We start from the raw sequence: 113,349 nt of genomic DNA on the forward strand, positions 1-113,349 counted from the left end.
GTGAGCAGGTGGCTCCCCGAACGCTTGCGGCGCACCTGTCGGCTATTCGATCTCTCTATCGCTGGATGGCTGCCGAGGGGATTGTCGAGGGCGATGCGGTCTCGGCGATCGCATCGCCCAAGCTGCCGCGTGACCTGCCGGGTGTCCTTACGACCCAGCAGGTTGAGGCGCTGCTCAAGACGCCTGATACCTCGACGCCCGCGGGACTGCGCGATGCGGCGATGCTTGAGTTGCTCTATGCCTCCGGCGCGCGAATCTCGGAGCTCGCGGCGCTCAACGTGGAGTCTATCGGTTGGTCCGAGCGAACGCTGCGCCTGTGGGGCAAGGGGAGCAAGGAGCGTATCGTCCCTCTGTATCGTCGTGCGCTCGATGTGACGCGTCTCTATATTGAGGAGGGGAGGCCGGAGTTGCTCGCTCAGGCAAAGCGCCGTGACCCCGCTACCGGGCCGCATCCGCTACTTATATCGGCGCGCGGCAATCGCATGAGTGCCGCCATGCTCAGGCGGCGGTTCCATATGCTGGCGACGCTCGCCGGCATTCCGGCCGACATTGCCCCGCATGCGATGCGCCATACCTTTGCGACCGACTTGCTCGAGGGCGGTGCGGACCTGCGCTCGGTTCAAGAGCTGCTGGGCCATGCGAGCCTGTCCACGACGCAGATCTACACGCATCTCACACCCGATCGGCTTAAGCGGGCCGTGGCTCAAGCCCATCCCCGCGGCGAATAGTGGCTGGGACGTCCCGCGCCGCACTCAGGTGTGTGGTTTTGATTGCGGGTTGGCAGGAAGAGGCATTCCTGCTATCATTCATCGGGTTGCTTCACGGCAACATGTTTTTATCACGCACGCGCGGCTACTTCATACCGTGGTGCCCGGGCTTTGGTAGCACATGTCCGGGTTGGTTTTGGAGGATGACCCCGCGCGGAGGCAAACCACAGGAGGTTTAACATGGCTACCAAGATTAATATCCGCACTCTGCTCGAGGCCGGCTGCCACTTCGGTCACCAGACCCGTCGCTGGAACCCCAAGATGAAGCCGTTCATCTTCGGTGAGCGCAACGGCATCTACATCCTCGACCTCAAGCAGACCATCCTCGACGCCGACCAGGCCTACACCTTCGTCAAGAACGTCGCCAAGGGTGGCAACGTGCTGTTCGTCGGCACCAAGAAGCAGGCTCAGGAGGCCGTCAAGAACGCTGCTGAGCGCGCCAACATGCCTTACATCAACCAGCGTTGGCTCGGCGGTATGCTGACCAACTTCGTCACCATCCGCTCCCGCATCAACCGCATGGAGGAGCTCGAGGCCATGGTCGAGGACGGCCGCATGGCTGTTCTGCCCAAGAAGGAGCAGGCTGTTCTCGGCAAGGAGCTCACTAAGCTCCAGACCAACCTCGGTGGCGCCCGCGACATGAAGGGTCTGCCCCAGGCTCTCTTCGTCATCGACACCAAGCGCGAGGAGAACGCCATCAAGGAGGCCCAGCGCCTGAACATCCCCGTCGTCGCCCTGATCGACACCAACTCCGATCCCGACGAGGTCGAGTACGGCATCCCCTGCAACGATGACGCTATCTCCGCTGTCACCCTTATGTGCGAGCTCATGGCTGACGCCTGCCTCGCTGGCTCCGGCAAGGAGCAGGTCTCCGAGGCCGAGATGGCCGCTGAGCCCAAGGCCGAGTAAATCAGTCTTAGTTAATTCTTTTTCATCTCTTTGAAAGGAACCACAATGGCCCAGATTACCGCCGCTATGGTCAAGCAGCTCCGCGAGATGACCGACTCTCCGATGATGGAGTGCAAGAAGGCTCTCGTCGAGGCTGACGGCGACATGGACGCCGCTGTCGACGTTCTGCGTAAGAACGGCCTTGCCAAGGCTGCCAAGAAGGCTGGCCGTGAGACCAACGAGGGCGCTGTCGCCGCGTTCGTCTCCGAGGATGGCAAGACCGGCGCTCTGCTCGAGCTCTCCTGCGAGACCGACTTCGTTGGCTCTAACGCCAAGTTCACCGGCTTTGCTTCCAAGGTCGCTGAGGTTGTCGCTACCACCGAGCCTGCTGACGTCGACGCTCTGCTCGAGAAGCCGATGGGCGAGGAGACCGTTTCCTCCGAGCTCACCGAGATGATTCACATCATGGGCGAGAACATGAAGATCTCCCGCTTCGCTGCCCGCAAGGCTGAGAACGGCGCGCTCGCTTCTTACATCCACATGGGTGGTAAGATCGGCGTCCTCGTCGAGTTCGCCTTCGAGAAGGCCGAGACCGCTCAGGCTGAATCCTTCAAGACCTTCGCTCACGACGTTGCCCTTCAGGTTGCCGCCGTCGCCCCGATCTGCGCTACCCGCGATCAGGTTCCGGCCGAGACCGTCGAGCACGAGAAGCAGATCTACATGGCTCAGGCTGCCGAGTCCGGTAAGCCCGAGGCTATCCAGGAGAAGATGGCTGTCGGCCGTCTGGAGAAGTTCTACAAGCAGTCCGTGCTCACCGAGCAGGAGTTCATCAAGGACAGCTCCCTCACCATCAAGAAGTACGCTGAGCAGGTCTCCAAGGAGCTCGGCGACACCATTACCGTCGTTGCCTTTGACCGTCTGGTCCGTGGCGAGTAAATAAGCTCTTGTAGCTGGTAATGAGCAGGCTGTGGGTTTTACTCACAGCCTGCTTTTTCATGGCTCTTATCAGAGCCTTTGATATCATATTGAGAGTCTAATTAAAGGAGGATCGCTTTGTCCGACATCCGATATAAACGCGTGCTTCTTAAGCTTTCCGGCGAAGCACTGATGGGCGACGGCCAATATGGCATCGACCCCAAGGTTACCGACCATCTTGCCAAGCAGGTCAAGGAGCTGCTCGCCGTTGGCCATGAGGTCGGCGTCGTTGTCGGCGGCGGCAATATTTTCCGCGGCATGGCCGGCGCTGCCGGTGGCATGGAGCGTGCTCAGGCCGACTACATGGGCATGCTGGCAACCGTTATGAACGCGCTCGCCCTGCAGGATGCCTTCGAGCATAACGATGTTCCCTGCCGCGTGATGAGCGCTATCCAGATGAACGAGATCTGCGAGCCCTATATTCGCCGTCGCGCCATCAACCACCTTTCCAAGGGCAACGTTGTTATCTTTGCCGCCGGTTCGGGCAATCCGTACTTTACGACCGACACCGCCGCGGCTCTTCGTGCGTGCGAGATCGGCGCCGAGATTCTGATTAAAGCCACCAAGGTTGACGGCATCTACGACAAGGATCCCGTCAAGTGCGCCGATGCCGTCCGTTTTGACAAGATTACCTATCACGAGGTTCTCGTCCGCGGTCTGCAGGTTATGGATTCCACGGCTACGGCCCTGTGCCAGGATAACCGTATGCCGATTTTGGTCCTCAACATCGATGGCGAGGACACCGTCAAGCGCGCGCTTTCGGGTGAGCCCGTCGGCACGCTCGTCTATCAGGAGGATTAAGCATGGCAGAGAACATCACCGCCCATATGGACAAGTCGCTCGAGTCCCTCAAGCATAACTTCTCCAAGGTCCGTACCGGCCGCGCCAATGCCAACATTCTGTCCGACATCACCGTCGATTATTACGGTGTTCCCACGCCGGTCACGCAGGTTGCTGCCGTCAAGACCCCCGAGGCCCACATGCTGCTCATCGAGCCGTGGGACAAGGCGCTCATCAACGCTATCGTCAAGGCCATCGGCGCTTCCGATCTGGGTATCACCCCCAACTCCGATGGCACCGTCGTTCGTCTGCCGTTCCCGGCTCCCACCGAGGAGCGCCGTCGCGAGCTCGTCAAGGAGTGCCGCGAGTACGCCGAGCAGGCCAAGGTGTCTATCCGTAACATCCGTCGCGACTTCAACAACAAGCTCGAGCGCGATGAGGAGCTCACCGAGGACGATGTCCGTCGCGAGCAGGCTAAGGTCCAGAAGCACACCGATGAGTATGTCGCCAAGGTCGAGGAGCTTCTGAAGGAAAAAGAAGCCGAGGTCATGGAGATCTAAGGTGCAATACGACGAGCATAAACTGGTCGAGTACTTTGCCGACGCCCCTGCGGGCGTCGGTTTTTCCGACCTTGACCTCAATAACATTCCGCACCATATCTCGTGCATCATGGACGGCAACGGTCGTTGGGCTACGTCGCGCGGTCTTGCGCGCACTGAGGGCCACAAGGCGGGTATCGTCTCCCTTCGCGAGATTATTACCGCCTGCGTGCGTCTGGGCGTCGACGTGCTTTCGGCCTATGCGTTTTCTACCGAAAACTGGAACCGTCCGCAGCACGAGGTCAACGTCTTGATGCACCTGTTTGCCAAGACGTTTATCGACGAGCTGCCGCTTCTGAAGCGCGAAAACGTGCGCGTTGTCTTTTTGGGTGACATTTCCGCGCTGCCCAAGAAGACCCGCGACGTTTTTGAACGCGGTCTTGCCGAGTGCGCCGATCACACCGGTATGACGCTGGCGCTTGCTGTCAACTACGGCGCGCGTTCCGAGATTACCCGCGCTGTCCGTCAGATCGCACTCGACGCTGCTGCCGGTAAGATCGATCCTGGCGCAATTGATGACGACATGGTGGCCTCCCACCTCTATACCGCCGGTCTTCCCGATCCTGAGCTTGTGATTCGCACCTCTGGTGAGCTGCGCCTTTCGAACTATCTGCTGTGGCAGGTGGCTTATTCCGAGTTCTACGTCACCGATACCTATTGGCCCGACTTTGATCGTTGGGGCCTTGTCGACGCCATTTTGGCCTATCAGGGCCGTGACCGTAGGTTTGGTGGTCTGAGCAAGACCGAGGAGGCTTAATCGTGTCCGATCGTCCCAAGGCAATTGCTCCCAAGACATCTGAGCGCAAGGCTGTCGCTGCGGGAGCGCCCGCAGCGAAGAATGGCACCGGTTCGTGGCTTGCCGGCTTTATCACCCGTGCCGCCGCCGGTATCGTCTATGCCGTTGTCTTTATCCTGTGCCTGGTTTTGGGTATTGTGCCCACGGCCATCTTTGTTTCTGTCATGAGCGGCCTGTGCTGCTATGAGTTTTTCCGTATGACGAGGCTCGATGGCAAGATGGCTAACGAGCGCATGGGTATCGCTGCCGCCGTACTCTTTCCGCTGTCGGCGTTGGGCGATTCGATGTTGCTGAATGCCCTGCTTTTTGCCCTGATGCTCGCTGTGGGCATTTGGTATGTTTGGTCGCCGCGTACCCGCATCTCTGATGTGGCCGTGACGCTCATGGGTCCCATCTACACTGGCTTTATGCTGTCGGCTATCGTGCTGCTGCGCGATGCCGTGCCCGGTTTTGCCGGCGCCCTGCTTTCGGTGGGCGTTTGCGCGTCCCTTTGGGTCTCCGATTCGTTTGCCTACATCGTGGGTAGCCGTATCGGCAAGCACAAGATGGTTCCCAAGATCTCTCCCAAAAAGAGCTGGGAGGGGTTTGTCGGCGGCATCCTGGGCTCGGTTTTGATTTGGCTCATCCTGTGGGCGACGCACTTCTACAAGCTCAGCCTGCCCTATGCGCTGCTGTGCGGCGTGGTCGTGTCCGTCCTGGGCGTTATCGGAGACCTCATCGAGTCGCGCATCAAGCGCGGTGTGGGCGTTAAGGATTCCGGTAACCTTATCCCGGGCCACGGCGGCATGCTTGATCGTAGCGATTCGCTTATCTTTGGCTGCATTACCGCGCAGCTGCTTTTGATGATCGGAGGCGTGCTGTAATGTCCTTCCAGACGACGTATGGCCCCGATGGACGTCTCCGTGTTGCCATCCTGGGTTGTACGGGCTCTATCGGCACCCAGGCGCTCGATGTGTGCCGCCAGCATGCCGATCGCCTGCAGGTGACGGCGCTGTCCGTTAACTCCAGTACCTCCGAGCTCGTTGCCGCTGCCCGCGAGTTCTCGGTTCCGGCGGTTGCCGTGGCCGATGTCGCTCATGGCGATGACGCCGTGCTGCAGGAGTTGCCCGAGGGAACGAAGCTCGGCGTTGGCGCGCAGGCGGTTTGCGAGCTCGCGCGTCGCGACGATGTCGACTGCGTGCTCGTCGCTATTGTGGGCGCCGCCGGTCTCGAGGCGAGCCATGCGGCCTTGACCTCGAATAAGCGTCTTGCCCTTGCCAACAAGGAGTCCCTCGTCGTCGGCGGCGACTTGCTTATGCCGTTGGCGCAACCGGGCCAGCTTATTCCAGTCGACTCTGAGCACTCCGCCATCTACCAGTGCTATCTGGGGGAGAACCCACGCGAGGCTCATTGTATTTGGCTCACCTGCTCGGGCGGTCCGTTCTTTGGCCGCACCCGCGACGAGCTCGACCGCGTGACGCGTGCCGATGCCCTCGCACATCCCACGTGGGCCATGGGTGCCAAGATCACCATCGACTCCGCCACCCTCATGAACAAGGGCCTGGAGCGCATTGAGGCCATGCATCTGTTTAACTGCGACCTCGATTTCATTAACGTGGTCGTGCAGCGTCAATCCAAGATTCACTCTATGGTCGAGTTTGCCGACGGCTCCGTGATGGCGCATCTCGGTGCTTCCGACATGCGTATTCCCATCCAGTTCGCGTTCTCGTATCCCGAGCGTTGGGATACCCCGGCGCCTCGTATCGATTTCCGCGAGCTGGGGCAGCTCACGTTTGATGCTGCCGACATGGATACCTTCCGCTGTCTGGCACTGGCCGAACGTGCCGGCAAGACGGGTGGCACCATGCCGTGCGTGCTCAATGCCGCCAACGAGGTCGCCGTCGATGCCTTCCTGCACGATGGCTGCAGCTTTACCGATATCGATCGCATTGTGGAATCCTGCATGGATTCCCACGATATGCAGGCGGTCGATTCGTTTGAGCAGCTTCACGACATCGATGCATGGGCGCGTGAAAAGGCTGCGCAGGTGCTCGCCGCAACCCGTTCCTAACCCATAAGGATTGCTTTTTCGTTTTATGGATACTGTTCTGAGCGTTCTCTCATCGGTCTTTTGGGGCCTGCTGATGCTTTCCGTCCTCGTGTTTTTGCACGAGGGCGGCCACTTTTTGGCGGCGCGTGCCTGCGGCGTCCGTGTGACCGAGTTCTTTTTGGGCCTGCCGTGTCGCTTTGACATCCATTACACGTCACGTCGCATTGGAACCAAGTTTGGCGTGACCCCGCTGCTGCTGGGTGGCTACGCTGCCATCTGCGGTATGGATCCGACCGACGTCTCGTGCGCCGATCGCGTGCTCGCGGCTATCTATCGTCATGGTCGCGTGACCGTGGCCGACCTTGCCGCCGAGCTCGAGCTATCCGAGGAGGTTGTGCTCGAGGCATGCGCCTTGCTCTTGGGTTGGGGCTCTATCGCGCCTTGGTATGAGGAAGGGGAGAAGCCCTCGCCGAGCTACTATCCCACCAAGTATCAGACGCTGCCACGAGATGCGGCGGGTTACACCACCTTTGACGGCCGCCGTTTCGATCGAGAGCATGCGACTACCGAGGGCGATGTGTGGGAGCTGCCGTGCGGCGAGGCCGAGTTCCTTGCACAAGAGCGTTCGCACACCTATCTTGGCCAGGGCTTTCTCAAACGCGCCTTTATGCTGCTCGCGGGCATTATTGTCAATATCTTGACAGGCTTTTTGCTCCTTATGAGTATCTATTCCATTGCGGGTGTCACCGTGCCGATGGATACCAACGTGATCGGTCAGGTTGACGAGGGGTCTATTGCCGCCGAGGCGGGTATCGAGGGCGGCGACGCGATCCTTTCGGTTGACGGAGTATCGTGCTCTACTTGGATGGACGTTTACGATGCCATCGGCAAGGCTGCCGGTAAGGACGATATCGCCATCGAGTACGAACGTGACGGCAAGCAGCATTCGACCACGGTTGCGCTCAAAGAGGACGAGCGCCTAGGTGTGTATGCCTCTACGCAGGTGGTCCGTTTAGACCCCATCACGTCGGCTCGCTTGTCGTTCTCCTATGTCGTGCAGACAGCGGAGGGCGTGATGCGCCTGCTCCAGCCGCAGCATACGATGGAGATTCTTGATCAGTCTTCTTCGATCGTGGGCATTAGCGTTATGTCCTCACAGGCTGCTGCTGCCGGCCCTGCCACGTTCCTTTCGTTTGCCGCCCTCATTTCGTTCTCGCTTGGCTTTATGAACCTGCTGCCCATCCCACCACTCGATGGCGGCAAGCTGGTCATCGAGATCATTCAAAAGATTGCTGGCCGCGAGCTTCCGCTCAAGGTCCAGACGATTGTGAGCTATGTGGGCATCGCGCTCTTTGCGCTGCTGTTTGTCTATATGCTTCGTTCCGACGTCCTTCGATTTATCCTGTAGGGGAGTGTTTGGATTGTCTTTATCCCATCCTTTGCCTCGCGAGTTGACGCGCCCCGTGCATGTGGGCGGTGTGCAGATCGGTGGCGGCGCGCCGGTGGTGGTCCAATCCATGACCTGCACCGATACCGCTGACGCCCAGGCAACGCTTGCGCAAGTGTGCGCGTTGGCGCAGGCTGGCTGCGATATCGTGCGTGTGAGCGTGCCCACCGAGGCCGCGCTTGAGGGTTTCCGCACCATCTGTGCCGAGTCTCCGGTGCCGATCGTCGCCGATATTCACTTTAACCATAAGCTCGCCATCGGCGCCGTCGAGGCTGGTGTCGCCAAGCTTCGCATCAATCCCGGCAATATCGGCGATTGGGCTAAGGTCGATGCTGTGATCGATGCCGCGGGCGCCGCTGGGTGCGCGATTCGTATCGGCGTCAATGCCGGTTCGCTCGAGCAGGATATCGCCGAGCGCGACGACCTCACGCAGCCCGAAAAGCTTGTGATGTCGAGCGAGCGCTTCGTCAAGCACTTTGAGGACCGTGGTTTTACGAACATTGTGCTTTCGGCCAAGGCCCATAGCGTGCAAACGACGCTTGATACCTATCGAGCCCTGTCGCGTGAGATTCCCCACGTTCCGCTTCACCTGGGCGTGACGGAGGCGGGGACCAAGCTCCAGGGCACCATCAAGAGCTCTGTAGGCTTGGGTATCTTGCTTTCCGAAGGCATTGGCGACACCATGCGTGTGTCGCTCACAGCCGATCCGGTTGAGGAGCCGCCGGTTGCCTGGGGTATTCTGCAGTCGTTGGGCCTGCGTCGCCGTGGCCCCGAGATTGTCTCGTGCCCCACATGCGCCCGCTGCCAGGTTAACCTTATTCCCATTGCCGAGGAGGTTACCGAGCGGCTTAAGAACTACTCCGCGCCGCTTTCGATCGCTGTGATGGGATGTGCCGTTAATGGCCCCGGCGAGGCTTCTGATGCCGATCTGGGCGTTGCTTGCGGACGTGGTCAGGCCTTGCTCTTTTCGCATGGCCAGATCATTGGTAAAGTAGCTGAGGACCAAATTGTCGACGCGCTTATGGCCGAGGTCGACAAGCTTATTGAGGAGAAATAAATGACCCGAGCAATGTATATGTCTAAGCTTTATGCGCCGACGCTTAAAGAGGATCCGGCGGACGCTGAGCTCGCCAGCCACTGTCTGCTGCTCCGTGCCGGCATGATCCGCAAGGAGGCCGCCGGTCTATATTCCTACCTGCCGCTTGCTTGGCGCTCGATTCGCAAGATCGAGAACATCGTGCGCGACGAGATGGACGCCGCCGGCGCCCAGGAGCTTATGATGCCTATCATGGTCGATGCCGAGTTGTGGCGTGAGTCCGGCCGCATCGACGCCTATGGCAAGGAGCTTGTGCGCTTTGACGACCGTCACGGTCGCGAGTTCGTCCTGGGCCCCACGCACGAGGAGACCGTCACGGCCCTGGTGCGCAATGAGCTGCGCTCCTACAAGCAGCTACCCGTTAACCTCTACCACATCCAGGATAAGTTCCGCGACGAGTTCCGCCCCCGCTTTGGCCTGATGCGCGGTCGCGAGTTCATCATGAAGGACGCCTACAGCTTCTCCGCCACGCAGGAGAGCCTGCAGGAGGAGTATGACAAGATGAAGCAGGCCTACGCTAACATCTGCGAGCGCTGCTATATCAAGGCCCTGCCCGTTGTTGCCGACTCCGGTGAGATCGGTGGCGATACCTCCGTCGAGTACATGGCTTTGGCCGACGCCGGCGAGGCTTCGCTCGTCTACTGTGACGATTGCGGCTTTGCTGCCGATGACGAGGCGGCAAGCACCAAGGTCGTCGTGACCGAGGGTCCTGGTGACGGTACGCTCACCAAGGTTGAGACTCCGGGCATGGGCACCATTGAGGCAGTTGCTAAGTTCTTTGGGTTCCCCGAGAACGGCACGCGCAAGTCGCTGGCACTCATCGACGCCGAGGGCAAGCCGGTCGTGGCCATTGTTCCGGGCGATCACGAGCTCAACGATTGCAAGGCCGAGCACGTCTTTGGCAAGGGCTATCGCATGATGACCGACGAGGAGCTTCAGGCGAACGGTCTGCACAAGGGCTTTATCGGACCGGTTAACCTGCCCGATGGCATTCGTCTGGTGTGCGACGAGAGCCTGCGCGATTCCAAGCAGTGGGCCTGCGGTGCCAACGAGGTCGATTATCACTTTACCGGTGCCTGCCCCGAGCGCGACTTTACCGTCGATGAGTGGGCCGATCTGGTCACCGTTGTCGCCGGCGACCCCTGCCCGCACTGCGGCAAGCCGCTCTCCGCTGCCCGCGGCATCGAGGTCTCTCAGGTCTTCCAGCTGGGCACCAAGTATTCCGAGGCCATGGGTGCCACCTTTATGGACGAGGACGGCAAGGAGAAGCCGCTCATCATGGGCTGCTACGGCGTTGGTGTGTCCCGCTCGCTCGCTGCCGTCGTGGAGCAGCACAACGACGAGCACGGTATCGTCTGGCCGGTCTCCGTTGCCCCGTACGAGGTCGCGGTGATTCCGCTCGATCCCAAGAAGGAGGAGTGCGCTACCGTCTGCGAGCAGATCGTTGATGGCCTGTGCGCCGAGGGCATCGAGGTTGTCGTCGACGACCGCGACGAGCGTCCCGGCTTTAAGTTTGCCGACAACGACCTTATGGGCTTCCCGTATCAGGTCGTTCTGGGTAAGCGTGGCCTTAAGAATGGCACCGTTGAGCTCAAGGACCGTGCCACGGGTGAGCGCGAGGATGTGGCGATCGACGAGGTCGTCGCCAAGGTCGCCGAGCTTGTGAAGGCAGCACGCCGTTAATCGACGATTTCGCTTGTAGTTCGATATACGGGACGGCCCCGCATTTCTCCAGACCGGGGAGATGCGGGGCCGTCCTTTTATCTTATGGCATCCTCGATATCTAAAAGGAAAACCCCACAGCCCATGCGAGCTACGGGGTTTTCCTTGTGCCTCCGATGCGAAATAAATCGCTCAGATATTACTGATAATCGACGACGTCGATCCAGTTCTTCAGGAACTCATCGTTCACGTTGCGCTTACGAGCGAGCTCGGAAGCGGCGACGATGCTCGTCCACTGACGCACGACCTGCATGGGCATGTCGGCGCGGTCGCAGTAGAGCTCCAGGTAGGCCTCAGCCTGATCCTTGCTGTTGAGGGCAAAGAGCAGGTAGGTGGTGGCAACGTCGGCAGCAGGGGAGCCCTGGGTGGCGTGTGCCCAGTCGCACACATAGAGCTGGCCGTCGTCGCCGACGATGACGTTGGAGGGGTTGAAGTCGCCATGGCAGACCTTGAACTCCTTGGTCATGCCGTCCAGACGCTCCTGAAGGTTGTAGCGCGTGGTGGCATTGAGCTGATCAAGGCTGTCGATCATGCGGGCGTACTTGTCGCGCTGACGGTTGAGCAGCGGGGAGGTGTAGCCGTGGATCTCGATCTGGAGGTCGACGAACATCTCGAGGTACTCACCAAAGCGCTGGGGCTCGGCAGTCATCTTCTCGGCAAGGGTGGTGCCCGGAACCTTCTCGGTCACGAGCGCCCAGCCGTTGGCGTTCTCGAGCTGGGAAACCTCGAGCGCCTTGGGGCTGCGGATGCCGCACTCATTGATGCGGGCAAGATTCAAAGCCTCGTTGAACACGTCGGAGACAGGCTTGGTCTCGTTAAAGACCTTGACAATCTTGTCGCCCAGGTCGTAAACGACCTTGTTGCCACGGCGGACGAGCTCGGTCTTGGAATCGGGTAGCAGCATGGTTGCATCCTTTCAACGATGCGATAGAAGCGACGGCGGGGGTGTGTGAAACACCCGTGCACCCCCGCCGTTAAAAACCGTGCTAAAACTAGCAGACGGCGTAATCCTGGGGCTCGCGGCCGTAGTAGGCGTCCAGGTAGAGCTCCTTGATCTCGCTCATGAGCGGGTAGCGCGGGTTGGCGCCGGTGCACTGGTCGTTGAATGCCTGCTCCGTCATTTCGTCGAGGGTGTCGAGGAAGTACTGCTCGTCAACACCGTAGTCGGCGATGGTCTTCTTGACGCCGATGAAGTCCTTGAGCTCCTCGAGCTTCGTGATGAAGTTCTCGAAGACCTCCTTGTCGTCCTTGCCCTCGATGCCGCAGTACTTGGCCATCTCGGCGTAGTTGTGCAGCGCGTTGGGGTAAGGATACTGGGAGAAGGTACCCATCTTGACGGGAGCCTCGGCGGCGTTGTAGCGCATGACGCGGGTCAGGATGACAGCGTTTGCGAGGCCGTGGGGCAGGTGATGGAAGGCGCCGAGCTTGTGGGCCATGGAGTGGTTGAGGCCCAGGAAGGCGTTGGCGAAGGCCATACCGGCCATGCAGGAGGCGTTGTGCATCTCCTCGCGGGCGTGCGGGTCCTTGGCGCCGTTCGTGAAGCTGGAGGGCAGGTTCTCGAAGACGAGCTTGGCAGCGCGCTCGGAGAGGCCCTTGGTGTAGTCGGAAGCCATGATGGAGACGTAGGACTCGATGGCGTGGGTCATGACGTCGATGCCGGAGGCAGCGGTCAGGCCGCGCGGGGCGGTCATGCAGTTGTCGGCGTCGACGATAGCCATGTTGGGGAGCAGCGCGTAGTCGGCGAGCGGCCACTTGATGCCGGTCTCCTTGTCGGTGATGATGGCGAACGGCGTGCACTCGGAGCCGGTACCCGAAGAGGTCGGGACGGCGACGAAGTAGGCCTTCTTGCCCATCTCGGGGAAGGTGAAGATACGCTTGCGGATGTCCATGAAGTCCATGGCCATGTCCTCAAACTTGCACTCGGGGTGCTCGTACATCATCCACATGATCTTGCCGGCGTCCATAGCGGAGCCACCGCCGACGGCGATGATGACGTCCGGCTCAAAGAGAGCCATCTGCTTGGCGCCGCGACGTGCGCACTGCAGCGACGGATCGGGCTCGACGTCGTAGAAGCAGTCGTGGGCGATGCCCATCTCGTCGAGCTTGGCCTCGATGGCGCGGGTGTTGCCATTCTTGAAGAGGAACTGGTCGGTGACGATGAAGGCGCGCTTCTTGCCCATGACGTTGCCCAGCTCGTCGAGGGCGACGGGCGTGGAACCCTTCTTGAAGTAGACCTTCTCGGGAGCGCGGAACCACAGCATGTTCTCACGGCGCTCGGCCACAGTCTTAACGTTGATCAAGTGCTTCACCCCAACGTTCTCGGAGACGGAGTTGCCGCCCCAGGAGCCGCAGCCCAGGGTCAGAGACGGCTTCATGCCAAAGTTGTACAGGTCACCGATGCCGCCGTGCGAGGACGGGGTGTTGATGACGATACGGCAGGCCTTCATGACGTGCTCGAACAGGCTGATCTTCTCGGCCTGGGCGGGGTGCACGTACAGAGAGGCGGTGTGGCCCGGGCCACCGGCGAGCACGAGGTGCTCGGCCTTGTCGACGGCCTCCTGGAAGTCCTTGGCGTGGTACATGGCCAGGACCGGGGAGAGCTTCTCGTGGGAGAACTCCTCCTTGGCGGGGTCGGTGGAGGTGACCTCGGCGATCAGGATCTTGGTCTTGGCGGGAACCTCGATGCCGGCGAGCTCGGCGATCTTGGCAGCGGCCATGCCGGGGATGCGGTGATCGAGAGCGCCGTTCTTGAACATGGCGGCACGCAGGGCCTCCATCTCGGCACCCTGCTTGACGAAGTAGCAGCCGCGCTTCTGGAACTCGGCCTTAACCTGGTCATAGATGCTGTCGATGACGGTCACGGACTGCTCGGAAGCGCAGATCATGCCGTTGTCGAAGGTCTTGGAGTGGATGATGGAGTTGACGGCGAGCAGCACGTCGGCGGTGTCGTCGATGACGACCGGGGTGTTACCGGCGCCAACGCCCAGGGCGGGCTTGCCCGAGGAGTAAGCGGCCTTGACCATGCCCGGGCCACCGGTGGCGAGGATGATGTCGACGTCGCGCATGACCATGTTAGTCAGCTCGATGGAGGGGACATCGACCCAGCCGATGATGCCCTCGGGGGCGCCGGCCTTGACGGCGGCGTCAAGCACGAGCTTGGCGGCGGCGATGGTGCACTTGGCGGCAGCCGGGTGCGGGGAGATGATGATGGCGTTGCGGGTCTTCAGGCAGATCAGCGTCTTGAAGATCGCGGTGGAGGTGGGGTTGGTCGTCGGGATGACGGCGCCCACGATGCCGATGGGCTCGGCGATCTTGGTGATGCCGTAAGCCTCGTCGCGCTCCAGGACACCACAGGTCTTGGTGTTCTTGTAAGCGTTGTAGATGTACTCTGCGGCGTAGTGGTTCTTGATGACCTTGTCCTCAAGAACGCCGCGGCCGGTCTCCTCGATGGCCATCTTTGCCAACGGGATACGAGCCTTGTTGGCGGCCATGGCGGCCTCATAGAAGATCTTGTCGACCTGCTCCTGCGTGTACGTAGCAAAAAGCGCCTGGGCCTCTCGCATCTGAGCGAGCTTGGCCTCAAGCGCCTCTACATTGTCCACAATTGCGGGAGTAGTGTTTTCCGGTGACTTTTTCACCATTTGTGTCTCCTTGCGATCGGAGATTTACCCTACGCCTTGCATGATAGCAAGAAATTATTCGGCGAACGGTAAGATTCCCGTAAAAGGCACACTAAAACGCTTCAATAAACTGAAACGTTTTAACCAAAGCTATTTGCCTGCTCCACCGCCCCGCTCGTTGGGGACAGACTTACATGAGTGCTTTCACTCATTTGGGACAGACATCGATTTGCCATTTTGCCGTTCTGGGCCTGTTATTGCCGCTTATTGGATATAAATAGGTTGCAGGCTCAGCATTTCGCGTTGCTTCTCTCCTTTTAGGTGTTGCCTGAACAGTTTTGAAAGGAGAGATTATGCCCCGATGCGCCCGCCCCGTTTCGATCACCGGCTATTACCACGTCTTTGACCGCGGCAACTCCAAACAGATTATTTTTGAAGATGGCTCCGACCGTTATCGTTTCTTATCGGATATCTCGGACAGGTTTGCGCGCCATGAAGTGGCGGTGTTGGCTTGGTGCCTTATGGACAATCACTTCCATTTGATGGTTGATGACCCATTTGACAACCTTTCAAAGGCAATGCAGTGCGCGCTGACGGCATATGCTAAGTATTTCAATGGAAAAACGGGGAGAACGGGACATCTGTTTGACAATCGCTATTCGCGGGTCGCGGTTGAGTCGGACACGCAGGCGGTGCAGCTGCTCGACTATATTCATCTCAATCCCGTGAAGGGTGCGCTTGACTCGCTCGATGCGTACCGCTGGTCAAGCTATAAGGCGTATCAGCTGGGCTATGATCCCTTTGACATCTGTGATGCGGCCCCTATGCTCGATATTGTCGGTGGCTCCCGTTGCTATTGCGAGCATCTCGAGGAAGTTGCCGGGCGCATCTGGTCAATGGAGGTTCTTCCACGCCGGCGGATCCCCGATGAGGAGGCCCTTTCCGTTGCGCGCGAAGTTCTGCCGAGCATAGATCCTGCACTGCTCAAAGCCCTGCCACGCCCCGAACGCGATGCGTGTCTGCTGAGGCTTAGGCGGGCGCATCTCACGGTCAAGCAAATTGCCCGTATCACCGGCATCGGCGCTACAAGCGTGACCAAGGCAACTGCAGGCTGGAACGAGGCGGCGTGAGGTACGTACTGGTGACGATCGAAGCGCCGTGAGTTCGTCGATGCACTGTGAGCTTTGGAAAGCACTCATCTAAGTCTGTCCCCAATGCGTGAAAACACTCATGTAAGTCTGTCCCCAATGAGTGCAAGCACTCATGTAAGCCTGTCCCCAATGAGTGCAAAAAGGCGCCCTCCGTAGGGGAGGGCGCCTTTGGTAAGTTCTATGTGAACGCGAGGTCTTTGACCCGGAGAGTCCGAGGTACTTGTTGGTAAGACCTTATTTAGGAGCGCGCAACCTTGCCGGACTTGAGGCAGGTGGAGCAAACGTTCATCTTGCGACGGTGACCATCGACGACGACGTAAACGCGCTGGATGTTGGGGCGGAACTTACGGTTGGTGACGCGGTGAGAGTGGCTGATGGAGCGACCGGCAACGGGGTGCTTACCGCAAACTTCGCAAACTTTGGACATAACTGACCCTCCTTGGGCGACAAACGAACATGTCGCGTTAACAAACAAGCCTGAACTATAGCACAGAAGCAGCTCCCTGTGCGCAATCTACACAGAGATATTCCTCTTTTGGCGATAGTGCCCACGCCACGGCCCTGGACGTAGATCCGATTTGCGTGCAGCAGAGGGGATTATGCCAGCTCGTGCGTGCGTTTTCAAGCTCGTCCCACAAATATATATAGGTTTATGGAGCATTGGGCTCCGTTTACGGATTGCTCTGTATTTATGCTCGCAATTAAGCTCGAGGTTGGCTACACTATCCCTTGACCATTAAAGGGGTACGAGATACCCACATGGAATTACATAGCTGCCATGCGAGCAGCCTTTCCTGTGGGTGTCTGGTCCGCTTTAAGCGGTCGGGCATCTATTTTTTTGACTGTGTCAGCAGTCAAGACATGTGAGGAAGGAGATCGATGGGCACGACTTCCCCCAAGGCGGTCATCATGGACGAGACCGCCGTCAATCGAGCGATGACCCGCATCGCGCACGAGATTCTCGAGCGCAACGAGGGCTGTGAAGACCTCGCTCTGGTCGGCATCGTCACGCGCGGCGACCTTCTGGCAAAGAAGCTCGCCGAGGAGATCAAGGAGATCGAGGGCGTCGAAGTTCCGCTCGGCAGCCTGGACATCAGCTTCTATCGCGATGACTATGCGACCAATTTCGCTCCCGCGATCCACGCCACCAACATTCCCTTTAGCGTCGACGGCAAGCGCGTCGTGCTGGTGGACGACATCCTGTATACGGGCCGTACCATCCGCGCCGCTCTCGACGCCGTCATGGACCTGGGCCGTCCGAGTCGCATTGAGTTGGCAGTCCTCGTTGACCGCGGCCACCGCGAGCTCCCCATCTCGCCGGACTTTGTCGGCAAGAACGTTCCCTCGTCGCATGAGGAGAACGTGCATCTATATATGAAGGAAGTCGACGGCCACACCGCCGTCGAGATCAACGACGTCGCGCCGGGCTCCCACGTGGGTTCTGCGCCGCTGGGAGGTGAGTAGTACCGTGGCGTTCAACCATAAGCACCTGATCGACATTACCGAGTACTCCGAAGAGGACATCAAGCTCATCCTCGAGACCGCCAAGGCGTTCTCCGAGGTCAACGAGCGTGCGATCAAGAAGGTCCCCACGCTCAAGGGCAAGACCATCGTCAACATGTTCAACGAGCCCTCGACGCGCACCCGCAGCTCCTTCGAGCTCGCCGAGAAGCGCCTTTCGGCCGACAGCCTCAACTTTGGCGGCTCCTCGACCTCTACGGTCAAGGGCGAGAGCCTCGTCGACACCGTCGAGACCCTCAACGCCTACAAGATCGACTGCATCGTCGTGCGCGATAAGCACGCCGGTGCTCCCTACATCGTCACGCAGAACTCGCCCGCGAGCGTCATCTGCGCCGGCGACGGCAAGCACAACCATCCCACGCAGGCCCTTCTCGACCTGTACACCATCTGGGAGCACAAGGGTGACTTCCACGGTCTGAAGGTCGCCGTTGTCGGCGATATCTCACACTCCCGTGTCTGCGGCTCGCTGATTCCCGCCCTTAAGATCATGGGCTGCGAGACCTACGCCGTCGCCCCCGGCACGCTGCTGCCGCCGGCGCCCGAGGTTCTGGGCTGCGACCACGTGACGAGCGACCTCGATTCCGTTCTGCCCGAGCTGGACGTCGTCTACATGCTGCGCGTGCAGCAGGAGCGCCTCGAGGGTGCCCCGTTCCCCACGATTCGCGAGTACCACAAGCTCTTCGGCCTGACCAAGGACCGCGAGAAGCTCATGAAGCCCGACGCGATCATCTGCCACCCGGGCCCCATCAACCGCGGCGTCGAGTTCGACTCCTATATGGCCGACCACCCGCAACGCTCCGTCATCCTGGAGCAGGTCTACGCCGGTATCTGCGTGCGTATGGCTATCCTGTATCTGCTGCTTGGAGGTGCCGATAATGGCCTTGCTTCTTAAGAATGCCCACGTCGTCGATCCGTCCGTCGAGCTTGACGGTGTCGTTGACGTCCTGATTGACGGCGACAAGATCGCCGAGGTCGGCGAGAATCTCGCCGTCGAGGGAGCCGAGGTCCGCGACCTTTCCGGCAAGTACCTCGTCCCCGGCCTGGTGGACATGCACGTGCACCTTCGCGAGCCCGGCTACGAGGTCAAAGAGGACATCGAGAGCGGCACCCGCGCAGCTGCCAAGGGCGGCTTTACCGGCGTGTGCTCCATGCCCAACACCGATCCCGTCACCGATAACGGCACTGTCGTGGAGTTCGTCAAGTCCCGTGCTGCCGAGGTTGGTCACTGCCGCGTCTATCCGTCGGGCGCCATGACCCGCGGTCTTAAGGGCGAGGCCATGTCCGAGATGGGTGATATGGTCGCCCATGGTGCCGTCGCCTTCACCGACGACGGTCGCGGCGTGCAGGGCGCGGGCATGCTCCGTCGCTGCATGGACTACGGCAAGATGTTCGGCAAGGTCTTTATGAGCCACTGCCAGGACGAGGACCTGGTCGGCCACGGCCAGATCAACGAGGGCAAGGTCTCGACCCGTCTGGCCCTCGAGGGTTGGCCGGCTGCCGGCGAGGAGCTCCAGATCGCCCGCGACATCGAGATCGCCAAGCTGACCGGTGCCAAGCTGCACATCCAGCACATCTCCACCGCCCATGGCCTGGAGATCGTGCGTGCCGGCAAGGCCGCTGGCGTCCAGGTTACCTGTGAGGCCACCCCGCACCACATGTTCCTGACCGAGAACGACCTGGACGAGACCTACAACACCTCGCTCAAGGTCAACCCGCCGCTGCGTACCGAGGAGGATGCCGAGGCCATCCGTCAGGGCGTCATCGACGGCACCGTCGACGTTATCGTCACCGATCACGCCCCCCACACCCCGTGGGAGAAGGCCCGCGAGTTCGAGCTTGCGCCCTTTGGTATGATCGGCCTCGAGACCTCGCTGTCGCTCGTACTCACCGAGCTGGTCAACACGGGCAAGATGAGCATGGGCCGCATGGTCGAGCTCATGGCCATCAAGCCGCGTGAGATCCTGGGTCTTGACCAGGTTCAGGTCAAGGCGGGCTCCGTTGCCGACCTGACCGTGTTCGACGCGTCCGCCACCTGGACGGTTGGCGAGGACGGTTACGAGTCGCGCGCCGAGAACTCCGGTTTCGCCGGCCGCACGCTTACCGGTCGCGCCACCGATGTGTTTGTCGGCGGTAAGCAGACGCTCGCCGACGGCTGCATCTGCTAGCATAGCCTTATCGCTTTTGTGCGCGGTGCCCTTGCGGTGCCGCGCTTTCTGTTCGTTTGGACCATGCAACCGCATGGGGGATTGGAGCGTCTATGCCCACACCTTCCACTGCACGCATGCACGACTTCGAGGTCGTCTCGAACCGGGAGATTGCCGACGGCATCTTCTCGCTCGTCATCTCGGCCCCCAAGCTTGCAAGTGCGCTCAAGCCCGGTCAGTTTGCGAACATCGCCGTACCCGGCGATGCGTCCTCGCTGCTTCGCGTGCCCCTGAGCTACTACCGCGCCGACGCCGAGGCCGGCACCGTCGAGCTGTGGTACGCCGTCGTGGGCGACGATACCCGTCGTTTGTCCCAGATGGGCCCTGGCTCCACCTCTAACCTGCTGGGCCCCGGTGGCCGTGGCTGGATGGTACCCGAGGGCACCAGGAAGGCCCTGCTCGTCGCCGGTGGCATCGGTGTTCCGCCCGTGCTGTGCCTTGCCGACAAGCTTGCCGAGCAGGGTGTGGCCGTCGACGTGTGCCTGGGTTTTGGCACCGCTTCCAAGGCCGTGGGCATCGATGAGTTCCGCGCGCTGGGCGCCACGGTCAACGTTTGCACCGACGACGGTTCGCTCGGCACACACGGTTTTTGCACCGATCCTGCCGCCGAGCTGCTCGGCGAGGGCGGCTACGACTATGTGGCCAGCTGCGGCCCCGCTGCCATGATGAAGAAAGTCGCCGCCGCTGCCGCCGAGGCCGGTGCGTACTGCGAGGTGTCCCTCGAGCGCATGATGAGCTGTGGCTTTGGCGCCTGCAACACCTGCAATGTCGAGACGGTCGACGGTATGAAGGGTGCTTGCATGTGCGGCCCCGTGTTCGATGCTTCCAAGGTGGTGGTCTTCTAGTGGGTACCGTGAACATGGCCGTCGATTTCGGCGGCGTCAAGATGCAAAACCCCATCAACACCGCAGCCGGTACCTTTGGCTACGGTTGGCAGTTCCAGAACTTCTTTGATGTTTCCCAGCTGGGCGCCATCACCACCAAGGGTTGCGCTGCCGAGCCCTGGCCCGGCAACCCCGCGCCCCGCATGGCCGAGATTCCCGGCGGTATGATCAACTCCGTGGGCCTTCAGAACCCCGGCGTGGCCGCCTTTGCCCGCGAGTCCGGTCCGTGGCTCGAACAGCTGTCCAAGGACGGCTGCCAGGTCATCTGTCAGGTTGCCGGCCACTCCGTTGACGAGTTTGTCCGCGCACTCGAGATGTATGTCGAGCTGTGCCCCTGGGCTGCCGGCTACGAGATCAACGTGAGCTGCCCTAATATCGCCGCCGGCGGTGCCGCCATGGGCTCCACGCCCGAGGGCGCCTCTTCCGTTATGGCTGCCTGCCGCAAGGTGACCGATAAGCCGCTGTTCGTGAAGATGGCGCCGGTCAACGTCGCCGAGATCGCCAAGGCCCTCGAGGCCGCCGGCGCCGACGGCCTTTCGGTCATCAACTCCATCCAGGGCATGGCCATCGACGTCCATACCCGCAAGTCCCGCGTGGCCAAGCCCAAGGGCGGCCTTTCGGGCCCGCTGTGCCACCACATCGCCGTGCGCATGGTCTGGGAGGTTGCCCAGGCCGTCGATATCCCCATCAACGGTGTCGGCGGTGTCATGACCGGCGAGGATGCGGCCGAGTTTATCCTGGCCGGTGCCACCTGCGTGTCGGTCGGCATGGCCAACTTCGTCGATCCGTGCGCTTCGCTCAAGATCGCGCATGAGCTCGAGGTCTGGGCCGAGTCCCAGGGCGTAAAGGACATCAACGAGCTGGTAGGTGCTTTCGAATGCTAGAGACCGATGCCCGCGACCGCGTAATCGTCGCCCTCGACTGCGATCGTGAGCGTGCGCTCGAGCTCGCCCACGAGCTTTCGGGCCATGCCGCCTGGCTCAAGGTTGGTATGACGCTCTATTACGCTGAGGGCCCCGAGATCGTCAAGACCTTTAAGGACCTGGGCTTTAAGGTCTTCCTTGACCTTAAGTTCCATGATATTCCGCATCAGGTTCGCGGTGCCGCCCGTTCGGCCTCGCTTGCCGGTGCCGACCTGCTCTCGGTTCACGGCTTGGGTTCGGGCGCCATGCTCGCTGCCTGCCGCGAGGGTGCCGAGGAGGCGCGCGAGGACCGCGCCAAGCTCGTCGCCATCACCGTGCTCACGAGCATGAATCAGGATGCCTTGAGCGAGATCGGCGTCGAGTCGCCGGTGGCCGAGGAGGCCGCCCGCCTGGCAAAGCTCGCTCAGGCCAACGGCATCGATGGCATCGTGTGCTCGCCGATGGAGGCTCACGACATGCGTGAGCTGCTGGGTCCTGATGCCCTGATCGTGACTCCGGGTGTGCGTCCGGTGGGTGCCGCCTTAGGCGACCAGTCCCGCGTGGCGACGCCTTCCCAGGCTATCGAGCGTGGCGCAAGCCACATTGTGGTGGGCCGTCCCATCACCGGCGCCGACGATCCGGTTGCCGCCTTTGACGCCATTGTCGCCGAGCTGGTCGAAAACGTCGCGTAAAAGATTCCCCTAAGTCACCACTTTTGGGTCTCATTAGCACAAATTAGCCCCTGTGCCTGCGTAAACTTTCCCATCCTTTGTGTGGAATCGCAGGTCGGGGGCTCATCTTTTAGCGCGATATATTGCACTTTTTGCGGGTATCGTCTAACCTATGGAGCCGCGATTGAGCATTTTGTACGTTTTACGTGCTAAAATGCCAAATATTGAATCAGATATAACCCAACTATTTGGAGGTACGAATGGCACTCCCTCAGCTTACCGATGAGCAGCGCAAGCAGGCTCTTGAGAAGGCTGCCGCCGCACGTCACGCTCGCGCAGAGCTCCGTGAGCAGATCAAGAAGGGCGAGAAGTCCCTCGAGTCCGTGCTCAACTCCGATGACCCCATTGCTTCTCGCATGAAGGTTTCCACCCTCATCGAGTCTCTCCCCGGTTATGGTAAGGCTAAGGCCGCCAAGATCATGGAGGAACTCGGCATCTCCGCTACCCGTCGCGTCCAGGGCCTTGGCGTCCGTCAGCGCGAGCAGCTCCTCGAGCAGCTGACCAAATAAGTGAGCGCTCAGGATTCAAAGCTCTTTGTGATTTCTGGACCGTCAGGCGCAGGGAAGGGTACGCTCGTCACTCGTGTGCGCGAGCGCCGCTCGAACCTGGGCCTGACGGTTTCGGCTACCACGCGAGCACCACGCAAAGGTGAGGTCGACGGCGTCAACTACTTTTTTCTGACGCGCGAGGAGTTCGACCGCCGCGTGGCAAACGGCGAGTTTGTTGAGTGGGCCGAGGTCCACGGTAACTGCTACGGCACGTTGGTGAGCGAGGTCACATCCAAGCTCGCCTCGGGCGCGTCTCTGATTTTGGAGATCGATGTCCAGGGCGCTCTGCAGGTGAAGGAGCGTTTCCCCGAGGCCGTGCTGATCTTTATCAAGCCGCCTTCGCTTGAGGTGCTCCGCGAGCGTCTGGTCGGTCGCGGTACCGAGACGCCCGAGACGATTGAGCTGCGTATGGCAAACGCCGCCGATGAGCTTGCCCTTGCCGACCGCTACGACGACGTCGTGGTAAATGACGATCTCGACCGCGCGACCGATGAGCTCGTTCGCGTTCTCGATATGCATGAAAGGATCTGAGGTCCGTGTCCGTTGTAAAGCCTTGCATTGACGATCTTCTGGAGAAGACCGATCACAACCGCTTCCTGCTCGCTTCGCTTGCCTCCAAGCGCGCCTGCGACATCAATAGCATGCTGCGTGGCCAGCACAACCGCGTGCTTGCCGTCCAGGATGTCGATGACATCACCATCGGGCTTTCCGGTGCCGACACCATCTCGATGGCTATGGACGAGATTGTCGACGGCGACATCTCTTACGACGAGGCCCGTTACGAGAAGGCGCTCGGCCACAAGGTTGCTGAAGCCTAAATGGCGGCTCGCGTCTGCCTGGTCCACTATCACGAGGTTGGACTGAAGGGTAAGAACCGTGCACATTTTGAGCATATCCTCATGGATAACATCAAGGCGGCCTTGGCCGCCTTTTCCGTGAATGCCGTGTCTCGAATTTCCGGTTATATCCTCGTGACCTTTAACGAGCATCAGGCCGACGAGGCGGCGCGTGTCATTCGCACCGTTCCCGGCGTTGCTCGTGTGTCTTTGGCGTATCACACCAATCGCGACCCTCAGGAGTACTGTGCCGCCGCCGTGAAGGCGCTGCGCGAGTTTGGTTCCTTCGATTCGTTTAAGGTGCACGCCAAGCGTTCCAATACCGACTATGAGCTCACCTCGATTGACATCAATCGTCAGGTGGGCGAGGTGCTGTGTGAGGCCTTCCCCGATAAAAAGGTTCAAATGCACGACCCCGATGCGATGGTGCGCGTACTGGTGGTCCAGGGTAGCGTTTATGTGTACGCGCGCTCCGAGCGCGGCGTGGGCGGTCTGCCGGTGGGTTCTGCCGGCAAGGTCGTGACGCTGCTGTCGTCGGGTATCGATTCTCCGGTGGCGACCTGGATGCTCGCGCGTCGCGGCGCGGTGTGCGTGCCGGTACATTTCTCAGGTCGTCCGCAGACGCCCGACACGAGCGAGTATTTGGTGCAGGACATCATCCGTGCGCTTGAGCCGGGTGTCCAGATCGGCCGCCTGTACGTGGTGCCGTTTGGCGACTGCCAGCGTGAGATTTCGGTCACCTGTCCCAGCAACCTGCGCGTGATCATGTATCGCCGCATTATGTATTCGGTTGCCGAGCGCATTGCACACATCGAGGGCGCCAAGGCCATCGTGACGGGCGAATCGCTTGGACAGGTTGCCTCCCAAACGCTTGAGAATATCATGGCCGTTAACGAGGCCGTGAAGATCCCCGTGTTCCGTCCTCTCATCGGTTCGGACAAGCAGGAGATCATTGCGCGTGCCGAGGAGATCGGTACGTTCGATATCTCGACTGAGGCCGCTCCCGACTGCTGCACGCTGTTTATGCCGCGCCGTCCCGAGACGCACGCTAAACTTGATGCCGTGCATGAGGCCTGGGAGTTGTTCGATCATGAGGAGATGATCGAGCGCCTGCTCAAGCAGACCGAGTACATCGACTTCGAGAGCAACACGTATAAGGCCCCTAAGACCTTAAAACGCAAACATTCGGAGCTTGCTCCGCGTGAGATTTACCAAAATCACGAGTTAATTTGTGCATAGACCGACGATGCGCTTGCATCGTCGGCCTTTTGCTATCTGGGCATTTTGCGGCTAAGTGTTCATTTGCTGACGTGTGCCTGAATAAATGGACAGATTTGTGCAAGGTTTTGGTCGGTTTTTGGTTTGACCGTTAAAACCGGTTTTGGAGCGTGGCTGTTGTGGAGCTCCTTTCCTGACACGATGGTGTTGGGAGGTTTTGCTATGGCGCAGCGCGAACAACACGAACGGGTCAAAAAGATGGACCGCTTGGCGGACAAGCTGCTCGGTCATAAGGCTGTGGTGGTGGCGATGCTGGGCGTCATTGCGATGGCGAGCGGCTTGGCGATGGCGAACCTTGGCGGCGGTGCCGGCGGTGTGTCGTTTGAGCGCACTGATGGTACGGGCTCGTTAGTGGAGCCGGGATCGGGCGATGCTTCGAGCGGAAAGACATCCGAAGGCTCTTCGACTAAGGCTTCTGCCGCGGCAGAGGTCTATGTCGATGTCGATGGCGCCGTTGTGTCGCCCGGTGTATACAGGCTCAAAGACGGGGCACGGGTATCCCAGGCGATCGATGCCGCCGGCGGGCTGGCGCCCGAGGCTGACGTTACGGGGCTTAATCGGGCATCTAAGGTCACTGATGGACAAAAAATCCATGTTCCAACGGTAGGGGAGCAGCAGGCGTCCATTGCGGAAGCCGGTGTTGATGGTGGGGCTTCCGCATCATTGGGCGTGAGTGGCGCAACGGGCCTAGTCAACATCAATACGGCAAGCGCGGCAGAGCTGCAGACGCTCTCGGGCATCGGCCCCTCCATGGCCCAGTCGATTATCGATGAGCGTACAAAGAACGGTGCTTTTGCCTCGGTTGACGATCTGATGCGTGTGTCGGGAATCGGCGAGAAGAAGCTTGCCAAAATCAAAGATTGCATCTGCGTATGAGTGCGACAGAGCGCGAGCATGTGATGCCTCCGCGGCCCTTGATGCCGTGGACGATGGCCTTGTGTGCCGGCATGTGCATGAGCTGCGCCTTGGTGCTCAACGTGGCCGCTGATGCGCTGCTGAGGGAGCGGGCGCCGGCGGTCGGGCTGCTATGGGCCATTCCCGTTGCGGCGGCGGTATTCGTTGTGCTGGCTCAATCTTGTGCGCGGCTTGCCCCTTTGAAGCGGTGGTTGTATGCCGCGTCCGTCGGTCTCGTGGCGGGAGCGGTCGTCTCGGCGTGGTGGGCTGTGGGTGCGCTCAGCGCCTCGAAGGCGCTCGACGGTCGAGCGGCAAGCGGCCTCGAGTTTATCGTGCAGGGCGATCCATCCATAAACGACGACGTGTATTCCTATACCTGCGAGGCACGCGCGGACGGTAAGAACTTGGCAACGGTTCGCCTATCGTGCGACCGCGAGCTCAAGGTCGGGGCGCGCGTGCGTGTTATCGGTCGCGTTTCACGTTTTGAGAACGATGCGTATGGACGCTCGCGCGTGCTCCGAGGCGAGGTGCGCAAGGTTAAAGCCGTTCGGATTGTGTCGGTCGATGAGGGCTCTCCGGGGCCGCTGCTTCGGCTGCGAAATGGGCTGCTTGCGTCCATCGCGCCTGCGACCGACCCGGCGCGTTCGCTCATAGCCGGTGTCGTTTGCGGTCGTTCGGCCGAGCTGCGTGCCCAGCCGGCGGGCGACTGGTTTTCGGTGACGGGAACGGCGCATCTTATCGCCGTCTCGGGCAGCCATTTGGCTATCGTGGGGTTTGTAATCGAGGGTGTCTTGCAAAAGACTCGGTGTTCACGTGGTCTTCAGCGGGCGATATTGGCGATAACGCTTGTGGGCTACGCTGCCTTTACGGGTGCGTCTCCCTCGGCCGTGCGCGCGTGCTGCATGGTCTTCGCGACGCTTGTCGTAAACGGTGTGGGGCGTCGCCGGCACGGCCTTTCGGCACTCTTCGTATCTATGTCCATCTTTGTGCTACTGCGGCCGACGGTGCTGTTCGAGATGGGCTTTCAGCTTTCATGTGCCAGCGTCTTTGCCATTCTGTGCTTTTGCCCCTATGCGACCTACGCTTTGAGTGAGTTGGGTGTGCCGCCGGGCATTGCCAGCATGCTTTCCGTCACGCTGTGCTCGCAGTTGGCGACGCTGCCTATCACCATTCCTGCCTTTGGTGCGTTCTCGCTCATTGCTCCGTTGGCGAATGCGGTCATCGGTCCGGTGGTGAGTCTACTGCTCGCTGTGTCGATCGTGCTGGTTCCCTTTTCGCTCGTGGCGCCGTTGCAGGTTTGGGCGCTCGTTGTGCCCATGATTGCCGCGCGTTGCGCACTGTTCTTCGAACAGCTCTTTGCCGCCGTTCCGGGTGCATCCGTGAGCGTGCCGCCCGATAGCATGTGGATATACCTTGTGCCGTGTTTTCTGGGGATTCTTCTAGTCTGGTGGCCGCGCCCGCAGGCACGACCTATGGCTGCTGGGCTTGCATGCCTGGTGCTCTTGGCTGCGATTCCGTACGTCTACTGGGATCGATTCGCGTCGCCTTCGGTGACGGTGCTCGATGTGGGGCAGGCCGATGCCATTCTTATTCGCCAAGGTAGGACCGTGGCGCTCGTCGACTGTGGGCTTGATGAGCGCGTGGTAAGTGCGCTGGTTCGCAATAACGTCCACCATATCGACGCCGTCTTCGTGACACATTGGGACGAAGACCACTGGGGTGGCCTTCCCGATGTGCTCGATCAGTTTTCGGTTGGAGCCATTGCGGTCGCGGCTAATGCGCTGGAGGATGCGCCCACTGAGGTCCTAAATCGCCCGGGCGTAACGTACCGGCAGGTGGCTCGCGGGGACACGATCGATATCGGCACATTTCGGGCTCGTGTGATGTGGCCGTTTGACACGGTGGATGGCGAGGGCAATGAAGACTCGCTTGTCTTGCTGCTCAGTTATGCCCAAGGAGGCCAGAGCCTCCGCATGCTACTCACCGGCGATGCCGAGCTCGATCAGGAACGCGAGTTTGTACAGGAGGTGGGGGATATCGATGTGCTCAAGCTTGGACATCACGGCTCAAAAGTTTCCGTCGACACAGACCTGCTGGGCACGCTTAAGCCCGAGCTCTCTATCGCGAGCGCCGGCGAGGGAAATCGTTACGGCCATCCGTCGGATGCCTGCATCGATGCCGTTAAGGAAGCGGGTGGTGCGTTCGCATGCACCATCGAACACGGCGACATTACCGTCTCGCCGACCGCGAAGGGCTTTGCGACGCGATGCCAGCGACCGTGATGCTGCCGTTGGCGCGGGACCAACCCCTGGGCTAAAATGGCACGGTACGAATTCGAGAGTCTGCGAGAGGGGAGCGCAATGTCCGAAACCGGTCTGCTGCCGGCTTATCTGATCGTCGGTACCGATGGTGTCAAACGCGACCACGCCGTCTCGCGTATGAAAGCTCGCTTGGAAAAGTCGGGTATGGTTGAGTTCAACCTCGATGAACGCGACATGACGAAAGATCCCGATATCGAGTCGATCGTCGGCTCGCTCAATACCTTTCCCATGGGTAGCGAGTTTCGCCTGGTGATCCTCGACGGCTGCTCAAAACTTGCCAAGGCGGTCTCGGAACCGCTCGTCGAGTACCTCGCAAGTCCCAGCCCCACGACGGTCTGTCTCATTATCGCCGACACACTTGCCAAGAATACGCGCCTGTATAAGGCAATCGCCAAGATCGACAAGAAGGCTATCGTCGATTGCTCGGGTACTAAGCGCTGGGAACTGCCGCGCCGCGTGCAGCAGATGGGGACACAGCACGGCAAGTCCATCTCGACGGCTGCTGCCGAGGAGCTCGTCTCGCGTTCGGGTGAAAACACGCGCATGCTCGATAACGACCTGGCAAAGCTCGCCCAGATGGTCGAGGCGCCCCAGATTGAGCTTGCCGACGTGGAGCGTTGGATCGTGCGTACGGCCGAGGTTCAGCCTTGGGACTTCCTCAATGCCGTCTCGGCTCGCGATATGCGGCGTTCGCTCGAGCTCTTTAAGCTTCTGCCCTCCAAGAGCTACGTGTGGACCTACACGCTGCTATGCGGTCGCATCCGTGAGCTGATCGTCGCCAAGGCGCTCGATGGGCGTGGACAGGGGCGTGAGCTCGCCGCGACGCTCAAGCTTCAGGCCTGGCAGGTCAAGAATCACCTTACCTGGGCACGTCGTTTTTCGATGACCGAGCTCGTTGCCGCGCTCGAGGGTGCCGTCGATGTGGAGCTCGCGCTCAAGGGTTCGTCCGATTCTCAGACCGCGCTTTTGCTCTGGATTACGAACATCTTGAGAAAATCGTGATGATACCTGCCTATTTGACAAATTCGTTCTATCCCTTTGAGGGGGAGCGTGCTATAGTAGGCGCTTGCATGACCTCACCGTGTCTCAGAGGTGTCATACATTTTTTGCAAGGAACTCGAAAGGAACTCCAGAAGTGGCAAACATCAAGTCTCAGAAGAAGCGTATCCGCACCAATGAGGCAGCTCGCATGCGTAACAAGGCTGTCAAGTCCGAGCTCAAGACGCTGACCAAGCACGTCCAGTCCGCCGTCGCCGAGGGCGACGCCGAGAAGGCCCAGGCTGCCCTCAAGACCGTCACCAAGCGTCTCGACATGGCTGCCGCCAAGCATGTTATCCACAAGAACCAGGCTTCCAACCGCAAGTCCGGTCTTGCCAAGCTCGTGAACAGCATCAACGCCTAAGTTGTAAATTTCACACCACACAGATTACGCGCATAAATGGAGCCTGTTTTATGGAACAGGCTCCATTTTTTGTACCGCTCGGGTAAGATAGTCCGCATGAATACTTCAATTGACATTTCCCACATCCGCAACTTCTCGATCGTTGCGCATATCGACCATGGCAAGTCCACGATCAGTGACCGCATCCTCGAGCTCACCCATACCGTCGATGAGCGCGACATGGAGTCGCAGCTGCTTGACACGATGGACATCGAGCGCGAGCGCGGCATCACGATCAAGTCCAATGCCGTCCGCGTGTCCTATGACGCCGACGACGGCGAGACGTATCAGTTCAACCTGATCGATACGCCGGGCCACGTTGACTTCACCTATGAGGTCTCGCGTTCGCTGGCCGCATGCGAGGGTGCGGTACTCGTCGTGGACGCCACTCAGGGCGTCGAGGCGCAGACCGTTTCCAACGCGACGCTCGCCATGAACGCCAACTTGGACATTGTTCCGGCCATCAACAAGATCGACCTTCCCTCGGCGCACCCCGACGAGGTTAAGACCGAGATCGAAGACGACCTGGCCATTCCCGCCGACGATGCCGTGTGCGTGTCGGGCAAGACCGGCGAGGGTATCCACGATCTGCTGGAGTCCATTGTCTTTTTGATCTCTCCGCCCAAGGGCGATGCAAATGCCCCTCTCAAGGCACTTATTCTGGATTCATACTTCGACGAGTATCGTGGCGTCGTCGCCACGGTGCGCATCTTTGACGGCTCCATCAAAAAGGGCGATACCTTGCGCATGATGCAGGCAAAGGGCGACTTTTTGGTCGATGGCGTGGGCGTCAAGCGTCCCGCCGAGACCCCTGTCGACGCGCTCACGGTCGGCGAGGTCGGATACGTGGTCACGGGCCTGAAGGACCCCGAGGCCGTTCGTGTAGGCGATACCCTCACGTGGGCGTCGAATCCCTGCCCCGAGCCACTTCCCGGCTACCGCGAGGCCAAGCCCATGGTTTATACGGGCCTGTTCCCGATCGATAACAAGGACTACGAGAACCTGCGTGACGCGCTCGATAAGCTGCACGTCAACGACCCGTCGTTGGTGTGGGAGCCCGAGACCTCGGTGGCGCTCGGCTTTGGCTTCCGCGTGGGCTTCTTGGGCCTGCTGCATATGGAGGTCGTCAAGGAGCGCCTGGAGCGCGAGTTCAATCTTGACCTCATTGCTACGAGCCCCTCGGTGGACTATCACGTCTACAAGACCGACGGCGAGATGATTGATGTCCGCAGTCCGCAGGATCTGCCCGAGGCTACGCGCATCGAGCGCATCGAGGAGCCCTACCTCAAGGCCAAGATTATCTGCCCGCCCGAGTACACGGGTGCCGTCATGCAGCTCGCTATCGAGCACCGCGGCATTACTACCGACATGATTCATCTCACGAGCAAGTCGGTCGAGATGCGCTTTGATATGCCGCTCGCCGAGCTCATCTTGGACTTCTTTGACCAGCTCAAGAGCCGTACCAAGGGCTATGCCTCGCTCGACTACGAGTTCAACGAGTACCGTCCATCCGAGCTTGTGAAGCTCGATATCTTGCTTTCGGGCGACGAGGTGGACGCGCTGTCGTTTATCGTCCACAAGGACAAGGCCTACGGTCTTGCCCGCGGCCTATGCGACAAGCTCAAGGAGATTATTCCTCGTCAGCTGTTCGAGGTGCCCATCCAGGGTGCTATCGGCAACAAGATCATTGCCCGTTCCACCGTCAAAGCGCGTCGCAAGGACGTTCTTGCAAAGTGCTACGGCGGCGATATCTCGCGTAAGCGCAAGCTGCTCGAGAAGCAGAAAGAGGGCAAGAAGCGCATGAAGGCCATCGGCTCAGTCGAGGTCCCGCAGGAGGCCTTTATGGCGATCCTCAAGGTGGACGAGTAGGTCTATGGCGCTTTCTGAATACAGCAAGCGGCTGCTGGGTGCTTATGCCGAGCAGCCGTTCCTTATGGCTCCTATGGCGGGCGTGACCGACCCCGCCTACCGCATCATGTGCCGCCGCCGCGGTGCCAACCTTGCCTACAGCGAGATGGTGAGCGTGGCTGGCCTTGCCTATGCCAGCAACAAAACGTGGCGCCTGGTGCTGCCGGCCGACGAGGAGCAGCAGATTTGCGTGCAGCTCTTTGGCTTCAAGCCCGAGCAGTTTGCGAGCGCCGTCGCCGCCGTCGAGGAGCGTGTGGGCGATCGCCTGTCGCTCATCGATATTAACATGGCCTGCCCGGCTCGCAAGGTCGTCACCAAGGGCGAGGGTTCTGCGCTTATGCGCACGCCCGAGCTGGCAGAGAAGATCGTCGAGGCAGCGGTGGGCGCGGCGCATGTGCCCGTGACCGTAAAGATCCGCAAGGGCTTTTATGCCGAGGACCGTAATGCCGCGACGTTTGCCCAGATGCTCGAAGGCGCCGGTGCCGCCGCAGTCGCCGTGCATGGTCGTTGCGCCACGCAGCTCTACACGGGCCAGGCCGATTGGTCGGTCGTCGATGAGGTGGCCGACGCCGTCGAGATTCCCGTTATCGGTTCGGGCGATGTGTTCTCGGCCGAGGACGCTGCTGGGCATCTGCAAGGTTCGAGTGCCAGAGCGGTGTTTATCGCGCGCGGCATCTACGGCAATCCGTGGGTGTTCGGTGATGCTCGCGCCCTTGCGCTCGATGGTACACCGGTGCCGGCGCGCAGCTCCGTCGAGCGCCTAGACGCCCTGCGTGAGCACCTAACGCTGACGCATGAGCTCCTGCCGCTCATGTCGCGTGCACGTACGTACGCAAGCTGGTACTTAAAAGGCATGCCCCATGCTGCCGCTTGGCGTGCCCATGTGGTGCGCTGTTCCACATACGAGGAGTTTATGGCGCTGGTCGATGAGATCGAGCGCGATGTGGTGGCCTGCGAGGCCGCACTTGCCGCCGGCGAATCGGTGCCCCCTCATCCGCTGGAGGCTTAAGGGTGGCCGTTACCGCGCTGTACGTGCACGTGCCGTTTTGCGCTCAAAAGTGCCGGTACTGCGACTTTGACTCGCGCAGTTTTGCTCCGTGCGACCTGAGCGCTGCGCTCGATGCCTATTTTGAGCAGTTGTACGCGCGCCTCGATGCTTTTGGCAAAGCTGGGGCCCTTGACCAGATCCGCACTGTCTATGTTGGCGGCGGTACGCCGTCGCTGGCGGGGGAGCGCTTGGTGGAGCTGGCGCGGCGTATTCGTGCGTCGTGCGCCCCTGTTGAGTTTACCTGCGAGGCCAATCCTGAGTCGCTGACCGCCGAGCTTGCCGCTGCGCTTGCCAAGGTTGGTGTCACACGCGTCTCTCTGGGCGTGCAAACGCTCGATAACACCGAACTTACCGCCATCGGCCGTATTCACGATGCCGATCGGGCGCTCGCCGCCATCGCGACGGTCAAGAACGCTGGGCTTGACGTGTCGTGCGACCTTATGTGCGGACTTCCCGGGCAGACCGCAGCGAGTTGGAAGCGCACGCTCGATGGCGTGCTGGCGGCGGCTCCGCATCATGTTTCGGTCTACCCGCTCACGCTTGAGGAGGGGACGCCCCTTTATCGCATGGCGTGCCGCAACGAGTCGCTCGAGCCTGATGAGGATTTTCAGGCCGCCTGCATGGATGTGGCGCGTGAGCATCTGGGTACGGCCGGTTATCACCCCTATGAGGTGGCGAGCTACGCGCTCGACGGCCATGAGTGTGCCCATAACATTGCCTACTGGACCGGACGGGGCTACCTGGGCCTGGGTCGTTCTGCCGCGGGCATGCTCGACGCCGAGGATTTCGACCGTCTTGCAGGTTTGTTCCCCGGCGTGTCTTCTCGAGGCGATTCGTGTCGCGTGCGTCTGGTGCAACGTAACGATGACGCGACGGCGTTCGAGGCCGAATATCTGTCGCAGCGTGAGGCTGCGGCTGAAGACCTGATGCTCGCTTGTCGCATGACGCGTGGTATTGCGTCCGATCTGTTGGTTCGTACGGCTTGCGTCATCCCAACGGGCGAGCTGACAGCTGCTTGCGATCGCGCGCTCGAGTTGGGCCTTGCCACTTGGGTGCCCGAGACGCTCGGGGTCCATGAGGGACCTTTCACTTCGGCAGATGTCGTCGCGGGCTATGTTCGAGCTCGTCTGGCGCCGACAAACTTGGGCTGGCTCGATGGAAATGTTCTGTTCGAGCTGTTTTGGGATCTAGCTTAGGCCGCTCGGGTAGAATTACCGGAATATATACGCTGCTGTGAGCAGGAGGTTGCCGCGCATGGCGACAATGAACGAAAAAGATTATTACGAGATTCTGGGTGTCTCCAAGGACGCCACCTCGCGTGATATTCAAAAGGCCTTTCAGCAAAAGGCCCGCAAGCTCCATCCGGACGTCAACAAAGAGCCGGATGCCGAGGAAAAGTTTAAAGAGGTTTCCGAGGCCTACGCCGTGCTTTCGGATGAGCAAAAACGTGCGCGCTACGACGCCATGCGCTCGGGCAATCCCTTTGCCGGTGCTCCTACGGCTTCGCCCTATGGTGGCGGCTACGCCGGCAACACAGGCTATGGCAATCCCTTTGAGGGCGGCTTTCCCTTTGGTGGCGCCTGGGGCCAGCCGCGTCGCGGGCAGGCTGCCTACAATCCCGAGAACGGCGCCAACGTGGTCGTCGATATCAAACTTGACGCCAAGGAGGCCAAGGGCGGTGCCCGCAAGACCGTCCGCTACACGCGCTTCGATACGTGCGGACATTGCGGCGGCTCGGGTTCTGTCTCCTCCGAGCATGCCCATACCTGCCCAAGCTGTGGCGGCCGCGGCCACATCGACGTCGACCTGTCCTTCCTGTTTGGTGCGGGTACGTTCCAGTCGGTCTGCCCCGAGTGCGGCGGTTCCGGTAAGGTCGTGGCCGACCCCTGCCCCGATTGTGGTGGCAGCGGTCGTACTCGCGCAACCTCCGAGCAGACGATTGAGTTTCCTGCCGGCACGCACGATGGCGACGAGGTCCGCATTAGCGGCATGGGACATGCTGGCACCAACGGTGCCGCGGGCGGCGACTTGGTCGGCCGCGCCCATGTTGAAGCCGAGCGCTTGGAAGGCAAAGCTCGTACCGGTTTTTACCTGATGGGCATCCTGGCGCCGTTTTTGGTGCTGTCGGCCATTTCGGGCGTGTTCTCGGCCTTTGCCGTGATGTGCTTTATTCCGTTTACCATGGGCCTGTTTATGGTGCTTTCGGACGGTGTGCTTCATCGTAGTCTGCTGTGGTGGAAGCGCGGTGCGATGCAGTTTGCCAACGGTTTTGCCAACGGCTTCATGTTCGCGCTCGTGTCAGTTTGGTTCGCGAGCTGCTCGCAACGGGCCATGCTTTCGCCGTACCAAATGCAATAACATCAAACCCTCTGTTTGCGGCCAGCCCAGCTTGGGTATAGGACGCACTGTGACAATAATGAAAGTCGGAAGGATTCGGTCGTGTCGGAAAATAGGGATTACTACGAGGTGCTTGGCGTCGACAGGGATGCCGACGCGCGGACGATTAAGCGCGCGTTTCTAAAGAAGGCCCGTACCGTACACCCGGACGTTTCAGACGACCCCGAGGCCGAGGCCAAGTTCAAGGAGCTCAACGAGGCCTATTCCGTTCTTTCCGATGAGCAGAAGCGTGCTAATTACGACCGTTACGGCACCGCCGACGGTCCTGGTGGTTCGGGCTACGTCGATATCAACGATATCTTTGGTGGCATGGGCATGGACGACTTGTTCTCGTCGTTCTTTGGCGGCGGTGCCGGCGGTGGCGCCCGCAGCCGTCGTGAGCGTCGTCGCGGACGCGACATGGCCATCTCGCTTTCGGTGACGCTCGAGGAGGCGGCGCTCGGCTGCAAAAAGACGATCAGCTATGACCGCCTTGCTCCTTGCGAGGACTGCAATGGCACTGGTAGGGCAGAGGGCGCACAGGAAAAGCAGTGCGGCCGCTGCCACGGTACGGGCTACGTCACGACGGTTCAGCGTTCGTTCCTGGGCCAGGTTCAGTCCTCTTCGCCTTGCCCCGACTGCCACGGCGAGGGCACGGTTATCGACCATCCCTGCGAGACCTGCGACGGTCAGGGCCGCACGCCTTCGCATGAAAAGATTGACATCGATATTCCCGCCGGCGTTTCGACCGGTCGCCAGCTTCGTGTGAGTGGCTTTGGCGAGGCCGGCCTTCGCGGCGAGCCTTCGGGCGACCTGATTGTCAACGTGCGCGTTGCCGACCATGAGCGCTTTAAGCGTAACGGTGACGACCTGTACCTGGTGAGCGATATCTCGATTGCGCAGGCCGCACTCGGCTGCGAGATCGAGGTCGAGGGCATTATGCCCGACGAGGTCGTTAAGGTGACGGTTCCCGCCGGCTCCCAGTACGGCGATACCGTGAGCGTCAATAATTACGGCATGCCGCGCATTGGCGGTGGTGGTTCGCGTGGCCGCCTGATCGTGCAACTGCGCGTGGTCGTTCCCACCAATCTTTCCAATAAGCAACGCGAGCTGCTCCGTGCTTTTGCCGATGAGATGGGCGATGACGTCGCTTCCGGTAAGAAGTCGGTGACCGACCGTATTAAGAGTGCCCTCGACGATATCCTCGATTAAGGAGCCCGCGTGCTCGCACCCCATATTTCCGTCGTCAACCTCGGCTGCCGCGTCAACCGGGTTGAGTCTGACCGTATCACTGCCGATCTTATGCGTCTGGGCTTTGCTATTGTGGATCCCCAGGATGCCGATCTGATCGTCATTAACACCTGTGCCGTTACGGGCGAGGCCGAGGCCAAGACCCGTAAGGCCGTCCGTCATGCGCTGGCCCATCCTAACGAGCCCTATGTGCTTGTGACCGGTTGCGTGGTCAATTTACATCCCGAGGAGCTGCTGGAGCTTTCGGATCGCGTGATCGCCGAGCCGTCCAAGATTGATGTCGCCGAACGTGTCTGCGAGGTGCTGGGCGTTGAGTCCGATAGCGTTCCCGCCTGCAGCGATGGTGAGGTGGTCGATGCGCTCGGTCGCTCTCGCCTGGGCGTGAAGATTCAGGACGGCTGCAACCATCGCTGCACCTATTGCATTGTGTGGAAGGCACGCGGCCCCGAGCGCTCCGTGCCCGTTGAGTCCGTGCTCGAGCAAGTTCGCGAGGCCCAGGAGGCCGGCGTGCCAGAGGTGGTGCTGACCGGTGTGAACCTGGGCGCCTACGATGGCAAGAGCGCGACCGACGAGCATGTCGAAATCGATGAGCTGCTCGAGGCCATCATGGAGCGCACGTCTATCCCGCATGTGCGCATTTCCTCGGTTGAGCCCATGGATATCTCTGAGCGCCTGCTTAAGGTTATGGCGCGCTATCCGCAGCGTATCGCCCCGTTTTTGCACCTGCCCGTGCAGTCCGGCTGCACGGCGACCCTGCATCGCATGGGCCGTCCCTATAGTGCGGAGGCCTTTGAGGACACGGTGCGTATGATTCGCGCCAATCTGCCGCAGGCGTCACTTTCTTGCGACGTTATTGTCGGCTTCCCTGGCGAGACGGACGAGGAGTTCGAGGAGTCGCTGGCGCTGTGTCGCCGTGTGGGTTTCTCGCGTATGCACGTATTCCGCTACAGCAAGCGTCCCGGTACCCTTGCTGCCGAGATGCCCGACCAGGTTCCGCCCGAGGTTATGGCCGAGCGCAGCCGCCGTATGCGGGCCGCCGCACAGGAGCTCGCTATTGCCGACGCTCGCCGTCGCGTGGGCACGGTCGAGCGTGCCGTGCTCGAGTATGGCGACAACCTGACGCTCGGCTCGTTCCATCATGCCCGTCTTGACGATACCTGTGGACTTACAGCCCCGTGCCTGCTCGATGTTGCTATCATCGGAGTCGATGATTCCGGCTTGGTCCATGCACACAGGGAGGTTCATGGAAGCCTCGAAGATTAGACTTACCGTTCCCGAGGGGATTGATCCCTCGCGCGTTTTGGGCGCCGGCGACGGCGTCCTTCGTGCGCTCGAGAGCTTGGTTCGCGCCCATGTGGTCGCCCGTGGCGATAGCATCTCCGTGAGCGGCGACCCGGACGAGGTCGAACTCGTGGCGCGCTTTTTCGAGCACGCTTTTCGCGAGGCGGCCGCCGGGCGCACGCTGTCTGCCGACGATGTCTCTCGCTGCCTGGCCGTTTTGCGCGACGGTGAGCACGAGGCTACGTCGCTTCGCGATGACGTGCTGCTTTCGTATCGCGGCCGCGTCATTCGCCCCAAGACGCTCGGGCAAAAGCGCTATGTGGATGCCATCCGCTCGCATACCATCACGTTTGGCTTGGGTCCTGCCGGTACCGGTAAGACCTATCTGGCTATGGCGCTCGCCGTTGCCGCGCTCAAGCGTCACGAGGTGGGCCGTCTGATCTTGACGCGTCCGGTTGTCGAGGCGGGGGAGAATCTGGGCTTTTTGCCCGGCACCCTCGAGGAAAAGATCGATCCCTACATGCGTCCGCTTTACGACGCCCTTTTTGACATGATGGATCGCGAGCGCACCGATGAGCTTATGGAGCGCGGCGTGATCGAGATCGCCCCGCTTGCCTACATGCGCGGCCGCACGCTGAGTGATGCCTTCGTGGTGCTCGACGAGGCGCAAAATACCACGCCCGAGCAGATGAAGATGTTCCTGACACGCCTTGGGTTCAACTCCAAGTTCGTGATTACCGGCGACCTGAGCCAGCGCGACCTGGTGGGTCGTCGTGGCGGCTTGGCGGATGTCGAGAAGATTTTGGGCCGTGTCGATGATGTCGCATTTTCGCACCTCGAGCGTGCCGACGTGGTGCGCCATGCCCTGGTGGGTCGTATCGTCGAGGCATACGATACTTATGATGATGTGCGCGAGAAGCGCGTACGTGACCGAAAGGAGTCCCGTTGAGTGTGTTGATCAGCAACGATGCCGAGCTCGATACGCTGCTCGACGCGCAGGAGGTGGAGCACATCTGCGAGGTTGTGCTTGCCGCCGAGGGCGTTGAGCGTGAAGTCGAGATTTCCCTTTCGTATGTCGACGAGGACGAGATGCACGAGCTCAACCACGAGTGGCGCGGTATCGACCGCACCACCGATGTGCTCTCGTTTGAATGCGACTCGGCCTTTGACGAGGATATTCCCGCCGACGAGACGCTCGAGCTCGGCGATATCATCTTGGCCCCGCAGGTTATTGCCCGTCAGGCCCCCGGTTTTGGCAATAGCCCCGCTGACGAGTGTCGTCTGATGCTCGTACACGGCATGCTGCACCTGCTGGGCTATGACCATATCGAGGACGACGAGGCCGAGGTCATGGAGGCCCGCGAGGACGCCATCCTGCGCGATCTGGCGCTCGAGCGCGGCGAGGACCCCAAGCTAGTCCACGTCGGCCCCATCACCAACCACGCCCACGACTAGGAGCCGTCTATGATTCCCGGATCGAACAAGGACCATCCGTCCTTCTTAAAGTCGTTTTCCTACGCCATGGAGGGCTTCGTCACCGCTGTCAAGACCGAGCGCAACATTAAGGTCATGCTCGTGGCGGGCGTGTGCACCGTCATTGCCGGCTGTATCGTGGGCCTCGACATTGCCGAGTGGGCCACGATTATCATCTGTTGTGGCCTGGTGATTCACGGCGAGCTGTGCAACACCGCTATGGAGGCTATCGTCGACCTAGCGACCCAGGAGCTCCATCCGCTGGCCAAGCGTGCGAAGGACATCGCCGCCGCCTCTGTTTACATTCTTTCCATCACCGCCGCGATTGTGGGCGTGCTGGTATTTGCCCACGCGCTCGGCTTTATTTAGAAAGGGATTCCCATGTCCGACAATATGCAGCCTACCGATGAGATCCTGGACGACGAGACTTTGGACGCGGTGGATACCGAGGGGCTCGAGGATGTCGAGGAGTTCGACCCGTTTGAGGGCATGAGCGATGAGGAGCTCGACGCCCTGTGCGACGAGGACGACGGTCCTATGGGCTTTGGCGACGTGGAACCCGGTTTCCGCAGCGGCTTTGTGGCCCTGGTCGGACGCCCCAACGCCGGCAAGTCCACGCTGCTTAATGCCTGCTATGGCAAAAAGGTCGCCATCACCTCGCCGGTGGCTCAGACGACCCGTCGCCGCATGCGCGCCGTCGTCAACCGTCCCGGCTACCAGCTAGTCTTTGTCGATACCCCAGGTATTCATAAGCCCAAGGACGGCTTGGGATCCGAGCTCAACAAGAGCGCGTTGTTCGAACTGAACGATGTCGATGTCGTCGCGTTTTTGATTGATGCCACCAAACCGATCGGCAGGGGAGACGCCTGGGTTGCCGAGCGCGTCAGATGTGCCCGTTCCAAGAAGGTTCTGGTGCTCACTAAGGCCGATGAGGCCGACCCCGCACAGGTCATGGAGCAGCTTAAGGCAGCGCATGAGCTCATGGAATATGACGACGAGATTGTGACGTCGTCGGTCAAGAACTTCAACGTCGATGCCTTTATCGAGACCGTTGCGCACTTTTTGCCCGAGGGTCCGCGTTGGTTCCCAGAGGACATGGGTACCGACGCTTCCGACGAGACGCTCGTTGCCGAGTTTGTGCGCGAGAAGGTCTTGCGCCGCACCCGTGATGAGATTCCGCACTCCGTTGGTGTGATCTGCGATGCGCTCGAGCAGACCAAGAAGGTACTGCGTGTGCACGCCACCATTTACGTCGAGCGCGAGGGCCAAAAGGGCATCATCATCGGTAAGGGCGGCGAGATGATCAAGCATATCGGTATCGACGCCCGTCGCGATCTTGAGCGTATCTTTGGCACGCAGGTCTTTTTGGAGCTGGACGTGAAGGTCAAGGCCGGCTGGCGTGACGACGAGGCTCAGATTCGCCGCTTTGGCTACAACGCCGAGGACTAAGGACGTGCGGCGCGCATGGCAGGCTCCCGGACATATCGCACGAAGGTGCTCGTCCTCGATAAGACCAAGCTTAAGGAGACCGACCTGATCTTGACGATGCTTGATGAGCGGGGTCGGCAGGTTCGTGCCGTGGCAAAGGGCGCCCGCAAACCCGGTGGGCGCCTGGCTGCGCGCTGCGAGCTGTTCTGTACCGTTGATATGCTGCTTGCGCATGGACGGTCGCTCGACGTGGTTTCCCAGGCCGAGCTTATGGAGGCTCCGCTCGGCGTTGCGCCCGATTACGAGACGACCTGCGCCGCAAGTGCGATCGCCGAGGTCGCGCGCGTGTGCTCGTTCGAGGACGCCGAGGACCCGTTTACCTTTGCTATAACGCAGCGAGCGCTTGCCCTGGTGGGCAGTGGGCTCGACGCGGCACACATGGATCTACTTGTGGCGGCATATGTCTTTAAGCTGCTGTCGCACGTTGGCTATCGACCCGATTTTTCGGCCTGCGTGCTGTGCGGAGACCCCATGTTGTCGTATTTTTCGCCCCAGGCGGGCGGTCTCATGTGCGGGTCGTGCGCTTCGAGCGTTCCGGGTGCCGAGCTGGTGTCGACCGGTGAGGTCGCGTGGCTGCGCGCCCTCATGTCCATGACCTTCGATGCGCTCATGGCCGAGAGGGTCGACCCCCATACCGCAGCCTTTTTGTTGGGGCTTTCGCATGTTTGGGCTGCGACGCACACCGATCAGCGCCTCCGTGCGATGGAATTCATGTTGGGTCGGTGATGATGCGCAGGCACGGGCTGCTTGTGGTAACATACCGACCTGTTGGTACCTCGACCTTGGTTGCTCGCTCCACCGGCGGCTTCCCAGTCCGAGGCGAATCGAGTCGCCCGAGGGCGACGTAAAACGAAAGGTGAAACAATGACTGTTTCCAAAGAGCGCAAGGCGGAGCTGACTGCCCAGTTCGGTAACACCCCGGTCGACACCGGCAACCCCAAGGTTCAGGTCGCCATCCTGACTGAGCGCATCAAGGAGCTGACCGAGCACATGAAGTCCCACCAGAAGGACTTCCACACCCGTCGTGGCCTGCTCATGCTCGTCGGCCGTCGTCGTCGTCTTCTCTCCTACATCAAGAAGAGCGACATCGTCGAGTACCGTGAGCTCATCAAGGCTCTGGGCATCCGCGACAACATCCAGTAGGATTTGTACATGCTAAGAGCGTCCTGCGCAGCGGGGCGCTCTTTTTGTGTAAGGGCGTGAACAATCACGCTCTGAAGCGTGGCGGGGGCAGGGGGCTCGCGTCACATGAGAAGGCCGCAGGCAAGGGGCCTGTGGGGTAAAGGAGAACAATGACACTCGTATCCAAGACCTTTGAGCTGTACGGTAAGACCTACACCTTTGAGTCCGGCGAGCTTGCCAAGCAGGCCACCGGCGCCTGCCTGGTCAAGCAGGGCGACACCACGATGCTCGACACCGTGGTCGTCTCCAAGGAGCGCAAGAACTACGACTTCTTCCCGCTGACCGTCGACTTCAACGAGAAGATGTACGCCGCCGGCCGCATCCCGGGTGGTTACCTCAAGCGTGAGGGCCGTCCCAGCGAGAAGGCCACGCTCACCGCGCGCATGATCGACCGTCCGATTCGCCCGAGCTTCCCTGACGGCTTCCGCAACGAGGTGCACATCGTCGCCACCTCGCTCGTCGCCGACCAGGTCAACCCTTTCGACGTCATCAACGTCATGGGTGCCTCTCTGGCCATGACGCTCGGCGGCGTGCCCTTCGAGGGCCCGCTTGCTTGCGTGCGCATCGGCCGTAACGTGGAGACCGGCGAGTTTATCGTCAACCCCACCTACGAGGAGCGCGAGAACTCCGATCTGGACCTGGAGCTGGGCGGCTCTGCCGACTTCATCTCGATGGTCGAGGCCGGCGCCGAGGAGATCTCCGAGGACGACATGCTCGCCGCCATGAAGTTTGGCCAGGAGGCCCTTGCTGCTTTTTGCCAGGCTCAGGACGAGTTCGTCGCCGAGTGGGAGCAGGTCAACGGCCCCATCGTCAAGAAGGAGTACCCGCTCGACCAGCCCGTCGAGGAGGTCCAGGAGCGCATCTTCGCCCACTACGACGAGATGGCTGCCGCCCTGCGCGACGCCGACAAGCTTTCCCGTATCGGCAAAGTCGAGGCTCTGAAGGAGTCCATCCGTGCCGAGTTCACCGAGGAGGAGCAGGCCGCTTGGGAGCGCGAGATCCCCGTGGCGCTCAAGAAGCTCGAGAAGAAGGCCATGCGCACCATGGTCGTCGAGACCGGCGAGCGCGTCGACGGCCGTGCCGCCGACGAGATCCGCCCCATCATGGTGAAGGACAACTACCTGCCGCTCGTTCACGGCTCCGGTCTGTTCCAGCGTGGCCAGACCCAGGTGCTTTCCGTCCTGTCGCTCGGCATGCTCAACGAGGGCCAGCGTCTGGATACCATCGAGCCCACCGAGGGCAAGCGCTACATGCACCACTACAACTTCCCGCCGTTCTGCACCGGCGAGACCGGCCGCATGGGCAGCCCCAAGCGCCGCGAGATCGGTCACGGCAATCTGGCCGAGCGCGCTCTGCTTCCGGTGCTTCCCGACGAGAACGAGTTCCCCTACGCCATCCGCGTCGTCTCCGAGGTCATGGAGTCCAACGGCTCCTCTTCGATGGCTTCGACCTGCGGCTCCACGCTCGCCCTTATGGACGGCGGCGTGCCCATTAAGCGCCCGGTCTCCGGTATCGCCATGGGCCTGATCCAGGAGGAGGGCAAGACCGTGGTCCTGTCCGACATCCAGGGTCTCGAGGACTTCCTGGGCGACATGGACTTTAAGGTCACTGGCACCACCGAGGGCATTACCGCTCTGCAGATGGACAACAAGGCCACCGGCCTTACCTTCGACATCCTGGCCCGCGCCCTGCAGCAGGCCAAGGAGGGTCGTGCCTTCATTCTGCAGAAGATGCTCGATGTGATCCCCGAGCCGCGCCACACCACGCGCAGCACCGCTCCGCGTATCGTCTCCATCCAGGTTCCGACCGACAAGATTCGCGACGTCATCGGTTCCGGCGGTAAGGTCATCCGCGGTATCCAGGACGAGACCGGCGCTTCGGTCGACATCCAGGAGGACGGCACCGTCTTTGTCGGCGGCACCGGCGAGTCCGTCGACCAGGCCGTCGAGCGCATCAAGCTCATCATCAAGGTTCCCGAGCCGGGCGAGGAGTACACCGGTCGCGTGGTCTCCATTCAGCCCTTTGGCGCCTTCGTCAACCTGCTGCCCGGCAAGGATGGCCTGCTGCACATTTCCCGCGTCGCCAAGGGCCGCGTGGAGAAGGTCGAGGACGTCCTCAACGTGGGCGACGAGGTCAAGGTCGTCGTCATCGAGGTCGACGATCGCGGCAAGATCTCGCTCGATCGTCTTGACAAGCCCGAGGCCCCTGCTCGTGCCGAGGGTGCCTCCGAAGGCGACGGCGAGCACTTCCAGCGCCGTGAGCGTCCGCGTCGCGAGCGCTCCGAGCGCAGTGATCGCCCGCGCCGTCCCGGCGACAACGGAGGCCGCAAGCCCCGCCGCCACCACGACGCCGAGTAACAGCTCCACATAAGCAGTTCAACAAGGGCGACCCCGGACAGGGGTCGCCCTTTTGCTATTCCCGGTGGGGTCCGCGGATAAAGTTTCCTGCTCTACAGTCCTGCTCACGACGGAGGCCACATTAAGTGGCCTCCTGTTCGTGCGGAACTCGCGATAAACTTTATCCGCGGACCCCACCGGGAATAGCAAAAGGGCTGGTTGGTGCGGGTTTCGATTTTGTCAGACAGTCTATTCAGTTATCTGAATTTAGATCTTTAGATAAACGCATGTGCGGCATTATCCCAGATAAAACCGGCCAAAATAAACCTGTCCCTAATTTTCAGGTCTGGGGCCATCGGGGGCCGGGGCGGGTTAAGTTTGTCGCGAGTTCCGCACGCAAAGGAAAGCACTTAATGTGCTTTCCGTCTTGCGCAGGACTGTAGAGCAGCAAACTTAACCCGCCCCGGCCCCCGATGGCCCCAGACCGGCGGGATGGACCAGTTCAGATGGGGCTTTGATGCATGGGTGGTCTGTTGTTGTGCAAATGGGTATCATACTCTGGTTATTGCATCGACTCTGTGATGCATGTTTGTACGTTCCCGACGGTCGGTTTGCCAGAAGCGCCCCGTCGGTTGTTCCAGACCCGTTTCGAAGAAAGGAAACCACACTAACCTATGGCAGCTAAAAAATCATCTCCCTTGAAGATCATCCCGCTCGGCGGCCTTGACGGCATCGGCAAGAACATGACGGTCTTCGAGTGCGGCGACGACATGGTGCTCGTCGACGCCGGTCTCATGTTCCCGGATGACTCCCAGCCCGGTATCGACCTGGTGCTTCCTGACTACACCTACGTTCTTGAAAACGAGGAGAAGCTCCGCGGTATCGTCGTCACCCACGGCCACGAGGACCATACCGGTTCGCTTCCGTATCTGCTGCAGGACCTCAACAATAAGGTTCCCATCTTCTCGAGCAAGCTGACGCTCGGTTTTATCGAGGGCAAGCTCTCCGAGTTCCGCATCCGTGCGCCCAAGTTCCGTGAGGTCAAGGGCGGCAGCCACGTCAATTTGGGTGGCATCTCGCTCGACTTCTTCTCGATGACGCACTCCATCCCCGGCGCTCTGGGCGTGTTCATTCGCACCAACCAGGGCACCGTTATGCACACCGGCGACTTTAAGCTCGACCAGACGCCCATCGATGGTGTCACGCCCGACTATGCCGCTATCAGCCGCTTTGCCAAGCAGGGCATCGACCTGCTGCTGTCCGACTCCACCAACGCCACGGTTCCCGGCTTTACTAAGTCCGAGGCCGAGGTTGGTCCCAACCTGCTGCACGCCATCAAGAACGCCCCGGGTCGCGTGTTCATCGCGTCGTTCTCGAGCCACATTCATCGCCTACAGCAGATCTGCGATGCCGCCCGTAAGTGCGGCCGTAAGGTCGTTGTGACCGGTCGCTCCATGCTCACGAACACCCGCGTGGCGCGTGAGCTGGGCTACCTCAACATCGACGATGCCGATATCATTGATGCCTTCGATATCGATAACCTGCCCGACGACAAGATCGTCGTCATGTGCACCGGTTCGCAGGGCGAGCCGCTGTCGGCCCTGTCCCGCATGGCCAACGGCGAGCACAAGACGCTCTCTATCCACGAGGGCGATACCGTCATCCTCTCGGCAACTCCCGTTCCCGGCAACGAGAAGGCCGTCCAGCAGGTTGTCAACAGCCTAGCCAAGCTCGGCTGCGACGTGTGGGATAAGAACCGCGCTCTCGTTCACGTCTCCGGTCACGGTAGCCAGGAGGAACTCAAGCTCCTGATGGCCATGGCCAAGCCCACCTACTTTATGCCGGTTCACGGCGAGGCCGTGCATCTGCGTGCCCATGCCCAGCTTGCTCGTAAGATGGGCATCAAGGATGATCACATCTTTATCCTCGATAACGGCGACACGCTCGAGATGCGCGGCGGTATCGTCAAGCGCGGTACGCCTGTCGAGTCCGGCGTCGTCTACGTCGACGGCCTGCGTATCGGCGATACCGACCCCATCGTCTTGCGCGATCGCCAGAAGCTCGCCAACGACGGTATGGTTACCGCTGTTGCCATTGTCTCGCTCAAGCACAAGAAGATCGAGGCCATCGAGTTCTCGGGCCGCGGCGTCTCGTTTGCCATCGACGACCAGTTCTCCGAGGATGCCTCCGCGTCCATTATGAAGACGATCGAGAAGGGCAAATTTAGCTTTACGAGCAGCGGCTCCGATGCCATTCGCAAGGCCGTGCGCGATTCGCTCTCCAACTTTATTTGGAGCCGTACGCGCACCCGTCCGATGATCATCCCGGTCGTCATGGAGGTTTAGTTTGGCGCGTGGATCTGCACAAAACGCCAAAGGCAATAAGGCCAATAACCAACCGGCATCTGCTAAGGGTGCCGGTTCTCATCTGCGTGCCAATAAGGGCCACGAGGCGGACTTCGACGATTTTGAGCCTTTGGTTGAGCCCTCGGCCAACCGTGATATCGCCGGCGTGGTCATCGCCGTTTTGGCGATTGCGTCCTTCATTGCCGTGATTTCGCCGGCGACCGCACCCGTTACGGCTGCGGTTGCCGGTTTCTACCACCTGGGCTTTGGTCTGGGCGCCTACGTGCTGCCGATCGTCATTTTGCTGTTTGCCGCCACGCTCTTTTTAGGCGAGGACTCGCCGCTCAACGTACGCTCTGTTGCGGGCGGCGCCGTGGTCTTTATCGCCGTCGTCTCCATTCTTTCGCTGATGGTGCCGGGTACGAGTGTCTCTTGTGACCTTATGTTCACGCCGCAAAATTTGTCCGCCTCGGGTGGCTACATCGGTGCGTTTATTGCGAGTGCGCTGCAGAATGCCCTGGGTAAGCCTATCGCGATGGTAGTCCTGTTGGGCTTTGTCGTCGTGGGCTTGGTCATCATCGGCTTTTCGGTTGGCGGCGTTTTGCGCTCTGCTCGCGACCGTGCGGCCGATTTTGCCGAGCGCCGTCGTGCCGATGTCAACGCCAGCCCGTGGGGTGACGACGAAGCCCTGTCGGTGCCCGGCGTTGCCCGTCCGCACCTGAGCATTCTTCGTCAAAAGGGCTCCGATGCTGCCGTGACCACGGTCATGGGCAACGATGTGGACCCGGTTTTGGATGATGACGACGAGGACGAGAATCCGTTTGTCGACGTGTCCGAGTCGGTTGAGGCTGAGCGCGCTAAGACGACGCTGCTGCCGCGCCGCCATGCCAAGAAGGGCAAGGCTGCGCCTAAGCTCAATACAAGCGAGCCCGACCCGTCTTGGTCCGATAGCGAGATTGAGCTCACCGAGGGCGATGACGAGGATGACGAGGCTCCGATTGAGACCACAAAGACAACTTTGCTGCCGCGCCGCCATGCAAAGCGCGACCAGGTAACCGGTCAGCTTTCGATGGAAGACGACCCCGATAAGATCGACGAGTCCGAGCCGCCGTTTGCCGTGAATCCTGTTTCGGCAGCACCTCAGATCCCCGACTTCTTGAAGCATCCCAAGGTTGCCGATGCGTCTGCCTCGAGTGCTGTCGAATCGGCTGCGGCTAGCGATGGGGGAGCGGACGGTGGCGCCGCAGATAACGAGGGCGAAGAAGAGGACGGCCTCAAGCTTCCGCCGCTCGAGATCCTGCACGCCAACCCGCAGTCGGCGTCCTCCGCGTCTTCGGACAAGGAGCTGGAACAGACTGCCGAGTCACTGCAATCCACCTTGCTTGAGTTTGGCCGCAGTGCCCGCGTGGTCGGCTGGATCGCCGGCCCCACGGTTACGACCTTTAAGCTTCAGCCCGGCGAGGGCGAGCGCGTGAGTAAGATTTCGAGCCTTGAGGACGATATCGCGCTTTCGCTCGCTGCCCAGTCGGTGCGCATCTTTGCCCCGATCCCCGGTACCTCGCTTGTGGGTATCGAGATCCCCAATCGCAAGCGCCAGAACGTCAACCTGGGCGACGTGCTGCCCTATGTGAAGGGCGGTCCGCTCGAGCTGGCCATCGGTCGCGATGCCGAGGGTACGCCGGTCGTCGCCGACCTCGCCAAGATGCCCCACCTGCTGATCGCCGGCACGACCGGTTCTGGTAAGTCGGTGATGATCAACTCCATCATCACGACCCTGCTCATGCGCGCGCTTCCCGAGGACGTTCGCCTGATCATGGTCGACCCCAAGCGCGTCGAGCTTGCGGGCTATAACGGTCTGCCGCATCTTTACGTGCCTGTAGTGACCGAGCCCAAGCAGGCCGCGAGCGCCCTGCAATGGGCCGTGTCCGAGATGGAGCGTCGCCTGAAGGTCTTCGAGCGCCTTAACGTGCGTAAGATCTCGACCTACAACGAAAAGCAGGCCGCCGGCGAGTTCGAGCATTACGATAACCCGCCGCTAAAGATGCCCTATCTGGTCATTATCATCGACGAGCTCTCGGACCTGATGATGGTCGCCGGTAAGGATGTCGAGGCCTCGATCGTGCGTATTGCACAGCTGGGCCGTGCCGCCGGTATCCACCTTATCGTGGCCACGCAGCGCCCCAGCTCCAACGTGGTGACGGGCCTCATTAAGGCCAACATCACCAACCGCATCGCCTTTAACGTCGCCACGGGCATCGACTCGCGCGTCATCATCGACCAGATGGGTGCCGAAAAGCTCACCGGTTTGGGCGACATGCTGTTCTCCAAGGTCGACTGGGGCAAGCCTCGCCGTATTCAGGGCTGCTTTGTCTCGGACGATGAAATCAACGAGATTGTCGAGTTCGTCAAGTCGCAAAGCGAGCCCGACTACCATGAGGAGATCCTGTCGGCTGTGGCGCCCGCTTCCATGTCCATGGCGGGTGGCGGCATTGTCCGCACCGGAGTTGCCGAGCCTCAGGACGACGACCCGCTTATCTGGGAAGCTGCTCATATTGTGGTGGAATCGCAGCTTGGCTCCACATCTGGCCTGCAACGTCGTCTGAAGGTTGGCTATGCGCGTGCCGGGCGTATTATGGACATGCTGGAAGAAAAGGGTGTCGTCGGCCCGCCCGACGGTTCCAAGCCGCGCGAGGTCCTGTTGGACGAGGAGGGGCTTGCCGCGCTGGAGTCTGTCGACGCCGAGATGGCACGTGAAGATCGTGAGTTTGGAGGATTCTGATGGCTGCACGCTTTGGTGACATGCTGCTCGAGCAGCGTCGCCGAATGGGCCTTTCCATTCAGCAGGTCGCCAACACCATCAAAATCAGGCCGCAGATCATCGAGTTTTTCGAGACCGGTAACTTTGCTTCGATGCCACCGCGCGGCTATGCGCAGGGCATGATTTCGAGCTATGCTCGCTTTTTGGGCCTCAATCCGCGCGATGTCGTTAATGCCTACTTTGACGACCTGATGGCATACGAACGCGAGACGTCGCAGCAGGGCGGTCGTTTCCAGGACGCCGCCGGCTACGTCAATTCGCGTTCCTCGGTCGATAACGGGCGCTTCCTGATGGTTCAGGGCGGTCGTTCGACCCGCTATGGACAGCGTCCTCAGCAGGCCGGTTATATTACCGAGACGGGTTCGGGCGAGGAGATTCGCTCACAGCGTGACCGGTTCCGCAGTACGCCGATGCCTGAGGACCGTGCGCTTCCCGCTGCCCGCGGCGTGGCGCGTGACCCTCGTGCCGGCTACGGCGACGGCGGCTATTCCGATCGCGGTTACCGTGGTGCCTCTACGGGACGCTCTCGCGGTGGCTATGCGGATGCCGATACCACGCAGGTAACGCCGCGTCTCCGCTCTCAGTCGCAGCCGTATGGCCAGCGCTCTTCGGTTCCGCGTTCGGGCCAGCGTAGCTATCAAGGCCGCGGTGAACTTGCGCCCCGCTCGGGTCAGCGCAGCCTTCAGGGCCAGGGTGGCTATCGCGGCCGTTCCGATAGCAATCGTGGCCGTATGCCTCAGGGAGGCGGCCGCAGCAGTTCCGGTCGTGGACGCGGCGGATCACGTACTCCTCAAAACAACGGGCTCGATCCGCGTATCGTCTACGCCGGCATCGGTGCCGTGGCGTTGCTGCTGATCGTGCTCATCGTGGTGCTTCTGCGCGGCTGCGCATCTTCGACGCCCGAGACCACGCCCGAGACGCCCGCTGCTACCAAGACGACGACCAAGAAGTCTTCTAAGAAGTCCGAAACGGTCGACGAGGACGAAGACACCGATGAGGCGACGGATGAGTCGACTGATTCGGACGCTACCAAGACGACGGCCAAGAAGGAAGAGAACGAGGTCACGAAGGTCAAAGTCTCCGTTGCCAAGGGAAAGACCGCGTGGATTGAGGTCAAGGTTGACGGCAAGTCGGTCTATGGCGCCCAGGCGACTGGCCCCTTTGAGCAGGAGTACACGCCCGAGTCTTCGATCGAGATCACCACGTCCAAGCCTTCCGATGTCACCGTTACCAAGAACGGTGAAAAGGTTCGTTACGATACCAAGACCTCGGGCGTGGCGCGTGTGACGATCACCGTTCCCAAGAAGGAGACGTCTGATTCCGAGAATGGTGAAAGTTCTGATGGTACCGACACCACCGATGGTACCGATACCACAGACGGTACCGATGCCCAGTCCACGGATGGCGCCGATACCGCAACTGACGGTCAGACACCCACCGATTCTACCGACTATTCGTACGATAGCTACTAGGCCGCTCGTACGCGAAAGGAAACATCATGGCTAAAGATTCCAGCTTCGACGTCGTGTCCGAGGTCAACATGCAAGAGGTCGACAACGCCTTCCAGCAGACCACGCGCGAGATTTCCCAGCGCTATGACCTTAAGGATTCCGGCGCCACGATCGAGCTTTCGAAGGGCGAAAAGCTCTTTACGATCAACGCCCCGGCCGACTTTGTCTCCAAACAGATTGTCGACGTGCTGAGCTCCAAGCTCCTCAAGCGCGGCATCGACCTCAAGGCCGTCTCGTGGGATGCTCCGCAGGCGGCATCGGGCGGCACCGTGCGCGTGCTCGGCCATATCGTCGAGGGTATCGACCAAGCGACCGCCAAGAAGATCAACAAGGACATCAAGGACCAAAAGCTTAAGGTCAAGGTGACCATCGAGGCCGACAAACTGCGTGTTTCCTCTGCTTCGAAGGACGCGTTGCAGACCGTGATCCAGTTCCTGCGCGACCAGGATTACGGCCAGCCGCTGCAGTTCACCAACTACCGCTAATATCAATCGAAAGGACTGCTCTCCAACATGGATACACCGTTGGGCTCCGTGCTCTACATCACTCTCGGGTGCGCTAAGAACGAGGTTGACACCGACCGCATGCGTTCTCTTTTGACCGCCGCGGGCTACGAGGAGGCATTCGACCCGCAGGATGCCGATATCGCCATCGTCAATACTTGCTCGTTCCTCGCCTCCGCAACGTCCGAGAGCATCGAGACCACGCTCGAGCTCGCCAACGAGGTTCAGGACGGCGTTCGTTCTTGCCCCATCGTCATGTGCGGCTGCGTGCCGTCGCGCTATGGCGATGACCTGCCTGACGAGCTGCCCGAGGTCGCTGCCTTTGTGAAGGCCGACGAGGAAGACGGCATCGTGTCGGTCATCGATGGCGTGCTGGGTGTCGAGCGTGAGATTGCAGCCTATATCCCGCAGGTCAAACGTACCGTCGAGGGTGCTGTCGCCTACGTCAAGATTTCCGATGGCTGCAACCGCTTCTGCAGCTTCTGCATGATTCCCTACATCCGCGGCCGCTATCATTCGCGCAATGCCGAGAGCATCATCTCCGAGGTGCGCGACCTGGTTGCCGGCGGTGTGCGCGAGATCGTGCTGATCGGCCAGGACACGGGCATCTGGGGTACCGACTTTGCCGACGAGGACGTCGCCGGTGGCTCGCCGCGCAATCTGGCGCAGCTGCTGCGTGCCGTCGCCGAGGCCGTGCGCCCGCACAACGTCTGGGTCCGCGTGCTCTATCTGCAGCCCGAGGGCATGACTGACGAACTCATCGAGACGATTCGCGATACGCCCGAGGTGCTGCCCTATATCGATATCCCCGTGCAGCACTGCGACGCGCGCATTCTCAAGGCCATGCGTCGCTCCGGTTCGCGCCAGGAGCTCGAGGATCTGTTCCGCGACCTTCGCGAGCGCATCCCCGGCATCGTGATTCGTTCCACGGCCATGGTCGGCTTCCCGACCGAGACCGACGACGAGTTCCGCGATCTTATCGACTTTATGGACACCGTCGGCTTTGACTACACGAGTGTCTTTGCCTACTCGCAGGAGGAGGGCAGCCTGGCCGCTAAGATGGAGGGTCAGGTCGACGAAGAGGTCAAGCTCGAGCGCGCCCAGGAGGCCATGGACCTGGCCGAGTCGCTCGGTTTTGCCGCCACCGCCGCACATGTGGGCGAGCGCGCCCAGGTAATCGTCGACGGTATCGAAGAGACCGAGGATGGCGCCGAGCTGATCGGCCATGCCTGGTTCCAGGCGCCCGATTCCGATGGCGCGGTGCATCTGGACGCCAGCGAGGCGTCCGTGGGCGATATTCTGACCGTCGAGTTTACCGATAGCTTCTGCTATGAGCTTATCGGTCATGTTGTGGAGTAGGAGAGCGTCGTGGCTAACGAGAGAAATAAGGAACTGACGAGTGTCTGGACGCCCGCCAACATCGTGACGTGCGTTCGCATCGTCTTTATCCCGGTGTTCATGATTGTGTCGGCGCTTTCTCACACGAGTGTTGCCGGTACGGATTGGAGCACCTTCGACGGCCCGCTCGCCGCCGCTGCCTTCATTCTGTATGTGATCCTGTCGTGCACCGATAAGGTCGACGGTTATCTGGCGCGTTCGCGCAACGAGATCACCGACTTCGGTAAGTTCTTGGACCCCATCGCCGATAAGCTGCTCGTGTTCTCGGCCCTGCTGCTGTTCTTGGATTTTGGCGCGGTGACCGTGTGGTCCGTGTTCATTATCCTGTTCCGTGAGCTTCTGGTGAGCGCCCTTCGCATGGTCGCGAGTGCGGCCGGTGTGGTCGTTGCGGCCGATAAGCTCGGCAAGTATAAGACGGCAACCACGATGGTCTCCATTTGCGGTTACCTGTGCGTTTTTGCTATGGCCGGCTTGCACCTTGGCCCGGTGGCGCTGACGCTCGGCATCTACTCGGTGTCGCGCTTCCTGTACGCCGTTGCCGTTGTCCTGACCGTTATCTCGGGCGCCCAGTACTTCTGGAACTGCCGCAAGATTGTCTTTTCGGTCTAGGTCCTGGTGGGTATGACGGACTCTTTTGAGCAGATTTCCGCACATAACGAGGAGCTGGCGCGTGATATTGTCGAGCGCGCGAGCGCTCGGGGCGTGACGGTTTCGACGGCTGAGTCGCTGACGGCGGGTATGATCGCCTCGACGATTGCCGATATCCCGGGCGCCTCGGCGGTGCTGCGTGGCGGTGCGGTGACCTATTGCGATGAGATTAAGCATCGTGTTCTTGGTGTTGAGCAGGAGACGCTCGACCGCTATACCGCGGTGTCGCATCAGACCGCGCGCGAGATGGCGGTGGGTTCGCTGGAGCTGTACCAGAGCGATATTGCAGTGAGCGCAACGGGTTATGCCGGCCCCGGCGGTGGCACTGAGGACGATCCGGCGGGCACTTTCTATATTGGCTGTGCGCATCGTTCCGCCGATGGGGGCGTGCCGGTCGTGGACTCTGTGCGCTGCCACTATGAGGGCGACCGTTCGTGTGTTCGTGCCCATGCGGTCACGGAGGCATTGGGTCGCATTGCCCTTGTGCTCAACTCTATGGAATAGACGTGTTTTAAGGGGCCTCCGAGCCCCTTAATTGTGGAGATAGGGACCTAAGGCTCATTTGGCGTTTGTGCTGGTTGTAGATGTATTTTTGCCTTCCTTGCTCTTATTTGTTCCTTTGTGGTCAAGCATTTGGTCAGTGTTTGGTCGGCGTTTGGTTGGGTTTTGGAAAGACCGCCTGCATATGATTGGCCTGAACGGTTGACCACGAACAGCCGTTCGTTTATTATCGATGCAGGTTGTTAAGAGGAGGGCTATTCATGGCCAAGAATTCAGGTCCCGTACGTACCGTTCATGCTCGCACGACGGGTAAAGAGCGCGATGAGATGATCGCCACCACCAAGGCCGAGATCGAGAAGAAATTCGGCCAGGGTTCCATCATGAGGTACGGCGACGGTGGTCCCGAGCTCGAGGTCGAGGCCATTCCCACGGGCGCCCTGGCCCTCGATGCCGCGCTGGGTATCGGCGGTGTGCCGCGCGGCCGAATCGTCGAGATCTACGGTCCCGAGTCCTCCGGTAAGACTACGCTTTCGCTCGAGATCTTGGCCGAGGCCCAGGCAATGGGTGGCGTTGTGGCATTTATCGATGCCGAGCACGCGCTCGATCCCACGTATGCCGCGCGCATCGGTGTGGATATCGACGAGGTGCTCATTTCCCAGCCCGATACGGGTGAGCAGGCGCTCGAAATCGTTGACATGCTTGTGCGTTCCGGCGCCATCGATGCCATCGTCGTCGACTCCGTCGCCGCGCTGACCCCGCGTGCCGAGATCGAGGGAGAAATCGGCGACACTACGGTCGGTCTTCAGGCTCGCCTGATGAGCCAGGCGCTCCGCAAGCTCGCCGGCTCGCTGTCCAAGTCCAACACGACGTGCATCTTCATTAACCAGCTGCGTGAGAAGATCGGCGTCATGTTCGGCAACCCCGAGACTACGACGGGCGGTCGCGCCCTTAAGTTCTTCTCTTCGGTTCGTATCGACATTCGCCGCATCGACAGCATTAAGCTTAAGGACGAGGTTATCGGTAACCGCGTGCGCGCCAAGGTCGTTAAGAACAAGGTGGCGGCTCCGTTCCGTTCTGCTGAGTTCGACATCATGTACGGTACGGGCATCTCTAAGGAGGGCTCGATTCTGGACATGGCTGTCGAGTGCGGCATCTGCAAGAAGATGGGCTCCTGGTTTGCCTATGGTGAGGACAAGCTCGGCAACGGTCGCGAGGCCGCCAAGGCGTTCCTGCGCGAACACCCCGATTGTGCCGACGAGATTGAGCATAAGGTCCGCCTTGCCTGCGGACTTGAGTTTGATGACGATGCTCCGTCCGAGGTCGAGCTGACCGATCAGCCTGCGCCTGAGGAGTTTGATGAGCTTTACGCCATCGATGGTTCCGCCATGCTCGATGATGACGACGAGTAGCGGTTACGCTCATGTCGTATACGGTGACCGAGGCCACGGTCGTCTTTCCCGATAAGAAGGCGGCCTCCTCGTTCTCGAGCGGGTATGCGTCCAAAAAGCCTTGCGCACATATCGATTGTGAGCTTGAGGGCGGTTTTGAGCGGTCCATTTGGATTCCCGTGCGGGTCGCGCGCCTGTATGTCAAAAACCGCCCCGATCTTCCCTGTGATTGGGGCAACTTTCGTGAGGCGGTGCAGTTCATCGAGCGTAAATGTGCACTTACCATGGTGACCGAGATGTTATCGCGCCGCGACCATGCGACGGGCGAGGTCCGTGACAAGCTGGCTCGCTACGGCTTTCACCAGCCCGCAATCGATTTCGCCGTCGAGCGCGCTACCGAGTATCACTTTTTAGACGAGAACCGCTTTTGCTCGTACTTTATCGAGGAGCGCAAGCGGCGCGGTTGGGGACAGCGCAAAATCGAGACCGAGCTCAAGCGCCGTCATGTCGTGCTCGATGACATTCCCGGTTATCCCCAGGATTATTTTGCCGTCGAAGACGATTTGGCGCGTGCGTCAGCCCTGCTCGCCAAGCGGCGTGTTCCAGAGACGCGCGCATTCGAAAAACTGGTTCGGTTTTTGATGGGCAAGGGCTTCTCTTATCACGTCGCCGCCGATGCCGTTAAGGCACGTCTCGATGCCGAACGCGAGGAATGTGCGGTTTAGGCGTATGCGTTTTGTGGCCCTGCCGTTCACCGCGTTTTAGCCGCCGTGCCGGGGCCATTTATTTGACAGTTGTTGTGGTTCAACGTACGATAAACACTGTCATTTGCTTTGTGATATGTGCTCATCTGTGATGAGTTTGTTTATATGTTTATCTGTATCCGACCCGCATAAGCTGCGCCCATATTACTCAAATGTCGCGAGCCGTTCGTAAGGACGGTTCGCTTTGTTGTGTAACGAATCCATAAAAAGGAGTGAGCATGCCTATCATCGCAGCGCTCGTTGGCATCGTTTTGGGTGCCATCGCCGCCATTGCCTACATGCGCACCGCCAAGCAGGGTAGTCTTCACGAGGCCGACGAAAAGATCCAGTCGGCACACGCACAGGCTGAGTCCCTGATCGGTGATGCTAAGCGTCAGGCCGAGACCCTCAAAAAAGAGGCTCTGCTCGAGGCTAAAGAGGAGATCATCAAGAACAAGCAGGCCGCCGAGGCCGAGGACAAGCAGCGTAAGAGTGAGATTCGTACGCTCGAGAACCGTGTGATGCAGCGCGAGGAGTCCCTTGATCGCCGAAACGACGCTCTCGACAAGCGTGAGCACCAGCTGTCTAGCCAGGCCGGTCAGGTCGAGAAGCGCTCCCGCGAGCTTGAGGAGCTCTGCGCCAAGCAGACCTCCGAGCTCGAGCGTATCGCCGACCTGACCCGCGAGGACGCCCACAAGGAGCTCCTCGATAAGGTTCGCGGCGAGGTCACCCACGAGGCTGCCACGATCATTCGCGAGTCCGAGCAGCAGGTTCGCGCCGAGTGCCACAAGACCGCCCAGGAGATTCTGTCCCTGGCGATTCAGCGCTGCGCTGCCGACCACACTGCCGAGGTCACCGTTACCTCCGTGCATATTCCCTCTGATGACCTCAAGGGCCGTATCATCGGTCGCGAGGGTCGCAACATCCGGACCTTCGAGCAGGTTTCCGGCGTCAACCTCGTGATCGACGACACGCCCGAGACCGTCGTTCTTTCGAGCTTCGACCCGGTCCGTCGTGAGACCGCCCGTGTTGCCCTCGAGAACCTCATCGCCGACGGCCGCATTCACCCCGCCCGCATCGAGGAGATGTATCACAAGGCTGCCGACCTGGTTCAGCAGCGCGTGCGCGAGGCTGGCGAGCAGGCTGCCTTCGATACCGGCATCCACGACCTGCACCCCGAGATCGTCAAGACCCTTGGTGCCCTGCGCTATCGTACCTCGTTTGGTCAGAACGTGCTTCAGCACTCCCTCGAAGTCTCTGACCTGTGCGGCGTGATGGCTTCCGAGCTTGGCCTGGACGTTGTGACCGCCAAGCGCGCCGGCCTGCTGCACGACCTGGGCAAGGCAATCGACCATGACGTCGAGGGCCCGCATGCCGTCATCGGCGCCGAGCTTGCCCGCCGTTATGGCGAGAAGCCCGTTATCGTTCACGCTATCGAGGCTCACCATGCCGATGTCGACCCCAACACGGTGCTCGATGTCCTGGTACAGGCCGCCGATGCCGTCTCCGCCTCTCGCCCCGGTGCCCGTCGCGAGTCTGCCGAGAACTACATCAAGCGTCTTGAGAAGCTCGAGGAGATCGCCAACTCCCATGAAGGCGTCGAGCGTACCTATGCCATGCAGGCTGGTCGCGAGGTCCACGTCATGGTTCAGCCTGACAAGATCTCCGATGCCCAGTCCACGGTCCTGGCTCACGATATCGCCCATCAGATCGAGGAAGAGATGGAGTATCCCGGTCAGGTGCGCGTCGTCGTGATTCGCGAGAGCCGCGCTGTCGATATCGCTAAATAACATGAGCGACGCGAACGAGCTCATCTCATTTATCGCGTCGATGTCGGGGGAGGGCAACCTTCGCGTCGAGGAGAACCTTGGCGAGGGTTATGTCCGCCTCCGCGTTTCGGAGGCCGAGCGGCGCCAGGCAAAGCACGACATTCAGCATCTCGAGGATATCGTCATCGAAATGCTCCGTAATGCTCGCGATGCCGGCGCCGACAAGGTCTATCTCGCCACGACCAAGGAAGATGGCGTCCGCACGCTTGTCTTTCTGGATAACGGTTCGGGCGTTCCGCAGGATATGCAAGAGCGAATCTTCGATGCCCGCGTTACCTCCAAGCTCGAGAGCATGAAGATGGACCGTTGGGGCGTTCACGGTCGTGGCATGGCATTGTTTTCGATCAAGCAGAACACCGACGAGGCCCGTGTGGTCACGTCCGGCGTCGATCTTGGTTCAGCCTTTAAGGTGAGCGTTGCAGCCGACCGCCTCAGTGAGCGTGCCGATCAGTCCAGCTGGCCCCAGGCCGTCAAGGATGAGGACGGACGTTATGTCTGTGCTCGCGGCCCGCATAATATTATTCGCGCTGCCTGTGAGTTTGCGCTCGAGGAGCTGCGTGGTTGCGATGTCTATCTTGGTTCTCCGTCTGAGATTGCCGCGACCCTTTATGCTCAGGCGTCAAGTCGGCTCGATACGTCTCGTCTCCTGTTTATTGATGACGAGAGCGAGCTTCCGGTTGTCGATCGTTTAGGCCTTGCCTCTGATGCCGAGGACTTTATTCGTATCTGCTCGGGTTTGGGTCTTGAGATGTCCGAGCGCACGGCACATCGCATTTTGGCAGGGCAGATTAAGCCCGTTCGCGGTGTGACCGCGCGTCTGCTGCGCGAGCGTGATTCGTCCTCGCATGCGCCGGCTCCTGTCGATCTCGCGAAGGATCGTCGCGGGCTTCGTATTGCCAAGGATGACATGGCACAGTTTTCGCGTGCTGTGGAGCGCGACTTTAATGACCTTGCCGCCCGGTACTATCTCAACCTTTGCGGCGACCCAAAGATTCGCGTTTCGCGTGATCGAATCACTGTGACCTTCGATCTTGCCAAAGAGGAATAGTGCCTTTACCGAGTCCACTCGGTACGATACAGTTATTGCAGTTAAAACGTACTTTTAAACGCAGGAGTTTCTTCATGGATTGCCTGAAGGTATCAAGCAAATCATCGCCCGCGTCCGTTGCCGGCGCCATCGCCGGCATGGTCAAGGATGGTGTGCCCGTCAACATTCAGTGTGTCGGCGCCGGTGCGGTCAACCAGGCCATAAAGGCCGTGGCTATTGCGCGCGGTTTTTTGATTCCAACCGGGTTTGATATTTCCTGCGCGCCCGTGTTCTCCGACATCCTCATTAACGGGGAGTCGCGCACGGCCATCCGTCTTTCTATTTACGTTCACCAGATCAATCGAGCTGCTATGGATAACGTCGTCATGGATGATGTTAAGCCTGTGGCATAGCTTCTGCTTGCCTCGATTCGCCCCCCTCTCCATCGTTAGGACTTATGCACATGGACCAGCGTTCCGTACGCGATATTCTTGCCGGTAAAACCTACTTTATCCGCACCTTTGGCTGCCAGATGAATCAGCACGACTCCGAGCGCGTGAGCGGTCTGCTCGATTCGTATGGTTGCCTCATGGCGCTCGATCCCGAGCATGCCGATATTGTTGTCTTCATGACATGCTGCGTGCGCGAGGCCGCCGATACTCGCCTGTACGGCCAGTGCAATTCCTGTAAAAGCCTGCCGCCTTCGCCTTCGGGCAAGCGTGTGGTTGCCGTTGGTGGTTGCATCGCGCAGCGCGATGGCGAGGGCCTGCTCACCAACGTCGATAACGTCAATGTCATCTTTGGTACGCATTCCATCGCACATGTGGCCGAGCTCATTGCCGAGGCATTCCTTGATGGCAAGCGTCATATCCGCACCAATGAGCATGAGGATACGGATGCCATGAGCATGCCGTGGCATCGCGAGACCCAGTATCACGCTTGGGTGCCCATCATGACGGGCTGCAATAATTTCTGTACCTATTGCATCGTTCCGTACGTGCGCGGTCGCGAAAAGAGCCGCCCCTTCGAGGAGATTGTCGACGAGGTGACCGGTTTGGTGCGCCAGGGCGTGCGTGAGATTACGCTGCTGGGCCAAAACGTTAACTCATATGGTCGCGATCTGTTTGGCAAGCCGCGTTTTGCCGATCTGCTACGTGCCGTGGGCGATACGGGCGTGGAGCGCATCTTCTTTACGTCTTCGCATCCCAAGGATCTGCTGCCCGAGACCATCGACGCCATGGCCGAGACGCCTGCTGTTATGCCGCAGCTGCACCTGGCCGTCCAGTCGGGCTCGACGCGCATTCTCAAGGAAATGAATCGCCGTTATACACGCGAGGACTATCTGGGCCTGGTCGATCGCATTCGCAACCGGATGCCCGATATCGCGCTCTCGACCGACATCATCGTTGGCTTCCCGGGCGAGACTGAAGAAGACTTTGAGCAGACGCTCTCACTTGCCGAGACGGTCCGCTATGCCCAGGCCTATACCTTCATCTATTCCAAGCGCGCCGGTACCCCGGCCGCAGAGATTGACGATCCTACGCCGCATGAGGTTATTCTCGAGCGTTTCAACCGCCTGGTTAAGGTTATCGAGACTACGGCACACGAGTATAACCAGGGTGAGCTTCATACTGTGGTGCCGGCGCTCATTGAGGGAACGAGTAAAAAGAACGACGCGGTCCTGCTGGGCAAGAGTCCCAAGAATCAGACCGTGCATGCGCCTATCCCCGAGGGTTACAGCATCGATCAGCTTGTTGGCAAGATCGTTGATGTTGACGTTGACGTTGCCAAGACCTGGTATTTGTCCGGCTCCGTTGTGGGCGAGCCGCGCTAATGGTTTCTCCCAGGGCAGGTCTTTCCGCCGTTGCGATCGTTGGTCCGACGGCGGTTGGTAAGAGTGATGTTGCCGACCGTTTGGCAGCTCGTCTTTCGTCCGAAGTGTTGTCGTGCGATGCGATGCAAATCTATCGCGGCATGGACATCGGTACCGCAAAGATGGCGCCCGATGAGTGTACGGCGCCGCTGCGTCTCGTCGACATTGTAGAGCCGGGTGTGGCATATTCTGCTGCGCTTTATCAGGCTGGCGCTCGCGCGCATGTTGAACGTCTCCTTGGTTCGGGTTGCCTGCCGGTTTTTTGCGGAGGTACGGGGCTGTATCTCAAGGCCGCCCTCGATGAAATGGACTTTCCTTCGGGTGAACTTGAGGACGATCGTCGTATGGGCTATCAGGAGCTTGCCGAGCGTATTGGCGAGGAAGAGCTGCATGCCCTGCTTGCCGAGCGCGACCCAGAATCGGCTGCTGTTATTCATCCCCATAATGTGCGCCGTGTGATTCGTGCGCTCGAGATGCATGATGATGGTATCTCCTATGCACAGCAAAAAAGTCAGTTTAGTGTTCCGCGCGAGCATTATCATGCTCTATGGTTTGGTCTGACGCGTAATCGCGAGGTGCTCTACGAGCGCATTAACCTGCGCGTCGATCTGATGTTTGAGCAGGGTCTTGTCGATGAGGTTCGCGGTCTTATGGACCAGGGGCTGGGAGATGCCCTGACGTCGATGCAGGCAATTGGCTATAAAGAGATCATTGATGCTTTCAATGGCGTGATTTCTATGGATGAGGCTCGCGAACTCATCAAGATGCGTTCGCGTCGCTATGCCAAACGTCAGCTTTCGTGGTTTAAGCGCGATGACCGTATCGTGTGGTTTGATATGGACGAGTTTACGAACGATGAGGTCGTTGAGGACATCCTGCATCGTATTGAGGCTGCCTAATGGCCCGTTTCCCCCTTGTTCCCACGGCACCCGAGCCCGAGCGTGCCATATTAGTTGGTGTTGAGTGGCGCGACAATGCATGGCCACTCGATCGTTCGCTTGACGAGCTTGAGCGCCTGGCCCATACGGCTGGCGCCCAGTGCGTGGCGCGTTTGTCACAGCGTCTGGTTAAGCCGTATCCAAAATCGTTTATCGGTTCCGGTAAGGTTGAAGAGCTGTGCGGCCTGGTGCATCGCATGGATGCCGATGTCGTTATCTTTGACGACGACCTGACGCCCTCGCAGCAATCCTATTTGGAGAAAGCCGTGGGCGAGCCGGTAAAGATTATCGATCGTACAGCACTGATCTTGGATATCTTTGGCCTGCATGCTCAGACGCGTGAGGGACGCCTACAGGTACAGCTGGCGCAGCTTCAATATCTTTTGCCTCGTCTGCGTGGCATGTGGAGCCATCTTGCCAAGGAGCAGACGCGCGGCGGCATCGGTTCGCGCTTTGGCCAGGGTGAAAGCCAGCTCGAGGTTGACCGTCGCTTGATTCGCAATAAGATTGCCGCGCTTCGTCGTGAGCTCAAGCAGGTTGAACAGCGTCGCGATGTCCAGTCCAAGAGCCGCATTGAGTCTCCGGCGTTTCGCGTCGCGTTAGCCGGTTATACCAATGCCGGTAAATCGACGTTGCTCAATCGTCTGACCGGCTCTACGGTACTTTCGCAGGACAAGCTGTTTGCTACGCTCGACCCGACGACGCGTTCGTATCGCCTGCCCGGCGGTCGCGGCATGACGATCACCGACACTGTCGGCTTTATTCAAAAGCTGCCGCATGGTTTGGTCGATGCCTTTAAATCGACGCTGTCCGAGGTGTTGGGTGCCGATCTAATTCTCAAAGTCGTAGATGCGTCTGACGAGGACTATGAGCGACAGCTGGAGGCTGTCGACCGCGTGCTTGATGAGATCGGCGCTGGAGAGCGTTTAACGCTGACCGTATTCAATAAAATCGATCTTCTCGATAGCGTTGATCGACTGAGCTTCCGGCGTCGCTATCCCGAGGCCGTGCTGTTCTCGGCCCAGACGGGCGAGGGACTCGACGATCTCGTCGACCGTATTGCTCGTGAGGCGGCTGCTACCGATGTGTTGCTCTCTGCTGATATCCCGTATCGCGAGGGCGCCCTCATCACGCTGGTGCATGAGCAGGGAACCCTTTTGCACGAGGAATATCTTGAGGGCGGCGTTCGCATTGTGGCGAAGCTGCCGGCCCGTATCGCGCCGCGGCTCGAGCGTTATCGCACCGAGTAGACGAGCTCCAAAAAGCCCAGAATAATGGGCTGATGCAGCAGATAAAAGGGGAGTGCATGACGTCCAAGGCTGGCGAGCGCCGGGACGGGATTGGCGTAGGCCCAGCTAGGGACGGTCTTATCGATTCCCTTCGCTATGTGTGCGGCGTAGTATCCTGCAAGATACATAAAGAAAAACGGGATGATGGGGTAGTAATCACCTGAGACAAACCCCGGGCTCGGAAATCCCAGCCACGCCAGGTGGGGGACAGGGTAGATCGTTTTGGGGATGCTCCAGGTGAGGGTAAACAACAAAAGGCATAGGGACATGCCCCATCTCGCCGATATCTTCTTAAGGACGGGATCGGTCAACGCCACGATGCCGGTACATGCGGCCATGCAGTAGATGATGCCAAAATTAACAGAATCGTCAACTGAGACAAGTGTTGTTGCCAACCAGACGACGAGTGCTGCTAAGGCGTATTTGGCGGCACGTTTGATATTGTTGCGCGAAAGGGTGCACATCCAACCCGCGATAAACAGGAATACCCAGCTGATGCTGGCACGCCAGATGTCTTGAAAGACGGTCTGTGTAAACCAGGGCATATCCCAACCGTACAGGTAGGCAAGATCGTAGCAAGCGTGAAAACCTGCCATTGAAATCATCGTAAACCCGCGGACGGTATCAAAGATGGTGATGCGTTTTTGCATTACGAGAACCGGCGCATCAAGCCGACGACTTTGCCCAAGATAACGGGATTCGTTGCATAGATAGGCTCCATGGTGTCATTCTCGGGCTGCAGGCGTACGCGTCCCTGCTCCTTGTAGAACGTCTTGACGGTCGCTGAACCATCAATCATGGCCACGACAATTTCGCCGTTCATGGCACTCTTTTGTTCACGGACGATGATGTAATCGCCATTGAAGATGCCGACATTGATCATTGAGCTCCCATGCACCTCAAGGATAAAGGAACCCTGATCGGTGGCGATTTCGGTCGGGATAGTAAAAGTGTCTTCGATATTCTGTTCGGCCAGAATGGGAATCCCAGCCGCGACGCGACCAACGAGCGGTAGCGAGACCGTTCCGCGAGGTGCGGTGGGCTCGTCAGATTTAGAAATTGAGACAGAGGAACCGTCCTCGTTAAAGAGTTCCAGAGCACGCGGTTTGGTGGCATCGCGCTTGAGTAGCCCGCGCGCCTCCAGGGCAGAGAGATGGGCGTGCACGGTGCTGGGAGAGGATAGGCCCACGGCAGATGCCATCTCGCGCACGCTGGGCGGATAACCCTTCTCCTGCTGATATTCCTTGATGAAGTCGTAAATTTGCTGCTGACGCTTGGTAATTTTGCGAGCCATCAGGGCATCCTCTCTACCCATGTCAAACAAATGTTCGAATTTTGCTTGACAGGAACAACTGTTCGAAGATAATAATAACCGAACATTCGTTCTCGCGCTAGACATTTTTGTCCGCGCGGCTTGATAAAACTGTTCTCAGCAAAACACGCGAGAGGAGAACATGATGAACGCAACGAATATGGTCCAGGGAAACCTCGCCCTTAAGCTCGAGACGCCTGCCGCGCCCGCTTTTACTGTTGTCAAGGGTGGACGTTCCGGTTATCAGCCTTTGCCCGTAAAGTCTGCTCGCACTCAGTATGCTGTTGCCGCGCCGACTCCCGCTGCCCTGAAGGTCTCGACGATTGTTGCCGTCGCCGTTTCGCTCACGCTCTTTTTTGTCCTCGCTACGTCGGTCTTTAGCGCTCGTCACGCCGCGTATGCCGAGTCCGTTTCCAACGTTACCTATGAGACCATTCGCGTTCAGCCTGGTGATTCTCTTTGGTCGCTTGCCGAGGAATATCCAATCGAAGGCCTTTCCACGCAAGAGACTTCCGACATGATCCGTAACGTCAATCATCTGGAGCATGGTTCGCTCGCCGCCGGTGCGCATCTTAAGGTTCCTGCTCGTTCGTAATCATTATCGCGCTGCGCATGGTACCCTTGTTATCGTTTAAGAGGAGGTACCATGCGCTGTCCCAAATGCGGCAAGGCACATACCCGCGTCGTTGATTCCCGTATGCAGGAGTCAAATAACACCATTAAGCGCCGTCGCGAATGTTGCTCGTGTAACTACCGCTTTACAACGTTCGAACGATGCGAAGACCCAATCGAGGTCATTAAGTCAGACGGAACCAAGCAGCGGTTCGATCGCAATAAGCTGCTCGTCGGCTTGATGCGCGCCACCATCAAGCGTGATATCGACACTAAGAAGCTCAATGAGATTATCGATGACATCGAGGTCGAGCTGCGCTCTCGCACGCTGACGGCCGTCACGTCCCATGAGTTGGGTGACATGGTGCTCAAGCGCTTGGCCAAGATCGACAAGGTGGCGTACATCCGCTTTGCCTCGGTCTACCGCGATTTCAAAGACGTCGATGAGTTTCTGCAAGAGCTCGACAAGCTAAGGTGATTCCATGTTCAACATTACCGTCAACATAAAGCGTCTCGACCCCACCGTCGAGCTTCCCAAATACGCCCATCCCACCGATGCCGGCTTGGATCTGCGCTCCAACGAGGACTGCGTCCTGAAGCCCTTCGAACGTCGTCTGGTCTCTACCGGGCTGGCCATCGCCCTGCCCGATGGCCACGCCGGCTTCGTCCAGCCCCGCAGCGGCTTGGCCATCAAGCAGGGCCTGTCTATAGTCAATACGCCGGGCCTCATCGACGCCCACTACCGAGGAGAACTCAAGGTTATCCTCATCAACCTGGATCCCTCCAACAACATCCAAATCAACAAAGGCGACCGCATAGCCCAACTCGTCATCCAAGAAGTCCCCACGGTCAACCTCATAGAAGTAGAAGAACTAGACGAAACCGACCGAGGCAACGGAGGCTTCGGCTCCTCCGGCGTCGCCTAGTTGCTTCCGTCCGCTCACCCGTGGGAGGACCCTATATATCATCCCATGCTCAAACATTCTCGCTGCGCTGCGAAACTGCGCGTGGGACGATATATAGGGCCCTCCCACGGGTGAGCTACGTTTGCATGCTTGTAACTACCGTGCCTCTTCGCTGGAAGCTGATAGCATTAATCGATTTGTAAGCCGGTGCGACAAGGGAGTTTCTCCTTTGTCGCACCGGCTTTCTAGTCGGATTGCAATTTGTTTTCAAGCAGGAAGCCTCTCGTCCGGGACTCACCCATATCGTTCCACGCGCAGTTTCGCAGCGAGCGCAGCGAAGCGAGAATGTTTGAGCATGGAATGATATGGGTGAGTCCCGGACGGGTGGGATTAGTGCGCCCTGCGAAGCGAGAATGTTTGAGCATGGAATGATATAAGGGCGGCTCCGGCAGAGCGGCGGACATTCGACTAGCGGATATGCGCGGGTTTTCCGCCCCAGTAGAAGCGGCAGAAGGCTCGTTTGCGCTTTTGGGGTTTGCCTGCGAGTTCCATGGTGGCGACGGCGATGTCTTCGGCTGCGTGGGGGCGGCGTAGTACTTCACCATTGATGAGCAGTGCCTTGAGCGACTCCGGATGATCGTGGAGATGGCGTAACGTCACGATGAGCTCTCGTGCCGTGGTGACGTGCATGCTGGCGCCCATGCCGGTGAGCATAGTGGTGTTGGCTTTTTCCTGGCCATATGACTTGCCCAGCAGGATCATCGGCAGATGTGCGCAGAGACACTCGGTGACCGTGAGTCCGCCCGATTTGAGGATTGCCAGGTCGCAGCCGTGCATGAGGGCCGCCATGTCGTCGACATAGTCCAACACCGTGACGTTCTCGAGCTTCATGGCATCGAAGAGCGTCTTCAGCCGGGTGGCATACTCCACGTCTTTGCCGGGCAAAAAGACAAAGTGCATGTCTTCGAAGCTTCGCAGGAAGGGGAGTGTGTGGTCCATCGCCGCGCGAAAGCGGACGTAAGGCTGAGGCAAGCTGGCACCGGCCATTACCAGCACGATGGTCTTGTCGATGGGGAGGTTGAACTTGGCTAGCTCTTCCTCGCGATCGTAATCGGTGTCGAATCCAGCGCGAATAGGAATGCCGGTAATGCGTATCTTTGTCTCGGGCACCTTGCGCGGACGCAGCGTTTCGGCCATAAATTCGTTGGCAACACAGAAGAGATCGGTGTCCTTATGGGGCCACCAGCCCTCGACTTCGTAGTCGGTCGGGACGCAGATGACCGGATAATCGATACCCGTAATTACGCGGGCGCCCACGGCTACATTGGCTGCCGTGATGTGCGTTGCGACCACGGCTATGGGCCTTCGGCTACGAATATATTCATTGAAGGCGGGGAACATAATTCGCGACCATGCCGTGCCGCCACCCCAGAGAAGATGTCCCGTAAGCGTATATCGCCAGGTCAGGTCGTAAATTGGGCGCGTGGCTCCCGTAAAAGAAGCCGCTGTCTTATTGCCGTCGAATTTAATACGTCCAAAATCAAGGATATCGAGCACTTCAATCTCAACGTCCTCGGGGATGCCATTGGTGCCGCGGATGAGGTCGAATGCTTGCGCAATCGCATTTGCGGCGGCCTTGTGACCCGAGCCGACCGAGGCGTGCACGATGGTCACGAGGGGTTTTTGCTGAGCCAAGAGCGTGGTTTGCTCCGATTGGGGAGTGCTGTGCGTGAGCAGGGGAGCGTCGTCGCTCGTCTGCGTCTGATCCATCGATAACTCCCCTTCGACGTTGTATCACGGATTTATCATTGTAGTGCATGAGTGTCACGTTCACGTAAATTTGGGTATGAGCGCAAAGAACGACAACGTTTCGACGAGAGGACTCTTCATGATTACCGATCAGACAATCGACGTTGCGATCATCGGCGGCGGCCCCGCGGGCTATGCTGCCGCCATTTATGCGGCGCGCGCCAATCTAACGACGACTGTCCTTGAGCAGGGCATGTCGGGCGGACAGATTGCCACGAGCAACGAGATTGAGAATTATCCTGGCATTCCGCTGCTGAGCGGTGCCGAACTTGGTGAGCGATTCCAACAGCATGCTGAAGGCCTGGGGGCTCAGGTTGAATGGAGTATGGTGACGGGAATCGATTACGATGCCGATGCGGCTCAATTTACCATCCATCATGACATGGGCGACACAGCGGCCAAGAGCGTCATTGCGTGCATGGGCGCCACGCCGCGTCCTGCGGGTTTTATTGGCGAAGACAAGTATCGCGGTCGTGGCGTTTCGTACTGCGCGACGTGTGACGGCATGTTCTTCCGTGGCAAGCAGGTCTTTGTTATCGGAGGCGGCAATTCAGCATGCGAGGAGGCGCTGTTCCTGTCCGACATTGCCAGCAGCGTGACCATCGTGCTGCGTCGCGATCAGTTTCGTGCACCCGAGGGCGTTGTGAATAAGGTGCTTGCTAAGGACAATATTTCAGTTAGGTACCAAACTAGTATTGTTGAGCTTTCTGGTGAAGCGATGCCCACGACAATTACGTTCAAGGACAATGCAAGCGGTAAGACGCATGCCGAGACCTTTGATCCTGGCTCGTTTGGCATCTTTGTCTTTACCGGAACGCAACCCCATACCGAGCTTGTTGAGCATCTAGTTGATTTGGCGCCGGACGGCGGTATTGTTACTGATGATTCCATGGCGACCCGCACGCCAGGTCTATTTGCCGCTGGCGACATTCGTTCCAAGCGTTTACGCCAGGTTGTGACCGCCGTTTCTGACGGAGCCATAGCAGGAACGAGCGCATACGCGTTTCTCCGCGGATAAGTACGATAATATATCTTATGTAAGGATGCTATCTTTAAAACAAAGTGGTTGGACGGTGCATCAATGTGCTGTCCAACCACTTTTACTTTCCTGCTATATAGTATGCAAAACTAGATAACCTAGAATACAATATAGCTAATGAACGGAGGATCCTTATGAACCACGCCAAACGCGTTATCCCGATGTCTGATTCGTCGGTCAGCATTAAGCCTGAGGATATTCAGCCCACTGTGCTGCCCGATGCATTTATTCAGTCCGATATCGTGCGCAAACTCAATACGTTGAGTCTGCCGCGCTATAACCAGTTGCCCAATGTGACACTCTACCGCGACCAGGTCATTGAGTATGTTGCGCTGTGGATGGAGCCGCTGTCCATTTGCGTTGAGCAGCCTGTCATTACGCCATCGATGATCAATAACTACGTGAAGGTCGGCCTGGTGCCTGCTCCGGTCAAAAAGCAATATGGCCGCGAGCAGATTGCCCGCCTAATCGCTATCTGCATCTTTAAGCAGGTGCTACCTATTGCCGCGGTACAGGCACTCTTTAACATTCAGCGTTTGAGCTACGATGCCCCGACGGCCTTTGATTATGTGGTCGATCAGCTCGAGGCGTCGATTCGTTCGGCATTTTCTGTCGAGCAGACGCCGGTTCCCGATACGGCGCATCAGGTAACGCGTGAGTCGCTGCTTGTGCGCAGCGCGGTTTCATCCTTTGTTTCGAAGGCTTACTTGATGAGCTATCTCAAGTTCAACGGGTTTAATAGCTAGCCGACGTATAAAACGGGCGGGACAAAGAGCCATCTGCCGCTTTGTCCCGCCCGTATTTTTGCTTGGTTGGACTTTATTTGCCCGAAGCTACGCCCATGCCATAGCCGATGATGAGGCCGTGCATCTCGGCGTAATAGGAATCCAGGCCGTTGCAGGGCATGATGATGGTCTTGGAGCCGGGCCAATGCTCAATAATGCGATCGGCCAACGCCTGGGCGCTCGATACGTTTTCCACATGGTCGATGACGACCTCGCCGCCCGTAAAACCCTCGGCTTCCATGGTGTCGATGATCTTGTTGAGCATCTTCTTTTCGCCACGCGTGTGCCCGACGAGTTCGATTTTACCGGCCTCACTCGCCGTGCCCAAAATGCGGATATTGAGCTTGTTGGCAATGACGCCAGCTGCCTTAGGGATACGTCCGGCTTTGGCGAGGTTTTCGTAATTGCACAAACTGAAGAGGATTTTGCTGTTCTGTTCAAGGCTATCGAAGTATGCGCAAGCGTCCTCGAATGAGACATCCGGATTGCTTGCAAGATAGCGGTCGAACAGCAAGAAAATGAGGTCCATTTTGCCGCCAGCTGCGCGTGAATTGACTAGATGAATCTGTCGGTCGGGCTCCTCGGCAAGAACCATATCGCGAGCCGTGGCTGCCGCGTTGTAGCTGCCCGACACGCCCTCAGAGATCGGCATGCAGATGGTCTTGTCTGCCAATTTGAAGAGCTCGGCCCACTCCCCTACGCTGGGACAAGCGCTCGAAGAAGCGTTCGTCTCCGCCTGAACAGCGCAGTTGAGCTCATGAACATCGAGCGAAAGGTCATCGACGAATTCACGCTCCCCAACTCGAATTTTGAGGGGCGCAAATGCAAAGGTGGTATGGGGTGCGGTCGGTTGCCAATCACGGAGGTTGCAGCTTGAATCGGAGATAAGTGCCCAGCTCATAGAGGGTCCTTTCTAATTGTTCTTCAACAATTATAGCTTTCTTGCTGACCGATTGGGCCGCTATCTAGTATTCAAAACTAGATAGCGGACTGCACGAAAGACAAAAGAATGGACCCCATGGCTCAAAGCCACGAGGTCCATATCCGTTTGCTTTATCTGAATACTTAGTAGCGCACGAAGATGTAGTTGTTGTTCATGCCGGCGGCAACGGAACTGATGATAACACCCGTGTTGTAGTCGGAAGCATGAATCATCTGACCACCACCGATGTAAATGCCAGTGTGGTACGAGTTGACCACAACGTCACCGGGCTGCGGATCGGACACACGCGTCCAGCCCATAAAGGTACCCGTGGTGCCCAGACGGCAATAGCGACCAGTGAGGCAATAGCTAACAAAACCAGAGCAGTCGAAGCTGTTCGGGCCAATTCCGCCCCAGGAATAAGCGCAACCAAGCTTACTGTATGCACGAGAGACAACAGAACCGCCATCAACAGACTGGCTCGGGGCAGAAGGCGTCGGAGCCGGAGCAGGTGCGGGGGGCTGCGGCGTCGGAGCAGGTGCCGGCGTAGGAGCCGGAGTGTTGCCGCCCTGGTTGTTGTTATTGCTGGTCTGGCCACCATTGTTGGTGTTCTCGGTCGTACCGGCAGTCTCGTTGCTCACCGTGGCCTTCTCGGCGGTGCTGGCGTTGATGCCAGCCTGCAGCGCGGCGTTGGCCTCGGCCTCGGCGGCAAGCTCGGCCTGCAGCTGCGAATCCAGGGAGTTTACGACGTTCTGGGCTTCAGCCTGCTGGGCGTTAAGCTCGTCGACCTTCTTTTGCGTGGCGGCGACGTTCTTTTCCTGCTCGGCCTGCTTATCGGTGAGCTGCTGCTTAAGCTCCTTGACCTCTTGAATGGTCTGAGCTTGCTTATCGGAAACTTTGCCGTAGTAGAACAGACGGTTGAGCATATCGCTCAGGTCATCGACGCCCGTCAGAACCTGAAGCAGGCTCAGACCGCCGGTTTTGTACTCGCCGGCGACATAGGTCGAGAGCTTGGCCTGACCATCGGCGATCTCCTGCTGCTTTTGCGTAATCTCGCCGGCAGTCTGATCGAGCGCCTGCGTCTGCGTGGCGAGCTCATCGTAAATCTGCTGAGTTTGGGTACCGATCTGCTCGAGCTTAGTACGAGCAGCGGCAAGGTCGGATGCGGTATCGGCGTAGGCAGGAGCCGCGAGGCCCAAGCCCAAAACACAAGCGAGGGTTGCCGTAGCAGCGCAGCGTGCCATGTTTTTGTGCGTGTTTGCTGTGCGCATGTAGCTTCCTTTCCAGTAACTAAGGGTAACGGCTAGTCCACCGTCACCAGACTAAAGAGCTCCACATCGTCATTAGACGGCGTGAGCTTCTCGCGCGGGTTGAGAAACGCAAGCTCAAGGATACAACCGTAACCGACAAGCTTTGCGCCCATATCTCGCACCAGTTTACCTGTTGCCTCGACGGTTCCGCCCGTCGCGACCAAGTCGTCCAGAATCAACACGGTATCTTTAGAGCTGATAGCGTCGGCATGGATCTCAATTGAATCGGTGCCGTACTCGAGCTCGTAGCTCTGGCTTACGGTCTCACGCGGCAGCTTGCCCGGTTTACGTGCGGGAACAAAGCCAGCGCCAAGGGCTACAGCCACCGGTACGCCAACCATAAAGCCGCGAGCCTCGGGACCCACGACCTTGGTGATTCCCATGCCGGCAAAGTGCTCGGCGAGGGCATCGGTCATGGCTTTGAGCGCCTCGGGATTGCCAAAGAGCGGCGTGATGTCCTTAAAGATGACTCCGGGCTCGGGATAGTCGGGGATATCGACGATTTGAGATTCGAAGTCGTACATTGCATGACCTTTCAATGGGTTGCCGAAATTTCAGCAGCGGTTATATGCCCGCGGTGGCGGTGCCGGATTGCGAAGGGGCGACGACCTTAAGCGGCTTTACGAGAGAATCCTCGTGCGAAGCCGGCGCGGCTGTCTCTTCGTTTTTGGCCTTGGTGGACTCGGAACGAGTGATTTCCTCATCGAGTGCATCGATGTCGGCGTCCTCGACCACGGCGTTGAGCGACTCAAAAACGCGGTTCTTGAGCAGTGCGGTGTGCACACCTTCCGTTAGGTCGTGAAGCTTCTTAAACGCACGTTCGAGCTTGGCGTCGCGCTCGTCGTCGGAGGTATCCATTCCGAGCATGCTCACGAGCACTTGCTCAAACATCGAGGACTCGCGGTTGGCGGAAGACACGTACTGACGTAGGTTGCGCGGCTCGATATGGAAGCGTGACAGCTCGGAGCAGTAGCGGATGATCGGGAAATCGCGACCATCGACGAGCTCTCGATTCTGCGGGCTCTTGATGATGCGAATGAGGTCGTTTTCGGCAAGGGAGCGGATAAACGAAATCTCGACGCCCAGCATATCGGGAATGGTCTCGATGGGATGCAGCTTTTGCTTAGTCTCCTTGGGCTCCGTCTTGAGCGGAACATCGGACAGCAAGCCCACCTCGTAGGCGAGCGTTGATAGGTCCGTGGCGTTTTCCAAGCGCTGCTTAATCACGTTGAGCGGCATGTAGCGGGTCTTCTGCAAGTGCAGGATGACCTCCAGGCGATCAACGTCCTCCTTCGAGTACTGACGGTATCCCTTAGGCGTACGATGAGGGGTAATGAGCCCCTCATCCTCTAGAAATCTAATTTTTGAGTTCGAAAGATCGGGGTATGCGCCTCGAAGTAGGTTGACGACTTGGCCGATACTCAGATAGTTGCGTTCGGCCATGCCCTACTCACCGGTTTCGATGCGCTCCGGCGTGCTCTCGTGGTAGATGAGCGTAAACGTACCGATCTGGACGGAAGAACCGTCGTGCAGCGGGGCTGCGTTGACAATGGCGCCGTCGACCCAGGTGCCATTGAGCGAGCCCAGGTCCTCGATGCGAGCGCCGAGGCCCTCGCGAATAATGCGCGCATGGCTGCGCGAAACGGTCATGTCATTGAGAAAGATGCCGTTCGCAGGATCGCGGCCGATGGTGGTCACGTCGTCCTCGAGCTCAAATGCGGCACCCGTCTGCGGACCCTTGACGATGGACAGAACGGGGGCGGTGATGCGCACGTTGGCCATGAGATCGGGAACGGTGACGTCGCTTGAAGGCACGCGGAATACGCAGGTAGCGTCAGCAGTCTTATCATTCTGAGGCATATTGTTAACCATGTTGTCCATGACAACCCCTAACTTATCGCGGACGTGCCGCAAATAATGAACCGTACGTAATCATACCCCAACGAATCAGTCTTCGATTTCAGGGTTCAGAAAGTCGATGTCCTCGTCCTCGGGATGCGTGAGAGCCTGTTTAATGGCCGCTCCGCCCTTAATGGAGTAGATGACAGCGGTGAGCATGGAGAAGATCACGCCGCCGTACACAAAGAAGATGCCGAGGGGCACCGAGCTTCCGTTGAGGCCCGGGAAGGCCGTAAGGGATGAAGGTAAAAGATGCAGGCCGTCAATAACGGGGAAACCGAGCAGCATGAGCGAGAAACCAGTCATGAGCAGCGCTGTGGCAATCTTTCCGGGGAAGACGACATCGATGGGGCGACGGTGATAATGACGAACGATAAGCGTGCCGATGCCCAGATAGATGTCGCGGCCAATAATGAGCACGCAGACCCAGATGGGCAGCTCTCCGCGGACCACTAGACCAAGTACGCCGGTGAACAGCAGCGCACGGTCGCAGATGGGATCCATGACCTTGCCGAGCCATGAGACCGTCTTAGTCATGCGGGCGATCTGGCCGTCCATCCAGTCGGTGGAGGCGGCGACGGCGTAGATAACGATGGCGATGACGCGGTTGTTGTCCGTCACAAACAGGTACAGAAATACCAGGGTGAGGATCAGGCGCGTAAAGGTGATGAAATTGGAGATCGTGAAGATCTTATTCGACGGGTAATCGGAAGTGCCGATAAGCTCCTTTTTGATCTTCTTTTTGATTCCCACAGGACTCCCCCGCTGGTTAACGACAAAACTTTCGATACTATACCCGTTCCTGCGATGTCTATCCAGCGCAAGCATAGAGAGTCCAGACATATGGAGGATGCTGCTGGGTGCCACGAGGACTCTCGCGCCGTTGCTTTAACAAAAAACTCTCACAGGAAGTAGCCGCGAGGGCTATGTTGGTAGTTGCAGCTACAGTTATTGTTGAGGGTGAGCAGCGCGTCGCGCACGCCGTAGAGGTAGCCGCTGATGAGCGCCCAGCGCACGCGCTCGTCGAGCGCAGCGAGGTAGAGCGTCTGCATGCCACCGCCGGAAAAGCCGACGCAGCCGAGTTCGCGCAGACTCCACGCGCCGCGCGCCGCAACGTAGTCGATGAGGCGCATGAGGTCCCAGGTCTTCGGCATCGATGTGCACATCGAGCATCACGCCGACCATGAACATTGCGAGAAACGTATTTGCCGAGCCCACCGAAGCGGTGACGTCGAGCACCGGCGCAGAATAGCGATGCATCCCTTTGTACATGGGCACACAAGGGGATACAGCAAAGGCGACCGGAGGTCGCAATACCCTCCTGGTGAACAGCTAGCAAGGTGAGTAAAACCACATCGAACGCCGCTCACGCCAGGGCGGCGTTCACCTTTTGGTTCCACCTGCCAGCACCTCCTCTCTCGATGCCGCAAGGGTTTCTTCGTGGTGATAGACCGACACCGTTCATCGTTGTTACGGGCTCGTTCGCAAAGTCGTGAACACGCTCCCCTCTTGTTCAGCGCATAATGGTGCACCGTGTGCGGCTGTGCGGTCGCACGCTAAAGGAGATGTGCCCGCATGGGCATCGAGAGAGAGGATGCAGCATGAACCTGAGGGAGAAGTACGGTGAGTGGGGCCTGATCCTGGGCGCGACCGAGGGCGTCGGCAAGGCGTTCTGCGAGAAGATCGCCGCCGGCGGCATGAACGTCGTCATGGTCGGCCGTCGCGAGGAGAAGCTGAACGTGCTCGCAGGCGAGATCCGCGAGACCTACGGCGTGGAGACCAAGGTCGTGCGCGCCGACTTTAGCCAGCCCGGCGCTGCCGAGACCGTCTTCGCCGCGACCGAGGGCCTGGACATGGGCTTCATGAGCTACGTGGCCTGCCTGCACAGCTTCGGTAAGATCCAGGACACCCCCTGGGAGAAGCACGAGGCCATGATCAACGTCAACGTCGTGACCTTCCTCAAGTGCTTCCACCACTACATGCGGATCTTTGCCGCCCAGGACCGCGGCGCCGTGATCAACGTCTCGTCGATGACCGGCATCAGCTCCAGCCCCTGGAACGGCCAGTACGGCGCGGGCAAGGCCTTCATCCTCAAGATGACCGAGGCCGTGGCCTGCGAGTGCGAGGGCACCGGCGTCGACGTCGAGGTCATCACCCTCGGCACCACCCTAACCCCCAGCCTGCTGTCCAACCTCCCCGGCGGCCCGCAGGGCGAGGCCGTCATGAAGATCGCCCTCACCCCCGAGGAGTGCGTCGACGAGGCCTTTGAGAAGCTGGGTAAGGAGCTCTCCGTCATCGCCGGCCAGCGCAACAAGGACTCCGTCCACGACTGGAAGGCAAACCACACCGAGGACGAGTACATCCGCTACATGGGCTCGTTCTACCGCGACTAGCAACTGCGGAACACACGCGCGAGGCTGCATACGGGTTCGCAGGTAGAGATGCGAGTGCGAGGGTTTCTTTGCGGGGGCGTGCGGATGCGGCGCCTGCGAGGGAACCCTCTTTTCATGGGTGGGCGCGGCGATGAACCCGTGCGCGGCACCTCGGCGCTCACCGTCGAGGGCGACCTGCCGCGGTGACTCTTGCCAAACGTCCCGTATTCTCGGTTTCGGTGCGGTTGCGGCGGCATCGGCCACGCGCCGCCGCGGCTTATAGGACAAAATGTGTGTCCCGATAGAACATCCGTTTCCATCCATTAATCCAGCCAGAACGGGTACGGGTCCCTGTGGTGGAGGTCCTCCCACACTGCCCTGTCGCCCCACTCCGGCCCTCCGTCGTCACGCGACGGCGAGGCGGAGTAGACGCTGAACAGGAAGTCGATGTCCGCGTCGGTCGGCATCGTGGCGAGCTTCCCGCGCGCCGTCCTCGCGTCCCCCGAGTGCGCGTGGCACCACCAGAACACCGCCTTCACGCGCTTGACCGACGTCAGCCCCCGGTGGTTGCGCAGGACGGCCCTCAGCTGCGAGTTCACCCCTCCCTCGATCATGTTGTTGGTCGACGGCAGCGGGCCGGCCTTGGCCAGGGCGGGATCGAGGTAGGTGAACAGCGTCCCCGCCGACACCAGCGACGACAGCGACGAGCGCGCCCGCCTCAGCCTCTCGTGGGTGTAGACCCTCCTGCCGTCCACCACGGTCCTGTCCTCCAGGAAGTCGGCCCAGAACCCGCACCAGTCGAGGTAGCGCTCGACCCAGAGCTCGGCCTGGTGCAGCGTCTCGATGCCCATGAGGTCGCGCGCGATGAGGTAGAGCTCGCGCCCCGCCTGGAGCTTCGGCCGCGTCGTCGTGTAGCGCTTGACCTGCGAGAAGGCGTGGAAGGCGCACCTCTGGACCCTAGTGCGCGGCCAGGTCTCGCGCACGGCCTTGGCGAACCCGCTCCCGCCGTCGGTGACGACCACCTCGGGCGCCGGGATCGGCGACATGAGGGCCGACCACGCCCTCGAGTTCTCCGACCTCGCCATGTACCAGGAGACCACCCTCTCGCCGCTGCAGCATATGAGCACGACGAGGTCGCGCGCGACCCAGATCCCGTCGACGTGGAGCACGCGGTGCAGCTCGCCGTCGGGGACGGGCATCGGCCAGACCTCCCAGAACTCGGCCGTCCTGCGCCTGAAGGACCGCCCGCCGCCCGGCATCGCCGCCTGGGAGTCCTTGGAGAGGAGCCACCCGAGGAACTCGTCCAGCCTTGCCGCCGTGTCGTCGTACCTCACCGTCGTCGACGCGCCGCAGTCCGTGCACCTCCACCGCTGGGCCCCCGATGAAGTCCTGCCGTTGCGCTTGGTCCGACCGCCGCAGTAGGGGCAATAAACGGCCTTCATGGGCACCTCTTCCGAAAGGATATTTAACGGTTCCGGAAAAGGTTATCTACCTGCGGGAACGATAGGCAACCGGACACACATTCTGTCCGAGCGGTTAAAAGCGGGCACGGAATTTAAACGGCTGAAAAAGGGGCATCGACCTGCGCCGATGCCCCCAACGTGGACACACATTTTGTCCTATAAGCCACGCCGCCGCACAAGCATGCCATGCGGCAAGTCGCCCGTTCTGTAAGCCTTCGTCGCGCTATTAAAACAGCTGATAATTCTCTGATGATTCAGCATAAAAAAAGGTCAGGCACTAGGTGCCTGACCTGCAAACTTCTGGTCGGGACGACTGGATTCGAACCAGCGACCCCTTGACCCCCAGTCAAGTGCGCTACCAAGCTGCGCCACGTCCCGAAGCTTTTGTTTGTTGCTCTGCTCTCACTCGCAACAGGGAGTATATTAACCCGAAACTTTGGACTTGCGCAAGAACTTTTTTAATTATTTTTGAGCAAGTCCAAAATTGTATCTGCGAGCTGGGGTTTTGTTAGAACGGGAAGTTCCTGTGTACCCGCTGTGCTCACGATCCAGGCCTTGTTGGTATCGGTTCCGAAGCCCGAATCGGCGCGCGATACATCGTTGGCGATAATGGCATCGCAACCCTTGCGGGCCAATTTGCGCTGCGCGTACTCCACGACGTTATCGGTTTCGGCCGCAAAGCCGATCACGCACCGTTCTCCCTTTTGGCGCGAGAGCTCGGCCAAGATATCGTCTGTCTCGACCAGTTCGATGCGATCCAGACGCTCGTTGGCCTTTTTGAGCTTATGGTCGGCAGGGGCCGCGGGGGTGTAGTCGGCGACGGCGGCCGCACAAATTGCGGCATCGGCCGTCTGGAAGGCGCTCAGTGCCGCCTGGAGCATCTCTGCGGCGGTCTGCACGCGCACGCAATCCACGCCGCAGGGTACATCGAGCGATGTCGGGCCCAGCACGAGCGTGACCGCAGCACCGCGGCGTGCGGCCTCACCTGCCAGGGCGATGCCCATCTTGCCCGACGACCGGTTGCCGATAAAACGCACCGGGTCGATCGGTTCGTGCGTGGGGCCGGCGGTGATGACGATGCGCTTGCCTGCCAGGTCCTGAGGCGCGGGGTTGAGCACCTCGCAGACAGCCTCGAGGATATCCTCGGGCTCACTCATGCGTCCCGTGTCCACGTCGCCGCAGGCAAGGTAGCCGCTGCCCGGACCCACCACATGGACACCGCGCTCGCGCAACGTGGCCATGTTGGCCTGCGTCGCCGGCGCCTTCCACATGCCGTTATTCATAGCGGGTGCGATCACGATGGGTCGCAGTGTGGCTAGTAGCGTGGTGGAAATAAGGTCATCGGCGATGCCGTTGGCCATCTTGGCGATGATATTGGCCGTCGCGGGCGCCACGACCACCAGATCGGGCTCCTGCGCCAGCGAAATGTGGTGGATGGGGTCGGAGGGGTCGTCGAACAGGCCCACGGCGACGGGCTCGTTGGTGAGCGCACGGAAGGTGAGCGGGCCCACAAACTCGGTGGCATGCTCGCTCATAACGACCTTGACGCGCACGCCACGCTTTTGCAACAGGCGCACGATGTTGCACGACTTATAGGCGGCGATCCCGCCGGTAATGCCCAGCAGGATCGTTTTTCCCTCAAGTTGCATTGAATTGTTGGATGCCGCCATCGTTTAAGCTTCCTTGCTCGGGAGCACCAGGAGGCGGTGGCAGTACGGGCAGTGCGTAATTGACCTACCGTCGTGGTTGAGGTCGCTCATGGACGATGCCTGCAGCGCGGTGTGGCAGACCGTGGGGATGTTGCCCTGGATGGTCTCGACGGCCAGGCCACGGAACTGCTTGAGCAGACGCTCGTAGTCGGTGAGAACGTCGGCCGACAGCGTGGCAGCAAGCGCGGTGCGCTCCTTCGTGGCGGCGTCAATCTGAGCCTGCAGGTCGGCAGCCTTGGCACGGGCGGCCTTGGTGTCGGCCTTTACACCCTCCTCGAACTTGGCGATGATGGCCTGTGCGCGAGCCTCGCGGTCGAGCGCCTCCTTATGGGCGACAACGACGTCCTTGCGGGTGTGCTCGATCTTGTCCAGACGCTTGGCCAGGGTGGCGAGCTCGTTCTCCAGGTCCTGAACCTCGCGGTAGTCGGAGCCGTCGACGTGGCGCTTCTTGGCAGCCTCGATGGCGTTGTTAGTCTGAATCTCGGTGGTGTTGAGATCGTCAAGCTCAATGTCCAGATCCTTGCGCTGGGCGTAGAGTTTGGTCATCTCGGACTTGAGTTTCACATAGGTCTTGCGCTTGGAAGCGAGCTCCTTGAGCTCCGGCATATTGGCAAGTTCGCTCTTGTTGCGGGCGAGCTCCAAATCGATCTGTTGCAGCTTGAGTAGCGTAGCGCCGGCGCTCATAAGTTCTCTCCTTTTGTCACAGTCCACCATTGGCAGGGGTTCAGTATTTTAATCGCATGACGGGGGTCGACCCCGGCGTCAACTGCAGAGTTCATCAATATATCAACGAACGGCTCCTCGGAGCGGTCGTGGCCGAGCAAGATCACCGGCAGCCCGCGCAAGGCAAGGTCTTGCGCCACGTGGTAGCCCGCCTCGCCGGTTACGATGACATCTGCGCCCGCGGCGATGGCGAGCTCTCCAAAGTCGCCCAGGGAGCCGCCCAAAATAGCGACGGTACGGCATGCGTGCTCGGCTTCGCCCCACACACGCGGGTCACTGCCGAAGGCCGTGGCAGCACGGGTGGCAAGATCGCGCAGCGTGCACGGGTCGTTGAGCGTTGCAAGCGCGCCCAGGCCGGTTGCCTCGGGGTCGTCCACATGCTCCAGCGAGCTCATGGGCTCAGCGCCCAGCAACTCACTCAGGCGAACGCGCGCTTCGTGCGAACGGTCCAGGTTGGTGTGGAGCGAAATAATGCTCACGCCGCAACGAGCCGCCTCGTACAGCGCAGCGCTGCACTGGGGGCGTGACGCATCCGCCGGACAAAACGCCTCGGGCGCCTTGATATAGACGGGGTGATGCGTCAGCAGCACGTTGGCACCGGCATCTTGTGCGCGGCGAACATTAGCTTCGGTCGCATCGAGTGCGCAGGCCACGCCAGCAATCTCGGCGGCAGGGTCGCCCACGGAGAGCCCTACATGATCCCAGCCCTCGGCGTCCGCCTTGGGGTAGCGCGCCAGCAGCGCGCGTTCAAGCTCGGCGACGATCATGCAGTACCTACGATCGAGAGCAACGTCTGGGCAAAGTCGTCCAGGTCAGCCGGGTCCACGCGGTCATCGAAGGAGATGCGCAGTGCGCCTAGCGCCTGCTCGCGACCAATGCCCATTGCGCTGAGCACGTGGCTCGGGTCCATGCTGCCGCTCGAGCACGCCGAGCCGGCCGAAACCTCAAAGCCGGCGGCGTCGAGCTTGACGATGAGCTCCTCGGAGTCCATGCCGTCGACGTAGATCGAAACCATACCCGGCAGACGATCGGCCTGCGCGTAGTCGCCCATCGTGGCGTGAATGCGCGGGTGGGCCGTAAGCGTGGCGTAGAGCTTGTTGGAAAGGGTTTGCAGCGTCGCACGCTCCTGGGCCACATGGGGCGCCAGCGTGCGGGCGGCAGCGGCAAAGGCCAGCTGCGTGCGCAGGTCCTGCGTGCCGGCACGACGACCGGCCTCCTGTCCGCCGCCAAAGATGCGCGGGCGCAGCGGCGTGTGGTTCTTAAGGTAGAGCGCGCCGGATGCCACGGGGCCACCGATCTTGTGCGCGGCAACGGTCATGGCGTCAACTCCCAGCTCGGTGACATCGAGCGGAATGTGCAGATACCCCTGGATGGCATCGGTGTGGAACAGGGCGCCCACGGTATGCGCGGCCGCGGCAAGCTCGCGGATGGGCTGCACCACGCCGGTCTCGTTGTTAGCAACCATAATGCTCACGAGCGCGACGTCGTCGCCGAGCAGCTCGATGAGCGCGGCAGGCTCGATGTAGCCCGCACGGCAGGGCTGCACCAGGTCGACGGTAAAGCCGGCGGCACGCAGCAGTGGCAGGTTGTCCAGAATAGAATCGTGCTCGATGGCCGAAACGATTACGCGATCGCGCTTACGATCGCGCTGACGAGCGCCCTCGGCAAGACCGAGCAGCGCCAGCTGGTTGGCCTCGGTGCCGCCGTTGGTAAGGATGATCTCGGACGGGCGAACGCGTGCGCCAAAGCTGCGGGCGATATCGCGACGGGCGACTTCCAGGCGTGCGGCGGCCTTGCGGCCAAGCGAATGCAACGAGTTGGGGTTGACGCCGGCAAGCTCACTTTCGTCATATTCTTGCTGCGCAAGGCGCGCCTCGGCGCGCATGGGCGTCGAGGCGGCATAGTCAAGATTCACGGGTATGCGGTTTTGACCTGCGGTCATAAGAGTTTATGCCTCCTGTGCGGCCTCGTTGCCCAGCTTCTGCAGCAGCGCAACCTCGGCAGCGGGATCTTCGGACTTAAATACGGCAGAACCGGCCACGAGCACGTTGGCGCCGGCCTTAACGACCTCGGCGATGTTCTTGGAAGAGATGCCGCCGTCGACCTCGATCATGGGCGACACGCCGTGACGCTCGCACATGGCCTTGAGCTCGTGGATCTTTGCGATGGTGCCCGGGATAAAGCTCTGGCCGCCAAAGCCGGGGTTCACGCTCATCAGCAGCACCATATCGACGACGTCGATGATGCTCTCGAGCACGCACACGGGGGTTGCGGGGTTGAGCACCACGCCGGCCTTGACGCCGCACTGCTGCAGATGCGTGAGCGTGCGGTGCAGGTGCGTGGAGGCCTCGTAGTGCACGGTGATCATGTCGGCACCGGCGTCGGCGTACCAATCGACCGTCTCGTCGGGGTTCGACACCATGAGGTGCGCGTCGACCGGTACATCGGTGGAGCGCTTGACGGCCTTGAGGATGTCAACGCCAAAGGTGAGGTTGCCGGTAAAGTGGCCGTCCATGACGTCGAAGTGTACGTAGTCGGCGCCGGCGATCTTGTCGAGTTCGCCCTTGAGGTTGGCCATGTCGGCCGAAAGGACGGACGGAGCGATTTTAATGGAACCCATGGTAGTAGCCTTTCTGCGCTAGTCGGTGAGTCCGTAGAACTCTTGAGAAGGGACGCGGTCGGTGAGAATCTCGAGCGCCCTATCCAAAGTAACACCGTTGTAGAGCGTTTGCTCTACGGCAAAGGTGAGCGGAATGTCTACGTCCAGTGAACGGGCAAGCTCGCTCACGCTGCGGGCCGCGACGGCGCCCTCGACCACCATATGCGTACGTGTCTGGTACTCGTCGAGCGACACGCCGTGGGCAAACTCGTAGCCAAAGGTGCGGTTGCGCGAATGCTCCGAGGTGCAGGTGGCAATGAGGTCACCCATGCCGGCAAGTCCCATGCAGGTCATAGCTTGACCGCCGCGGGCGTGCACCAGACGGCTGATCTCGGCCAGGCCTCGCGTCATGATGAGGGCGAGTGTGTTGTCGCCTGCGCCCGAGCCGGCGGAGATGCCGCACACGATGGCGATAACGTTCTTCATGGCGCCGCATACCTCGACGCCGGTCATATCCTGCGACAGGTAGATGCGGAAGGCCGTGGACAGGAGCAGGTCCTTAAAGGTCTCCCCTATCTGCGGATCTTCGCTGGCGATGACGGCGGCAGAAAGTCCGCCGCGGCAAATCTCCTCGGCATGGTTGGGGCCCGAGAGGGCCGCCACGCGCGCCTCGTTGCCGATCTCGCTGGCGATGACCTCGCTCATGAGCAGGCCGGACTCGGGCTCAATGCCCTTGGTGAGGCAGAGCACCGGGGTATCGGCGGCGATAAAGGGCGCGGCCTGGTGGCACACGCTGCGAAGGTGCGTCGAAGGAACGGCAAAGATGATGGCCTCGGCGCCGTCGAGCGCCTGCACGAGCTCGGTCGTGGCGACGACGTTGCCGGGCAGCTCGTAGCCCACAAGGTAGCGGGGGTTGCGGTGCTCGCCATTGATGCCGGCGGCCGTCTGCTCGCTATGGGCCCACATGGTCACGCGCTCGGCTCGCGCGGCGGCAAGGCCGGCGACGGCGGTTCCCCAGGAGCCAGAGCCAATCAGCGCAACATTCATGACTCTCTCCTACTTATCGTCGGGCTCGGTGACGCGCTTGGTAAACGAGAGCTTGGACTCCTTACCGGTCATGAGCTTTTTGATGTTCGCACGATGGGCCCACACCACGGTGATGCCGATCATCGCCATGCAAAACTTAAGTCCTAGGCTGCTGTACGGAAAGACCGCACAAGCGGCAATGGGAAGACCGATGGCCGCGGCAAGCGAGCCCACCGACACGAACTTGGTGATGGCGACGGCCACGATAAACATGCCCAGCAGCGACAGACCAATGGGCCAGTACCAGGCGAGGATAACGCCCAGACCCACGGCGATACCCTTGCCTCCATGGAAGTTGAGGTAGGGCGAGAAGATATGGCCCCACACCGCTGCCAGGCAAATGACGCCGAGCATCCAGTCGCCGGCGGCGCCGGGGGCCATAATACTCGGCGGAAAACCATAGCCCAAGTCGGCAATGAGCGGACGGGCGATAAGGACGCAGATGGCGCCCTTAAGGCAGTCGAGCAGCAGCGTGAGCGCGGCCACCTTGGGGCCGGCTACGCGCAGTGCGTTGGTGGTGCCGATGTTGCCAGAGCCCGCCTTGCGAATGTCGGTGTGGTTGAACACGCGGCCCAGGATCAGGCCAAACGGAATCGCCCCGATAAAGAACGAGACCACGGCGCAGATGGCGGTCAGCAGAATCGGATTATGCATCCTTTTGCTCCTTCTTCCTAAAGAAGAGTCGAATGGGTGTGCCGGCAAAGTCGAAGGTCGAGCGCATGCGGTTCTCCACGTAGCGCTGATAGGTGTCGTTGACCAGATCGCTGTGGTTGACGAAGAACGTGAACGTCGGCGGGTTGACTCCCGTCTGGGTCACGTAGTGCATGCGCAGGCGGCGCTTGCCGTCCACCACGGTATGACCGAACTCGCGCAGATCGGTGAGGAACGTGTTGAGGCGCGAGGTGCTAATCTTCTGCGAGCGCGTCTTTTCGGCGGCGTCGACCATCGCCCAGATCTTCTCGACGCTGCGGCCAGTGAGGGCAGAGATGCGCAGGTACTGGGCCCAGGGAGCCATGACGCCCAGACGGCGGTCGATGGTCTCCATGCAGGCCTCGCGCTTGCGGTCATCGTCGAGCAGGTCCCACTTGTTGAGCAGCACCACGATGGCGCAGCCGCGCTCGATGGCCAAGCCCATGACCTTCTGGTCCTGCTCGGTGACGCCCACGGAGGCGTCGACGACGAGCAGCGCCACGTCGGCGCGGTCGATGGCGCGCAGGCCGCGGACCATCGAGTAGTACTCGATGTTTTCGTACACGGTGCTCTTCTTGCGGATGCCCGCGGTATCGACCATGCGGTAGTGCTTGCCGTTGCGTTCGACGACCGTGTCGATGGCGTCGCGCGTGGTGCCGGCAATGTTGGACACGATGGAGCGGTCGGCGCCCAGGATGCGGTTGAACAGCGAGGACTTACCGGCATTGGGGCGGCCGATGATGGCCACGTTCAGCGCGTCGGGGAACTCATCGGCGACCTCGTCCTCTTCCTCCGGAAGCAGGGCCACGATATCGTCGAGCAGGTCGCCCGTGCCATGACCATGCAGGGCCGAGAGCGGCGTGGGCTCACCGATGCCGAGCGAATAGAACTCCCAGATGCTGTCGTTCTCGCGATCGGGGTTGTCGAGCTTGTTCACCAGCAGAAAGACCGGCTTGTCGCAGCGCTTGAGCATGCGGGCGACCGACTCGTCCTCCTCGGTGACGCCGGTGCGGCCGTCGACCACAAACAGGATGACAGCAGCTTCCTCGGCGGCAGCAAGAGCCTGGTCGCGGATGGACGTGGCAAAGACGTCATCGCTCTTGAGCGGCTCAATACCGCCCGTGTCGACGATGGTGAACTCGCGGCCGTTCCAATCGGCCGTGTGATACGAGCGGTCGCGCGTGACGCCGCGGGACTCGTGGACGATGGCGTCCGAGGTCTGGGCCAGGCGGTTAACGAGCGTGGACTTGCCCACGTTGGGGCGTCCGACGACGGCGACGATAGGTTTCATCTGCTCTCCTTTAATGGGTAGGGTCAGTGGAAGTGTTGGAGTCTGCGGGCACAATGCCAAGGATGCGCTCCAGGGTATCGAGCAGCTCATGCGGCATGGTCGACACCACATGAACCTCGGCGCCGCGACTGGTAAGGCTTGCGAGTAAATCGTCACGATGATACTCGTCAAGCGTCATGCCGTCAGCGTTGAACATGAGCTTAGGCACAAAGAGCATAACCCCCGAGAGGTCCTGCGGCAGCTGCTCCAGAATGTCACACGCGACGATGAGGCCGGTCACGTCCACGTTGCCGCCAAAGTAGCGGTTCTTGATGGCCGTGACAGTGCCGGCGAGTCCCTTGGGCGATTCCACAAAGCGGGCCACCGTGTCGCGTGCGCTGGCGCCCGAGAGGCACAGCAGGTGTTGGCTGCGGGCGGCGATGGCCTCGCGGACGCGGGCCAGTCGCTCGGCATCGGCGGCAAGCACGTCGTCGGTCTCGTCCAGATACGAGCGGATCATGCCGATGCCGTCGTAGTACTGCGGGTAACCGTCGTAAAAGTCTGCCTCGGGAGGATCGATGCCGGCGTCCAGATAGAACTCGTCGCTCATCTGGAAGGTGTGGCGGCCAAAGCGCTCATAGGCGCGGTCCTGGAAGGGCCTGATCATGGCGATGGTCTCGCGCGCTAGCTCGGGCTTGTCGCTGTAGGACCAGCTAAAACGGTTTTGATGCTTGGTAAAACCGAGCGGCACAATGCCCAGGCTTGTGATTTGCTCGTGCTCCTCGCAAAAGCGCAGGGTCTTTTCCAGCTCCTCGCCGTCGTTCATGCCGGGGCACAACACGATCTGCGCGTGAATCTCGATGCCGGCGGCCATGATGGCCTCGAGCGCGTCCATGCCTCGCTGGGCGTTGCGGCCCATCATACGACGGCGGACGTCGGGGCTCACGGCATGGACCGATACGTTCATGGGGCTCATGTTGCGTTGGATGACGTTTTGCACGTCCTCGTCGGAGAGGTTCGTGAGCGTGACGAAGTTGCCCTGCAAAAAGCTCAGGCGGTAGTCGTCGTCGCGAATATAGAGCGTGGAGCGGCCGCCCTTGGGCAACATGGTCATAAAGCAGAACACGCAGGCGTTCACGCAGGTGCGCATGCCGTCGAAGATGGGGCCATCGAACTCCAAACCCCAGTCCTCTCCCGGGAAGCGGTCGAGCTCGACGGAGGTGACGGTGCCGTCGCGCGGGTCGAATACCTCCAAATCAACGGTGTCGTCGTCTGCTTCCCAAAGCCATACGATCATGTCGGTGAGTTGCTCGCCGTTGACCGTGAGCACGCGCATGCCCGGCTCGATACCCACATCCCATGCGGGCGACTCGGGACGCACGTTCTTAACGAGCGCGCCCTCACCCGGCTCGGGGTCGCGGCTGCGCCCGTAATCGGCCACCTCGGCGGCGTATGCGGGTACGGTCTGGTCCATGATTAGCGGCAAAGCTCCTTGATGCGCGCAACGGCGCGTTCGATGTGTTCTTGCGGGGTGGAGGCTCCGGCAGTGATGCCGATGTGGCGTGCGTTGGCAAGCCATGCGGCCTGGAGCTCGGAAGCTTCCTCGATGTGATACGTGCGCTCGCAGGCGTCTGCGCAAATCTGCGCCAGGCGGCGCGTGTTGCCCGAGTTCTTGCCGCCCACGACGACCATGCAGTCGCAGCGGTTAGCAAGTGCGGCGGCTGCCTGCTGGCGCTCGCTCGTGGCTGCGCAGATGGTGTTGATCACGCGTAGTTCCTGCACGCGCGGGGTGATGGCAGCCACAACCTCGGCGAGGTTCTGCGCGGTCTGGGTGGTCTGCACGACGAGGCCCACCTTGCCCTTGAGCGACAAGGCGTTGGCGTCGGCGGCACAGCTCACGACCTGCGCATCATCGCTGGCGTGACCCAGAATGCCCTCGACCTCGGGATGCCCCGGCTCACCCACGACGAGTACGCGATAGCCCTCGCGCACCAGCCGCTCGGCGGCCACGTGGACCTTCTTGACGTAAGGGCAGGTGGCGTCGATCACGTTGAGGCCGCGCTTGCGGGCAGCATCGATGACCTGCGGCACCACGCCGTGGGCACGGATGATCACGGTGCCGGTTGCTGCGTCGTCCAGGGTTTCGGCCAAGCCAACGCCTGCCTCAGCGAGCTCGCGTACCACGATGGGGTTATGGATGAGCGGACCCAAGGTATGGACCTGAGTGCACTCTCCTGCCTGCGGCGCGGCCGCCAGCGCCATATCGAGCGCACGCTGTACGCCGTAGCAAGTGCCGGCGTGGGCGGCGATTTCGATGGTGGGGGCGTCTGACTTGCCGGCAACGGCCTCGACGGTATTCATGACATCCTCGCCCATGGCTAGAACCTGCCCGGATGCTCGGCGCACAGCTCGTCTCGCATGGCGTAGACGCGGTTCATGGCCTCGGATTCAAACCAGGCCAAGCGCTCCGTGCGTTTAAGCCTGGCCGGTGCGTCGGAAAGTGAGACGGCCTTGCCGGCACGAATCCAGCACTTCTTGGGACGCATGAGCTTTTTGCCCGCGGGCGTGATGTCGGACCAGCCACAGATGGCGAGCGGGTTGACGGGCGCCTTGCCCATCTGGGCGATGAGCGCAAAGCCGCCGTGGACCTCGGGCTTGATCTCGCGCGAGCGGATGCGCGTGCCCTCGGGGAAGATCAGGACGTCCTCGCCGCGCTGCAGCGCGTGCTGAGCGGCGCGCAAGCACTTCATGTCGGCGGTACCGCGCTCGACGGGGATGCCGCCAACGCGGCTAAAGGCCCAGCGCACAATCTTGCTCTTGGCGAACTCGGACTTAAAAATGGGTCGAATGCGGCGGCCGCCAAAGAACAGCGCCGTCTCCACGGCCAAGAGCTCGGCCATCGAGGTGTGGTTGCAGATGACCACGCTGCCGCGGCCTTCCTGGCGCTCAAACAGAAGATCGGCGTCCTCTACCTTCCAGCGCCACATGAGCTTGGAGAAGGCCCAAAGGATTGCCATGACCACGAAGACGGTGCCGCGGATGAGCGCGGGAAACTCGGCATACGGGGCGTTGTAATAGTCCTCGGGCGTCTGCTTAAACAGGCGCATGGGCTACCTCCTTTGGTTGATGAGGTCCTCGATAATGCGGACGACCTCGTCGATGGTGTGGGCGGTGGAGTCGACGTGCACGGCGTCCTCGGCGGGCACGAGCGGGGCGACCTCGCGACTACTGTCGAGCTTGTCGCGCTGCTTAAGGGCGTCGAGGGTCTCGTCGACCTCGGCCTCGAGCTGCTCGGACGTGAGCGGCTGGGCATCGTTTTGGTGACGCTGAAGCACGCGGCGGCGGGCGCGCTCGCGCGGGTCGGCGGTCAGGAAGACCTTGACCTGCGCGTTAGGGAACACGACGGTTCCGATGTCGCGACCCTCGGCCACGATATCGCGGTCCTCGGCTGCGCGGCGCTGGTGGATGAGCATGGCGGTGCGCACGCCCGGGTAGGCCGAGACCTTGGACACGTTGGCGTCGACCTGCGGGGTACGAATGGCGGCCGAAGCGTCCTGGCCGTCAATGGTCAGGCGCGTATCCTCGCCGGTACCGTTGGTAAAGCGAATCTCGATCTGCTCGGCGAGGGCGTCGATGGCCGCCTCGTCATCCAGGTCGATGCCGCGGTCGAGCGCGGCGAAGGTGACGGCGCGATACATGGCGCCCGTGTCGAGCTTGTTAAAGCCCAGCTGGCGGGCGATCTCCTTGGCGATGGTGGACTTGCCGGAACCGGCGGGGCCGTCGATGGCGACGATCATGCAATGCTTCCTTTCGATGGGTGACGTGCTGGTATGGTTCGCGGGCGTTGGGGCGCGGCGGGTTGCCTAGCCGGTGTAGCGCTCGCGGTAGGTGTTGCGCTTAGGTGCGGAGCCGTGGCTGCCGTGGTGACGCGTGCGGCTGGCGGTCGTGTCTTGGGGCTTGCCGCCGTTGCGCTTGGAGCTCGCCTGCTTGGGCGGGATGCCGCCGGCCTTAAGGATCTGCACCTCGTGGTCGGTGAGTTCGCGCCACGAGCCCTTGGCCACATCCTTGAGCTCAAGGCCGGCAAAGTTGCAGCGGTGCAGGCGGATCACCGGATGGTGAATCTTGCTCAACATGCGCTTAACCTGGTTTTTACGACCCTCGCGGATGATGACCTCCACGGCGGTGGTACCAGGCTTGACGCCCTGGGGAGCTACGGCCTCGGCCTCGCGTGCGGTGATGACGCGGCAGATTGCCGGCTGACACAGGCCGTCGTCGAGCTCGATGCCACGGCGTAGCGGGTCTAGATCGCGGTCGGACAGCTCGCCGTCAACGAGTGCCTGGTAGGTCTTGTAGACGTGCTTGCTGGGGTGCAGCAGGTCCTGAGACAGGTCGCCGTCGGTGGTAAAGAGCAAAAGGCCCGTGGTGTCGCGGTCCAGGCGGCCCACCGGGAACAGGCCCGGAAAGCGGTCGCGGGGAACCAGGTCCGCCACACAGGGGCGCTCCTGCGGGTCGCTCATGGTGGTTAGGTAGCCAGTCGGCTTGTAGAGCATCAGGTACACGGCGCCCTGGTTGAGCTTGACCGGCATGCCGTCGACCTCGATATGGTCGCGGTCGACATCGACCTTGGTGCCCAGCTCGGTCGCGACCTCGCCGTTTACCGTCACACGACCAGCGGTCATCAGGTCCTCCGAACCGCGGCGGCTCGCCACACCCGCGCGCGCCAAAAAGCGCTGCAGGCGCATGGTGTGCGGGTAGACGTGCTGGGCGCCGGATGCGGGTGCTGCGTTGCCCATGGCGCGCGTCTCCCCTACTTCGTTAGTCCTCGTCATGCAAATCCTCCGAGGTCTCGTCGACGACTAGGGTCTCCAAGTCCTCGACTGCCTCAACATCCTCAACATCGGTATCGAGCAGTTCGCGCTCTTCGTCCAGGTCTTCGGCCTGCTCCTCGAGCGTGGACTGAATACTGCGGCCGCTCAGGCGCTCGCGGATAAACTGACGCGACTGCTCGTCGGGGGCAAACTGCTCCAGGTCGGGCAGGTCTCGGGTGGAGCGCAGACCGAACTTTTCCAAGAAGGCGTTGGTCGTGCCGTAGATGATGGCTTGACCGCGCTGGGGATCGCGGCCGAGCTCACGCACCAGACCCTTGTCCACGAGCGACGCAATGACGCCGTCAGAGTTGACGCCGCGGATGCCCTTGACCACCTCGCGCGTGACGGGCTGGTGGTAGGCGATGACGGCCAGGGTCTCGAGCGCTGCCTGCGATAGCTTTTGCGTGTCCCAGCTCAGCACGTAGGCCTCGACCACGTCGTGGTAGGCGGGATGCGTAAACAGGCGCCAGCCGCCGGCGACCTCGCGAAGCTGAAAGCCGCGGTTGGCCTCCTCGTACTCAACCTTGAGCTCGGCGAGCAGCGACGCGCACTCGCCGGGGGCGATATCCAGTGCACCGGCCAACGCGGGCGCACTCACTGGGTCGCTCGAAACCAGCAGCAGCGCCTCGAGGGCACCTTTGAGGCTGTTTGCCTCCAGCGTGGAAAGGGTTGACATGGTTGCGGCTCCTATTCGGTGAGCTCGGGGCCCTCGCCGAGCACATAGGCCTCGGCGCCCTCGACGCGGTTGATTTGAATGGTTCCAAAGATCTCGTCCTGGCTCAGCGTGAGCGAGCCACGCTTGGCGAGCTCGAGTATGGCCAGGAAGGTGACGACGAGCTGCTCGGTGGTGGCATCGCCGTCCAGTAGCTCGCGGAAGGTGCAGGTTTGGTGCGCCATGGTAAAGCGGTCGACTGAGGCCACGGTCAGGTCGAGCGGCACGCGATGCGGCGCCACGTGCTCGGCCTCCAGCAGGAAGGTCTGTCGCTTGCCGTCCAGGTCGGCGCAGATGACGGCGAGACCGCGCAGGGTGATGCCGGCCAGATAGTCGGGCATTAGGCCCAAAAACTCCGGGTCGGGACCGGCCACACGCGGGTGCATGCGGCTTTCGGCCTGCATGCGAGCACCGAGGGCCGCCGCCGCGCCCTTAAACTGCTTGTAGGCAATCAGGCGCTGGATCAGGACCTCGCGAAGGGCGTCGCCGTCGAGCGTACTGAGCTCCTCGAGGTCTTCGTCGAACTCGTCATCGTCGTCATCGACTTTGCGCGGGGCCTCCTGCGGTACCAGAGAGGCGGCCTTGATGTCCAAAAGGGTTGCCGCGACCAGCAAAAAGTCGCTCGCCACGTCCAGGTCCAGCGCCTCGATGCGCTCGGCCTCGGCCAGGTATTGCTCGGCCACCTCGCTGATCGAGATGGCGCCGATATCAACTTTTTGGCGGGTTACCAGCTGCAGGAGCAGGTCGAACGGTCCGCTGTAGACCTGCGTCGACACGCGATACGACATCTTCGACCTCCTTTGACGGCGCCTTCGCGGCGCGGTTTGGGTGCATGTTGCGACCATTTTGCACGGTCGAGCTGTAAGTTTACCTTAGATGCCGGCGATTGCGAAGTTAAGCAGCTGCTCAGCGAGTGGATACACGGTAACGTCGAAATACCGTCCGATCACGTCGATGCCGGTCCACATGGGCAGCAGGTACAGCACCAGGATGAGGATGGGCATAGCGTATTGCTGCAGACGGTAATAGTTGTTGAGTGCCTTGCCTTTGAGGAAGGGCACGATGATCGACGAGCCATCGAGCGGCGGGATCGGGATGAGGTTAAAAAACGCAAGCGACAGGTTGACCACGATAAACGTGGCACCGAAGTTCATGATCTGTGACGCCAGGGCAAAGGACATGCTGGTGTAGAGGTTGCCGTACGTTGCGTGCATGAGGGCGGCCGCGAGGCACGCGAGGGCGATGTTCGACGCGGGGCCGGCAACGCTCACCAGGACCTCGTCGCGCTTGGGGTGCTTGAGGTTGTTGAGGTAGACGGGCACGGGCTTGGCGAAGGCGAATACGGGACCGCCGGCGGCAAGCATAAGCAGCGGCAGGATGATGGTGCCAAACGGATCGATATGGTTGAGCGGGTTGAGCGAGACGCGGCCGCGCGAACGGGCCGTCTTGTCGCCGAGCGCCCAGGCCGCGGCGGCGTGCGCGCTTTCGTGGATCACGATACCCACGATGACGGCGACGGCGCTGACGAGCAGATTCATGAGGTAGCTGCTGGACATGTCACTCCCCTAGCGGACGCGACGCGAGGCGCGCGTGAGCAGGTAATCGGCCACAAACAGGATCACAGCGACGATGGCGTAATCCAGGCGGAACACGCCGCCAAAGGGCGACGTAATGACGCCGTAGCCGGCGATGCCGCTCGGCAGCGCGCGCGAAAGCTCAACGACAAAGCCCACGATCTGCAGCTTGGCGGTGAGGCCGCTAAAGCACAGCAGAACGGTCATTGCGCTCATAAAGATGCCGCAGATGCGACAGGCGATGGCGATGATGCTCATCGCAACGGCGGCGGCCTTACGAGAGTTCACGCGCGGTCTCCTCTTCAATCTGGGTGGAAAGCTCCAGCCATTCGTCCTCGAGCTTGGGCAGCTCCTGCTTAAGGCCGTTATATTCCCCCAGCGCGGCGTTGAACTTGTCCTGATCGGCATAAAGCTCTTCGCTGGCCATCAATTCCATAAGCTCGTCATAGCGGGCGCGCTTTTTGTCGAGCTCCGTCTCGATCTTCTTGAGCTGGTTGCGCACGCCCTTGAGCTTTTTGTTGAGCGCGGCGCGGGCCTGGGCCTCGGCGCGCTTTTGCTCCTTGGTCTTTTTGCCCTCGGTAGGCTTGGAAGCGGCGGCGGGCGCATCGGGCTGGGCCGCGGTGACCTTGGCGGACTTGGCAGTGGCCGGCGCACTCTCCCCTGCCGCCTCGGCGGCGGCGCGGGCTGCGAGGTCCTCGCGCTTGTAGAGGTAGTAGTCGTAGTCGCCGTCGTAGACGGTGACCTTGCCATCGCGGATGTCGATGATGCGGTTGGCCACGGCGCGTACCAGGTGCTCGTCGTGGCTGATCAGCACGATGGTGCCGGGGAAGTTTTGCAGGGCGTTCTCGAGCATATCCACCGAGTCGATGTCCAGGTGGTTGGTGGGCTCGTCCAGGCACAGGAGTGCCTCGGGGGCCACGAGCATCTTAGCGAGCGCCAGGCGCGCCTTTTCACCGCCGGAGAGGACGCGTACCTGCTTTTCGATTGCGTCGTTGTCGCTAAACAGGAAGGCGCCCAGCAGGCTGCGCTGCTGCGGCACGGTCCACTTGGGCGTAACGGTGTCGATCTCTTGCAGGACGGTGTTGGACTCGGTCATGCCCTCGAGCGCGTGCTGGGCGTAATAGGCCACGCCCACGTTAGTGCCCAGGTCGCGCGTGCCGGCGGTGGGCGGCTCCAGGCCGGCGAGGATCTTCATGAGCGTGGACTTGCCGGCGCCGTTGGGTCCGACAAGTGCCACGTGCTCGCCGCGGTAGAGCTTAAGGTCGATGCCGCTGTAGATGTGCTTATTGCCGTAAGACTTGGACACGCCCTCCAGACCCACGACCATGTCGCCCGAGCGCGGCGGGTCGGGGAACTTAAAATCGATGTGCTTGTGGCCCTCGGGCAGGATGACGAGCTCCTTTTTGATCTGCTCGATCTTGCGGATGCGCTCCTGGGCCTGGGCGGCCTTGGTGGGCTTGTAGCGGAACTTGTCGACGAAGACCTGCATGTGGGCGATGTCGCGCTCCTGAGCGGCACGCTTGGCGCGCATCTGCTCCAGGTTGTCCTCACGCTGCTTGAGGTAGCTGCTGTAGTTGCCGTTGTAGGTGGTCACGCGACGGTTTTCGAGTGCGGCGACGTGGTCGACGCAGGCGTCCATGAAGGCTCGGTCGTGACTGACGATGAGGACGGCGCCGTCGTAGTTGGCGATAAAGCCGCGCAGCCACTGGACGCTTTCGAGGTCCAGGTGGTTGGTCGGCTCGTCCAGCAACAGCAGGTCGGGATGACGCAGGAAGAGCTTTGCCAGCGCGATACGCATCTGCCAGCCGCCCGAGAACTCGGAGCACGGGCGCTCAAAGTCGGTGACCTTAAAGCCCAGGCCGGACAGGATTTTGCGGGCGTTGCTCTCGAGTTCGTAGCCGCCCAGGTGCTCAAAGCGGTCCTGGACCTGGCCATACTCGTTGAGGAGTGCATCGACGTCCTTCCCCTGTTCGGAGAGTTCGGTGATCTGAGCCTGCAGCTCGTTGGCGCGCTCTCCCATGCGGCGAATTTCCTTGGCGGCGGCCATGACCTCGGCGAGGATGGTGGTGTCCTTGTGCTCCAGGTTGGTTTCCTGCTCTAGGTAGCCTACCTGGCAGTCCTTGGCGTACTGGACCTGGCCGGCGTCGGGGCTGTCGATGCCCATGATGATCTTGAGCATGGTGGTTTTGCCGGCGCCGTTGGGGCCCACGAGCGCGAAGCGCTCGCCGGGATTGATCTGGAAGGACGCGCCGCTAAAGAGGACGCGCGCGCCGAAGCTTTTTTCGATCTTGTCGACCAGGAGGATCATGGTGCCGCCTTTGACCTTGTGTTCCTATATGAAAAAAGGCCCCAACTTGCGTTGGAGCCTCATTCAATGCTCGGGTGGAGACGAGGGGGATCGAACCCCTGACCTCTTGACTGCCAGTCAAGCGCTCTCCCAGCTGAGCTACGCCCCCGTGCGAAGAAGTACTATACGGGAACTCGGACGGCGATGCAAGGACAATTTTGGAAAAACTTTCCTGGGCCGGCGGCGCGGATGCCGGACGGACTCGAGAGCGATGGGCCCGCGATGCCCGACTAAGCCCGCGGGGCGCGCCCCGCGGGAGGGCGGCGCTGCCGCCGCCCTCCCATCAGGCTCCACTCCGCCCGCCCCCGGGGCCTCCCGCCACGAAACCGGCCCATCTACTACGTTCGGCCGGCATCCCCCGACCATGGCGCCTCGGGCAAAAATAAAACCGCAGGTAGACGGCCTGCGGTTTTTGTGAAATACGGGGTATGGTCGAGGGGTCGGGCTTAAACGTAGTAGATGGGCCGGTTTCGTGGCGGCGGCATCGCAGGCAGCCGACCGAGGGCGCCCGGAAGTGAGCAAGCAGGCTATTCGCAAGTGAAAACTACTGCCATGAAAAAGAAAACAGGCCAGACATATTGCCTGACCTGTTGAAAAACCTGGTGGGCCCTCCGGGATTCGAACCCAGAACCCAGGGATTATGAGTCCCCTGCGCTAACCGTTGCGCCAAGAGCCCTTATAAAGTGGCACTTACAGTTGGGGTGGCAGAACAGCCTCCAACGCTTTGAACCACGTCGTGAAATACTACCATGCACGCGACGCCCGTTCAACGCACGATCTTGTCGACCAGGAGGATCATGGTGCCGCCTTTGACCTTGTGTTCCTATATGAAAAAAGGCCCCAACTTGCGTTGGAGCCTCATTCAATGCTCGGGTGGAGACGAGGGGGATCGAACCCCTGACCTCTTGACTGCCAGTCAAGCGCTCTCCCAGCTGAGCTACGCCCCCGTGCGAAGAAGTACTATACGGGAACTCGGACGGCGATGCAAGGACAATTTTGGAAAAACTTTCCTGGGGCGGGCGGAGTGGAGCCTGATGGGCCTCCCGCCACGAAACCGGCCCATCTACTACGTTCGGCCGGCATCCCCCGACCATGGTGCCTCGGGCAAAAATAAAACCGCAGGTAGACGGCCTGCGGTTTTCGCGAAATACGGGATATGGTCGAGGGGCCGGGCTTAGACGTAGTAGATGGGCCGGTTTCGTGGCGGCGGCATCGCAGGCGGCTGACCGAGGGCGCCCGGAAGTGAGCAGGGTGCCCGTCTAACGACCTATTTCCAGCCAGTTGCATAGTACGTTGGCTCGCAACTCCATTTCCGTCGTCTTTTGCACCTTAGTTTTGCACCTATAGCGCAATTCCAAGCGCGAGCAAAGACTTCGCACGATCGCATCAAGCTGCTCGGCATCGTTAAGCATCTCGTGCGTAACCAGAAAGACGTCATACCCCATACTTTGCAGCGCCGTCATGCGTTTGGCATCGTGGTCGAGCACGGCGCCCGATCCGTGGATAACCTCTCCCTGAATCTCCACGATGCCTTCTTTCATTATGGTTGGATTTACGATCACGATATCCCCGTAGCAGATTTTTTGCCCTGCAATGCTCTGCGCCGATGCGGTAAGCGGCGTAAGGTCGTTAACATAAACGTTTCGAAAGCCGGCACCGCCGCGAGAGCGAGGAAGCGATAGCAATAAAATTCCTGCAACTTCAAGCGGAGAAGCTGCTATACCTGTCACCAGCTGCGCGGCGTTGTAAAACTTCGTACCCCACTTTCGTCTTTTCATCTTACTGGCATACTCATGAAGCTCGTGTAATTCGATGAGCGGCTTCCTCATCCAGAGCGAAGTGCCCTTTAGCCTTGTGACCTCCTTCGTTTTCTTTTGTCCGTTGGGCCCCTTCGTATTTACCTGTTCTTTGACTTTTATGCGCGCATAAACGCGTTTCCATTGTGGTTCGTCTTGGCTTTCATCGAGGTCAAAGATGGATTCGGTGGTTGCATTCTCGGCGGCGTCATTGGCTGTGTCTAGTTCCGCCTCTGCTGCTGCGGTGGGCTCAAAGACTGAGAACCATCCGCAAAATTCGTACATGGCAAGGACAAGATCGGTTGGAGATACAAAACGCGCCATGGTAAATAGCGTCGCAAGTGGATTGGTAACCCTAAAGCTCATCGCGGTTTCCAGCGTGCTATCCACCCCCGAAGTATCATCACAGTGGATTGTTGTCCGTAATCCCGAATGGTAGTTAACGCCACCGGGCACTGTTGTGGTAATAATCGGGGTCTTGAGGATATCGGTTACGAAAGGGGCTTGGGCTAGGGCTCGCCAGCCGTCTTCTGGGCTTGGCAGTCGCGGGTAGAGGTTGCGCACTTGGGGCGGGCAGCGCCAGTAGCGGAATGCGGTGTTTGCGCAGACGATCTCGTCCATATGGGCCTCCCCTAGCTTTGGCTGCGTGCCGTTATGTTTGCAGGTAGACCGATTATCAATGGCGGCATCATGCCGGTAAGTACCGGAAGCTGACCAAATGCCGACAAATAGCTTGACGCATTTCGCCTAAAGATCGCCGTGTGGCACAAATCTGCTGGCAGGCGTTCTGGGGCCGTGGTCCCTATCTCCACATTTGTACGTGAATCCCATGGCAAATTTAATGAAAGAGCGCATGAGCTTTATGCAAAACGCGCAATGACGTCAGTTCAGGAGAGATCAGCTAGAAGCGCGTTTAAAAATTTCGATTCGATTTTGGTGTCAGATTTGGTGTCAAGCTTGGTGTCAAAAAGAAAAAGGCCAGAGGCTAAACACCTCTGACCTGTACTTTAGATGGTGGGCGATACAAGATTCGAACTTGTGACCCCATCCGTGTGAAGGATATGCTCTACCCCTGAGCCAATCGCCCGTCGCCTTTCGGCAAAAGAGATACTAACATAGCCGTGCGTGGTTTACCAAGAACTTTTTGCTTCCGATTTTAAATTCGCGGGCGCAAACCGCGCCACAGCAATCAGGGCAGCCGACAAACCCCCAGCTAAACCACCCTTTATCGTTTAATCCACGAGGTCTCGGGACGACAGATAAGTCGCGCGTTGTTGTACGCCATGTCGAGCGTGAGGCACGTGCGTGCGGCATAGAAGCCATCCTCGCGCTGGATGGTCAGCGCCAGCTCAGGCTTGTCGCCGGTTAGGCACAGCGGCAGCAGCAGCTGGATCCGGCCGCCGTAGAACTGCGGTACGGCGAGCGTGTAATTGGCGGCGGCGCGTCGGGCGGCTTCGACGACGGCGCCCTCAAAGGCACGGCGCGGCAGCAGCGAGTTGCCCTCCCCCATCAGGCTGGCAGGAATGCGCGTCAGGTTCTCCTCGTCGCCCAGAATGTGGTCGATGTTGGAGCGGATGGGAAGGCGGTAGTCAAAGACCAGCTCGGAGGGGTCCTCGGCAAAGCGTACGCGGCACGGCAGGTACTCAAATGAGACCAGCATGGGGTCGCTCTCCTTAAAGAAGCCCTTCAAAAACCAGCGCTGGCGCGCGTCGGGCTTGGTGTTGGGTTCAAACAGGCCATAGATGGTCTCGTAGCGGCGCGTATACAGGCCGGTGTTGAACAGGCAGCGGTCGTCGTCGAACACCAGCGGCAGGTTGGACGGCGCGGTCTGGTCTACGTCGCGCTCGGTCAAAAACACCGCGCGGCTAAACGAAAACGACAGGTAGTTTTTGAGGATGCGGTTGCTGGGACCCCAGTCCTCGGGGTCGGCGAGGTCGGCCAAGCGCTCGTAACAGGGCTCGGGGCAAAACGCAAAGTCGTATACATTGCTGCACAGGGTGTTGGGGATCTCCATGTGGCTTCCAATCAAGATAATGACAGGCGTGTGGATACTTTGATTCTATACGTGCGAAGCGTCGTCGGAGATCACGATGCAATGGCACCTTAGCTCGTTGGCTAGATCGTCGAGCGTGCGGCGTCTAGCAACGAGGTCCTGGATCCAGGCGTAGTACTGGTTGTCTTTGGGTTCGGGGCTGTCGGACAGCGCGACCGGAGTGCCGGCGAACCTTAGGACGGACAACGCAAAGACAAGGCTGGTTCGCTTGTTGCCGTCCTCGAAGATGTGGTCCTTGACCATGTGCTCGGCGACGTAGGCGACCTGGTCAAAGATGTCCGTGAAACGATCGGCTGGCGATTGGCCGAATATCGTGCAGAACGCGCCCGCAAGCACGGACTCGACGCGCCCAAGTTCGCGCGCGGCTCTTTCGTCCGTAGCGTCGGTCGTATAGCAGCGTCCGATTGTTAGCAGCGTACTGTGAAGGCGCATGACGGCGCCGGCCATGGCCTCGAGTGACCCAGCGTCATCGAGCACTAGCGGCGCAACAGGAATCGCCCGCCCGTCGACATCGGCAATCATGAGTTTTCCAAAAGCCTGAGCGCGTTGGGCATGGACGCTATGGTTGACTCAACTGCATGGTCAATTGACATAATGCCGTCAAGTGAAATAGGCGAAGCGGAATCGGCCTCGTGCGCAATTGAAGGATCTTCCTGGCCAGCACAATCAGCACCGTCATCAACTTGAACGTAGTTCCAAGGCATGTCCGCCTCCTTTAAATAGATACGCCTCGCGGACGTCGTGGCGAGGTAACACGCGAGAGGCGGCAGCGGATATGTCGACAAGCGTAATCATGGCTCAATTGCGGTTTAGCAATAGAATGTCAGGGAATCATCACCAAAGGTTTCGCGCCACTTGTCACAAATGTATCGATGGTTCATGGTGATTAGTTTTGAAAGATCCCTGAGATCCTTAGCCGGAATCTTGCTCTCGTTGTTCGCAAGTGTGCATCCGCCATTTTTAGTGAGCCAAAACTTAGTCGAATTAGCAGCCGCCCTCTTTACCCCTACATGGATGTGAACGGGTTCTCCGTTTTCCGCAATCCAAAAGAACAGAACATACTGTCCAAAAACAAGAATTCGAGGCATTATGCCACCGCCGGTCCAGCTTTTTGCCGTTCTGCAAGCTCGAAGATAAACGGAGCGTTTGATCTAACGAACTCGGTCAAAAAATCCAGATCGTCAGTAGAAAATCCTTTGACGTTAAACCATTTGACCGCAGGTAGAAAGCATTCTGCATGGTCAAAACCAAAATCAACCGGGCGCTCGACGGCTATGCGAACGGTCCCGTCGTCGCGCGTTTCTGAGTAGGCAAACTGAGTGCCATCATCTAGCTGAACATAGCTCCAAAGCATTGCTGCCTCCTTAGTGTTTACTTCCGAGTATAAACAACCGCTTAGATGCAACGTGATGCGAATTGAATTATTTCCATAAGACCTGAACTGCTGATTATTTGTTTTATTGAGATTTGAACCGTCTCACACTTCAGTGTCTTTTTGGCATGGAAAACAGTCGTTGTGCGTTGGCCGGGCTTTATGTCATGAATTGTACTTAGATTCAAGCTCCTGCATGCTTAACAGCTTGCAGGAGCTTGAATCCTATAGATTACCCAAATGCTGCTCAACAGCCTCCATGCCAACCTCCGCATATTTTAGGAGGCCTTGTATATCGTTGTAGTTCTTGGGCAATCGATCTTTTTCAATACCAGTAATTTTGGCGAATAATTCGATTGTTAGATCGAGTGCGAAGTTGATTAGTTTTTGAATTTCGCCGTAAGTTAAAGGAAGTCGCCTAACAAGCTCATCATATTTCAGTGCTTCCATGTCGCTATGGGCGAAAACCTTATTTCGCTGATCGCGAAGCATGTCAGTTAGTTTACGGAGACTGTTGAGTCGTTTTTTCCATAAATTGGAAAGGTCATGAGTGGTTATACACACAGTAACCATTCTGTAATGATTTCCGAACAGCTTTTCATCTGAGCGTTGTGACTCAACTTCTTTGGGGTAGAAACGCTCCTCGTCCTTTGCCAATGGATGAACGATTGGATTAAGCCTGTCAAAGTTTGGCCGATCATTAAATAAGGAGATTGCAAGCGCGTCGATTTCAGCAGAATGAGACTTGACGTCTTCTATCAAGTTCCCAATACTGACGTCGCTTTTGGTATCAAATAACCGCGCGCAATTCATGAAACAGGATTCGGTTAATGCAAGTTGTGTAAAGCTGAAGAAGCAGCCAGCGCAATTACTTCATTCTCATAGTCGGAAGATGCTTTAGACAGTTCGCGAAGGATTGCTAGTTCCGTGTTGGCATAAAATGCCTCGTTGTACAGATAATTGCAACGCTCGAACAGCTCAAGAAGGCCGGCGTCTTTTACGTTCTTGGCAGCCTCAACTGTTTGATCCGATTCGTGTTTCATGTTAGATAAGTCCCGAGTAATTGTCGTAAAAACTATTCTAATAATTCGTCGTTACGAATATAGCCTTCTATATAGCCTATAGAAATGGTGCTTCAGCAGCGGCACGCAGCAGCCAGAAACACTGTCCCCAGCAGGAAAAGCGCCACAGAGGCGGCGATCCAATTGGTGTCGCCGGTCTTGGGGAGTGTCGCAGTTGTCGCGGTGGCAGCTTTGGGCTTGGGGACTTTGGCGACCGTGGTCTTGGTTACTGTCGTTGTTGTCTTGGTTGTCGTGGCTGCGGGTTTCAGTGAGGGATTTGCCGTGGGTCCTGTGGTGGGATCTCCAGCAGCGGGGTTAGCATCGGCGGGAGACTTATCCACGCTATCGCCAGGCACGACGACCCCTTCGGTCTTCCCCGCCGGCGGCGTGGCGACATCGGGTTCAACCACCACATGCGGTGCCACCGCACCGGAGGCATCCACCACCCCACTAGCACCAAAGACCCCACCAGCAGGCGTCGCAAACCGCGCAGACACAGGCGACCCACCCAGACAAGCAACGCCGCCATCGGCACCGGTCGCATCGAGCCACGAGGCGTCGACGGAAAGCCGACAGCCGGCCGAACCATCGCCAAAGCCCGCATCTTGCAGATACACGCCGTAGGCGCGCACGCCCGCCCCGGACCCGGCGCCCGCGGCAACGACGCGCCCGCCGCCGCGCACGGCCATGTCGCCAGCGATCACGCCGGCGACCGCCTCGTCCGTAATATCGGCCCCATCTGCCCTGGCATCGACGGTGCAGCCGTCCACCACGAGCGACTGCGAAATGTGGATCCCGCACTGCGAGCCCGTCGCCTTCAGGGTCCCGGTGCCGCGAAGCGTCAGGTTGCCCCACACTTCCATGCCGCATAGCGTGATGTCCGCATCGGGCGCATGTGACTCCGTCACGGAGTTTTGCCCGGCAAGCGTCAGCACCAGGTCGCCGTCGGCGCCGATGGCCTCGCCCGCGTAGCCGTTAAGCTCAAGGTGGTCGGCATCGGTCCAAGCCCAGCCGGGGCCCGACACGCCCGGCTCGTAGTACGTCGCGCCCGCGATGATGAGGCTCTCAGCGCCCGCGGCATAAGAAGGCCCGCCCAGCAAAAAGCATAGGCAGGCCATGGCAGCGATCGCAATGTGATGACGGCTGGTGTGGGACTCGGCAGCAAACATACCCGCTCCGATCTTCGCGGGAGCCAATAGAATATGCACCAGAAAATGCCCTGGTGGCAGCACTAATTAGTTTAGCGAGATCGATGCAGGAGCAAAGAGAAATCGCGTGGGCAACTCCCACAATTAGGTGTAAATCGTTTTGCCAGTCGGTGAAAGGAAGAATCGGCTTACAACCTCCGTTTCGATTCTTCAAAAGCGCAGGTAGCATCCTTCAAATTGACAGCATGATACTCCGAAGTGAATCTGAACTTGCGTCAAGACATCTCAAGCAATCTGAATTTCGTAATGTAGATGCGATGCAATAAGAACATATATTCGTTATGTTTGGGCGTTGATGATGGAGGGCTGCGTCGCGATTGAACTGCTCTTTCGGGCCTTCTCTACGAATTCGCTGATCCAAGATCTTGTTGTGTTCTTGAGGATCCGGATGTTTTCGGTCGCTTCAATGTCGATTTCCATCATTGCCCTGCCGGCGATGTCGTCCGGCAATGTCGGCAAGCCACTGGGAGCAGTCTCCCTGTACTTCTTGGCAAACATGGATACGTATCTTTCGACAAAGAACTTTTTGTCGCTTACGCTTAGCTTGGAGAAGTGGCTCATCAAATTGAAGCGGGAGAGGAGTTCTGCCGGGAAAGTTTCATTGATCTTCCCGAGGGGGCAGTTTGTCGTGAATACGATGATGAACCCGCGGAGATCGTGCTCCATCCCTTGGGAGTCCGTGAACGATCCTGTCTCGAGGAGATCGAGGAAGAAGTTCCAGACGGCGGGTTCAGCTTTCTCGAACTCATCCACCAGGAGAATTCCGGCATCGGACGAGTCGATCTTCTTTCCCAGCTCGCCTTCTTCGCTTCCCATGTATCCTCTCGGGCTGCCAATCAGGGAGTTTAGAGAGTCCTTGCTGCTGTAGTTCCCAAGATTGACTTTAGGGAGGGGCTGGCATGGCGCGATTGCCTCGCAGAGAATCTTGGCGACTTCTGTTTTCCCGACACCCGAAGGGCCAAGAAGGAGCAACGAGAACACCGGCTGCTCGTCGAGCGCGTTGAAGAGCCTGAAGCTGCGCGATCGGGATTCGAAGGAGCGTTTGAATTCGATCTGGCCTATGAGCTCGCTTTCGAGGGTGGTGAGGACCTGTTTGAATTCGAGTTCGTCGAGGGATACGAGTGTTCTCTTTACTCTTTTGTCCTTCTGGGCGTCCTTATCGATCTCGATGTCGCATTCTATAATGTCGTCGAACATGGTTCTCAATTGGTATGCTCCTTCGTTCACGGTTTTATCGTCTCCGATGAAGAGGGTGCCAAAGGGTAGCTGGTGGACGAGGAGCTCGAATTTCGATGCCAGCTGAAGATCGCCCGAGAGTAACCCCACAAGTGATGAAACGTCCACGACGAGCTTTTTCTCGGAGAGGAGCTCGGAGATTTGGTCGCTTCCGTGTAGTTCGAGAAGCGACATCAACTTGAAGCCGCCGTCTCCGAGCTGGTCGATCAGGGCTTTATACTGGGATTTGTTGTATGTGACGAGTTTGCGCATGGCGTTGCCTATCAAGCCTCGAAGGACACTGCCTGAATGACAGCAAGGATGTCTATGTAATAGCCCTGTTCTACCCGATTGCCGCCGCCGGTCATGGCGGTGGGTGACAGGTTCTTTCCGCATATAACAATGTCGTTCTGCGGCGTGCGTTTCGGGTCGTCTGGCTGTTGGAAGTAATCGAGGGGGCTCTTCATCTGGGCCGGGGTGATTTTCCCTTTGCATATCCCGACGATGCCGACCTTTCCGATGAGCAGGTCGTCGATTGTGTACCCGCTTTCGAACATTTCTTCTCCATCGAGGGGAATCTTCGCGTACAGCGGCGTTCTTCTTCTTGCGCGGTTTCCTCTGAGCTTGAAGGCTGCGCCGTCTCCTATGAAGGATTGCATCATGTGGCCGATGTCGAGGTCTCCGGCATCGGGGACGGTGATTCCGTCGAAGGTCCCGCTCATGATCGCCATGATGCCTCGAATCTCCTCCTCATTGATGAGCTCCAGCGAGACATCGCCGATGTATGCGAGGTCGCCTTCTGCAAGCGTTGTTCCGCTTTCGGGGGCTTTGCAATGCTCCATTATGTCGGCGAGCATCCGGCTATTTGTGTTCACGTATTCGAGGGTGTCCACGATCTTCTCTTGTTTTTCGTGCCTGACGCTTCCTTCGAGTTTTGCCCTGAGTTTCGTCAGAAAGGGAGGGTTGAGCTCCGCTTCGGCGTTCAATGATGCTCTCTTTGTCGTCCCGTTCTGGTTTTCCTTGGAGCTTGTAGTCTTGAGTTTGTTGTCCAGGAGCATCCTCGTCTCGAACACCTTCTGCTGATTCATGTAGTAGACGGTGAAGAGGCCTGGTATATTATTTTCTGGCATAGTTCCTCCGCTCCTTTCCTTTAGCGTGGGGCTGTCGTTGTTTCCGCCCCTCGTTATCCGCGTACCATCCGTTTCACACCATACGTATCATTGCCACTCCGAAAAAGCAATCGGACCCACCATGCAGCCGAGACGGACAGAAGACCGTGAGCAAGCGAAGAAGACGTGACTGGCGCATCCTTCAATCTATGCAACAAATGAAATCAAGCCGGCACCGCGCAAGCGCAAAACAAGACCGCTGGCACTGAAGCGCACGGCAAGTGGAGCATCGGTGCTACTTCTGTACGGGATACCCAAATCGGCTCTCAAGCTCCTCCAGATTTCTCAAGAACAAACGCCTTCTCATTGATCCAGTTTTCGTTTCAACGTTCGTTTCTTCCAGTGCAGTCTTTATCTCAAGTATCCATTCAACTAAATCCGCCGATGGCACCCCACCCGGAATCCAAACGTTATGAAGATGCACAAAGAACTTGCGAAGCGCCTCTTGATTCGCCGCATCTTCTCTACAAAATGACTCGACAATGACTCTCGGACTAGCATTAACCAACACTTTGACATCGCGTTCTGCAGCATCGTTGAGAAGTCGAGCAATCTCCCTGCCCGTCAGTCCCTCCGCTCCCTCAGATATCATCAACTGACTCGACATCTTTTTATTCAGCTCTGTCCGAGCATAACGCTCAAGTTCTTCGGCGAGCGCCCGTCTTTTCCGCCTTTCGTCTGCACTAAATACTGGTCCAGAGAGGAGCTCAGAAGCTTTGTCTAGATCGGCATCGATCACTTTCTTGCAATATTTGATAAAGTCATTTTGCGAAAATGGACATTCCCATTTGAGGTCAGATAGCAGGTAATAAACCTCGAGCACGTCGTGCAAACAATCGACTGAATAATGTGCTCTAGTAACTAAATCATAGTAACGCTGCGCGAGGCCATCTACATTATCGTCATCAAGATCGTAAGCGCACCGCATACTTTTAGCGATCTCCCTAACTTCGAGGGTATCGCGGTTGCTCGGGTACCGTTTCCAAATGTATGTTTTAAACCCTTGTTCGAGATCTTCAATATCTACATCGCCTGAAGGGTCGAATGCCTTACCTATCACGGAGAAATCAGAGTATTGCTCGTAAAGAGACACTCTGCGATCGTATTCCAGCGCCTCCGGACTGAGCCATTCCTCTGGCTTTCCGTTTTGTGGCATGGAAGGTGCGTTCCCCATGGAGGTCAACAAAGCAAAATGGACTGCGTCCCGTAGAGCGTAAAACCGGTTTTGAAGTGCAATTCCTGTATTTTGAAGCACCTCAAGGCTGCAAATTCTTCTGATTAGCTCATGAGCACGAATCATTGCCCGAGCATTTACGCATCCGCTGGCCTCTACCCCCGCAAGTATGGCGCTATGCATATCAAGGTCTTCCGATGGGCGACAATCTCCCATGAGAATTTCTTTGGCCAATGCAGACGGGCACGGCTTGAAAGGATAGACTTTCCAAATTAGCTTTTCGCGTACGTCCCTATCGAACTCTCGCATCGATTGCACATCACTTCCTTCCCAGGCATTTGAAACCAGCATGACCTTCAATCCAAGTCTTTCGACAAGATCGTTCATCGTTCCGAATAGCGCCAAATCGTCGCTATGTTTAGAACGCCTCTCCACATCATCGAATACAAGAAAGTGCTTCTTTTTGAGCATTAGGCAGGCAACGGATTGTATCCCGACGGCGAGATTCACCGATAATCCCGTTCTTTTAATTAAAGCCCTCGAAATACCGTTGAGGGCGCCCCCTATAGTTTTGGCAGCAGCTTGCGCCTTCATACCTTTATCGCTAAGGTGTACAAGCGCCATCACAATACGTTCGTATAGATCATCAGCAGTGGCAATTCCGAACATGGAAACGCGGACAAGGTTGTATTCGCCCTTTTCGAGATACTCGTTGAGTTTCCCTTCGATGAATCGGGTCTTTCCCGATCCCCAATCTCCCTCAAGTGCAATTGCATATTGATTGTCCTTATCCTTGAGATAGGAATCAATATGATCGATGAGTTGATCAGCAGGCTCTTTTGACCGGCATGTCTCCATTATTCCCTCCTGCATCAACTTAGAGCGAAAGATTTCTTTCACTGCGCTATATCAACCCGCAACCGAGGTCGCCCCGTTCACAACAATGATGGCATAAGCTTGATTGAAAGCTGGCGGTCGAACCATGCTCAGTCCACGTTATGTGTTTTGAGGCGACGCCGATGCGAAAGTCCGACCTATGGACTCAGGAATCTCGACTATAGATGCGCCCAACTCCAAAGACAACTTCGAAGTTCTAGATTTAGCTACAGCTTTACTGCCACTTACAGTACCTAAGCCAGCATCAGCTCCTACCCGTTGCCAAGGCACGCTTCGTGCCATCTGGATTGTTCTGAAAAGAAAACGCTTCTTGCGGGCGCGTAGAGGTTCTTGGTGTCAATGTGTATCAGCCTACCGTGGAGCTCGTGCCAGTGCGGCATGGAACGGCATACCAAAACTGATGCAATAATCAGCGAATAATCACAAGACCGGAATGGGGTCATGGCGACCTTCCTCGAAAGAGAAGGTCGCCATGACAAGTCACAATTCAACTTGGGGATTACTGAGCTCTTCGGAGAGAGAGTCTACATTCCAAAGACCTAAGGTATCAGTTCGTTAATGTGACCCTTGGAAACTTTCAAGAATTGTTCAACACAGTAGACAGGTTACTCGACAAGAGAGGCATCGTTTTGTCTGCCTAATACTATCTATTGCTTTGTATGTAGCAGAACGGCCATCAGGCAATTATGCACGATGGCCGTCCCTTCTATTAACTCCTTGCCTCAAGACGCGGCTCAATCCTAAGCTTGATTGGCTGCAAGTTGCGATACTCCTGGAGCGTACTGTTGTAAAGACTGCCATTGTAGCCTGGAGCATCGACCGTCACGACAGCATAGTAACGAGTGAGCGCATCGGGATCGTTATTGTTACGGAATATGGATTGGAGCGTCAGCTTCGGGTCATACAATGAGCTTGATTTCATGCGTTGTGTCCTGCTGATGACACTGTCCCACTTCATGTCGTTGGCTCGTAACTCTGACTCTTCCCAGTACTTCTTTGCAGGCTTGCTCACCGGCAAGGTTGATGAGGTGTAGCCCTGTAGTTCAAGCTCAGCCGCCTTGATACGCCCCTCCTCGGTGGCGAGATTCACCGTATGCCTATAGCTTGTACCTTTGAGCGAGTACGTGAATTTGTTGGCGTGGGGAATGAGGGTATCTACTATGCAGCTTGAGGTGTAGGCATCCGAATCGTTGGGATTCGTTTTGCAGACTGCAACGATGGTCCAACTGATTGTGATAAGCCCCTTCGCCGACTCGATGCCGGGGGCAAATATCGGCAGCGAGACAAGCTGCTTGGGTCTGAGCGTGCCTTGATATAGCGTGGTGACACGGTTGTCGTCACAGTTCAGACAAGTCGATGGATCATCTGGAGCAATGCCGAAACCGTACTCCTCTCGAACAAAGCTATCACTGTGCTCCGAATTGTGGAGGGCCAGAGCCCGGGCGAGATGCTGTGAGATATCCTCGCTTCGCGACATCATTCTGCCAAGCTTGTGGACGAGTAAGGGGGATGCAAAGCTGGTACCCGCGCTTGCGCCTAAAGCATTGCCGCTTGAGGCAACCACCACGAATGGCTTGTTGATGTCCCCTCCATACTCAAGGAGGTCGGGCTTGATTTTGGCACCCTCTCTTCCCGGACCAACACAGCTATAAGGAGCGCGTGCTTTCGTACCATCAGGCATTATACAAAACGCGCCAACTCCGATGCCGTTGACCAGATCCGCTGGTGACTGCACACGATTATCTGGACTTGGCAAATCACCGTCATTGCCGGCCGCAATGCAAAAGAGGGGCGGCTCAGCATCGCAGTTGTACGACAGCACATCAAGCGCATAAGTAAAGCGGCTGATGTCGTCGTCGAGAATGGGGCCAGTGGGGCCAAACGAGAGATTATACAGGTGGATGTCAGGATAATGCCCGACTACGTACTCGATAGCGTCAATCGATTCGTAGAGGTCAATGTCGACGGGATCGCTCGGCGGCAGCACTCGAAAGCTCTCAACCTTCACCTCGGGTGCAGGGAGGACGTCACTAGCTCCCTTACCGGAAAGCTCGCCATGCAGCACGGCTCCGCAGACTCCCGTTCCATGGTCGATGCCGCCTTGGTCGGGCAGTGATGCAACGGCATCATGCGCATTGACATAACCGGCGAGGAGAGGGACATTGGGATTGCATCCACCATCGAAGACGCCGACGGTCACAGGTGGGACATTCTGGGCTGCAGCAACCTGCGGTGCTGGCGCGCTCATCGCGCTCCGTATCGGCTCGAAGGCGATTCTTCCCATCGGGTGAACCGTGCGCAGCGGGTTGATTCTCGCTGCTGCCATAGTGGCTTCCCTGCTCAACTGTGCGGCGATGAATGTAACGCCGTCTTTGTATGTCCGTACCTCGATTTTGTCACGACCGAGGCCTGCTGCCTTGCAGAACAGGTCTATGGCATCCTCGGCGCTTTCTTGGAGCGGATGAAGCACGGCCTCGACCAGGCCCTCTTTCCATTCCGCATCGAAGCCAAGTATCTTCTCATCAGGCTCAAGCAGATCGAAGGAACGGATGGACATTACCTCGTTGCGCCATGCATCCGATGTGTTTGACCCGGTGCGAAGCGCGTTCTCAAAATCGGCGATGCCCTTTGAGGTCGTTCGCAGGAAGTAGAGCTTTGCGAACTCAGGCTGCTCTCCTGCGTCTTCGTCATCGCTGTTCTTCTGAGGTTGCACGTTGCCTGTCTTGTATCTCCTGCCGCCGATGAGTTGCAACTCGTCCGAAGAGGTGAGCACCGATGAGGGTGCATAGGACTTTGCTTCGAACTTGGGCTCCATACGTATACAAACCACCTTTTCCTCAAGATAGGAATCGGGGTCGGTCTGTATCTTCCTGGACACAGTGCCGATATTAGCAAGAAGGCGGACCCTAGCCTCTTCGTACTCATGTGGCCGTGGCCTAGGACCTCCACCGGTTTTCTTCTGAACTGGCTGAGCATACGATTCGCCGTGGGCAAGAATTGGCAGCGGGTCGAACATGGCTTATGCCTCCTTCATGTAACGGGAGACCGTCGAGGCGCCGACTCCGACGATCCGCGCAACGTCTCGCACGGTAAGAGCTGGTTTAATTTCTTTGAGTTTTATGCATGCCTCACTCTTATCCTGCTTCGTTTGAGGTTTGCATTTGGAGTACAGCTCGCTCAGAGAAATGATTTCTATGCTCTCGCCCGGGTTCATCACTGATTGGCGCTTAATGTGCTCGCAAAGCTTGCAAATGTCTGCGGCGCTCATGCCCGCGCTCTTCTCGACCATGAGTAGGAGCACCTCTGACGAGAGCGTGAAGCGGTCGCTGGGCAGGTGCCTCTCGAAGAGTCGCATGCGTTCATCCTCCTCGGGAAGCGGCAGCTCTATAACTCTGTCGAAGCGCCGCCAAATCGCCCTATCCAACAACTCCGGATGATTTGTTGCTGCAAGCACGATGCTGCCCTTAGGGCATGTCTCGATTTCTTTGAGAAGAACGTTCACAAGGCGCTTCAATTCGCCGAGGTCACCCTCGTCATCACGCCGCTTCGCAATTGCGTCAAACTCGTCCAGGAAGAGCACCGCAGGCTGTGCGCGGACATAGTCGAAGACACTCTTGATGTTTTGCCCGGATCGACCGAGATAGCTGGATATCGAGGTTGCGAGGTCGAGCGTTATGAGTGGAAGAGCGAGCTTGTATGCAAGCCAGTTGGCCGTGTATGTCTTGCCCACGCCCGGAGCGCCAATGAAGAGGATGCTGTTCGAGGGTTCGATCCCATCCTCGAAAAACCGCTGAATCAGACTTCTCTCCTTGAGAAAGTCGCCAAGCTCTTTTGTGGCTGCAGCATCGAGAATGGGATCCGGAAGCTCGGTTGGCTCTATGAGCTCTACGAGAGAGAAGCGGGTCTCTCGGTCGATCGGTAGCGGGTTTATCTCGGCTGCACGGGTAGCCTCGCTTCTCATGCCAGATGCGGCAAGCGCCCCAGCAATCTCCGAAGCGAGATCGGGACGATCGCGTCTCAGCTTGCGGGACACCGTGAGCGAGACTGATTCTACGAGTCTTCTGTCATTCTCTAAACAGGCTCTCACCAGCCTAGGCATGTAGTCTATTGCGTCCATATACCATTACCTCTCAGTCTCAGAAAGATGGAACATGCTTAAGATAGCACAGTTACAGCGGGTATTTTTTAGATTGTGCCAAAGCCTTCAGAAGCTAAAATAGTGGCACAAGGTTACATGAAATTTGGCGTGAGCTGACTTCAAACTTGTGACAGAGAAACACTCTGCTCTTGACATGCATTCGAGCGGGCATTTGCCTGCGTGATTCACGAGGGTGGTTCCCATGAAGGGGGGCACCGATGGTGCGCAGGCGGCAGAGACGCAGCAGGACCCGCAAGAGCAACCAGATGAACAAGCACAGCATGCGGAAGAAGAAGTGGCCGCCACCGACGATGGCCCCGACGAGCTCAAGGTCCATCTCGCCAAGCAAGAGGACGCATTATGGAGCTTGAGGGCCGGGCGGCCGGGGCCGCCAAGATCGCCGAGGCAGTTGATGCCCTGTGCGGGGAGATTGAGCAGAGGATGAACGAGCGAATCATGTTAGAGGCGGTTGCCTGTGAGATCTTCCATTTGCCCCTCAGGGTGATATCTGCCAAGAGTAGCACCCTGTCGGAAGTGCACCGGTTGATTGGCTTATTCGGGTGCTTGCCGAGCCGGTCGCTCAGAAAGTTGCTCTTGGGAATGCCCGCGTCGCGCAGTCCCTTGCAGAGAAACAGCTTTTAATCGATGGTCCTGTGCCCGAAGAGGGGCACGAGCACATCGGTCAAGATGCGTTCGGTGGTCAACATGGCGGGGTCTATCTGCGAGCGGAATATAAAAGAAGAATCGTTATCGATCGTCTCTGGGACTTTTCGTTCAAAACCAGAGCATGTCGATTACCATTCATCGAAGTCCATCCACTCTACAGGCAGCATCAGACCATAATAATCGACGGGCGTTTTGAATCGAATCCTGCACAAATGACCGTCACTCTTCCGCACCCAACTGCGTCCATAGCGATCGGTGAAAGCCACCTCGCAGCCGAAGGTCTTATGCATCGAGCAATCGAGATACCCGATGGGCCTCACGGTTTTGCCCGGAGCAACGGACGAGAGTAGAACTCTGCCGCCACACCCCTCGACGTCCCTTCCGTCTTGAGGCCCAGCACCTTGGACGAGCACGGCAGTGAGGATAACTTGGTAAATGACGTCGTTGCTATTATTCATCACCTCTAGGCCGAACTGGGGCGCGAAATGAACCCTGCACCCGCCAACCGTGGCCATCTCCCCCTCGGGCATCCTGACCACGCGGGCGCAGATGGCCGATGCCTGACTCCGCGCGGCCTCCCGGCGGCCACGTATCAGCGAGACAATCCACTGGAGGAGAGTGAGTGCCAGAGCTAGGAGAGCAACAACCGTGCCGAAATCGATTTGACCGTTGAAACTAATCACAACGCCATCCGTGATCATTTAGTCAGCCCTTCCGCCAGCGCCACCGTCTTAAAGAGAGAATTCCAGTCTTCGGGCCCCACTTAGCAAACGGCTCGCTGCTCCCGTCGCACATCCCGCATTCTGGCTGCAGACTTCTCGTGAAGCCAGGGGTAAAAGAGCACACGGTAGAGCTCGTAAAACCCCTCTCCAGGCATATCATCGTCGGGGCGCACGATATCACAGTCTCCTTCCTCTACAGATTCCACCTTATGGAAACCTTACAAAACCTCACGTCTGGATTCACCAGGGCTGTAGCGGGATTTGATCTGAAACCATGATTCCAACCAATGGTTTTCACAAACAATAAACAGCGGTTTCCAACCACTTATTTACCATTCACGGCAAGATAGTCGAAGTTAATCAGTTGAAGCTGCTCTACGAACTTCTCCAAATACGAGACAACTGCCTCGTCGTTCACGAATAGCGGCCTGTCCTGCGTCAGTCTGCCTGATTTGTCTTGCGGATAGCGAAGACTGATGCCGTTGTCATCGACGTCGGCAATGGCTTTTACAAAAGCACCCATGTTCTTGATGGTTCTATTATCTTCACGGCACTTTTGCCTCGGAAACCTTGAGAGCAAGGAGTTCCACAGGCTCGTAAGGTTGTGGTCCTTCTTAGGCTTAGCCCCACATCTTTTTATCGCCCTCTTGATTGAAAGCTCAATACAGTGCCTTGTGAGGAACATCACCGGAATCGCGTAGGAATGCTCCAGGAACACATACATGCCCGGCCTGTCGGTCGCTCTTCTCCCGGCGGCCGCAAGCTCCTTGGCGGCATTGAGGAAAGATCTAATGAATTCATCGTCGAACCTGTCGGCTTTAAGCTCATCTTTCATCAAGGCAGACGAGTCCAGCAGCGTGAAATTTCTCAAAGTGGGGTCATTGAATCCATCCATCTGAGGCTTTATGACCTGTTGATCCTTGTATTTAGGGAATACATGGTCATTGAACACACTATCCATCAGAGAATTTCTCCTGTCTTCGCGCCTATCCTCGCCCCCAACCTCGGGTCGACGAATTCGTCCACAGCCTCGCCATCGTGGACGGGCTCGGTGACGTAGAGCGGGGCCGGGCCGTTGGCGCACGGACCTATTGCGGGCTCATCGCTCACGAGGATCCGTTCGAGGTTCTGCCTTCGGTAAAGCGTCCGCGCGCGTAGAGTCTCGAAAGATCAGCCCCGTCTCTTCATGTCCGTCTCATTTATGAGAGGCTTCAGGTCGTCGGGCCCCACTCGGCGAACGGCTCGTTGCTCCCGTCGTACACCCCGCATTCTGGCCGCAGGCCTCTCG

At 59.3% G+C, this 113,349-nt stretch carries 108 protein-coding genes and 5 tRNA genes (1 of these 113 running past the window's edge); 61 read left to right on the top strand and 52 right to left on the bottom strand.

The window, feature by feature from the left end; genetic code table 11:
- From AAAV44_RS00750 to AAAV44_RS00800, 11 genes are all read left to right on the top strand, one after another.
- Positions 1-728, top strand: partial view of a tyrosine recombinase gene (locus AAAV44_RS00750; RefSeq protein WP_349114173.1) — the 3' portion only. Its footprint begins 181 nt before the window's first position; the window shows 728 of its 909 coding nt (coding positions 182-909); its start codon lies beyond the left edge, outside the window; it ends in the stop codon at positions 726-728.
- Between the two features lie 219 nt (positions 729-947).
- Positions 948-1,676 carry a 30S ribosomal protein S2 gene (gene rpsB, locus AAAV44_RS00755; protein WP_006236109.1) on the top strand — a complete coding sequence of 243 codons (729 nt, stop codon included), beginning with the start codon at positions 948-950 and terminating at the stop codon, positions 1,674-1,676.
- 45 nt (positions 1,677-1,721) lie between these two features.
- Complete coding sequence (gene tsf / locus AAAV44_RS00760; protein ID WP_022094736.1) at positions 1,722-2,591, top strand: translation elongation factor Ts; 870 nt, start codon at positions 1,722-1,724, stop codon at positions 2,589-2,591.
- Positions 2,592-2,708: 117 nt separating this feature from the next.
- Positions 2,709-3,431 carry a UMP kinase gene (pyrH, locus tag AAAV44_RS00765; protein ID WP_035138557.1) on the top strand — a complete coding sequence of 241 codons (723 nt, stop codon included), beginning with the start codon at positions 2,709-2,711 and terminating at the stop codon, positions 3,429-3,431.
- A 2-nt stretch (positions 3,432-3,433) separates the two neighbouring features.
- Positions 3,434-3,970, top strand: a complete 537-nt coding sequence (frr, locus tag AAAV44_RS00770; protein WP_006236112.1) for a ribosome recycling factor — start codon at positions 3,434-3,436, stop codon at positions 3,968-3,970.
- A gap of 1 nt (position 3,971) precedes the next feature.
- The gene (locus tag AAAV44_RS00775) at positions 3,972-4,766 is read left to right on the top strand and encodes an isoprenyl transferase (protein WP_349114059.1); all 795 of its coding nucleotides are present in this window, start codon (positions 3,972-3,974) and stop codon (positions 4,764-4,766) included.
- Positions 4,767-4,768: 2 nt separating this feature from the next.
- Entirely contained in the window at positions 4,769-5,668 is a 900-nt protein-coding gene (locus AAAV44_RS00780; RefSeq protein WP_233504656.1) for a phosphatidate cytidylyltransferase, read from the top strand.
- Positions 5,668-6,855: a 1-deoxy-D-xylulose-5-phosphate reductoisomerase gene (gene dxr, locus AAAV44_RS00785; protein ID WP_346964742.1), complete on the top strand. Its 1,188-nt coding sequence runs from the start codon at positions 5,668-5,670 to the stop codon at positions 6,853-6,855. Before AAAV44_RS00780 ends, dxr begins: the two co-directional genes overlap by 1 nt.
- A 25-nt stretch (positions 6,856-6,880) precedes the next feature.
- Complete coding sequence (locus tag AAAV44_RS00790; protein WP_349114060.1) at positions 6,881-8,242, top strand: M50 family metallopeptidase; 1,362 nt, start codon at positions 6,881-6,883, stop codon at positions 8,240-8,242.
- A gap of 13 nt (positions 8,243-8,255) precedes the next feature.
- Entirely contained in the window at positions 8,256-9,338 is a 1,083-nt protein-coding gene (ispG, locus tag AAAV44_RS00795) for a flavodoxin-dependent (E)-4-hydroxy-3-methylbut-2-enyl-diphosphate synthase (protein WP_349114061.1), read from the top strand.
- Entirely contained in the window at positions 9,339-11,060 is a 1,722-nt protein-coding gene (locus AAAV44_RS00800) for a proline--tRNA ligase (protein ID WP_349114062.1), read from the top strand.
- A gap of 178 nt (positions 11,061-11,238) precedes the next feature.
- On the opposite strand, the gene AAAV44_RS00805 is transcribed toward AAAV44_RS00800, so the two are convergent.
- Complete coding sequence (locus AAAV44_RS00805) at positions 11,239-12,003, bottom strand: aminoglycoside phosphotransferase family protein (protein ID WP_035138543.1); 765 nt, start codon at positions 12,001-12,003, stop codon at positions 11,239-11,241.
- Positions 12,004-12,091: 88 nt separating this feature from the next.
- Complete coding sequence (gene adhE / locus AAAV44_RS00810) at positions 12,092-14,740, bottom strand: bifunctional acetaldehyde-CoA/alcohol dehydrogenase (protein ID WP_316365489.1); 2,649 nt, start codon at positions 14,738-14,740, stop codon at positions 12,092-12,094.
- A gap of 332 nt (positions 14,741-15,072) precedes the next feature.
- On the opposite strand from adhE, the gene AAAV44_RS00815 reads away from it, so the two are divergent.
- Positions 15,073-15,849 carry a transposase gene (locus tag AAAV44_RS00815; RefSeq protein ID WP_349114063.1) on the top strand — a complete coding sequence of 259 codons (777 nt, stop codon included), beginning with the start codon at positions 15,073-15,075 and terminating at the stop codon, positions 15,847-15,849.
- 259 nt (positions 15,850-16,108) lie between these two features.
- On the opposite strand, the gene rpmB is transcribed toward AAAV44_RS00815, so the two are convergent.
- Entirely contained in the window at positions 16,109-16,297 is a 189-nt protein-coding gene (rpmB, locus tag AAAV44_RS00820) for a 50S ribosomal protein L28 (RefSeq protein WP_022094725.1), read from the bottom strand.
- Between the two features lie 452 nt (positions 16,298-16,749).
- Here rpmB and pyrR point away from each other — a divergent pair, with 452 nt between their 5' ends.
- The 42 genes from pyrR (at position 16,750) to hflX (ending at position 62,545) form a co-directional block, all read left to right on the top strand.
- Positions 16,750-17,334, top strand: a complete 585-nt coding sequence (pyrR, locus tag AAAV44_RS00825) for a bifunctional pyr operon transcriptional regulator/uracil phosphoribosyltransferase PyrR (protein ID WP_117770320.1) — start codon at positions 16,750-16,752, stop codon at positions 17,332-17,334.
- Between the two features lie 4 nt (positions 17,335-17,338).
- Positions 17,339-18,283 carry an aspartate carbamoyltransferase catalytic subunit gene (locus tag AAAV44_RS00830; RefSeq protein WP_055285144.1) on the top strand — a complete coding sequence of 315 codons (945 nt, stop codon included), beginning with the start codon at positions 17,339-17,341 and terminating at the stop codon, positions 18,281-18,283.
- Positions 18,267-19,556: a dihydroorotase gene (locus AAAV44_RS00835; RefSeq protein WP_349114065.1), complete on the top strand. Its 1,290-nt coding sequence runs from the start codon at positions 18,267-18,269 to the stop codon at positions 19,554-19,556. The genes AAAV44_RS00830 and AAAV44_RS00835 overlap by 17 nt, the downstream gene beginning before the upstream one ends.
- Positions 19,557-19,672: 116 nt before the next feature.
- Entirely contained in the window at positions 19,673-20,440 is a 768-nt protein-coding gene (locus AAAV44_RS00840; protein ID WP_349114174.1) for a dihydroorotate dehydrogenase electron transfer subunit, read from the top strand.
- A 14-nt stretch (positions 20,441-20,454) separates the two neighbouring features.
- Positions 20,455-21,363 carry a dihydroorotate dehydrogenase gene (locus AAAV44_RS00845; RefSeq protein ID WP_349114175.1) on the top strand — a complete coding sequence of 303 codons (909 nt, stop codon included), beginning with the start codon at positions 20,455-20,457 and terminating at the stop codon, positions 21,361-21,363.
- Entirely contained in the window at positions 21,357-22,073 is a 717-nt protein-coding gene (gene pyrF / locus AAAV44_RS00850; protein ID WP_035138533.1) for an orotidine-5'-phosphate decarboxylase, read from the top strand. Before AAAV44_RS00845 ends, pyrF begins: the two co-directional genes overlap by 7 nt.
- Before the next feature lie 239 nt (positions 22,074-22,312).
- The gene (gene mihF / locus AAAV44_RS00855) at positions 22,313-22,621 is read left to right on the top strand and encodes an integration host factor, actinobacterial type (RefSeq protein ID WP_006236130.1); all 309 of its coding nucleotides are present in this window, start codon (positions 22,313-22,315) and stop codon (positions 22,619-22,621) included.
- Positions 22,622-23,191: a guanylate kinase gene (gmk, locus tag AAAV44_RS00860; protein WP_006236131.1), complete on the top strand. Its 570-nt coding sequence runs from the start codon at positions 22,622-22,624 to the stop codon at positions 23,189-23,191.
- A 5-nt stretch (positions 23,192-23,196) separates the two neighbouring features.
- Positions 23,197-23,478: a DNA-directed RNA polymerase subunit omega gene (locus AAAV44_RS00865; protein WP_035138532.1), complete on the top strand. Its 282-nt coding sequence runs from the start codon at positions 23,197-23,199 to the stop codon at positions 23,476-23,478.
- Entirely contained in the window at positions 23,479-24,735 is a 1,257-nt protein-coding gene (gene thiI, locus AAAV44_RS00870) for a tRNA uracil 4-sulfurtransferase ThiI (protein ID WP_349114067.1), read from the top strand.
- 201 nt (positions 24,736-24,936) lie between these two features.
- Entirely contained in the window at positions 24,937-25,650 is a 714-nt protein-coding gene (locus tag AAAV44_RS00875) for a ComEA family DNA-binding protein (protein ID WP_349114068.1), read from the top strand.
- A complete protein-coding gene (locus tag AAAV44_RS00880; RefSeq protein ID WP_349114069.1) occupies positions 25,647-27,950 on the top strand; it encodes a DNA internalization-related competence protein ComEC/Rec2 in 2,304 nt (767 codons plus the stop codon). The genes AAAV44_RS00875 and AAAV44_RS00880 overlap by 4 nt, the downstream gene beginning before the upstream one ends.
- Before the next feature lie 78 nt (positions 27,951-28,028).
- Positions 28,029-28,991 carry a DNA polymerase III subunit delta gene (holA, locus tag AAAV44_RS00885; RefSeq protein ID WP_349114070.1) on the top strand — a complete coding sequence of 321 codons (963 nt, stop codon included), beginning with the start codon at positions 28,029-28,031 and terminating at the stop codon, positions 28,989-28,991.
- A 133-nt stretch (positions 28,992-29,124) separates the two neighbouring features.
- Positions 29,125-29,391 carry a 30S ribosomal protein S20 gene (gene rpsT / locus AAAV44_RS00890; protein WP_022094714.1) on the top strand — a complete coding sequence of 89 codons (267 nt, stop codon included), beginning with the start codon at positions 29,125-29,127 and terminating at the stop codon, positions 29,389-29,391.
- Positions 29,392-29,487: 96 nt separating this feature from the next.
- Positions 29,488-31,299: a translation elongation factor 4 gene (lepA, locus tag AAAV44_RS00895; protein WP_117770326.1), complete on the top strand. Its 1,812-nt coding sequence runs from the start codon at positions 29,488-29,490 to the stop codon at positions 31,297-31,299.
- 4 nt (positions 31,300-31,303) lie between these two features.
- Positions 31,304-32,347, top strand: a complete 1,044-nt coding sequence (dusB, locus tag AAAV44_RS00900; protein ID WP_349114071.1) for a tRNA dihydrouridine synthase DusB — start codon at positions 31,304-31,306, stop codon at positions 32,345-32,347.
- Positions 32,348-32,349: 2 nt separating this feature from the next.
- Positions 32,350-33,582: a radical SAM family heme chaperone HemW gene (hemW, locus tag AAAV44_RS00905; RefSeq protein ID WP_349114072.1), complete on the top strand. Its 1,233-nt coding sequence runs from the start codon at positions 32,350-32,352 to the stop codon at positions 33,580-33,582.
- Between the two features lie 58 nt (positions 33,583-33,640).
- Positions 33,641-34,744 (top strand): DnaJ domain-containing protein, encoded by a 1,104-nt coding sequence (locus AAAV44_RS00910; protein WP_349114073.1) that lies wholly within the window; start codon positions 33,641-33,643, stop codon positions 34,742-34,744.
- An 81-nt stretch (positions 34,745-34,825) separates the two neighbouring features.
- A complete protein-coding gene (gene dnaJ, locus AAAV44_RS00915; RefSeq protein WP_349114074.1) occupies positions 34,826-35,974 on the top strand; it encodes a molecular chaperone DnaJ in 1,149 nt (382 codons plus the stop codon).
- 9 nt (positions 35,975-35,983) lie between these two features.
- Complete coding sequence (locus tag AAAV44_RS00920) at positions 35,984-37,276, top strand: MiaB/RimO family radical SAM methylthiotransferase (protein WP_349114076.1); 1,293 nt, start codon at positions 35,984-35,986, stop codon at positions 37,274-37,276.
- Entirely contained in the window at positions 37,257-38,243 is a 987-nt protein-coding gene (locus tag AAAV44_RS00925; RefSeq protein WP_349114078.1) for a PhoH family protein, read from the top strand. Before AAAV44_RS00920 ends, AAAV44_RS00925 begins: the two co-directional genes overlap by 20 nt.
- 2 nt (positions 38,244-38,245) lie before the next feature.
- On the top strand, positions 38,246-38,749 hold the full coding sequence (ybeY, locus tag AAAV44_RS00930; protein WP_349114177.1) for an rRNA maturation RNase YbeY: 504 nt from the start codon (positions 38,246-38,248) through the stop codon (positions 38,747-38,749).
- 9 nt (positions 38,750-38,758) lie between these two features.
- Entirely contained in the window at positions 38,759-39,136 is a 378-nt protein-coding gene (locus tag AAAV44_RS00935; protein ID WP_035138512.1) for a diacylglycerol kinase family protein, read from the top strand.
- A gap of 12 nt (positions 39,137-39,148) precedes the next feature.
- A complete protein-coding gene (era, locus tag AAAV44_RS00940; protein WP_349114079.1) occupies positions 39,149-40,216 on the top strand; it encodes a GTPase Era in 1,068 nt (355 codons plus the stop codon).
- 15 nt (positions 40,217-40,231) lie between these two features.
- Complete coding sequence (recO, locus tag AAAV44_RS00945) at positions 40,232-40,981, top strand: DNA repair protein RecO (protein WP_349114081.1); 750 nt, start codon at positions 40,232-40,234, stop codon at positions 40,979-40,981.
- Positions 40,982-41,119: 138 nt separating this feature from the next.
- On the top strand, positions 41,120-41,398 hold the full coding sequence (gene rpsO, locus AAAV44_RS00950; protein WP_349114082.1) for a 30S ribosomal protein S15: 279 nt from the start codon (positions 41,120-41,122) through the stop codon (positions 41,396-41,398).
- Positions 41,399-41,547: 149 nt separating this feature from the next.
- Entirely contained in the window at positions 41,548-43,794 is a 2,247-nt protein-coding gene (locus tag AAAV44_RS00955) for a polyribonucleotide nucleotidyltransferase (RefSeq protein ID WP_055309899.1), read from the top strand.
- Positions 43,795-44,447: 653 nt separating this feature from the next.
- On the top strand, positions 44,448-46,118 hold the full coding sequence (locus tag AAAV44_RS00960; RefSeq protein WP_349114084.1) for a ribonuclease J: 1,671 nt from the start codon (positions 44,448-44,450) through the stop codon (positions 46,116-46,118).
- 1 nt (position 46,119) lies between these two features.
- Positions 46,120-48,897, top strand: a complete 2,778-nt coding sequence (locus AAAV44_RS00965) for a DNA translocase FtsK 4TM domain-containing protein (RefSeq protein ID WP_349114085.1) — start codon at positions 46,120-46,122, stop codon at positions 48,895-48,897.
- The gene (locus tag AAAV44_RS00970; RefSeq protein WP_349114086.1) at positions 48,897-50,408 is read left to right on the top strand and encodes a helix-turn-helix transcriptional regulator; all 1,512 of its coding nucleotides are present in this window, start codon (positions 48,897-48,899) and stop codon (positions 50,406-50,408) included. The genes AAAV44_RS00965 and AAAV44_RS00970 overlap by 1 nt, the downstream gene beginning before the upstream one ends.
- Positions 50,409-50,434: 26 nt before the next feature.
- Positions 50,435-50,932, top strand: a complete 498-nt coding sequence (locus tag AAAV44_RS00975; RefSeq protein ID WP_349114087.1) for a YajQ family cyclic di-GMP-binding protein — start codon at positions 50,435-50,437, stop codon at positions 50,930-50,932.
- A 27-nt stretch (positions 50,933-50,959) separates the two neighbouring features.
- Positions 50,960-52,309 (top strand): 30S ribosomal protein S12 methylthiotransferase RimO, encoded by a 1,350-nt coding sequence (gene rimO, locus AAAV44_RS00980; RefSeq protein ID WP_349114088.1) that lies wholly within the window; start codon positions 50,960-50,962, stop codon positions 52,307-52,309.
- 9 nt (positions 52,310-52,318) lie between these two features.
- Positions 52,319-52,957, top strand: a complete 639-nt coding sequence (gene pgsA, locus AAAV44_RS00985; protein ID WP_349114089.1) for a CDP-diacylglycerol--glycerol-3-phosphate 3-phosphatidyltransferase — start codon at positions 52,319-52,321, stop codon at positions 52,955-52,957.
- Between the two features lie 12 nt (positions 52,958-52,969).
- Entirely contained in the window at positions 52,970-53,500 is a 531-nt protein-coding gene (locus tag AAAV44_RS00990) for a CinA family protein (protein ID WP_349114091.1), read from the top strand.
- A 257-nt stretch (positions 53,501-53,757) separates the two neighbouring features.
- A complete protein-coding gene (recA, locus tag AAAV44_RS00995; RefSeq protein WP_022094695.1) occupies positions 53,758-54,906 on the top strand; it encodes a recombinase RecA in 1,149 nt (382 codons plus the stop codon).
- Positions 54,907-54,917: 11 nt separating this feature from the next.
- A complete protein-coding gene (locus tag AAAV44_RS01000) occupies positions 54,918-55,610 on the top strand; it encodes a regulatory protein RecX (protein WP_349114093.1) in 693 nt (230 codons plus the stop codon).
- A gap of 257 nt (positions 55,611-55,867) precedes the next feature.
- On the top strand, positions 55,868-57,418 hold the full coding sequence (rny, locus tag AAAV44_RS01005) for a ribonuclease Y (RefSeq protein WP_117770339.1): 1,551 nt from the start codon (positions 55,868-55,870) through the stop codon (positions 57,416-57,418).
- A 1-nt stretch (position 57,419) separates the two neighbouring features.
- Positions 57,420-58,505, top strand: a complete 1,086-nt coding sequence (locus AAAV44_RS01010; protein ID WP_349114094.1) for an ATP-binding protein — start codon at positions 57,420-57,422, stop codon at positions 58,503-58,505.
- A 74-nt stretch (positions 58,506-58,579) separates the two neighbouring features.
- Positions 58,580-58,897 (top strand): stage V sporulation protein S, encoded by a 318-nt coding sequence (locus tag AAAV44_RS01015; protein WP_006235982.1) that lies wholly within the window; start codon positions 58,580-58,582, stop codon positions 58,895-58,897.
- 50 nt (positions 58,898-58,947) lie between these two features.
- A complete protein-coding gene (gene miaB / locus AAAV44_RS01020) occupies positions 58,948-60,318 on the top strand; it encodes a tRNA (N6-isopentenyl adenosine(37)-C2)-methylthiotransferase MiaB (protein WP_055285164.1) in 1,371 nt (456 codons plus the stop codon).
- On the top strand, positions 60,318-61,256 hold the full coding sequence (gene miaA / locus AAAV44_RS01025) for a tRNA (adenosine(37)-N6)-dimethylallyltransferase MiaA (protein WP_349114096.1): 939 nt from the start codon (positions 60,318-60,320) through the stop codon (positions 61,254-61,256). Before miaB ends, miaA begins: the two co-directional genes overlap by 1 nt.
- Positions 61,256-62,545, top strand: coding sequence for a GTPase HflX (gene hflX, locus AAAV44_RS01030; RefSeq protein WP_217108120.1), 1,290 nt, complete (start codon positions 61,256-61,258; stop codon positions 62,543-62,545). The genes miaA and hflX overlap by 1 nt, the downstream gene beginning before the upstream one ends.
- On the opposite strand, the gene AAAV44_RS01035 is transcribed toward hflX, so the two are convergent.
- The gene (locus AAAV44_RS01035) at positions 62,530-63,234 is read right to left on the bottom strand and encodes a heparan-alpha-glucosaminide N-acetyltransferase (protein WP_349114098.1); all 705 of its coding nucleotides are present in this window, start codon (positions 63,232-63,234) and stop codon (positions 62,530-62,532) included. The two genes, hflX and AAAV44_RS01035, sit on opposite strands and share 16 nt — an antisense overlap.
- Positions 63,234-63,878: a transcriptional repressor LexA gene (gene lexA / locus AAAV44_RS01040; RefSeq protein ID WP_040359862.1), complete on the bottom strand. Its 645-nt coding sequence runs from the start codon at positions 63,876-63,878 to the stop codon at positions 63,234-63,236. Before lexA ends, AAAV44_RS01035 begins: the two co-directional genes overlap by 1 nt.
- A 163-nt stretch (positions 63,879-64,041) precedes the next feature.
- On the opposite strand from lexA, the gene AAAV44_RS01045 reads away from it, so the two are divergent.
- From AAAV44_RS01045 to dut, 3 genes are read left to right on the top strand one after another with little or no spacing between them, the layout of a single operon-like run.
- Positions 64,042-64,491, top strand: a complete 450-nt coding sequence (locus AAAV44_RS01045; RefSeq protein ID WP_217750538.1) for a LysM peptidoglycan-binding domain-containing protein — start codon at positions 64,042-64,044, stop codon at positions 64,489-64,491.
- A 51-nt stretch (positions 64,492-64,542) separates the two neighbouring features.
- Positions 64,543-64,986 carry a transcriptional regulator NrdR gene (nrdR, locus tag AAAV44_RS01050; RefSeq protein WP_022093781.1) on the top strand — a complete coding sequence of 148 codons (444 nt, stop codon included), beginning with the start codon at positions 64,543-64,545 and terminating at the stop codon, positions 64,984-64,986.
- Between the two features lie 4 nt (positions 64,987-64,990).
- Positions 64,991-65,434, top strand: a complete 444-nt coding sequence (dut, locus tag AAAV44_RS01055) for a dUTP diphosphatase (RefSeq protein ID WP_349114100.1) — start codon at positions 64,991-64,993, stop codon at positions 65,432-65,434.
- 447 nt (positions 65,435-65,881) lie between these two features.
- On the opposite strand, the gene AAAV44_RS01060 is transcribed toward dut, so the two are convergent.
- Entirely contained in the window at positions 65,882-67,183 is a 1,302-nt protein-coding gene (locus AAAV44_RS01060) for a glycosyltransferase (protein ID WP_349114101.1), read from the bottom strand.
- A gap of 118 nt (positions 67,184-67,301) precedes the next feature.
- On the opposite strand from AAAV44_RS01060, the gene AAAV44_RS01065 reads away from it, so the two are divergent.
- On the top strand, positions 67,302-68,240 hold the full coding sequence (locus tag AAAV44_RS01065) for an FAD-dependent oxidoreductase (protein ID WP_349114102.1): 939 nt from the start codon (positions 67,302-67,304) through the stop codon (positions 68,238-68,240).
- Between the two features lie 155 nt (positions 68,241-68,395).
- A complete protein-coding gene (locus AAAV44_RS01070) occupies positions 68,396-69,007 on the top strand; it encodes a DUF1836 domain-containing protein (protein ID WP_193221473.1) in 612 nt (203 codons plus the stop codon).
- 73 nt (positions 69,008-69,080) lie between these two features.
- Here AAAV44_RS01070 and AAAV44_RS01075 read toward each other — a convergent pair whose 3' ends face one another.
- The 7 genes from AAAV44_RS01075 to AAAV44_RS01105 all read right to left on the bottom strand — a co-directional run bounded on the left by AAAV44_RS01075 (position 69,081) and on the right by AAAV44_RS01105 (position 74,331).
- Positions 69,081-69,947, bottom strand: coding sequence for a DegV family protein (locus AAAV44_RS01075; RefSeq protein WP_349114103.1), 867 nt, complete (start codon positions 69,945-69,947; stop codon positions 69,081-69,083).
- Positions 69,948-70,111: 164 nt separating this feature from the next.
- Entirely contained in the window at positions 70,112-71,239 is a 1,128-nt protein-coding gene (locus AAAV44_RS01080; protein WP_349114104.1) for an NlpC/P60 family protein, read from the bottom strand.
- 32 nt (positions 71,240-71,271) lie between these two features.
- Positions 71,272-71,802 carry an adenine phosphoribosyltransferase gene (locus AAAV44_RS01085; RefSeq protein WP_118227237.1) on the bottom strand — a complete coding sequence of 177 codons (531 nt, stop codon included), beginning with the start codon at positions 71,800-71,802 and terminating at the stop codon, positions 71,272-71,274.
- A gap of 40 nt (positions 71,803-71,842) precedes the next feature.
- Entirely contained in the window at positions 71,843-72,721 is an 879-nt protein-coding gene (locus AAAV44_RS01090; RefSeq protein WP_035138472.1) for a MerR family transcriptional regulator, read from the bottom strand.
- 3 nt (positions 72,722-72,724) lie between these two features.
- Complete coding sequence (locus AAAV44_RS01095) at positions 72,725-73,159, bottom strand: FHA domain-containing protein (RefSeq protein WP_006236002.1); 435 nt, start codon at positions 73,157-73,159, stop codon at positions 72,725-72,727.
- A gap of 66 nt (positions 73,160-73,225) precedes the next feature.
- The gene (locus AAAV44_RS01100) at positions 73,226-73,930 is read right to left on the bottom strand and encodes a CDP-alcohol phosphatidyltransferase family protein (RefSeq protein WP_316365573.1); all 705 of its coding nucleotides are present in this window, start codon (positions 73,928-73,930) and stop codon (positions 73,226-73,228) included.
- Positions 73,931-74,079: 149 nt separating this feature from the next.
- Entirely contained in the window at positions 74,080-74,331 is a 252-nt protein-coding gene (locus tag AAAV44_RS01105; RefSeq protein ID WP_006236004.1) for a hypothetical protein, read from the bottom strand.
- A 447-nt stretch (positions 74,332-74,778) separates the two neighbouring features.
- On the opposite strand from AAAV44_RS01105, the gene AAAV44_RS01110 reads away from it, so the two are divergent.
- The gene (locus AAAV44_RS01110) at positions 74,779-75,570 is read left to right on the top strand and encodes an SDR family NAD(P)-dependent oxidoreductase (RefSeq protein WP_006236005.1); all 792 of its coding nucleotides are present in this window, start codon (positions 74,779-74,781) and stop codon (positions 75,568-75,570) included.
- Between the two features lie 302 nt (positions 75,571-75,872).
- On the opposite strand, the gene AAAV44_RS01115 is transcribed toward AAAV44_RS01110, so the two are convergent.
- The 37 genes from AAAV44_RS01115 to AAAV44_RS01295 all read right to left on the bottom strand — a co-directional run bounded on the left by AAAV44_RS01115 (position 75,873) and on the right by AAAV44_RS01295 (position 110,652).
- Positions 75,873-76,991 carry an IS1249 family transposase gene (locus AAAV44_RS01115; RefSeq protein ID WP_349114106.1) on the bottom strand — a complete coding sequence of 373 codons (1,119 nt, stop codon included), beginning with the start codon at positions 76,989-76,991 and terminating at the stop codon, positions 75,873-75,875.
- Positions 76,992-77,313: 322 nt separating this feature from the next.
- Positions 77,314-77,390, bottom strand: a tRNA-Pro gene (locus AAAV44_RS01120).
- Between the two features lie 80 nt (positions 77,391-77,470).
- The gene (gene coaBC / locus AAAV44_RS01125; RefSeq protein ID WP_349114108.1) at positions 77,471-78,682 is read right to left on the bottom strand and encodes a bifunctional phosphopantothenoylcysteine decarboxylase/phosphopantothenate--cysteine ligase CoaBC; all 1,212 of its coding nucleotides are present in this window, start codon (positions 78,680-78,682) and stop codon (positions 77,471-77,473) included.
- 3 nt (positions 78,683-78,685) lie between these two features.
- The gene (locus AAAV44_RS01130) at positions 78,686-79,405 is read right to left on the bottom strand and encodes a hypothetical protein (protein ID WP_349114110.1); all 720 of its coding nucleotides are present in this window, start codon (positions 79,403-79,405) and stop codon (positions 78,686-78,688) included.
- Positions 79,402-80,211, bottom strand: coding sequence for a Nif3-like dinuclear metal center hexameric protein (locus AAAV44_RS01135; RefSeq protein WP_349114111.1), 810 nt, complete (start codon positions 80,209-80,211; stop codon positions 79,402-79,404). The genes AAAV44_RS01130 and AAAV44_RS01135 overlap by 4 nt, the downstream gene beginning before the upstream one ends.
- Positions 80,208-81,386 carry a cysteine desulfurase family protein gene (locus AAAV44_RS01140; protein WP_349114112.1) on the bottom strand — a complete coding sequence of 393 codons (1,179 nt, stop codon included), beginning with the start codon at positions 81,384-81,386 and terminating at the stop codon, positions 80,208-80,210. The genes AAAV44_RS01135 and AAAV44_RS01140 overlap by 4 nt, the downstream gene beginning before the upstream one ends.
- A 6-nt stretch (positions 81,387-81,392) precedes the next feature.
- Entirely contained in the window at positions 81,393-82,064 is a 672-nt protein-coding gene (gene rpe / locus AAAV44_RS01145) for a ribulose-phosphate 3-epimerase (RefSeq protein ID WP_349114113.1), read from the bottom strand.
- 18 nt (positions 82,065-82,082) lie between these two features.
- Entirely contained in the window at positions 82,083-83,090 is a 1,008-nt protein-coding gene (locus AAAV44_RS01150) for an NAD(P)H-dependent glycerol-3-phosphate dehydrogenase (RefSeq protein WP_349114114.1), read from the bottom strand.
- Between the two features lie 9 nt (positions 83,091-83,099).
- Positions 83,100-83,783 carry a glycerol-3-phosphate 1-O-acyltransferase PlsY gene (gene plsY / locus AAAV44_RS01155; protein ID WP_349114115.1) on the bottom strand — a complete coding sequence of 228 codons (684 nt, stop codon included), beginning with the start codon at positions 83,781-83,783 and terminating at the stop codon, positions 83,100-83,102.
- Complete coding sequence (der, locus tag AAAV44_RS01160; protein ID WP_006236029.1) at positions 83,776-85,110, bottom strand: ribosome biogenesis GTPase Der; 1,335 nt, start codon at positions 85,108-85,110, stop codon at positions 83,776-83,778. The genes plsY and der overlap by 8 nt, the downstream gene beginning before the upstream one ends.
- A gap of 10 nt (positions 85,111-85,120) precedes the next feature.
- Positions 85,121-86,563, bottom strand: coding sequence for a DUF512 domain-containing protein (locus tag AAAV44_RS01165; protein ID WP_349114116.1), 1,443 nt, complete (start codon positions 86,561-86,563; stop codon positions 85,121-85,123).
- A 2-nt stretch (positions 86,564-86,565) separates the two neighbouring features.
- A complete protein-coding gene (locus AAAV44_RS01170) occupies positions 86,566-87,465 on the bottom strand; it encodes a 4-hydroxy-3-methylbut-2-enyl diphosphate reductase (RefSeq protein ID WP_349114117.1) in 900 nt (299 codons plus the stop codon).
- 2 nt (positions 87,466-87,467) lie between these two features.
- Entirely contained in the window at positions 87,468-88,196 is a 729-nt protein-coding gene (locus AAAV44_RS01175; protein ID WP_349114118.1) for a lysophospholipid acyltransferase family protein, read from the bottom strand.
- A gap of 3 nt (positions 88,197-88,199) precedes the next feature.
- Positions 88,200-88,886: a (d)CMP kinase gene (cmk, locus tag AAAV44_RS01180; RefSeq protein ID WP_349114119.1), complete on the bottom strand. Its 687-nt coding sequence runs from the start codon at positions 88,884-88,886 to the stop codon at positions 88,200-88,202.
- Between the two features lie 66 nt (positions 88,887-88,952).
- On the bottom strand, positions 88,953-89,882 hold the full coding sequence (locus tag AAAV44_RS01185) for a pseudouridine synthase (protein ID WP_349114178.1): 930 nt from the start codon (positions 89,880-89,882) through the stop codon (positions 88,953-88,955).
- A 22-nt stretch (positions 89,883-89,904) separates the two neighbouring features.
- Positions 89,905-90,633 (bottom strand): SMC-Scp complex subunit ScpB, encoded by a 729-nt coding sequence (gene scpB / locus AAAV44_RS01190; protein ID WP_089571912.1) that lies wholly within the window; start codon positions 90,631-90,633, stop codon positions 89,905-89,907.
- A gap of 11 nt (positions 90,634-90,644) precedes the next feature.
- On the bottom strand, positions 90,645-91,457 hold the full coding sequence (locus AAAV44_RS01195; protein ID WP_349114120.1) for a segregation/condensation protein A: 813 nt from the start codon (positions 91,455-91,457) through the stop codon (positions 90,645-90,647).
- Between the two features lie 84 nt (positions 91,458-91,541).
- Positions 91,542-92,225 carry a site-2 protease family protein gene (locus AAAV44_RS01200; RefSeq protein ID WP_349114121.1) on the bottom strand — a complete coding sequence of 228 codons (684 nt, stop codon included), beginning with the start codon at positions 92,223-92,225 and terminating at the stop codon, positions 91,542-91,544.
- A gap of 9 nt (positions 92,226-92,234) precedes the next feature.
- The gene (locus AAAV44_RS01205; protein ID WP_349114122.1) at positions 92,235-92,531 is read right to left on the bottom strand and encodes a hypothetical protein; all 297 of its coding nucleotides are present in this window, start codon (positions 92,529-92,531) and stop codon (positions 92,235-92,237) included.
- The gene (locus AAAV44_RS01210) at positions 92,518-94,551 is read right to left on the bottom strand and encodes an ABC-F family ATP-binding cassette domain-containing protein (RefSeq protein WP_349114124.1); all 2,034 of its coding nucleotides are present in this window, start codon (positions 94,549-94,551) and stop codon (positions 92,518-92,520) included. Before AAAV44_RS01210 ends, AAAV44_RS01205 begins: the two co-directional genes overlap by 14 nt.
- A gap of 75 nt (positions 94,552-94,626) precedes the next feature.
- A tRNA-Ala gene (locus AAAV44_RS01215) sits at positions 94,627-94,699 on the bottom strand.
- Positions 94,700-95,190: 491 nt separating this feature from the next.
- Positions 95,191-95,266: transfer RNA gene (locus AAAV44_RS01220), tRNA-Ile, on the bottom strand.
- A 198-nt stretch (positions 95,267-95,464) separates the two neighbouring features.
- Positions 95,465-95,537 (bottom strand) — tRNA-Ala (locus AAAV44_RS01225).
- A gap of 312 nt (positions 95,538-95,849) precedes the next feature.
- The gene (locus tag AAAV44_RS01230) at positions 95,850-97,007 is read right to left on the bottom strand and encodes a hypothetical protein (RefSeq protein WP_349114126.1); all 1,158 of its coding nucleotides are present in this window, start codon (positions 97,005-97,007) and stop codon (positions 95,850-95,852) included.
- A gap of 391 nt (positions 97,008-97,398) precedes the next feature.
- Positions 97,399-97,473 (bottom strand) — tRNA-Val (locus tag AAAV44_RS01235).
- 138 nt (positions 97,474-97,611) lie between these two features.
- Positions 97,612-98,400 carry a DUF3825 domain-containing protein gene (locus AAAV44_RS01240; protein WP_349114128.1) on the bottom strand — a complete coding sequence of 263 codons (789 nt, stop codon included), beginning with the start codon at positions 98,398-98,400 and terminating at the stop codon, positions 97,612-97,614.
- A 45-nt stretch (positions 98,401-98,445) separates the two neighbouring features.
- Positions 98,446-98,961 carry a type II toxin-antitoxin system death-on-curing family toxin gene (locus tag AAAV44_RS01245; protein ID WP_349114129.1) on the bottom strand — a complete coding sequence of 172 codons (516 nt, stop codon included), beginning with the start codon at positions 98,959-98,961 and terminating at the stop codon, positions 98,446-98,448.
- Positions 98,958-99,143, bottom strand: a complete 186-nt coding sequence (locus AAAV44_RS01250) for a hypothetical protein (protein ID WP_349114131.1) — start codon at positions 99,141-99,143, stop codon at positions 98,958-98,960. Before AAAV44_RS01250 ends, AAAV44_RS01245 begins: the two co-directional genes overlap by 4 nt.
- A 383-nt stretch (positions 99,144-99,526) precedes the next feature.
- Positions 99,527-99,793 carry a hypothetical protein gene (locus tag AAAV44_RS01255; RefSeq protein WP_349114132.1) on the bottom strand — a complete coding sequence of 89 codons (267 nt, stop codon included), beginning with the start codon at positions 99,791-99,793 and terminating at the stop codon, positions 99,527-99,529.
- A gap of 243 nt (positions 99,794-100,036) precedes the next feature.
- A complete protein-coding gene (locus AAAV44_RS01260; protein WP_349114134.1) occupies positions 100,037-100,624 on the bottom strand; it encodes a hypothetical protein in 588 nt (195 codons plus the stop codon).
- A gap of 14 nt (positions 100,625-100,638) precedes the next feature.
- On the bottom strand, positions 100,639-100,854 hold the full coding sequence (locus AAAV44_RS01265; protein WP_349114136.1) for a hypothetical protein: 216 nt from the start codon (positions 100,852-100,854) through the stop codon (positions 100,639-100,641).
- Between the two features lie 92 nt (positions 100,855-100,946).
- Positions 100,947-102,041: a hypothetical protein gene (locus AAAV44_RS01270; RefSeq protein ID WP_349114138.1), complete on the bottom strand. Its 1,095-nt coding sequence runs from the start codon at positions 102,039-102,041 to the stop codon at positions 100,947-100,949.
- A gap of 318 nt (positions 102,042-102,359) precedes the next feature.
- A complete protein-coding gene (locus AAAV44_RS01275; protein WP_349114140.1) occupies positions 102,360-103,568 on the bottom strand; it encodes an AAA family ATPase in 1,209 nt (402 codons plus the stop codon).
- Between the two features lie 11 nt (positions 103,569-103,579).
- Positions 103,580-104,425 carry a hypothetical protein gene (locus tag AAAV44_RS01280; protein ID WP_349114142.1) on the bottom strand — a complete coding sequence of 282 codons (846 nt, stop codon included), beginning with the start codon at positions 104,423-104,425 and terminating at the stop codon, positions 103,580-103,582.
- Positions 104,426-104,699: 274 nt separating this feature from the next.
- Positions 104,700-106,496, bottom strand: coding sequence for a P-loop NTPase fold protein (locus AAAV44_RS01285; protein ID WP_158565253.1), 1,797 nt, complete (start codon positions 106,494-106,496; stop codon positions 104,700-104,702).
- Between the two features lie 748 nt (positions 106,497-107,244).
- The gene (locus AAAV44_RS01290; protein WP_349114144.1) at positions 107,245-109,551 is read right to left on the bottom strand and encodes a S8 family peptidase; all 2,307 of its coding nucleotides are present in this window, start codon (positions 109,549-109,551) and stop codon (positions 107,245-107,247) included.
- Positions 109,552-109,554: 3 nt separating this feature from the next.
- Positions 109,555-110,652 (bottom strand): AAA family ATPase, encoded by a 1,098-nt coding sequence (locus AAAV44_RS01295; protein WP_195445673.1) that lies wholly within the window; start codon positions 110,650-110,652, stop codon positions 109,555-109,557.
- A 381-nt stretch (positions 110,653-111,033) separates the two neighbouring features.
- Here AAAV44_RS01295 and AAAV44_RS01300 point away from each other — a divergent pair, with 381 nt between their 5' ends.
- Entirely contained in the window at positions 111,034-111,315 is a 282-nt protein-coding gene (locus AAAV44_RS01300) for a hypothetical protein (protein ID WP_349114146.1), read from the top strand.
- A gap of 152 nt (positions 111,316-111,467) precedes the next feature.
- Here the strand turns inward: AAAV44_RS01300 and AAAV44_RS01305 are convergent, their stop codons facing one another.
- Positions 111,468-112,040, bottom strand: coding sequence for a hypothetical protein (locus AAAV44_RS01305; protein ID WP_195445671.1), 573 nt, complete (start codon positions 112,038-112,040; stop codon positions 111,468-111,470).
- A 346-nt stretch (positions 112,041-112,386) separates the two neighbouring features.
- The gene (locus AAAV44_RS01310; RefSeq protein ID WP_195445669.1) at positions 112,387-113,022 is read right to left on the bottom strand and encodes a hypothetical protein; all 636 of its coding nucleotides are present in this window, start codon (positions 113,020-113,022) and stop codon (positions 112,387-112,389) included.
- Positions 113,023-113,349: the final 327 nt, after the last annotated feature.

Origin of the sequence: Collinsella sp. CLA-AP-H1 (assembly GCF_040092945.1) — a bacterium.
In the GTDB taxonomy this organism is placed as follows: domain Bacteria; phylum Actinomycetota; class Coriobacteriia; order Coriobacteriales; family Coriobacteriaceae; genus Collinsella.

What these genes read in the sequence shown, in the direction of transcription:
- rpsB (WP_006236109.1), top strand. Translation starts at nt 948, where the DNA reads ATGGCTACCAAGATTAATATCCGCACTCTGCTCGAGGCCGGCTGCCAC.
- tsf (WP_022094736.1), top strand. Translation starts at nt 1,722, where the DNA reads ATGGCCCAGATTACCGCCGCTATGGTCAAGCAGCTCCGCGAGATGACC.
- frr (WP_006236112.1), top strand. Translation starts at nt 3,434, where the DNA reads ATGGCAGAGAACATCACCGCCCATATGGACAAGTCGCTCGAGTCCCTC.
- dxr (WP_346964742.1), top strand. Translation starts at nt 5,668, where the DNA reads ATGTCCTTCCAGACGACGTATGGCCCCGATGGACGTCTCCGTGTTGCC.
- AAAV44_RS00790 (WP_349114060.1), top strand. Translation starts at nt 6,881, where the DNA reads ATGGATACTGTTCTGAGCGTTCTCTCATCGGTCTTTTGGGGCCTGCTG.
- AAAV44_RS00800 (WP_349114062.1), top strand. Translation starts at nt 9,339, where the DNA reads ATGACCCGAGCAATGTATATGTCTAAGCTTTATGCGCCGACGCTTAAA.
- AAAV44_RS00805 (WP_035138543.1), bottom strand. Translation starts at nt 12,003, where the DNA reads ATGCTGCTACCCGATTCCAAGACCGAGCTCGTCCGCCGTGGCAACAAG.
- adhE (WP_316365489.1), bottom strand. Translation starts at nt 14,740, where the DNA reads ATGGTGAAAAAGTCACCGGAAAACACTACTCCCGCAATTGTGGACAAT.
- AAAV44_RS00815 (WP_349114063.1), top strand. Translation starts at nt 15,073, where the DNA reads ATGCCCCGATGCGCCCGCCCCGTTTCGATCACCGGCTATTACCACGTC.
- rpmB (WP_022094725.1), bottom strand. Translation starts at nt 16,297, where the DNA reads ATGTCCAAAGTTTGCGAAGTTTGCGGTAAGCACCCCGTTGCCGGTCGC.
- pyrR (WP_117770320.1), top strand. Translation starts at nt 16,750, where the DNA reads ATGGGCACGACTTCCCCCAAGGCGGTCATCATGGACGAGACCGCCGTC.
- AAAV44_RS00835 (WP_349114065.1), top strand. Translation starts at nt 18,267, where the DNA reads ATGGCCTTGCTTCTTAAGAATGCCCACGTCGTCGATCCGTCCGTCGAG.
- AAAV44_RS00840 (WP_349114174.1), top strand. Translation starts at nt 19,673, where the DNA reads ATGCACGACTTCGAGGTCGTCTCGAACCGGGAGATTGCCGACGGCATC.
- AAAV44_RS00845 (WP_349114175.1), top strand. Translation starts at nt 20,455, where the DNA reads ATGGCCGTCGATTTCGGCGGCGTCAAGATGCAAAACCCCATCAACACC.
- pyrF (WP_035138533.1), top strand. Translation starts at nt 21,357, where the DNA reads ATGCTAGAGACCGATGCCCGCGACCGCGTAATCGTCGCCCTCGACTGC.
- mihF (WP_006236130.1), top strand. Translation starts at nt 22,313, where the DNA reads ATGGCACTCCCTCAGCTTACCGATGAGCAGCGCAAGCAGGCTCTTGAG.
- thiI (WP_349114067.1), top strand. Translation starts at nt 23,479, where the DNA reads ATGGCGGCTCGCGTCTGCCTGGTCCACTATCACGAGGTTGGACTGAAG.
- AAAV44_RS00875 (WP_349114068.1), top strand. Translation starts at nt 24,937, where the DNA reads ATGGCGCAGCGCGAACAACACGAACGGGTCAAAAAGATGGACCGCTTG.
- AAAV44_RS00880 (WP_349114069.1), top strand. Translation starts at nt 25,647, where the DNA reads ATGAGTGCGACAGAGCGCGAGCATGTGATGCCTCCGCGGCCCTTGATG.
- holA (WP_349114070.1), top strand. Translation starts at nt 28,029, where the DNA reads ATGTCCGAAACCGGTCTGCTGCCGGCTTATCTGATCGTCGGTACCGAT.
- lepA (WP_117770326.1), top strand. Translation starts at nt 29,488, where the DNA reads ATGAATACTTCAATTGACATTTCCCACATCCGCAACTTCTCGATCGTT.
- dusB (WP_349114071.1), top strand. Translation starts at nt 31,304, where the DNA reads ATGGCGCTTTCTGAATACAGCAAGCGGCTGCTGGGTGCTTATGCCGAG.
- AAAV44_RS00910 (WP_349114073.1), top strand. Translation starts at nt 33,641, where the DNA reads ATGGCGACAATGAACGAAAAAGATTATTACGAGATTCTGGGTGTCTCC.
- AAAV44_RS00925 (WP_349114078.1), top strand. Translation starts at nt 37,257, where the DNA reads ATGGAAGCCTCGAAGATTAGACTTACCGTTCCCGAGGGGATTGATCCC.
- AAAV44_RS00935 (WP_035138512.1), top strand. Translation starts at nt 38,759, where the DNA reads ATGATTCCCGGATCGAACAAGGACCATCCGTCCTTCTTAAAGTCGTTT.
- era (WP_349114079.1), top strand. Translation starts at nt 39,149, where the DNA reads ATGTCCGACAATATGCAGCCTACCGATGAGATCCTGGACGACGAGACT.
- recO (WP_349114081.1), top strand. Translation starts at nt 40,232, where the DNA reads ATGGCAGGCTCCCGGACATATCGCACGAAGGTGCTCGTCCTCGATAAG.
- rpsO (WP_349114082.1), top strand. Translation starts at nt 41,120, where the DNA reads ATGACTGTTTCCAAAGAGCGCAAGGCGGAGCTGACTGCCCAGTTCGGT.
- AAAV44_RS00955 (WP_055309899.1), top strand. Translation starts at nt 41,548, where the DNA reads ATGACACTCGTATCCAAGACCTTTGAGCTGTACGGTAAGACCTACACC.
- AAAV44_RS00960 (WP_349114084.1), top strand. Translation starts at nt 44,448, where the DNA reads ATGGCAGCTAAAAAATCATCTCCCTTGAAGATCATCCCGCTCGGCGGC.
- AAAV44_RS00970 (WP_349114086.1), top strand. Translation starts at nt 48,897, where the DNA reads ATGGCTGCACGCTTTGGTGACATGCTGCTCGAGCAGCGTCGCCGAATG.
- AAAV44_RS00975 (WP_349114087.1), top strand. Translation starts at nt 50,435, where the DNA reads ATGGCTAAAGATTCCAGCTTCGACGTCGTGTCCGAGGTCAACATGCAA.
- rimO (WP_349114088.1), top strand. Translation starts at nt 50,960, where the DNA reads ATGGATACACCGTTGGGCTCCGTGCTCTACATCACTCTCGGGTGCGCT.
- AAAV44_RS00990 (WP_349114091.1), top strand. Translation starts at nt 52,970, where the DNA reads ATGACGGACTCTTTTGAGCAGATTTCCGCACATAACGAGGAGCTGGCG.
- recA (WP_022094695.1), top strand. Translation starts at nt 53,758, where the DNA reads ATGGCCAAGAATTCAGGTCCCGTACGTACCGTTCATGCTCGCACGACG.
- AAAV44_RS01000 (WP_349114093.1), top strand. Translation starts at nt 54,918, where the DNA reads ATGTCGTATACGGTGACCGAGGCCACGGTCGTCTTTCCCGATAAGAAG.
- rny (WP_117770339.1), top strand. Translation starts at nt 55,868, where the DNA reads ATGCCTATCATCGCAGCGCTCGTTGGCATCGTTTTGGGTGCCATCGCC.
- AAAV44_RS01010 (WP_349114094.1), top strand. Translation starts at nt 57,420, where the DNA reads ATGAGCGACGCGAACGAGCTCATCTCATTTATCGCGTCGATGTCGGGG.
- AAAV44_RS01015 (WP_006235982.1), top strand. Translation starts at nt 58,580, where the DNA reads ATGGATTGCCTGAAGGTATCAAGCAAATCATCGCCCGCGTCCGTTGCC.
- miaB (WP_055285164.1), top strand. Translation starts at nt 58,948, where the DNA reads ATGGACCAGCGTTCCGTACGCGATATTCTTGCCGGTAAAACCTACTTT.
- miaA (WP_349114096.1), top strand. Translation starts at nt 60,318, where the DNA reads ATGGTTTCTCCCAGGGCAGGTCTTTCCGCCGTTGCGATCGTTGGTCCG.
- hflX (WP_217108120.1), top strand. Translation starts at nt 61,256, where the DNA reads ATGGCCCGTTTCCCCCTTGTTCCCACGGCACCCGAGCCCGAGCGTGCC.
- AAAV44_RS01035 (WP_349114098.1), bottom strand. Translation starts at nt 63,234, where the DNA reads ATGCAAAAACGCATCACCATCTTTGATACCGTCCGCGGGTTTACGATG.
- lexA (WP_040359862.1), bottom strand. Translation starts at nt 63,878, where the DNA reads ATGGCTCGCAAAATTACCAAGCGTCAGCAGCAAATTTACGACTTCATC.
- AAAV44_RS01045 (WP_217750538.1), top strand. Translation starts at nt 64,042, where the DNA reads ATGAACGCAACGAATATGGTCCAGGGAAACCTCGCCCTTAAGCTCGAG.
- nrdR (WP_022093781.1), top strand. Translation starts at nt 64,543, where the DNA reads ATGCGCTGTCCCAAATGCGGCAAGGCACATACCCGCGTCGTTGATTCC.
- dut (WP_349114100.1), top strand. Translation starts at nt 64,991, where the DNA reads ATGTTCAACATTACCGTCAACATAAAGCGTCTCGACCCCACCGTCGAG.
- AAAV44_RS01060 (WP_349114101.1), bottom strand. Translation starts at nt 67,183, where the DNA reads ATGGATCAGACGCAGACGAGCGACGACGCTCCCCTGCTCACGCACAGC.
- AAAV44_RS01065 (WP_349114102.1), top strand. Translation starts at nt 67,302, where the DNA reads ATGATTACCGATCAGACAATCGACGTTGCGATCATCGGCGGCGGCCCC.
- AAAV44_RS01070 (WP_193221473.1), top strand. Translation starts at nt 68,396, where the DNA reads ATGAACCACGCCAAACGCGTTATCCCGATGTCTGATTCGTCGGTCAGC.
- AAAV44_RS01075 (WP_349114103.1), bottom strand. Translation starts at nt 69,947, where the DNA reads ATGAGCTGGGCACTTATCTCCGATTCAAGCTGCAACCTCCGTGATTGG.
- AAAV44_RS01080 (WP_349114104.1), bottom strand. Translation starts at nt 71,239, where the DNA reads ATGCGCACAGCAAACACGCACAAAAACATGGCACGCTGCGCTGCTACG.
- AAAV44_RS01085 (WP_118227237.1), bottom strand. Translation starts at nt 71,802, where the DNA reads ATGTACGACTTCGAATCTCAAATCGTCGATATCCCCGACTATCCCGAG.
- AAAV44_RS01090 (WP_035138472.1), bottom strand. Translation starts at nt 72,721, where the DNA reads ATGGCCGAACGCAACTATCTGAGTATCGGCCAAGTCGTCAACCTACTT.
- AAAV44_RS01095 (WP_006236002.1), bottom strand. Translation starts at nt 73,159, where the DNA reads ATGGACAACATGGTTAACAATATGCCTCAGAATGATAAGACTGCTGAC.
- AAAV44_RS01105 (WP_006236004.1), bottom strand. Translation starts at nt 74,331, where the DNA reads ATGCCGAAGACCTGGGACCTCATGCGCCTCATCGACTACGTTGCGGCG.
- AAAV44_RS01110 (WP_006236005.1), top strand. Translation starts at nt 74,779, where the DNA reads ATGAACCTGAGGGAGAAGTACGGTGAGTGGGGCCTGATCCTGGGCGCG.
- AAAV44_RS01115 (WP_349114106.1), bottom strand. Translation starts at nt 76,991, where the DNA reads ATGAAGGCCGTTTATTGCCCCTACTGCGGCGGTCGGACCAAGCGCAAC.
- coaBC (WP_349114108.1), bottom strand. Translation starts at nt 78,682, where the DNA reads ATGGCGGCATCCAACAATTCAATGCAACTTGAGGGAAAAACGATCCTG.
- AAAV44_RS01130 (WP_349114110.1), bottom strand. Translation starts at nt 79,405, where the DNA reads ATGAGCGCCGGCGCTACGCTACTCAAGCTGCAACAGATCGATTTGGAG.
- AAAV44_RS01135 (WP_349114111.1), bottom strand. Translation starts at nt 80,211, where the DNA reads ATGATCGTCGCCGAGCTTGAACGCGCGCTGCTGGCGCGCTACCCCAAG.
- AAAV44_RS01140 (WP_349114112.1), bottom strand. Translation starts at nt 81,386, where the DNA reads ATGACCGCAGGTCAAAACCGCATACCCGTGAATCTTGACTATGCCGCC.
- rpe (WP_349114113.1), bottom strand. Translation starts at nt 82,064, where the DNA reads ATGGGTTCCATTAAAATCGCTCCGTCCGTCCTTTCGGCCGACATGGCC.
- AAAV44_RS01150 (WP_349114114.1), bottom strand. Translation starts at nt 83,090, where the DNA reads ATGAATGTTGCGCTGATTGGCTCTGGCTCCTGGGGAACCGCCGTCGCC.
- plsY (WP_349114115.1), bottom strand. Translation starts at nt 83,783, where the DNA reads ATGCATAATCCGATTCTGCTGACCGCCATCTGCGCCGTGGTCTCGTTC.
- der (WP_006236029.1), bottom strand. Translation starts at nt 85,110, where the DNA reads ATGAAACCTATCGTCGCCGTCGTCGGACGCCCCAACGTGGGCAAGTCC.
- AAAV44_RS01165 (WP_349114116.1), bottom strand. Translation starts at nt 86,563, where the DNA reads ATGGACCAGACCGTACCCGCATACGCCGCCGAGGTGGCCGATTACGGG.
- AAAV44_RS01170 (WP_349114117.1), bottom strand. Translation starts at nt 87,465, where the DNA reads ATGGGCGAGGATGTCATGAATACCGTCGAGGCCGTTGCCGGCAAGTCA.
- AAAV44_RS01175 (WP_349114118.1), bottom strand. Translation starts at nt 88,196, where the DNA reads ATGCGCCTGTTTAAGCAGACGCCCGAGGACTATTACAACGCCCCGTAT.
- cmk (WP_349114119.1), bottom strand. Translation starts at nt 88,886, where the DNA reads ATGATCGTCGCCATCGACGGCCCCGCCGGTTCCGGCAAGTCCACCATC.
- AAAV44_RS01185 (WP_349114178.1), bottom strand. Translation starts at nt 89,882, where the DNA reads ATGGGCAACGCAGCACCCGCATCCGGCGCCCAGCACGTCTACCCGCAC.
- scpB (WP_089571912.1), bottom strand. Translation starts at nt 90,633, where the DNA reads ATGTCAACCCTTTCCACGCTGGAGGCAAACAGCCTCAAAGGTGCCCTC.
- AAAV44_RS01195 (WP_349114120.1), bottom strand. Translation starts at nt 91,457, where the DNA reads ATGTCGTATCGCGTGTCGACGCAGGTCTACAGCGGACCGTTCGACCTG.
- AAAV44_RS01200 (WP_349114121.1), bottom strand. Translation starts at nt 92,225, where the DNA reads ATGTCCAGCAGCTACCTCATGAATCTGCTCGTCAGCGCCGTCGCCGTC.
- AAAV44_RS01210 (WP_349114124.1), bottom strand. Translation starts at nt 94,551, where the DNA reads ATGATCCTCCTGGTCGACAAGATCGAAAAAAGCTTCGGCGCGCGCGTC.
- AAAV44_RS01230 (WP_349114126.1), bottom strand. Translation starts at nt 97,007, where the DNA reads ATGGACGAGATCGTCTGCGCAAACACCGCATTCCGCTACTGGCGCTGC.
- AAAV44_RS01240 (WP_349114128.1), bottom strand. Translation starts at nt 98,400, where the DNA reads ATGGAGATCCCCAACACCCTGTGCAGCAATGTATACGACTTTGCGTTT.
- AAAV44_RS01245 (WP_349114129.1), bottom strand. Translation starts at nt 98,961, where the DNA reads ATGATTGCCGATGTCGACGGGCGGGCGATTCCTGTTGCGCCGCTAGTG.
- AAAV44_RS01250 (WP_349114131.1), bottom strand. Translation starts at nt 99,143, where the DNA reads ATGCCTTGGAACTACGTTCAAGTTGATGACGGTGCTGATTGTGCTGGC.
- AAAV44_RS01255 (WP_349114132.1), bottom strand. Translation starts at nt 99,793, where the DNA reads ATGCTTTGGAGCTATGTTCAGCTAGATGATGGCACTCAGTTTGCCTAC.
- AAAV44_RS01260 (WP_349114134.1), bottom strand. Translation starts at nt 100,624, where the DNA reads ATGAATTGCGCGCGGTTATTTGATACCAAAAGCGACGTCAGTATTGGG.
- AAAV44_RS01265 (WP_349114136.1), bottom strand. Translation starts at nt 100,854, where the DNA reads ATGAAACACGAATCGGATCAAACAGTTGAGGCTGCCAAGAACGTAAAA.
- AAAV44_RS01270 (WP_349114138.1), bottom strand. Translation starts at nt 102,041, where the DNA reads ATGTTTGCTGCCGAGTCCCACACCAGCCGTCATCACATTGCGATCGCT.
- AAAV44_RS01275 (WP_349114140.1), bottom strand. Translation starts at nt 103,568, where the DNA reads ATGCGCAAACTCGTCACATACAACAAATCCCAGTATAAAGCCCTGATC.
- AAAV44_RS01280 (WP_349114142.1), bottom strand. Translation starts at nt 104,425, where the DNA reads ATGCCAGAAAATAATATACCAGGCCTCTTCACCGTCTACTACATGAAT.
- AAAV44_RS01285 (WP_158565253.1), bottom strand. Translation starts at nt 106,496, where the DNA reads ATGGAGACATGCCGGTCAAAAGAGCCTGCTGATCAACTCATCGATCAT.
- AAAV44_RS01290 (WP_349114144.1), bottom strand. Translation starts at nt 109,551, where the DNA reads ATGTTCGACCCGCTGCCAATTCTTGCCCACGGCGAATCGTATGCTCAG.
- AAAV44_RS01295 (WP_195445673.1), bottom strand. Translation starts at nt 110,652, where the DNA reads ATGGACGCAATAGACTACATGCCTAGGCTGGTGAGAGCCTGTTTAGAG.
- AAAV44_RS01300 (WP_349114146.1), top strand. Translation starts at nt 111,034, where the DNA reads ATGGAGCTTGAGGGCCGGGCGGCCGGGGCCGCCAAGATCGCCGAGGCA.
- AAAV44_RS01305 (WP_195445671.1), bottom strand. Translation starts at nt 112,040, where the DNA reads ATGATCACGGATGGCGTTGTGATTAGTTTCAACGGTCAAATCGATTTC.
- AAAV44_RS01310 (WP_195445669.1), bottom strand. Translation starts at nt 113,022, where the DNA reads ATGGATAGTGTGTTCAATGACCATGTATTCCCTAAATACAAGGATCAA.